Origin of the sequence: Polaribacter atrinae (assembly GCF_038023995.1) — a bacterium.
GTDB lineage: Bacteria > Bacteroidota > Bacteroidia > Flavobacteriales > Flavobacteriaceae > Polaribacter > Polaribacter atrinae.
Map to the genome: position 1 here is coordinate 2,544,707 of NZ_CP150660.1, position 115,343 is coordinate 2,660,049.

General features: G+C 30.5%; 95 protein-coding genes, 2 tRNA genes and 1 pseudogene (2 of these 98 running past the window's edge). 67 read left to right on the plus strand and 31 right to left on the minus strand.

Annotated elements, in window-relative coordinates:
* From WG945_RS11185 to WG945_RS11195, 3 genes are all read right to left on the minus strand, one after another.
* On the minus strand, nucleotides 1-194 hold the beginning of the coding sequence (locus tag WG945_RS11185; RefSeq protein WP_068447955.1) for a sodium/sugar symporter. The gene continues 1,435 nt to the left of window position 1, outside the view; 194 of the gene's 1,629 nt are visible here — the first part of the coding sequence; it begins with the start codon at nucleotides 192-194; its stop codon lies beyond the left edge, outside the window.
* Between the two features lie 55 nt (nucleotides 195-249).
* Nucleotides 250-537, minus strand: a complete 288-nt coding sequence (locus WG945_RS11190; protein WP_068447957.1) for a hypothetical protein — start codon at nucleotides 535-537, stop codon at nucleotides 250-252.
* Nucleotides 538-614: 77 nt separating this feature from the next.
* Nucleotides 615-1,559 carry a LamG-like jellyroll fold domain-containing protein gene (locus tag WG945_RS11195; RefSeq protein ID WP_068447958.1) on the minus strand — a complete coding sequence of 315 codons (945 nt, stop codon included), beginning with the start codon at nucleotides 1,557-1,559 and terminating at the stop codon, nucleotides 615-617.
* Between the two features lie 593 nt (nucleotides 1,560-2,152).
* Here WG945_RS11195 and WG945_RS11200 point away from each other — a divergent pair.
* From WG945_RS11200 to WG945_RS11220, 5 genes are all read left to right on the plus strand, one after another.
* Nucleotides 2,153-3,265: a sulfatase-like hydrolase/transferase gene (locus WG945_RS11200; RefSeq protein ID WP_068447959.1), complete on the plus strand. Its 1,113-nt coding sequence runs from the start codon at nucleotides 2,153-2,155 to the stop codon at nucleotides 3,263-3,265.
* Between the two features lie 96 nt (nucleotides 3,266-3,361).
* Complete coding sequence (locus tag WG945_RS11205; RefSeq protein ID WP_197482037.1) at nucleotides 3,362-3,505, plus strand: hypothetical protein; 144 nt, start codon at nucleotides 3,362-3,364, stop codon at nucleotides 3,503-3,505.
* 2 nt (nucleotides 3,506-3,507) lie between these two features.
* The gene (locus tag WG945_RS11210) at nucleotides 3,508-4,926 is read left to right on the plus strand and encodes a sulfatase (protein WP_068447960.1); all 1,419 of its coding nucleotides are present in this window, start codon (nucleotides 3,508-3,510) and stop codon (nucleotides 4,924-4,926) included.
* An 11-nt stretch (nucleotides 4,927-4,937) separates the two neighbouring features.
* A complete protein-coding gene (locus WG945_RS11215; RefSeq protein WP_068447961.1) occupies nucleotides 4,938-6,455 on the plus strand; it encodes a glycoside hydrolase in 1,518 nt (505 codons plus the stop codon).
* Nucleotides 6,456-6,668: 213 nt separating this feature from the next.
* A complete protein-coding gene (locus WG945_RS11220; protein WP_068447962.1) occupies nucleotides 6,669-8,204 on the plus strand; it encodes a sulfatase family protein in 1,536 nt (511 codons plus the stop codon).
* Between the two features lie 419 nt (nucleotides 8,205-8,623).
* On the opposite strand, the gene WG945_RS11225 is transcribed toward WG945_RS11220, so the two are convergent.
* The 3 genes from WG945_RS11225 to rhaD form a co-directional block, all read right to left on the minus strand.
* Nucleotides 8,624-9,934: an FGGY family carbohydrate kinase gene (locus WG945_RS11225; protein ID WP_068447963.1), complete on the minus strand. Its 1,311-nt coding sequence runs from the start codon at nucleotides 9,932-9,934 to the stop codon at nucleotides 8,624-8,626.
* Between the two features lie 146 nt (nucleotides 9,935-10,080).
* Complete coding sequence (locus tag WG945_RS11230; RefSeq protein ID WP_157603524.1) at nucleotides 10,081-11,868, minus strand: L-fucose isomerase; 1,788 nt, start codon at nucleotides 11,866-11,868, stop codon at nucleotides 10,081-10,083.
* 22 nt (nucleotides 11,869-11,890) lie between these two features.
* Nucleotides 11,891-12,685, minus strand: coding sequence for a rhamnulose-1-phosphate aldolase (gene rhaD / locus WG945_RS11235; RefSeq protein ID WP_068447965.1), 795 nt, complete (start codon nucleotides 12,683-12,685; stop codon nucleotides 11,891-11,893).
* A gap of 99 nt (nucleotides 12,686-12,784) precedes the next feature.
* On the opposite strand from rhaD, the gene WG945_RS11240 reads away from it, so the two are divergent.
* From WG945_RS11240 to WG945_RS11260, 5 genes are all read left to right on the plus strand, one after another.
* Complete coding sequence (locus tag WG945_RS11240) at nucleotides 12,785-13,684, plus strand: helix-turn-helix domain-containing protein (RefSeq protein WP_068447969.1); 900 nt, start codon at nucleotides 12,785-12,787, stop codon at nucleotides 13,682-13,684.
* A gap of 254 nt (nucleotides 13,685-13,938) precedes the next feature.
* Nucleotides 13,939-14,457 carry an aldehyde dehydrogenase family protein gene (locus WG945_RS11245; protein ID WP_262501908.1) on the plus strand — a complete coding sequence of 173 codons (519 nt, stop codon included), beginning with the start codon at nucleotides 13,939-13,941 and terminating at the stop codon, nucleotides 14,455-14,457.
* Nucleotides 14,375-15,379 (plus strand): aldehyde dehydrogenase, encoded by a 1,005-nt coding sequence (gene aldA / locus WG945_RS11250; protein ID WP_262501910.1) that lies wholly within the window; start codon nucleotides 14,375-14,377, stop codon nucleotides 15,377-15,379. Before WG945_RS11245 ends, aldA begins: the two co-directional genes overlap by 83 nt.
* Nucleotides 15,380-15,481: 102 nt before the next feature.
* Nucleotides 15,482-16,780, plus strand: a complete 1,299-nt coding sequence (gene fucP, locus WG945_RS11255; protein ID WP_068447971.1) for an L-fucose:H+ symporter permease — start codon at nucleotides 15,482-15,484, stop codon at nucleotides 16,778-16,780.
* 1 nt (nucleotide 16,781) lies between these two features.
* A complete protein-coding gene (locus tag WG945_RS11260) occupies nucleotides 16,782-17,111 on the plus strand; it encodes an L-rhamnose mutarotase (RefSeq protein ID WP_068447973.1) in 330 nt (109 codons plus the stop codon).
* 92 nt (nucleotides 17,112-17,203) lie between these two features.
* Here WG945_RS11260 and nagB read toward each other — a convergent pair whose 3' ends face one another.
* From nagB to WG945_RS11280, 4 genes are read right to left on the minus strand one after another with little or no spacing between them, the layout of a single operon-like run.
* Complete coding sequence (nagB, locus tag WG945_RS11265) at nucleotides 17,204-19,132, minus strand: glucosamine-6-phosphate deaminase (RefSeq protein ID WP_282071981.1); 1,929 nt, start codon at nucleotides 19,130-19,132, stop codon at nucleotides 17,204-17,206.
* A 30-nt stretch (nucleotides 19,133-19,162) separates the two neighbouring features.
* A complete protein-coding gene (locus tag WG945_RS11270; RefSeq protein WP_068449049.1) occupies nucleotides 19,163-20,485 on the minus strand; it encodes a sugar MFS transporter in 1,323 nt (440 codons plus the stop codon).
* A 41-nt stretch (nucleotides 20,486-20,526) separates the two neighbouring features.
* Nucleotides 20,527-21,591 (minus strand): phosphotransferase enzyme family protein, encoded by a 1,065-nt coding sequence (locus WG945_RS11275; RefSeq protein ID WP_068449051.1) that lies wholly within the window; start codon nucleotides 21,589-21,591, stop codon nucleotides 20,527-20,529.
* Nucleotide 21,592: 1 nt separating this feature from the next.
* The gene (locus WG945_RS11280) at nucleotides 21,593-22,507 is read right to left on the minus strand and encodes a nucleotidyltransferase family protein (RefSeq protein WP_068449376.1); all 915 of its coding nucleotides are present in this window, start codon (nucleotides 22,505-22,507) and stop codon (nucleotides 21,593-21,595) included.
* A 156-nt stretch (nucleotides 22,508-22,663) separates the two neighbouring features.
* Between WG945_RS11280 and WG945_RS11285 the strand changes: the two genes are divergently transcribed.
* Nucleotides 22,664-23,707, plus strand: coding sequence for a substrate-binding domain-containing protein (locus tag WG945_RS11285; protein WP_082864202.1), 1,044 nt, complete (start codon nucleotides 22,664-22,666; stop codon nucleotides 23,705-23,707).
* A 443-nt stretch (nucleotides 23,708-24,150) separates the two neighbouring features.
* Here WG945_RS11285 and WG945_RS11290 read toward each other — a convergent pair whose 3' ends face one another.
* Complete coding sequence (locus WG945_RS11290; RefSeq protein ID WP_068449053.1) at nucleotides 24,151-25,521, minus strand: Gfo/Idh/MocA family protein; 1,371 nt, start codon at nucleotides 25,519-25,521, stop codon at nucleotides 24,151-24,153.
* A 227-nt stretch (nucleotides 25,522-25,748) separates the two neighbouring features.
* Between WG945_RS11290 and WG945_RS11295 the strand changes: the two genes are divergently transcribed.
* On the plus strand, nucleotides 25,749-29,840 hold the full coding sequence (locus tag WG945_RS11295) for a hybrid sensor histidine kinase/response regulator transcription factor (protein ID WP_082864203.1): 4,092 nt from the start codon (nucleotides 25,749-25,751) through the stop codon (nucleotides 29,838-29,840).
* Between the two features lie 68 nt (nucleotides 29,841-29,908).
* Here the strand turns inward: WG945_RS11295 and WG945_RS11300 are convergent, their stop codons facing one another.
* Entirely contained in the window at nucleotides 29,909-33,292 is a 3,384-nt protein-coding gene (locus WG945_RS11300; protein ID WP_231874597.1) for a glycoside hydrolase family 2 TIM barrel-domain containing protein, read from the minus strand.
* 192 nt (nucleotides 33,293-33,484) lie between these two features.
* Between WG945_RS11300 and WG945_RS11305 the strand changes: the two genes are divergently transcribed.
* The 16 genes from WG945_RS11305 (at nucleotide 33,485) to WG945_RS11380 (ending at nucleotide 49,863) form a co-directional block, all read left to right on the plus strand.
* Nucleotides 33,485-35,182 carry a GMC oxidoreductase gene (locus tag WG945_RS11305; protein WP_068449057.1) on the plus strand — a complete coding sequence of 566 codons (1,698 nt, stop codon included), beginning with the start codon at nucleotides 33,485-33,487 and terminating at the stop codon, nucleotides 35,180-35,182.
* 2 nt (nucleotides 35,183-35,184) lie between these two features.
* Nucleotides 35,185-35,721 carry a gluconate 2-dehydrogenase subunit 3 family protein gene (locus WG945_RS11310; RefSeq protein WP_068449059.1) on the plus strand — a complete coding sequence of 179 codons (537 nt, stop codon included), beginning with the start codon at nucleotides 35,185-35,187 and terminating at the stop codon, nucleotides 35,719-35,721.
* Nucleotides 35,722-36,064: 343 nt separating this feature from the next.
* Nucleotides 36,065-37,318: a site-specific integrase gene (locus WG945_RS11315; RefSeq protein WP_068449061.1), complete on the plus strand. Its 1,254-nt coding sequence runs from the start codon at nucleotides 36,065-36,067 to the stop codon at nucleotides 37,316-37,318.
* A 3-nt stretch (nucleotides 37,319-37,321) separates the two neighbouring features.
* Nucleotides 37,322-37,948 (plus strand): hypothetical protein, encoded by a 627-nt coding sequence (locus WG945_RS11320; protein ID WP_068449063.1) that lies wholly within the window; start codon nucleotides 37,322-37,324, stop codon nucleotides 37,946-37,948.
* A 168-nt stretch (nucleotides 37,949-38,116) separates the two neighbouring features.
* Nucleotides 38,117-38,419 (plus strand): helix-turn-helix domain-containing protein, encoded by a 303-nt coding sequence (locus WG945_RS11325; protein ID WP_068449065.1) that lies wholly within the window; start codon nucleotides 38,117-38,119, stop codon nucleotides 38,417-38,419.
* Nucleotides 38,420-38,421: 2 nt separating this feature from the next.
* On the plus strand, nucleotides 38,422-38,835 hold the full coding sequence (locus tag WG945_RS11330; protein ID WP_068449068.1) for a helix-turn-helix domain-containing protein: 414 nt from the start codon (nucleotides 38,422-38,424) through the stop codon (nucleotides 38,833-38,835).
* Complete coding sequence (locus tag WG945_RS11335) at nucleotides 38,832-39,566, plus strand: hypothetical protein (protein ID WP_068449069.1); 735 nt, start codon at nucleotides 38,832-38,834, stop codon at nucleotides 39,564-39,566. Before WG945_RS11330 ends, WG945_RS11335 begins: the two co-directional genes overlap by 4 nt.
* A 1,359-nt stretch (nucleotides 39,567-40,925) precedes the next feature.
* The gene (locus WG945_RS11340) at nucleotides 40,926-41,168 is read left to right on the plus strand and encodes a helix-turn-helix transcriptional regulator (RefSeq protein WP_068449071.1); all 243 of its coding nucleotides are present in this window, start codon (nucleotides 40,926-40,928) and stop codon (nucleotides 41,166-41,168) included.
* 429 nt (nucleotides 41,169-41,597) lie between these two features.
* Nucleotides 41,598-42,659: a cysteine desulfurase family protein gene (locus WG945_RS11345; RefSeq protein ID WP_231874599.1), complete on the plus strand. Its 1,062-nt coding sequence runs from the start codon at nucleotides 41,598-41,600 to the stop codon at nucleotides 42,657-42,659.
* A gap of 25 nt (nucleotides 42,660-42,684) precedes the next feature.
* Nucleotides 42,685-44,919 (plus strand): DEAD/DEAH box helicase family protein, encoded by a 2,235-nt coding sequence (locus WG945_RS11350; protein WP_068449073.1) that lies wholly within the window; start codon nucleotides 42,685-42,687, stop codon nucleotides 44,917-44,919.
* A 15-nt stretch (nucleotides 44,920-44,934) separates the two neighbouring features.
* Nucleotides 44,935-45,162, plus strand: coding sequence for a hypothetical protein (locus WG945_RS11355; protein ID WP_068449075.1), 228 nt, complete (start codon nucleotides 44,935-44,937; stop codon nucleotides 45,160-45,162).
* A gap of 2 nt (nucleotides 45,163-45,164) precedes the next feature.
* Nucleotides 45,165-47,306 carry an AAA family ATPase gene (locus WG945_RS11360; RefSeq protein WP_068449077.1) on the plus strand — a complete coding sequence of 714 codons (2,142 nt, stop codon included), beginning with the start codon at nucleotides 45,165-45,167 and terminating at the stop codon, nucleotides 47,304-47,306.
* A gap of 3 nt (nucleotides 47,307-47,309) precedes the next feature.
* A complete protein-coding gene (locus WG945_RS11365; protein WP_068449078.1) occupies nucleotides 47,310-47,861 on the plus strand; it encodes a hypothetical protein in 552 nt (183 codons plus the stop codon).
* A 74-nt stretch (nucleotides 47,862-47,935) separates the two neighbouring features.
* Nucleotides 47,936-48,331: a hypothetical protein gene (locus WG945_RS11370; RefSeq protein WP_068449080.1), complete on the plus strand. Its 396-nt coding sequence runs from the start codon at nucleotides 47,936-47,938 to the stop codon at nucleotides 48,329-48,331.
* 90 nt (nucleotides 48,332-48,421) lie between these two features.
* Nucleotides 48,422-49,510, plus strand: coding sequence for a hypothetical protein (locus WG945_RS11375; RefSeq protein ID WP_068449082.1), 1,089 nt, complete (start codon nucleotides 48,422-48,424; stop codon nucleotides 49,508-49,510).
* Nucleotides 49,511-49,542: 32 nt separating this feature from the next.
* Nucleotides 49,543-49,863 (plus strand): hypothetical protein, encoded by a 321-nt coding sequence (locus tag WG945_RS11380; RefSeq protein ID WP_394364775.1) that lies wholly within the window; start codon nucleotides 49,543-49,545, stop codon nucleotides 49,861-49,863.
* Nucleotides 49,864-50,053: 190 nt separating this feature from the next.
* On the opposite strand, the gene WG945_RS11385 is transcribed toward WG945_RS11380, so the two are convergent.
* From WG945_RS11385 to WG945_RS11405, 5 genes are read right to left on the minus strand one after another with little or no spacing between them, the layout of a single operon-like run.
* Nucleotides 50,054-50,914, minus strand: a complete 861-nt coding sequence (locus WG945_RS11385) for an SIR2 family protein (protein ID WP_068449088.1) — start codon at nucleotides 50,912-50,914, stop codon at nucleotides 50,054-50,056.
* Nucleotides 50,915-50,919: 5 nt separating this feature from the next.
* Nucleotides 50,920-51,954: a DUF262 domain-containing protein gene (locus tag WG945_RS11390; RefSeq protein WP_068449089.1), complete on the minus strand. Its 1,035-nt coding sequence runs from the start codon at nucleotides 51,952-51,954 to the stop codon at nucleotides 50,920-50,922.
* 6 nt (nucleotides 51,955-51,960) lie between these two features.
* Nucleotides 51,961-53,088, minus strand: a complete 1,128-nt coding sequence (locus tag WG945_RS11395) for a phosphoadenosine phosphosulfate reductase family protein (RefSeq protein ID WP_068449091.1) — start codon at nucleotides 53,086-53,088, stop codon at nucleotides 51,961-51,963.
* Nucleotides 53,089-53,090: 2 nt separating this feature from the next.
* Nucleotides 53,091-56,315, minus strand: coding sequence for an ATP-binding protein (locus WG945_RS11400; protein ID WP_068449093.1), 3,225 nt, complete (start codon nucleotides 56,313-56,315; stop codon nucleotides 53,091-53,093).
* Nucleotides 56,302-57,201, minus strand: a complete 900-nt coding sequence (locus tag WG945_RS11405) for a DUF4007 family protein (protein WP_068449095.1) — start codon at nucleotides 57,199-57,201, stop codon at nucleotides 56,302-56,304. The genes WG945_RS11400 and WG945_RS11405 overlap by 14 nt, the downstream gene beginning before the upstream one ends.
* A gap of 136 nt (nucleotides 57,202-57,337) precedes the next feature.
* Between WG945_RS11405 and WG945_RS11410 the strand changes: the two genes are divergently transcribed.
* Nucleotides 57,338-57,508: a hypothetical protein gene (locus tag WG945_RS11410; RefSeq protein WP_197482068.1), complete on the plus strand. Its 171-nt coding sequence runs from the start codon at nucleotides 57,338-57,340 to the stop codon at nucleotides 57,506-57,508.
* Between the two features lie 92 nt (nucleotides 57,509-57,600).
* Here the strand turns inward: WG945_RS11410 and WG945_RS11415 are convergent.
* Nucleotides 57,601-57,685, minus strand: a tRNA-Leu gene (locus WG945_RS11415).
* 124 nt (nucleotides 57,686-57,809) lie between these two features.
* Between WG945_RS11415 and WG945_RS11420 the strand changes: the two genes are divergently transcribed.
* The 4 genes from WG945_RS11420 to WG945_RS11435 all read left to right on the plus strand — a co-directional run bounded on the left by WG945_RS11420 (nucleotide 57,810) and on the right by WG945_RS11435 (nucleotide 60,825).
* Entirely contained in the window at nucleotides 57,810-58,751 is a 942-nt protein-coding gene (locus WG945_RS11420; protein ID WP_068449097.1) for a ribose-phosphate pyrophosphokinase, read from the plus strand.
* A 19-nt stretch (nucleotides 58,752-58,770) separates the two neighbouring features.
* The gene (locus WG945_RS11425; protein ID WP_068449102.1) at nucleotides 58,771-59,373 is read left to right on the plus strand and encodes a 50S ribosomal protein L25/general stress protein Ctc; all 603 of its coding nucleotides are present in this window, start codon (nucleotides 58,771-58,773) and stop codon (nucleotides 59,371-59,373) included.
* A gap of 177 nt (nucleotides 59,374-59,550) precedes the next feature.
* Nucleotides 59,551-60,117 (plus strand): aminoacyl-tRNA hydrolase, encoded by a 567-nt coding sequence (pth, locus tag WG945_RS11430; protein ID WP_082864211.1) that lies wholly within the window; start codon nucleotides 59,551-59,553, stop codon nucleotides 60,115-60,117.
* Nucleotides 60,118-60,417: 300 nt separating this feature from the next.
* Entirely contained in the window at nucleotides 60,418-60,825 is a 408-nt protein-coding gene (locus WG945_RS11435; RefSeq protein ID WP_068449107.1) for a hypothetical protein, read from the plus strand.
* Nucleotides 60,826-60,896: 71 nt separating this feature from the next.
* Here the strand turns inward: WG945_RS11435 and WG945_RS11440 are convergent, their stop codons facing one another.
* The 8 genes from WG945_RS11440 to lysM form a co-directional block, all read right to left on the minus strand.
* Entirely contained in the window at nucleotides 60,897-61,346 is a 450-nt protein-coding gene (locus WG945_RS11440) for a 6-pyruvoyl trahydropterin synthase family protein (RefSeq protein ID WP_068449109.1), read from the minus strand.
* Between the two features lie 194 nt (nucleotides 61,347-61,540).
* Complete coding sequence (locus WG945_RS11445; protein ID WP_068449111.1) at nucleotides 61,541-63,040, minus strand: GH3 auxin-responsive promoter family protein; 1,500 nt, start codon at nucleotides 63,038-63,040, stop codon at nucleotides 61,541-61,543.
* Nucleotides 63,040-63,906, minus strand: a complete 867-nt coding sequence (locus WG945_RS11450) for a M23 family metallopeptidase (RefSeq protein ID WP_068449113.1) — start codon at nucleotides 63,904-63,906, stop codon at nucleotides 63,040-63,042. Before WG945_RS11450 ends, WG945_RS11445 begins: the two co-directional genes overlap by 1 nt.
* Nucleotides 63,907-63,991: 85 nt before the next feature.
* Complete coding sequence (gene nadD, locus WG945_RS11455; RefSeq protein WP_068449117.1) at nucleotides 63,992-64,576, minus strand: nicotinate (nicotinamide) nucleotide adenylyltransferase; 585 nt, start codon at nucleotides 64,574-64,576, stop codon at nucleotides 63,992-63,994.
* A gap of 83 nt (nucleotides 64,577-64,659) precedes the next feature.
* Complete coding sequence (gene gmk, locus WG945_RS11460) at nucleotides 64,660-65,253, minus strand: guanylate kinase (protein WP_068449119.1); 594 nt, start codon at nucleotides 65,251-65,253, stop codon at nucleotides 64,660-64,662.
* A gap of 95 nt (nucleotides 65,254-65,348) precedes the next feature.
* Complete coding sequence (locus WG945_RS11465; RefSeq protein ID WP_068449384.1) at nucleotides 65,349-66,203, minus strand: YicC family protein; 855 nt, start codon at nucleotides 66,201-66,203, stop codon at nucleotides 65,349-65,351.
* 48 nt (nucleotides 66,204-66,251) lie between these two features.
* Nucleotides 66,252-67,148 carry a DMT family transporter gene (locus WG945_RS11470; protein ID WP_068449386.1) on the minus strand — a complete coding sequence of 299 codons (897 nt, stop codon included), beginning with the start codon at nucleotides 67,146-67,148 and terminating at the stop codon, nucleotides 66,252-66,254.
* Between the two features lie 124 nt (nucleotides 67,149-67,272).
* Nucleotides 67,273-67,743, minus strand: coding sequence for a peptidoglycan-binding protein LysM (gene lysM, locus WG945_RS11475; RefSeq protein WP_068449121.1), 471 nt, complete (start codon nucleotides 67,741-67,743; stop codon nucleotides 67,273-67,275).
* A 96-nt stretch (nucleotides 67,744-67,839) separates the two neighbouring features.
* Here lysM and upp point away from each other — a divergent pair, with 96 nt between their 5' ends.
* Entirely contained in the window at nucleotides 67,840-68,493 is a 654-nt protein-coding gene (gene upp, locus WG945_RS11480) for a uracil phosphoribosyltransferase (RefSeq protein ID WP_068449123.1), read from the plus strand.
* Here upp and WG945_RS11485 read toward each other — a convergent pair.
* On the minus strand, nucleotides 68,483-69,418 hold the full coding sequence (locus WG945_RS11485) for a DUF6427 family protein (RefSeq protein ID WP_068449125.1): 936 nt from the start codon (nucleotides 69,416-69,418) through the stop codon (nucleotides 68,483-68,485). The two genes, upp and WG945_RS11485, sit on opposite strands and share 11 nt — an antisense overlap.
* 41 nt (nucleotides 69,419-69,459) lie before the next feature.
* Here WG945_RS11485 and WG945_RS11490 point away from each other — a divergent pair, with 41 nt between their 5' ends.
* The 19 genes from WG945_RS11490 (at nucleotide 69,460) to WG945_RS11580 (ending at nucleotide 89,710) form a co-directional block, all read left to right on the plus strand.
* Nucleotides 69,460-69,681, plus strand: a complete 222-nt coding sequence (locus tag WG945_RS11490) for a DUF6341 family protein (protein ID WP_068449127.1) — start codon at nucleotides 69,460-69,462, stop codon at nucleotides 69,679-69,681.
* Nucleotides 69,682-69,690: 9 nt separating this feature from the next.
* Nucleotides 69,691-70,362, plus strand: coding sequence for a tRNA (guanosine(46)-N7)-methyltransferase TrmB (gene trmB, locus WG945_RS11495; RefSeq protein ID WP_068449129.1), 672 nt, complete (start codon nucleotides 69,691-69,693; stop codon nucleotides 70,360-70,362).
* Between the two features lie 978 nt (nucleotides 70,363-71,340).
* Nucleotides 71,341-71,673 carry an MGMT family protein gene (locus tag WG945_RS11500; protein WP_068449131.1) on the plus strand — a complete coding sequence of 111 codons (333 nt, stop codon included), beginning with the start codon at nucleotides 71,341-71,343 and terminating at the stop codon, nucleotides 71,671-71,673.
* 128 nt (nucleotides 71,674-71,801) lie between these two features.
* The gene (locus WG945_RS11505; protein ID WP_068449133.1) at nucleotides 71,802-72,941 is read left to right on the plus strand and encodes an Mrp/NBP35 family ATP-binding protein; all 1,140 of its coding nucleotides are present in this window, start codon (nucleotides 71,802-71,804) and stop codon (nucleotides 72,939-72,941) included.
* Nucleotides 72,942-72,944: 3 nt separating this feature from the next.
* Nucleotides 72,945-73,181 (plus strand): NifU family protein, encoded by a 237-nt coding sequence (locus tag WG945_RS11510; protein ID WP_068449134.1) that lies wholly within the window; start codon nucleotides 72,945-72,947, stop codon nucleotides 73,179-73,181.
* A gap of 228 nt (nucleotides 73,182-73,409) precedes the next feature.
* On the plus strand, nucleotides 73,410-74,465 hold the full coding sequence (locus tag WG945_RS11515; protein ID WP_068449136.1) for an NAD(P)/FAD-dependent oxidoreductase: 1,056 nt from the start codon (nucleotides 73,410-73,412) through the stop codon (nucleotides 74,463-74,465).
* A gap of 146 nt (nucleotides 74,466-74,611) precedes the next feature.
* A complete protein-coding gene (locus tag WG945_RS11520) occupies nucleotides 74,612-74,935 on the plus strand; it encodes a hypothetical protein (protein WP_068449138.1) in 324 nt (107 codons plus the stop codon).
* A gap of 245 nt (nucleotides 74,936-75,180) precedes the next feature.
* Nucleotides 75,181-76,338: a homogentisate 1,2-dioxygenase gene (locus WG945_RS11525; protein ID WP_068449140.1), complete on the plus strand. Its 1,158-nt coding sequence runs from the start codon at nucleotides 75,181-75,183 to the stop codon at nucleotides 76,336-76,338.
* 126 nt (nucleotides 76,339-76,464) lie between these two features.
* On the plus strand, nucleotides 76,465-76,698 hold the full coding sequence (locus WG945_RS11530) for a four helix bundle protein (RefSeq protein WP_231874614.1): 234 nt from the start codon (nucleotides 76,465-76,467) through the stop codon (nucleotides 76,696-76,698).
* Nucleotides 76,695-77,858 carry a 4-hydroxyphenylpyruvate dioxygenase gene (hppD, locus tag WG945_RS11535; protein ID WP_068449141.1) on the plus strand — a complete coding sequence of 388 codons (1,164 nt, stop codon included), beginning with the start codon at nucleotides 76,695-76,697 and terminating at the stop codon, nucleotides 77,856-77,858. The genes WG945_RS11530 and hppD overlap by 4 nt, the downstream gene beginning before the upstream one ends.
* 187 nt (nucleotides 77,859-78,045) lie before the next feature.
* Nucleotides 78,046-78,963 (plus strand): tryptophan 2,3-dioxygenase family protein, encoded by a 918-nt coding sequence (locus WG945_RS11540; protein WP_068449143.1) that lies wholly within the window; start codon nucleotides 78,046-78,048, stop codon nucleotides 78,961-78,963.
* A 101-nt stretch (nucleotides 78,964-79,064) separates the two neighbouring features.
* The gene (locus WG945_RS11545) at nucleotides 79,065-79,835 is read left to right on the plus strand and encodes a DUF3108 domain-containing protein (protein ID WP_068449145.1); all 771 of its coding nucleotides are present in this window, start codon (nucleotides 79,065-79,067) and stop codon (nucleotides 79,833-79,835) included.
* A gap of 100 nt (nucleotides 79,836-79,935) precedes the next feature.
* Nucleotides 79,936-81,204, plus strand: coding sequence for a M23 family metallopeptidase (locus WG945_RS11550; protein WP_068449147.1), 1,269 nt, complete (start codon nucleotides 79,936-79,938; stop codon nucleotides 81,202-81,204).
* A gap of 6 nt (nucleotides 81,205-81,210) precedes the next feature.
* On the plus strand, nucleotides 81,211-82,779 hold the full coding sequence (pgi, locus tag WG945_RS11555) for a glucose-6-phosphate isomerase (RefSeq protein ID WP_068449149.1): 1,569 nt from the start codon (nucleotides 81,211-81,213) through the stop codon (nucleotides 82,777-82,779).
* A 288-nt stretch (nucleotides 82,780-83,067) separates the two neighbouring features.
* The gene (locus WG945_RS11560; protein ID WP_068449151.1) at nucleotides 83,068-85,608 is read left to right on the plus strand and encodes a TonB-dependent receptor; all 2,541 of its coding nucleotides are present in this window, start codon (nucleotides 83,068-83,070) and stop codon (nucleotides 85,606-85,608) included.
* Between the two features lie 13 nt (nucleotides 85,609-85,621).
* Entirely contained in the window at nucleotides 85,622-87,433 is a 1,812-nt protein-coding gene (locus tag WG945_RS11565) for a hypothetical protein (protein ID WP_068449153.1), read from the plus strand.
* A gap of 94 nt (nucleotides 87,434-87,527) precedes the next feature.
* Complete coding sequence (locus WG945_RS11570; protein ID WP_068449155.1) at nucleotides 87,528-87,950, plus strand: hypothetical protein; 423 nt, start codon at nucleotides 87,528-87,530, stop codon at nucleotides 87,948-87,950.
* A gap of 43 nt (nucleotides 87,951-87,993) precedes the next feature.
* Nucleotides 87,994-88,722, plus strand: a complete 729-nt coding sequence (locus tag WG945_RS11575) for a lysophospholipid acyltransferase family protein (RefSeq protein ID WP_068449157.1) — start codon at nucleotides 87,994-87,996, stop codon at nucleotides 88,720-88,722.
* A 4-nt stretch (nucleotides 88,723-88,726) separates the two neighbouring features.
* Nucleotides 88,727-89,710, plus strand: coding sequence for an acyl-ACP desaturase (locus WG945_RS11580; RefSeq protein ID WP_068449159.1), 984 nt, complete (start codon nucleotides 88,727-88,729; stop codon nucleotides 89,708-89,710).
* Between the two features lie 170 nt (nucleotides 89,711-89,880).
* Here WG945_RS11580 and WG945_RS11585 read toward each other — a convergent pair whose 3' ends face one another.
* Nucleotides 89,881-90,687 carry a nitrilase family protein gene (locus tag WG945_RS11585; protein WP_068449160.1) on the minus strand — a complete coding sequence of 269 codons (807 nt, stop codon included), beginning with the start codon at nucleotides 90,685-90,687 and terminating at the stop codon, nucleotides 89,881-89,883.
* Between the two features lie 70 nt (nucleotides 90,688-90,757).
* On the opposite strand from WG945_RS11585, the gene WG945_RS11590 reads away from it, so the two are divergent.
* The 4 genes from WG945_RS11590 (at nucleotide 90,758) to WG945_RS11605 (ending at nucleotide 96,518) form a co-directional block, all read left to right on the plus strand.
* Entirely contained in the window at nucleotides 90,758-93,496 is a 2,739-nt protein-coding gene (locus WG945_RS11590; RefSeq protein WP_068449163.1) for a PD-(D/E)XK nuclease family protein, read from the plus strand.
* A gap of 125 nt (nucleotides 93,497-93,621) precedes the next feature.
* Nucleotides 93,622-94,956: an MATE family efflux transporter gene (locus WG945_RS11595; protein ID WP_068449165.1), complete on the plus strand. Its 1,335-nt coding sequence runs from the start codon at nucleotides 93,622-93,624 to the stop codon at nucleotides 94,954-94,956.
* Between the two features lie 229 nt (nucleotides 94,957-95,185).
* Nucleotides 95,186-95,953, plus strand: a complete 768-nt coding sequence (locus WG945_RS11600; RefSeq protein ID WP_068449167.1) for an enoyl-CoA hydratase/isomerase family protein — start codon at nucleotides 95,186-95,188, stop codon at nucleotides 95,951-95,953.
* Between the two features lie 4 nt (nucleotides 95,954-95,957).
* On the plus strand, nucleotides 95,958-96,518 hold the full coding sequence (locus tag WG945_RS11605) for an MOSC domain-containing protein (protein WP_068449169.1): 561 nt from the start codon (nucleotides 95,958-95,960) through the stop codon (nucleotides 96,516-96,518).
* A gap of 99 nt (nucleotides 96,519-96,617) precedes the next feature.
* On the opposite strand, the gene WG945_RS11610 is transcribed toward WG945_RS11605, so the two are convergent.
* Complete coding sequence (locus WG945_RS11610; protein ID WP_068449172.1) at nucleotides 96,618-97,763, minus strand: ATP-binding protein; 1,146 nt, start codon at nucleotides 97,761-97,763, stop codon at nucleotides 96,618-96,620.
* A 178-nt stretch (nucleotides 97,764-97,941) separates the two neighbouring features.
* Here WG945_RS11610 and WG945_RS11615 point away from each other — a divergent pair, with 178 nt between their 5' ends.
* On the plus strand, nucleotides 97,942-99,129 hold the full coding sequence (locus WG945_RS11615) for a phosphoglycerate kinase (RefSeq protein ID WP_068449175.1): 1,188 nt from the start codon (nucleotides 97,942-97,944) through the stop codon (nucleotides 99,127-99,129).
* Nucleotides 99,130-99,384: 255 nt separating this feature from the next.
* Nucleotides 99,385-100,424: pseudogene (locus WG945_RS11620) on the plus strand (aldo/keto reductase).
* Nucleotides 100,425-100,542: 118 nt separating this feature from the next.
* On the opposite strand, the gene WG945_RS11625 reads toward WG945_RS11620, so the two are convergent.
* Together WG945_RS11625 and WG945_RS11630 are read right to left on the minus strand one after the other, a co-directional pair.
* Entirely contained in the window at nucleotides 100,543-100,845 is a 303-nt protein-coding gene (locus WG945_RS11625; RefSeq protein WP_068449177.1) for a DUF6370 family protein, read from the minus strand.
* Between the two features lie 135 nt (nucleotides 100,846-100,980).
* On the minus strand, nucleotides 100,981-102,666 hold the full coding sequence (locus WG945_RS11630; RefSeq protein ID WP_068449178.1) for a glutamine--tRNA ligase/YqeY domain fusion protein: 1,686 nt from the start codon (nucleotides 102,664-102,666) through the stop codon (nucleotides 100,981-100,983).
* A gap of 218 nt (nucleotides 102,667-102,884) precedes the next feature.
* On the opposite strand from WG945_RS11630, the gene folB reads away from it, so the two are divergent.
* From folB to WG945_RS11670, 8 genes are all read left to right on the plus strand, one after another.
* A complete protein-coding gene (gene folB, locus WG945_RS11635; RefSeq protein ID WP_068449179.1) occupies nucleotides 102,885-103,241 on the plus strand; it encodes a dihydroneopterin aldolase in 357 nt (118 codons plus the stop codon).
* Nucleotides 103,242-103,337: 96 nt separating this feature from the next.
* A tRNA-Cys gene (locus tag WG945_RS11640) sits at nucleotides 103,338-103,411 on the plus strand.
* A gap of 135 nt (nucleotides 103,412-103,546) precedes the next feature.
* On the plus strand, nucleotides 103,547-109,084 hold the full coding sequence (locus tag WG945_RS11645; RefSeq protein WP_068449180.1) for an alpha-2-macroglobulin family protein: 5,538 nt from the start codon (nucleotides 103,547-103,549) through the stop codon (nucleotides 109,082-109,084).
* A 419-nt stretch (nucleotides 109,085-109,503) separates the two neighbouring features.
* The gene (pbpC, locus tag WG945_RS11650; RefSeq protein WP_068449181.1) at nucleotides 109,504-111,852 is read left to right on the plus strand and encodes a penicillin-binding protein 1C; all 2,349 of its coding nucleotides are present in this window, start codon (nucleotides 109,504-109,506) and stop codon (nucleotides 111,850-111,852) included.
* 115 nt (nucleotides 111,853-111,967) lie between these two features.
* The gene (locus WG945_RS11655; RefSeq protein WP_157603585.1) at nucleotides 111,968-112,120 is read left to right on the plus strand and encodes a hypothetical protein; all 153 of its coding nucleotides are present in this window, start codon (nucleotides 111,968-111,970) and stop codon (nucleotides 112,118-112,120) included.
* A gap of 214 nt (nucleotides 112,121-112,334) precedes the next feature.
* Nucleotides 112,335-113,180 (plus strand): MBL fold metallo-hydrolase, encoded by an 846-nt coding sequence (locus WG945_RS11660; RefSeq protein ID WP_068449182.1) that lies wholly within the window; start codon nucleotides 112,335-112,337, stop codon nucleotides 113,178-113,180.
* A 4-nt stretch (nucleotides 113,181-113,184) separates the two neighbouring features.
* Nucleotides 113,185-114,816 (plus strand): S8 family peptidase, encoded by a 1,632-nt coding sequence (locus tag WG945_RS11665; RefSeq protein WP_068449183.1) that lies wholly within the window; start codon nucleotides 113,185-113,187, stop codon nucleotides 114,814-114,816.
* Between the two features lie 104 nt (nucleotides 114,817-114,920).
* Nucleotides 114,921-115,343: the beginning of a M1 family metallopeptidase gene (locus tag WG945_RS11670; protein ID WP_231874616.1), read on the plus strand. Its footprint extends 1,368 nt past the window's final position; the window shows 423 of its 1,791 coding nt (coding positions 1-423); the start codon lies at nucleotides 114,921-114,923; its stop codon lies beyond the right edge, outside the window.

A 115,343-nucleotide genomic window follows, 5' to 3' on the forward strand; every position in this document is an offset into this window, starting at 1 on the left:
TCTGCAGAAATATTTGCAGCAATTAAAGAAGTACCAATTGCCCACCAAGGCAAAGATTTACTTGCCAAGAAGTAATCTTCTGCATTTTTTTGATGTCCCTTTTTATCTCGAGAAACCCATAAACCTACACCTAAAATTAGAATGGCATATGTAATAAAAACTACATAGTCCCACATTTCAAAACCTGCTTTCATTATTTTTTATGATTTATTAATTATGATTTACAAATTTATTATAATTTAATTGTTACTATAGTGGGGTTTTGTAACAGAATAGGTGCAATAATGTATCGTTTAAGGTTTTTAGTAAAATATTTTTTTTATCACCACCTAAAAGGTCCATATCCTTAAATAATTTACTAGAAACACTATTTGTGTTGCCTTCTGCCCAAGCTTTAATGGTTAATTTATTATCACCCCCAAAAATTACATTTTGGTGTACTTCTTTTGGGTTTATGGTTATAATATCTGTTTGCGAATATGAAACGAAAGAAATTAACAGTAAAATCTTTAAAAGAACTATTTTTTTGTTTTTCATGAGGAGAAATTATGAAATGAAAAACGGAGTGAAAAATTAAAATTATCACTCCGTTTAAATATGTTTTTCTATTTATACTACTCTTTGATAGCTTTTAGAGTACCCATATTTTGGTCATCAGCATCTTTACATTTAACCATGTAAATTCCTTTAGATAAAGAACTCATGTCTATGCTTTTGTTAATTACTTTTTGAGAAGTAACTTTAGCTCCTAATATGTTATAAATTTCTACAGATGAAATTTTATCAGAAGAAAAAGATAAACGATCAAGTACAGGATTAGGGAAAGCATTAAAAGATGTTTTAGCTACATTATCATTCACACCAAGTACTGTGGTATCATAAATGTTTTTAATAAAAGCATCATCTGCTGCACCTGTATAAATACGAACATCATCCATAGCTCCGTTAAAACCTCTATCAGAAGGATTAGCGTTATAATCGTTACCAATTAATAAAGGAGCTTCTGTTGTGTTGGTAGACCAAGTAGTATTTGATCCTTTTAGTTCTCCATTTTGATAGATACGAACTGTTGAGTTATCTTTATCCCAAACAACAGCAATATGACTCCAAACATCAAGTTCTAAGGTACCTACTCCCATTCCTTTTCCGTTGATTTCTGCTCTTACTTTAGATCCTTGGTGACCAAATGTCCATTTTTTACCTGGTGAGTTTTCACCTCCTCCTACAACTGTAGTTTGTGGTGTTAATGCAATTAATTTAATCCATGCAGTCATTGTTCTGCTAGCGTCTCCGCTAATAGGAAAATTTGCTACGGTAGATAAAAAATCTGCTCTATCAAAGCCTGTTATAGCTCCGTTTGCAGTTCCATCTTGTCCCACTTCATAAGTAATTGAACCATCTTCATCAGTAGCAGTTAAATTCCAGTTACCAGTTTCATCAGTAATACTGTTATCAAATTTGTAGTGAGCTTCTAATGTTTGCGCACTTAAATTGTTTCCTGCAATAAACAAAGCAGCCATTATAAATGCTGATTTTAAAAAAGTAGTTTTTTGTTTCATGTTCCCTTAAAATTTAAATGATTAATAATTTATTTACTTTGCTAAGTTCTTTAAATTTTATGTTAATTATGGAGGATAAAGAAACAAAAAGGGGGTAAAAATGTTGCGTATGCATAAATTTCAATGATTTTTTAGAGTTATTACTTTTGATGGGTTGTTAAAGTTTAAAAATTTATTATCAGGCTAAGTATCATATATGTTATAGTAAATTAGGTGTATTTTTTTTAAAGAATCTTTTTTTTATTAGATTTATAGAAAGTTATTTCTATTGATATTACAGTGTTATTTTTGATGAATTTTGGTTGTGTTCACTTTTTAATATTAAATTATTGATAGTCATAGCTATATGCACCGCATGGAGACTCTTTAATAGAATTGTAACATTCTCACTCCCTTGTTGTAACAATATTAGACTGTTTTTTACGCTACTTTAAGTTAGATTAGCTTTAATTAAAAAAGTCAACAACTTGAATCTTAAAAAAAACTTTCATCCTGTTTTTACAGAATTATTAAAATTTATTTTTTTTAAAATGAACAACTTATTTATACTGCTATTGTGTTGTTTTTTAGTGTCTTGCAATACAAGTAACGCGGTGCAAAAAGACCAAAAACCAAATGTTATTGTCATTTTAATTGATGATGCTGGTTATGCAGATTTTGGTTTTATGGGAAGTAAAGATCTAGAAACACCTAATATTGACAAATTAGCAAAAAGTGGTGTTATTTTTACAGATGCACATGTAAGTGCAACAGTTTGTGCACCAAGTAGAGCAGGTTTAATTACCGGAAAATACCAACAGCGTTTTGGTTTTGAGGCAAATGATACAGGTGATAAAAATTCTGGTGATATTGGACTTTCTGATGATGTGGTAACTATTGCAGATGTTTTTAAGAAAAATGGTTACAAAACAATGGCATTAGGGAAATGGCATTTAGGAAAACAAGAATCAGACCTTCCTAACAATCGTGGTTTTGATGAGTTTTATGGTTTTGAAATAGGAAGTAGATCTTATTTTCAAATAGAAAACCCAAGTAAAGCAAGAATGTTGCAACATAATGGAGAACGTGTAAAATTTGATGGGTATTTAACAGATGTTTTAGGAGATCAATCTGTAAAATACGTAGAAGAAAATAAAGACAATCCTTTTTTTATGTACCTAGCTTACAATGCGGTTCATACTCCCATGGAAGCTAAAAAGGAAGATTTAGAGAGGTATAAAAACCATCCAAGACAGTATTTAGCAGCAATGACTTGGTCTTTAGATGAGAACGTAGGGAAACTTCAAAATAAATTAGAAGAGTTAGGTATTGCAGATAATACAATTATTTATTTTTTAAGTGATAATGGTGGAGCAGCAAATAACACTTCTTCTGGAGGACCATTAAAGGGGTGGAAAGGAAATAAATTTGAAGGCGGACATAGAGTTCCGTTTGTGGTAAGTTGGCCAGCTCAGATTAAAGGAGGTCAAACTTTTAATGGTTTGTCTTCTTCTTTAGATATTTTTACAACTTCTATGGCAGCAGCAAATATTAAAAAAGGATGCAGATTTAATTTTAGATGGTGCAAACCTTTTACCATTTTTAAAAGGAGAAAAAAAGGGAGACCCGCATGCTCAATTATTTTGGAGAAAACTAGAAGAAGCCGGAGCAAGAGTAGGAGATTACAAGATGGTTCGTTTGCAAGTTTATGGAGCAACTTTATATAATGTTGAAGAGGATTTAGGTGAAATGAAAGACCTTCAAAATAGTAACAAAGACGAGTTTAATGAATTAAACACAGCTTTAAAAACTGGGAATCTCAAATGATGGAACCACTTTGGGGAGAACCAAGAAATTGGATGGATGTTACGTATCATATTCATCAACGATTAATGGAAAATAAAGAGGTTTTATATACAAGCCCTGGTAAAATGAAAAAAGTTTTAAATAAAGAGTCTAAAAAGTAAATATGAAGTATTTATATATCGTTTTTTTATGTGTTTTGTGCTCTTGCAACACACAAAGTTTGGTGAAATCAGAAAGTAAACCAAACATCATTTATATTAATGTAGATGATTTAGGTTGGATGGATACGGAAATCTATGGATCTACTTTTTACGAGACTCCAAACATTACCAAACTAGCAAAAAGCGGCATGCTATTTACAAATGGATATGCTTCTGCTGCAAATTGTGCGCCTAGTAGAGCTTGTTTAATTAGCGGACAAAATACTCCAAGACATGGTATTTATACCGTTAGTAATTCTGATAGAGGAAATGAAAAAACTAGAAAAATAATTCCTATTAAAAACACAGAAGTTTTAGCAGACAATAATATTACAATTGCAGAAATGCTCAAGAAATCTGGCTACACAACAGGTACTTTTGGTAAATGGCATTTAGGAGACGATCCTAAAACACAAGGTTTTGATGTAAATGTTGGGGGTGCTAATCAGGGTAATCCGGGTAAAGATGGGTTTTTTAGTCCGTATAACATAAAAAATATTGTTGATAATAAAAAAGGAGAAAACCTAACAGATAGATTAACGCAAGAAGCCATTTCATTTATAAAAGAGAATAAAGAAAAGCCATTTTTTCTGTATTTGCCATATTATGCAGTTCATACGCCGTTATCAACAACAAATGCTTTAGAAGAAAAATACAAAGAAAAAGGAGGGAACTCTTTTCAAAATAAGGCAGTTTATGCAGGTATGATTGAAACGGTTGATAGAAACATTGGTTTGATTTTAGATGAAATTGAAGCCCTAAATTTAAAAAATACACTTATAGTTTTTACTTCGGATAATGGTGGAATTAGAGATATATCTAATCAAGACCCATTAAGAGCAGGAAAAGGCTCTTATTATGAGGGAGGAATAAGAGTGCCTTATATTATTTCTTGGAAAGAAAAAATAAAACCTAATACGATTTCTAAAACACCAATTAGCAATTTAGATTTTTATCCAACTTTTATGGATATTTTAAATGTAGAGATGCCAGAAAAAATAGTAGATGGAACTTCAATTTTTCCTGTTTTAAAAGGTAAAAAGATTAAAGACAGAAGTCTGTATTTTCATTTTCCTATTTATTTACAAGCGTATAATTTTAAAACAGATAACGGTAGAGATCCTTTTTTTAGAACCCGACCGGGTTCTGTAATTATTGATGGTGATTGGAAACTGCACCAATATTTTGAAGATAATGCACTCGAATTATATAATTTGAAGACAGATTTAGGTGAAAAAAATAACCTTTCAGTCGTTCATCCAAAGAAAACTGCAGAGTTATTAAAAAAACTAACTACTTGGAGAACTGAAATCAATGCACCAATTCCTACGGAGTTAAATCCGAAGTATGAGGCTAATTTTGTTCCGAATAAATTTAAGTAAAAACAGTAAATATGAAAAATAAGGCGGTTCTAGTATTTTTGTTTCTAAGTGGCTTTTTGTTTTCACAAAGTAAAATAGCACAGATAGAATTAGAGATTCATCCAAATGTAGAATATCAAACCATACATAATTTTGGAGCTTCAGATGCGTGGTCTGCTCAATTTGTTGGTAAATGGTCTTTGGATAAAAAAGAAGCAATAGCAGATTTATTATTTAGTACAGAAAAGAATGCAGATGGAACTTTTAAAGGAATTGGTCTTTCTACTTGGCGCTTTAATATTGGTGCAGGAAGTGCAGAACAAGGAGTAGAAAGCAGTATTAAGGATGAATGGAGAAGAGCAGAAGGTTTTTTAAATAATGATAGTTCTTATAATTGGAACAGACAATTGGGGCAGCAATGGTTTTTAAAAGCAGCAAAAGAAAGAGGTGTTTCTTCTTTTATTGGTTTTGTAAATAGTCCGCCTGTACAGTTTACAAAAAATAATAAAGCATTTTCTGCAGACGGATTGTCATCAAACCTAAAAACAAGTAATTATGTAAAATATGGGTTGTTTTTAAAAGATGTAGTAAGACATTTTAAGGATAGTTTAGATCTTAAGTTTAATTTTATCAGTCCTTTTAATGAACCTCAATGGGATTGGAAAAATGGAAAACAAGAAGGTTCTCCTAGGAATAATGATGAACTCTCAAGTGCAACCAAAAAAATAGATTCTGTTTTTAAGAACTATAATTTAGATACAAAATTAGAAGTATCAGAAGCAGGACAAATAGATTATTTGACTTCAATTAAAAAAGGAAAAGAGCATAGAAGTAACCAGGTAGAAGTCTTTTTTAACCCTACGAGTGATTTGTATCTTGGAAATTTAGAAACCGTTTCGCAAAAATTTGCAGGACATAGTTATTTTACAACTTGGGATATTTCTAAGTTAAAGACAAAAAGAGAAGAAATTAAAAAGAAATTAATAAAGTACCCAAATTTAGAGTATTGGATGACAGAATATTGTATTCTAGAGAACAATGAAGAAATTAGAGGAAAAGGGAAAGATTTAGGCATGAAAACGGCTTTGTATGTGGCCAGGTTAATGCATGCAGATCTTACTATTGCTAATGCAAGTGCATGGCATTGGTGGTTGGCAATGACACCTTATAATTATAAAGACGGACTTATTTATCATGATAAAAATACAGAAGAAGGTACTTTTGAAAGCTCAAAATTATTATGGGGCTTAGGTAATTTTTCGAGATTTATAAGACCTCAGGCAAAACAAATTAAGATAGATTATAAAGGTAAAAATTCCCTTGAAAATTTAGAAAAAGGAGTTTTAGTTTCAGCGTATAAGAATAAAGATAATTCTATCATTATTGTGGCGGTCAATCAAAAAGAAACAGCCGTACAACTAAATTTTAAAAGTACTATAAAGCAAGTTTATGTTACAGATAAAGACTCAGATTTAAAATTGATACAACATAATGCGGATAAAAAAGATGTTGTAATCACTGCTAAATCGATTACTACTTTTATTTTATGATTTAAAGTATTTAAATAGTTTCTTATCAGTTAATTACGTGTTGTTTTATTCTAGTGTATTGTTTTTAATTTGAGCTTGTTAAGCTTAAAAAATAAAAATTATAAAGAAATAAGAGTCATTTTGATGCTGTTTTCTAACGAATATTACCCCCAACCATTCAAATTATATACTTAATTTTACATTCATTATTTTTAATTAATTAATAGAAATCCCATGTATTTAAAAAATATTATTTTTAAATGTTTCTTCTTGTCTGTTTTTGTAATGACAAGTTGTAAGTCAGTAGAAAAAGAGAGTACATCTAGCAATTCAGGTAAAAAACCAAATATTGTTATTATTTATTTAGATGATTTAGGTTACGGAGATTTAAGTGCTTACGGAGCAACTGAATTACAAACGCCTAATATTGATGCTTTAGCTAATGGAGGAATTAAATTTACAAACGGGTATGCCTCTTCGGCAACATGTACACCAAGTAGATATGCATTGTTAACAGGTGTGTATCCTTGGAGAAATAAAAAAGCAAGAATTTTAGCAGGTTCTGCTCCTTTAATTATTGATGTTGCGCAACAAACATTACCAAAAATGTTAAAGAAACAAGGCTATCAAACGGCAATTGTTGGTAAATGGCATTTAGGTTTAGGGTCTGGGGATGTTAATTGGAACGGAAAAATAACTCCGGGGCCAAATGAAGTAGGTTTCGATTCTTCTTATATTATGGCGGCTACGCAAGATAGAGTACCAACAGTTTTTATAGATAACGGACATGTAGTAGGTTTGGATAAAAATGATCCGATTGAAGTAAATTATAAAAAGAATTTTGAGGGAGAGCCTACAGCAAAATCAAACCCGGAAATGACAACCATGAAATGGCATCACGGACATAATAATAGTATTGTAAACGGAATTCCTAGAATTGGGTATATGAAAGGTGGAGATGCAGCAAAATGGACAGATATTGATATGGCAGACCATTTTTTAGGAAAAGCACAAGAGTATGTAAAATCACATAAAGAACAGCCTTTCTTTTTATATTATGCAATGCAACAACCGCATGTACCAAGAACTCCACACCCTCGTTTTGTAGGTAAATCTGGAATGGGACCAAGAGGTGATGTTATTTTAGAAGCAGATTGGGTAGTTGGTGAGTTTATAAATACCTTAGAAGAAGAAGGTCTTTTAGAAAATACGTTAATTGTTTTTTCTAGTGATAATGGCCCAGTTTTAAATGATGGGTATTATGATGACGCCATAGAAAAATTAGGAAAACATGACCCAAAAGGAGGTTTAAGAGGTGGTAAATACAGTCTGTTAGAAGCAGGTACTAGAGTACCTTTTATAGGTTATTGGAAAGGAACAATTAAACCAACTGTTTCAGACGCTATTGTTTGTCAAATGGATTTATTAGCTTCTTTAGCAAACTTAACAGGAACCTCAGAAAATACAACAGATAGTAAAGATATTTTAGATGCTTTTTTAGGTAAGTCTAATAAAGGAAGAGATCATTTGTTAATTGAAGCAAATTCTAGAACAGCTTTAAGAAGTGGAGATTGGTTAATGATTCCTCCTTATAAAGGGAATAAGTTTAATAAAAAAGTAAATATTGATGTTGGTATTCGTCCAGAATTTCAATTATATAATTTAAAACAAGATGTTGGTCAACAACAAAATTTAGCAGAAACAAATCCTGAGAAATTAGCAGAACTAATTAAAGTCTATGAGTCTTTAAGAGGTGAAAAAATAAAATAGATTATACTTCATTCTTTATTTAAAACCATCCCTAAGGCTTTCCTTTCGGATGGTTTTTAGTTTACAATTAGTTTTGAAACAAAAAAAACATGAGTGTGACATTTCTAATTTATGAGAAATCCCATAACAGCTGTAAACTTAATCTAATTTCTTCCAAAAGGTCGAAAAGACAAAACGTAGCGCAGCCAAAATTATAGGATATTTGGGGGTTCTTAACCTGATAAGATGCTGAAATAAATTCAGTATGACAGATATTCGTTACATATAGCCTATGTTATAATGTGATAAAAAAAACACCTAACAATCAGTTGTTAGGTGTTTTTATCAATATTTTTTCTTGTAAGTAGATTTGTTAATCTGAAAAATGAACCAGGTTAATATCAACTTGATTGTTGTAATTTTAGTATCAAAAACTTGGGTTATAAGTAAGATTTCATCATTAATGCAGCACCTAAAGCACTTTCATTTTTACATTCTGATATTTTAATAACGATGCCTTTTTTTAATAGGGTTAAGTATTTAATAAAGATTTCGTTTTTATTAAATCCACCAGAAATATAGATGTTCTTAATCGACTTGTCTTTATCAGTTATTAAATTAATACCCGCAATTACTTTTTTAGCAATTTCATAGATTAATTGGTAGTAAGCAGTTTTATAAGAACCAAAATGTTTTAATAAATCTTCATTAGCTTCAAAATTGGTGTCAATTCCATCACTTAGAAAAATTTGTGCATTTTCTACAATTAATTCTTGACACAGTTTCTCGTCTAAACCAAGATTTAAATGCTTGTCTATGTCTACTTTATAATAATCACTTAATGGGGTTAAATACACTTCATGTATGCGTCCTAAAAACTGCATAGAAGATTTAACTTGTTGCTTTTTAGGAGTCATAAAACACAAACAATTATTAGTTAATTGATGTTGTGTTAAGGTTTCTGTACTAAAAGGATTCATAGCAATAATCCACGTTCCTGTAGAAAGTAGTACAAAATCGTTGCCTTTTTCGTTTTCTAAAATAGGGATTATAGAAGAAGAACTGTCATGCAAACCAGAACCAACGGCAACTTGCTGTCCGTTAATTTCAGATAAGATTGCTTTTTCTCCATTTACAGGTTCTGGTAAATTAATATTTGCAGCCTTTAACCAAGGGTGATATTGCATTTCATCAAAATTCCAAGTAGCTGTATGTGCGCCGACAGAAGTAAAGTCTGCGGTAATTTTTTTTGTGAATAGATAGCTTAAATACTGTGGGTAATGTAAAATTGCATCTACATTTTTCCATACTTGTGGTTTTTCTTTTTGCATCCAAAGCATTTGTAGACCTGTATTTAACATACCGTAAGCAGGAGAAGCTGTTGTTCTAGAAAACTCTTCTACACCGCCGTTTAATTGATGGAAATTAGTGTAATTATGTATGTCTAAGGGTTTTAGATAATTGTATAAAGGGGCAATTCTATTGCCTTGCTTATCTAAATATACTAGAGATGCACCGTGTGTAGAGAAATTAATCGCTTTTAAATGGAATTCAGGATTGTTTTGAACTTGTTTTATTTGCTCTAAAATCCAATTTTCTATAGATTCTAAGTCATCACAAGGAAAACCATCATCATCTAAAACTTCTTTAAATTTTGTAGAATTTTGAAAACAAACATTAAATTTTTTATCAAATAAAAATATTTTTTTATTCGTTTTTCCAATATCTATAACTGCGATTACATCTTCCATTTTATTGAAGGTTAAATTGATAAAGTATCCTTTTAACAATTTGCAGATCTGGTAAAAGGGGGATCTTTATCAGTATTAAAAAAGAATTGGCGACTCAACAAATAATTCAAAATTTGGTCGCCAATTCTTATAAAAAAAAATAGTTATTATTCTTTAAATCCGTATAACGGACCATAATTTTTACATGCTCTATAATCTGCACCTTCTAAGTTTTCACCGAAAGCAGACCATGCACTTGGTCTAAATACGTCGTCTTCAGAAACATTGTGCATATTTACAGGAATACGTAACATTGCTGCTAAAGAAATTAAATCTGCACCAATATGTCCGTGAGAAATTGCACCGTGGTTTGCTCCCCATTTCGCCATTACCGTATACACATCTTTAAAGAAACCGGTACCTGTGGTTCTTGGTACAAACCAAGTTGTAGGCCACGTAGGGTCTGTTCTTTCATTTAAAACAGTATGCACATCTTCTGGTAATTCTACACTCCAACCTTCTACAATTTGTAAAACGGGCCCAATTCCTTTAATTAGGTTGATTCTACACATCGTTAAAGGCATTTGCCCTTTTGTTAAGAAATTAGAAGAGAATCCTCCTCCTCTAAAATACTCTACAGTAGCTGGTGGCCATTTGGTATTGTCTAAACAACGTTTAACATCTTCATCTGTAATGTCCCAAAATGGTTTCATTGTAGGGTTGCCATCAGCATCTTTTTGTTGTGCGGTAGCATCTAAAGTGGTAGAACCAGAATTGATTAAGTGAATAATTCCGTTTTCTGCCAATCCTGTTAATTTTTTACCCGTCACTCTTTCTACAGACTCAGGACTCCAATAAGTTCTTACATCAGAAAATAATTGTGCTTTATTAGTCAATAAGTGACCAAATAACATAGAAATTGCATTTAAACAATCGTTTTCTGTTGCAAATGTATATGCTTGACGAATTCCGTTCCAATCGAAAGAAGAGTTTAAAATAGACTCTGTAAAATCGGCGTTTGGTTGGTAATCGGTCCATTGACGTTGTCCTTGGAAACCACCCATAATTGCGTTTCTTCCTTTAGACTCTTCACCAAATCCCATTTCTTTCAACTTCGGATTTCCGTTCATTAAATCTTTACAAATCAAAGTCATTTTTACAACTTTCTCCCACTCAGCATCTTTTTGAGAACGCGATTTTTGTGCTTCAGGATTGTTTCTATCTGCTCCTTCTTCACAGTTTTCTTTGGTCCAAGCTAATGCTTTTGCATATTCCTCTTGGTCAAAAATACCTTCATCAATACGTCTTAAAAGTTCTACTGATTCTACAAACTCAGCTCTTACGCCTAAATAGTCTTGTAAAAAGTTGACATCTACCATAGAACCTGCAATACCCATAGAGCTATATCCTATTGATAAATAAGATTTTCCTTTCATTTGAGCCACTGCCAAAGCACCTTTTACAAAACGTAATATTTTTTCTGATACATCTTGTGGAATGGTTTGGTCGCCACCATCTTGTACTTCTTTTCCATAGATACCAAATGCTGGCAATCCTTTTTGAGAATATCCTGCTAAGGCAGCAGCTAAATACACCGCTCCTGGTCTTTCAGTACCATTAAATCCCCAAACTGCTTTAGGTAAAAGAGGATCTGTATCCATTACCTCTGTACCATAACACCAACATGGCGTTACTGTTAAAGAAACCTCTACACCTTCTCTTTTAAATTTATCTGCACAAGCAGCCGCATCTGCAACACCACCAATAGTGGTATCTGCAATAACACATTCTACTTTTTCTCCACTAGGAAAACGCAATGTTTCTTCAATTAATTTGGCAGCCGCTTTGGCCATATCCATCGTTTGAACCTCTAAAGATTCTCTCACTCCTAATTCACGCCCATCAATCACAGGGCGAATTCCTATCTTTGGTAATCTACCTATAAGTCTACTCATTATATATCAGTTTTTTTATGTCCTATGTAAATTGTTCTAATTCTGTTAATTGCTCGTTAGACAATCCTGCTGGTTTAAAACCTGCTGCCCAACACATCATTAACATTTTAGCACCTTTATTTGCTACATCTAAAAAGTCCCACGCTTTCATTACATCTGGCGCTGTAGAAGTTGCTCCATGCTTTTCCCAAAGAGAAACGTTTCTTGTTTTAAAAGCTTCCATAGTTACTTCTGCCAAAGCAGCAGTACTAGATAAAGCATAAGGTGTACAGTGAATTCCTTTTGGTACAAATACTTTAACTTCCGGACACATCATCCAGATTTGTCTGTTTAATTCTTCTTCATTATCAAATAACTCATGATGACTCATGCAGATCAATTCTAATGGGTGTGTATGTACAACCGCTAAATTTTCTGGGTGATGAATTGAGTTAAATAAATGAATACTTGCATGAGAAATTAACTCACAAGTTGGTCCAAAATTAGGTCTGTTTCCACCCCAAATAATAGAATATGCTGTTGCAGTTTCATTAATATATAAAATACAAGACACCTCTTCTAACATGTCTACTAAATCTCTTAAATAACAACCTGTACCAGTGATATAAAGTACAAAACCAGCTGCTTCTTTAGGGAAATCGAAAGGAACTTCTGTACCAATTCCTTGTACTTCTTCTTTGGTAAAGAATGAAGTTAAATTCATTGATATATTTCCAGCATTTCTTTCTGCCCACTCACGTTGCCATAAATAACCTGCAACGGTTGATACTTTTTTTAATTCTATCTCTACTTCTGATGGAAGGTTTAATGTTTTCATAATATTTAGTAAATTTGATTTAACAAAGATATTTACGAATGAAATGTAATTAAATATTCAAAATCTGTATTTTTGTATCTAATTTAAACAATTCACTAATTGACGTTTTCAAAAAACATTGCATTAGGAGATCCTTCTTCAAATTATCAAAATTTTATCGATTTAAAATTAAGATTGCTGTGTTGTAGGTATTGGTTGTTAAATTTGTGGGATTGCCATGATATGATTTTTCCTTTTTGGAGAATTTATTGGAATAGAAATGAAGGAGGAGAATTAATACATTTAGATGATGTTTATAAAATGACACCAGATACTTTGTATATAATTCCGCCTTTTACTTCTTTTTCTTCACGTTTTTCTAAAAAACACATGCATAATGATGGAATTCATGTTTCCGGTAGGCATTTAACGAGTGATTATAATGAAGATGATTACCTAGATTCATCTTTAATTCATTTTTTTATACACTTTAATTTAGGAGTGCCTTTTGATAATGTGTATCCGGGAATTATAGAAATACAAGTTACCGATTACCTAAGAGATCGCTTAGAATATTTAACAGGAAGGCTAAAGGTCGAAAATCAAGATTTTAAATTGACCTTTAATTTAAAACTGCAAGCATTTATCAAAGAAGTATTGACCAATATTGGTCCTGAGCTTTGGAAAGCTATAAACATAGATGACCGAGTTTTAAAGGTTATACGTTTTATTGAAGCCAATATCAATAAAAAATTAACCAATACAGAAATTGCGGCTATTGTAAATATGGCACCTAATTCTTTTGCTCGTTTGTTTAAAGAAGAAATGCATATTACGCTGCATAACTTTATTCAGAATAGAAAAATTGCAAGATCTTGTGAGTTGTTTGAGCATACTAATAAAACGATAGAAGATGTTGCCTTTAATTTAGGTTTCTCAGACAGATATCATTTTTCTAGAGTATTTAAATTGGTTACAGGTTTAACTCCTGGTATTTATAAATCCGGAAAATATACATAAATAGTGTTTTTGAAGTAATACTTCTTTAGGTCTTATAAATAAGGGTTTAAAGTGGTTTCTGATGTTCTTACTTTACCTTTATGTTTAAATTATACATTTTATTGCTTAATATGGATAAAATTTTTACTCACTTATATTTATAAGTTTGCTTATTGGCATTAACCACCATTACCACTATAGCAAAGGAAGTACAGAAAATTATTATGATTTTTTTTCTTTCTGATTAAAAATACCACTAACTAATAAAATATTTTATGCAACAATTTGAACAGTATATCAACGGAAAATTTGTAAAATCTACATCATCAGAAGTAACAGAAGTTTTAAATCCTTGTACAGAAGAAGTTCTTTCTACCATACCACACGGTAGTGTAGAAGATGCTAATAATGCATTAGATGCCGCTCAAAATGCGCATCATGCTTGGAAATCTCTTCCTGCAATTCAAAGAGCCAATTATTTAAATAAAATGGCAGACGTTATTCGTGAAAACAGAATATTTTTGGCCAAAACTTTAGCTTCAGAGCAAGCAAAAGTAATTGGTTTGGCACAAGTAGAAATAGATGTTACCGCAGATTATTTTGATTATTATTCAGGTTTTGCAAGAAGAATAGAAGGAGAAATTATACAAAGTAACCGTAGTAAAGAACATATCTTTTTACACAAAGCCCCCAATTGGAGTAGCTGTAGGTATTTTACCTTGGAACTGGCCATTTTTTGTTATGGCAAGAAAAGTAGCAGCATCTTTAATTACAGGAAATACTTGCGTAATTAAACCAAGTTGTATTGCCCCAAATACCATAATGGAATGGGCTAAAATGATTCAAAAAATTGAATTGCCAGCAGGTGTTTTGAATATAGTTTGTGGTTCTGGTCCTATTGTTGGAAATGCTTTAAGTAAGAGTCCTACAACGGGTATTATCAGTTTAACGGGTAGTGTTTTTGCGGGTCAAAAAGTTATGGAAGCAGCCTCTGCAAACATTACAAAAGTTTCTTTAGAGTTAGGTGGTAAAGCACCGGCAATTGTTTGTGCAGATGCTAATTTAGAATTGGCTGTTAATGCGATTGTTACCTCTAGGATTACTTATAGCGGACAAATATGTAATTGTGCAGAACGTGTGTATGTAGAAGAATCTATTCACGACCAATTTTTAGAAATGGTAACTGCTAAAATGAAAGCGGTAACAGTAGCAGATGCTTTTTCTGATGACAATCCAGATATGAGTGCTTTGGTTTCTAAGGCGCAATTAGATAAGGTTTCTGAAATGGTAGAATATGCTAAAAAAGAAGGAGCAGAAGTATTAGTTGGAGGATCTAGATCTTCTCAATTTGATAAAGGATATTTTTATCAACCTACTTTATTAACCAATGTAAGACAAGACATGCAAATTATTCAGGAAGAAGTATTCGGACCTGTTTTACCAGTTATGAAATTTGGTACTTTAGATGAAGCAATTGCGTTGGCAAATGATTCAGAATTTGGATTAACCTCATCTATATTCTCAGAAAACTTTAACAAAGTTATGCACGCTGCAGAAGAGTTACAATATGGAGAAACGTATATTAACAGAGAATATTTTGAAGCCATTCAAGGTTTTCACGCAGGTTGGAAAAAATCTGGATTAGGTGGTGCAGATGGTAAACATGGTATGGAAGAGTTTTTACAAACCAAAGTTGTATACGCACAATACAGATAAAATATTTAAAATATAGATGAGAAGCACTTTTAGTTTTTAGAAATTCCCTAATTTCGATTTATTATAAGTGCTTTTTTTCATCAACATAATAAAACCTTATTTATGGCAGAGTCAAAAAAAATCCCTGTAGTTTCCAAGGATGTTCTCATTCCTTTTATCATCATTACCTCGTTATTTTCATTGTGGGGTTTTGCCAATGATATTACAAATCCCATGGTTGCTGCATTTGGTACCGTCATGGAAATTTCTACTGCCAAAGCTGCTTTGGTGCAACTTGCTTTTTATGGAGGTTATGCTACAATGGCAATTCCTGCCGCTTTATTTGTTAGAAAATACAGCTATAAAAAAGGAATTCTTTTAGGTTTATCTTTATATGCTATTGGAGCCTTATTATTTTTTCCGGCAGCACAATTTGAAGTCTTTGGCTTCTTTTTAGGTTCGTTATATATTTTAACATTCGGATTGGCTTTTTTAGAAACCACCGCAAACCCATACATCCTTTCTATGGGGGATGAACGCACCGCAACACAGCGTTTAAATCTAGCACAAGCTTTTAATCCTATTGGGTCTTTATTCGGAATGTTTGTAGCATCAAAATTTATTTTGGTTGCCTTAGATTCTGATAAAAGAAATGAAGCTGGTGAGTTAATTTTTAGCACGCTAGATGAAGCTCAAAAAGCAGTTATTAGAACGCATGATTTAGCAATTATTAGAAATCCGTATGTAATTCTTGGCTTTGTTGTGATTGCAATGCTTATTTTAATTGCCGTAACTAAAATGCCAAAAAGAAGTGCAAATACAACTTACTCTAGTGCCGCAGATTCTTTTAAAAGATTGTTTAAAAACGGAAAATACAAAGAAGGTGTTTTAGCACAATTGTTTTATGTGGCTGCTCAAATTATGTGTTGGACGTTTATCATTCAGTATGCAGGAAATTTAGGAATTTCGAAGGCAGAAGCACAAAATTATAATATTATTGCCATGTCTATTTTCTTAGGAAGTAGGTTTATCAGTACTTTTTTAATGAAATATATCAATGCAAAAAAATTACTGATGATTTTCGCACTTTGTGCGATGGTAACCATATCCGGAGTTATTTTAATTGAAGGAATTACAGGTTTATACTTACTGGTAGCAACCTCAGCATTTATGTCTTTAATGTTCCCAACTATTTACGGAATTGCCTTAGACGGATTAAGTGAAGAAGATTCTGCTTTAGGGGCTGCAGGATTAGTTATGGCTATTGTAGGTGGAGCTTTAATGCCAATTTTACAAGGATTAATGATAGATATGGGAAAAATTGGTCCGTTTAGCGGAGTCAACTTTTCATTTATATTACCTTTTATCTGTTTTTGCTTTATTGCACTTTACGGATATAGAACAATGAAAATTTATAAATAAAATGAGTAAATATTGTTTCGCTTTAGATTTAAAAGATGATGAAAAACTAATTGGAGAGTACAAAAAATATCATCAAGAAATATGGCCAGAGATTACTAAAAGTATCGTTGATGCTGGTGTTTTAAATCTAGAAATTTTTAATGTACACAATCGGTTGTTTATGATTATGGAAGTTGATGCTTCTTTTTCTTTTGAAGAGAAAGATGAGCTAGATAAAAATAATGTAAAAGTACAAGAATGGGAAGCTCTTATGTGGAAATATCAGCAAGGTCTTCCGCTGGCTAAGAAAGGAGAGAAGTGGATTTTAATGGAAAAGATATATCAGTTATAAAATAGTAATATTTTATGATTACTTAATGTATTAAAAAAACCTCAACGATATCAGTTGAGGTTTTTTACTTTGGTATTAAAATAATTTATATTCTAATAATGCCATCTTACAAACGCTTCCATAGCAGCGTAATGAGACAACCCTAATTGATCATATAATTCTGCAGTTTCTCTATTTCTGTCTTCTGCACGTTGCCAAAACTCTCTACTATCTGCTCCTTGAAAAACAACACCGTCTTTTTGAGATTGATGTTTAAAAATTCCTTTTCGTTTTTCTAAAACTTGATCAGGACCCATTGGTACTGCCATTTCTATTTCATCAACTCCCCACTCTTGCCATGCACCTCTGTATAACCAAACCCAACAATCTTTCATAAATTTCTTAGGTTTTAGTTCTCTTACGGCTGCAAAAATTGCATCTAAGCATACTTTATGAGTACCATGAGGATCTGCTAAATCTCCTGCTGCAAATATTTGATGTGGTTTAACTTTTTCAATTAATTCTTTGGTTATTTCTACATCTCCAACACCAATTGGGTTCTTTTTTATAGCTCCTGTTTCATAAAAAGGAAGGTTCATAAAATGAATTTGTAAATCTGGCAAACCTATAAAATGACAGGCTGCTCTTGCTTCTCCTTTTCTGATCAATCCTTTTATATAGCGAACCTCTGGAGTATCTATTTCACTTGCTTTTTTGTTCTTTAAAAAGGTAGCTGCATTCTTGTAAATTGTAGTTGCTTCAGAATTATCAATTCCGAATTTTTCATTGTAATCACACACAAAACTTGCAAAACGCAATGCTTCATCATCTGCAACCGCAATATTACCAGAAGTTTGATATCCTAAATGCACTTCATGACCTTGCTCATGCAATCTCTTAAAAGTACCACCCATACTAATGATATCATCATCTGGGTGAGGACTAAAAATTAAGACACGTTTCTTAGCAGGTTCTGCTCTTTCTGGTCTTTTACTATCGTCTGCATTTGGTTTTCCACCTGGCCAACCTGTAATGGTGTTTTGTAGTTTATTGAATATTTTTATGTTGATGTCATACGCAGGACCTGAGTCTGCTAACAAATCACTCATACCATTTTCTATGTAGTCGGCATCAGTTAACATTAAAATAGGTTTCTTTAAGTTTAGAGCTAAACTTAAAACAGCCTTTCTAATTAATTGATCTGTCCAAACAATTTTTTCTACCAACCAAGGAGTATTAATTCTTGTTAATTTAGAAGCTGCCGCTTGATCTAAAATAAAAGTTGCATTTCTATGTTCTTGTAAGTAAGATGCAGGCACTAAACTAGTAACTTCTGCTTCTACAGAGGCTTTTATAATGTTAGATTTACTTTCTCCCCAAGCCATTAAAATGACTCTTTTAGCTTCCATTATTTTTTTAACTCCTAGAGTAATTGCAGTTCTTGGTGTGTTTTCTAATCCAGAAAAATCGCCACTTGCCGCTACTCTTGTAATGTGGTCTAAGGCAACCAATCTTGTTTTAGAGTTTTGAAGAGATCCGGATTCGTTAAAACCAATATGACCATTTCCTCCAATTCCTAAAATTTGTAAATCAATGCCTCCTAAAGCTTCAATTTTTGCTTCATATTGATCACAATAATCTCTAATACTTTCTTTTGACAATGTTCCGTCTGGAACATGACAATTTTCTGGTAAAATATCTATGTGATTAAACAATTGTTCTTGCATAAAACGAACATAACTGTTTATAGAATCTGGTTCCATTGGGTAGTATTCATCTAAATTAAAAGACACTACGTTTTTAAAACTTAGGCCTTCTTCTTTATGTAACCTTACCAATTCTGCATACAGACCTTTTGGTGAAGAACCTGTTGCTAAACCTAAAATACACGGTTGTCTTTGCGATTGTTTTACCTTAATTAGGTTTGCAATTTCTTGTGCAATTGATTTAGCTGCTGATGTAGAGTCTTCATAAACGATAGTTCCAATATTTTCGAATCTTTTTTCGAAACCTGTTGCTTTGTCTATAGTACTTTTTAACATAATATGTGGTTTGTTAGGTTTGAATTTTTTTTATTGTTTGCTCCAGTTCTTTATTTTGTGTCCCCAAACGGCGAAGAAAAGTACAATTGCATAACAAGGAATTAAGATCCAATAACTACTAGTTGCTGCAGTTGCTAATGCGTCTGCTTCTTGTAAGCCATTGGTAATTAATTCGTGTTTATTAGCTTCTACAATTCGTCCATACAAAGGCGGAATAATTGCACCTCCAGAAATAGCCATTATTAAAAGTGCTGAAGCTGTTTTAGTATGTTTCCCTAATCCGTCTAAAGTTAACGGCCAAATTGCTGGCCAAACTAATGCATTAGAAACTCCTAAAGCTGCAACAAATAAAACAGATGTAAATCCTGAGGTAGTTATAATTAAGGTACTAAAAATAATTCCTAAAATAGCACTAATTACAAGCGCTGTTTTTTGTTGTATATATTTGGGAATTAATAAGACGCCCAAAGCATAGGTAACAACCATTGCCATTAAGGTATATGTAGTAAAGAATTTTGCATCTGCAGCTGGTATGCCTAATGAAATTCCGTAAGCAATAATAGTATCTCCAGCAATAACTTCTGCACCAACATATACAAATAAGGCTAAAACACCCATCCATAAATGTGGATATTGAAATATGGTTTTAGATGACGATGTTTCACCTTCTGCTAATGCTTCTTCTTCAGTAGCCTCTACATTAGGTAATGCTGCTTTTCTAATTAGTAAAGCAAAAATAAATAAGACAACAGCCATTACAATATAAGGTGTATGCACACTATCTGCCATGGTATCTAAAAGAACGTTTTTTTCATCCGCAGAAACATTTCCTATTTTCTCATTTACATCATCTATACCAGATAATAATAACGCACCAAAAATTATAGATCCTAAAGCTCCTGCAACTTTATTTGCAATTCCCATCATTGCCATTCGTTTTGCACCACTTTCAATTGGGCCCAAAATTGTGATATACGGATTGGCTGCAGTTTGGCAAATTGTCATTCCAATACCTTGAATAAAAATGGCTAATAAAAACATCCAATAAGTACGTGCTTCAGCTGCGGGTATAAAAACCAATGCACCAATTGCCATAATTGCTAAACCTAATGATATACCATTTCTATACCCTGTTTTAGAAATAATATAAGAGGCTGGTAATGCCATTACTACAAATGAAATATAAGAAGCTGTAGCTACTAAATAAGCCTGCGTTTCCGTAAGTTCATTAATTGTTTTCATGAATGGAATTAAGGCTCCGTTTATCCAGGTTACAAAACCGAAAATTGCGAAGAGTCCTCCAATAATCATAATTGGGACTAGGTTGTTTTGAGATTTTGTAGTCGTGCTCATAAGGTTTAAATTAGCTTGTGTTATTTAATTAGTTTGTCAATTTAGAATTTTAATTTTTCAGAAAAGCTCTCTATCAATTTAAATTGATTTTTTGCTCTGTCTAAATTATGTTCGGCATAGGTTGTTTTGTAGTAGATGTCATTGTTTAAATAGTCTGTTAAAAAACGCAAAGCCATTATAAAAATCATTGTTTTTGCTGCTAACGGCAAATATTTTAACTCTATTTCTGTTAAGGTGTCTTTTGTTTTTTCTAAAAACCCTTTTTCATATGCTTTGTAGTACTCTAAATTAAATGCTACCTTAGATAAGTCTGTTTCATCTTCTGCTGCTGTGTTGCAAATGGTTCTTATTGCATCACCAAAATCATAATGAATAATACCTGGCATTACCGTATCTGTATCTATCATACAAATACCTTTGTTGTCTTGCGTAAATAGCGAGTTAGATATTTTGGTATCGTTATGTGTAACTCTAATAGGAATTTTACCAGCATCTTTTAAATTCTGAAGAATGTGCATTTCTTCTTTTAAATCGGCAACGATTTGTATGTATTTCGCGGCTTTTGTTAAGCGACTTTTTAAAGCACTTTGTATAGAAGAGGCATATTGTTTATAGCGAAAAGACATGTTGTGAAAATTGGGAATCACATCTATTAATTGGCTACTATCAAAATCTGCTGTTAGGTTTAAAAAATCTCCTAAAAGTTTTCCGCCTTCGTAAGCAATCTCTTTGTTATTTACAATTTCATGGGTAACGCTATCATCAATAAAAATCATCACATTCCAGAAATTGATTCCTTTATTATAATAATATAAAGTACTGTTTTTGGCTTTTACAAAACTTAAAACGGTATTATTTAAAGCTTCGTTTGATGCCTTCGGATATTTGCTTCTAATATGATTGCTTGTTAATACTTTGTTGTTTACTAAACCAGGAACATCTTTAAAAACAATTTGATTTATCCTTTGAAGAATATAATTAATACCGCCATCTGTTTTTATTAAAAAAGTATCATTAATATGTCCAGAATTTAATTCTGAATGACTTTTATAATTAAATTGATGATCAAACTCATTAAAAATAGAGATGATAGTTTCTGTATTCATATTAGTTCCATAATTTAGTTGGATATACTCCGTTTTCTTTCAGTTTATTAATCTCTATTTGCGCTTTTTCCTTATCATCACTATAGGTAACTCCAAACCATTTAGAGTCTGATTCTAGTACTTTTACAGAGGCTTTTTTAGAGGCTAACATTTTATTTACAATGGTTGGTAAATAAAATTCTGCTTTTAAGTTTTCTTTAGTTTTTTCTAAAAAGTCTAAAAACAAAGCATCACCAAACTCAAAACATTTAGGTGTAAAACCCCAAAAATTCATAGAAACAATTGTGTTTTCATCAATAGGAAGCATTTTTCCGTTATCATCTTCACTTTTTAAAGCTCCGTCAATTTTTTCAATTCTAACTCTTTCGGTTACATCAGTTAAAAAGCCTTTATCATCAACAGTACATTCTCCTCTAGAAACATAACCATTATCTGAAACTGTGTTTTTTAAAGAATAAGCGACCATACTAAAGTCATAACTGTTTTTATCTGTATTTCTTAACTGTTCTGCAATGGCAACAAAAGCTTGTCTACTGTAAAAATCGTCTGCATTTATAATGGCAAAATTTTCTTTTATTACATCTTTGGTCATTAATAAAGCATGGCCTGTTCCCCAAGGTTTTACCCTTTCTGGATTTCTATATTTTTCAGGTACGTTTTCTAATTCTTGAAAGACATATTCTATGGCTATTTTACCTGCTAACTTTTTATTAAAAAGAGTCTTAAAGTCATTTTCAAAAGTTTTTCTTATGATAAAAACTACTTTGCCAAAACCAGCTTGAATTGCATCAAAAAGAGAGAAGTCTATAATGGTATCACCTTCTGGTGTAAACGTATCCATTTGCTTTAAGCCACCGTATCTGCTACCCATTCCTGCTGCTAGAATTACTAATGTAGGTTTGTCAAGTGTCTTCATAATTAGTTGATGTTTAGACGGTATTGTTGTTTTTGTTGGGTTGTATTCATTTCTGATTGAAACAAAAATATAGATTTTATCTTGTGTAGCCAAGAGATTCTTAATAAAATGTGCTCGAACACAATTATTGAAACAAAAATATATATATTTGCCTTGATGAAGAAATATACCATTAAAAATATTGCAGAATTAGCAGGCGTATCTAAAGGAACGGTAGATAGAGTTATTCATAAAAGAGGTAAAGTATCGGCAATAGCTTTAGAAAAGGTTACTGCTGTTTTAAATGAAATAGACTATAAACCTAACTTGCTTGCTAGAAGTTTAAAGAATACAAAAAATTATCATATTTGTGTTGTTTTGCCCGATTATAACAAAGATGCTTTTTGGCTTCCGTGTTATGAGGGGATTGTTGAGGCTGTAAATGAGTTTGGGTCTTTTGGTGTTTTTATAGAGCCCTTCTTTTTTCATCCTAATAATGTAGATTCTTTTGTAGAGATTAATAATAAAGTGTTAGCATTATCTCCAGATGCTGTTTTATTGGCTCCTTTATTTTATAAGGAAACAGTAGATATTATTAATAAATATGCTCTTAAAAATATTATTGTTAGCAAATTTAACAATCAATTAGAAATTGAAAATACAAAGAATTTTGTTGGTCAAGATTTATTTAAAAGTGGAAGAATAGCTGCAGGATTGTTAAAAATGATCATCAAAAAAAATGCAACAATAGATATTATTCATGTTGATGAAGATTTTAATAACTCTATTCACATGCAAGAAAAGGAAAAGGGTTTTAGAAATTATTTTAGTGAAATAAAAAATTCTGATTATAAAATTGTAACCCATAATTCTAAACAATCTGACCTTGCAAATAATCTAGATTCAATCTTTTCTGCTTCTTTTTATTCGGATGCTATATTTGTGACCACTTCTAAAGTTTACGAAGTTGCAGAATTTATTAAAAGTAAAAATTTGAGTAATGTAAAACTTATTGGATACGATTTGTTGGAAGAAAATATTCAATATTTAAAAGACGATATTATTCATTTTTTGATTCATCAAAATCCTAAAAAGCAAGTGTATTTAGGATTGACTTACCTTGTAGAATTCTTTCTGTTTAACAAAGAAATACCCTCTAAAAGTTTATTGCCAATAGATATTATTACTAGTGAAAATATAGAAACATATTTAGAGGATTGATGTTTTTTATTTTTAGTTTTTTTTATTTGAAAATTAGGTAATACTATTCAATTATCTTTATTTTTTACGGTTTTATCAATATGTTCTTTTGTTTTGTAGCAGAATCATTGATACCTTTCTGGCTATGAGCCTGCAATTTTTTACATAAAATCTCGTTTAAATGTAATATTAAAATTTTAGTCATCTTAACTTCTTGATTAAAAAAAAATGGAATAAAACCTTAAAGTTTCTTAAGGTTTTATTCCAAACATAATTCAAATAATAAATAAAGACTAATATGTATATCCTTTAATTTCTGATAATGCAGCAAATCTGTCATTATCATGTGCAGAATTGAGGGGGAATTTAATGTATTTTGTGGTTTAATGACTACTTTTATTTTTAGTATTGTAATAATTAAACTTTTTTAAAAATAAGATCCTTTTATTAGTATCTAATTTTGTTTAATAGCTGTCTTTAATCCAGTTGTATGGTTTTCTTTTTATCCAGGTTCCTCTTGTAAAGTCTGGGAAATCTTGAGGTTCACCATTATTTTCTATAGATAATTCAGATAATGGAGTAATAGCACTCCAAGCTGCAGCATCATAAGCATCCATTGGTGGTGCAATATTTTCTTTAGCAGATTCTACAAAGGCATTTAATACAAAAAAGTCAATTCCTCCATGGCCAGCTTCGGTTGCAGAATCTCCATATTTTTTCCATAATGGGTGATCGTATTTTTCTAACCATTCATCCATTCCTTCCCATACATGAGGTTTTGTAGTGCCTTCTATATGTATTCTTTGAGTATGGTAATCGAATTCAGAAACACCTTGGCTTCCTTGTACTTCAAAACCTAATGAATAAGGTCTTGGTGAGTTTACATCATGGGTTACAATAATAGTTTCTCCATTAGCAGTTTCTATGGTAGAAGTTATAATATCTCCTTGTTTCCATTTTAATTTTGCGTTTGGATGATTTTCTCCACCTGTTTCCTTTATGTATTTATTTAAACCTACTGCTTTAGTAGCATGAGACGTTAAAGAAACTAAGCGATTTCCTCTATTTATATCTGCCATTACAGCTACAGGGCCTAAACCATGGGTTGGATATACATCTGCATTTCTTAATAAAGAATGTTGTGTTCTCCAAGCAGATTCAGAATTTCCTTTTTCTCCAAATTCGGCACCTTTTCCATAAGCAGATTTTCCATCGTTAAATTTTACACCTCTTAAATCGTGTCTATAACCACATCTAAAATGTAACAAATCTCCAAAAACATTTTGTTTTACCATATTTAATACGGCTAAAACATCTCTACGATAATTTACATTTTCTAGAATCATTAAATGAGATCCTGTTTCTTCGTGTGTATTTACAAGGTCCCAACATTCTTCTAAAGTGTTTGCTGCAGATACTTCTAAACCAGTGTATTTACCAGCTTTCATAGAATCTACTGCCATTTTTGTATGCCACAACCATGGAGTTGAAATAATTACAGCATCTATTTCTTTTAAATCTAAAAGGTTTCTATAGTCGTAATCATCTTTACCAAATACTTTTGGAGCTTTCTGACCTGCTTTCTTAATTAACTCTAAAGACATGTCTATTCTCTTTTGGTCTAAATCGCAAATAGCCACAACTTCCGTATCTTTTCTTTGTAATGCATTGTTTAAATGATTTGTTCCTCTTAAACCTACACCAATAAAAGCAATTTTTAATTTATCCTTTTTCAAATTGAAATCTGAGCCAAATGATACACCAGGTAGAATGGATAATCCTGCTGTTGCAATTGCTGCTTTTTTTATAAAAGATCTTCTTGAGTTTGATTTCATGTTTACACAATGTTAAAGTTATACTCTACAAATATGGTTTTTTTAGGAGTATTAGAACTATATTTTTTCAGCCAGATAAGGCATTATTTACAGTCAAAATTTAACTATTGACTGATAAGTGTACTTTTGTGAATAATTTAAACACCTTTATTCTCTTGTACTTTCAAGTGATTTTATAAAATTAAAAATACTTTTATGGTATATTTGATGTTATAATTTTATTAAATATGGGTTTTAAAAAGAGGTGCTTTTTATTTTTTGTGATGTTTATAATTGGTGTTGTTGTTCGTGTGAATGGGCAAAGTAATTTGAATATAAAACACATAAGTCCTCTTTATAAAAATAAAAAAATTGGTATCAGTCAAATTGCACATGACTCAATAGGTAATATTTGGATGTCTAGTGGAGCTGGAATTTTAAGATACAATGGCTATTCCTATAATTTTATTGATAAAAAGGAGGTTTTTCCAGAAGTAGATTCAAACGATAGAATACATCAAATTTGTACGGATTACTATAATAATATTTGGATAAAAACGACTAAAGGTCTTTTAACTAAATACAACTCTAGAAATGGAGTTTTTACTACTCTAGATTATTTAATAAAGGAGTCTGTAGAAATTATTAAACCAATAAAAAAAGGGCTTTTATTAGCCACAACTTCAGGTAAAATTTATACTATTTATAAGAACGAGGCAGTATATATTTGTACAATTCTCAATACCAATAAAACAGAAAAACGAATTTCAAGTATCGATTTTGATGGAGAAAAAGAGTTTTTTATAAGTACTTATGATGGAAAAGTTTTTAACTATTCTTTAAAGACTAAACGTCTAGAAGAAATTATTGGAGATTATACTGGGTATCCAGGAAATATTGTTTTAGAGGCAGATGATGAAGGTAAACTTTGGATGGGTACTGAGGCTCACGGTTTATTTGTGTACAATATAAAACGAAAAACATTTATACAATACAGTTTTTTAAATGGTAAAACGAAAGGAATTGTCAAGGAATTTTTTATTAGTATTTTTTATGATTCAAATGGTTTTATTTGGTGTGGTACAGATGGTGGTGGTTTGTATAAAATTAATAGTAAAACGGGTGAGATCTTAGTTTATAAGAATAAATTTCCAAATCATTTTTCTATTAGTAGTAATACAATAATGAATATTAGTGAAGATTTGCAGAAAAATATTTGGCTAGTAACCAATCATGGTCATACAAACGTAATTCCGAAAGAAAATAACAACGTTAATTATCATAAAGGATCAATTTCTAGCACTCCCATTAGAGTTTTAAGTATCTATAAAAGTAATAAAGAAACTTTGTGGATAGGTACAGATGGCAATGGATTAACTAGGCTTGAAAAGAATAAAAAGCCAAAAGAATATTTTAATGATATTGATAATAATTTTTATATTCAATCTATTACAGAAGATGATGATGCAGATCTTTGGTTTGGAACTTATAGAAATGGACTTTGGAAATTTGATGCTAAAAAAGCACTATTTTCAAAGATACCTGTAATTAACAAGCTTAACCAAAAAGCAAAAGATGTTAGAAGCGTATTTAAAGATTCTAAGGGGCGTATTTGGGTAGGTTCTATTGTATCTTTAAATATCTATTCTAAAGACGAAAAATTATTAGCGAGCTTTAATAATAAGCAAGATGCTTTAAATGGTGTGGTTGTAGAAAGTATTATAGAAGATCACAACAATACCATTTGGCTGGGGCAACAGAATGGAGGGCTTTATAGATTTAATGAAAATAGTAAAGACTTAGTACAATCTACATTTACGCATTATGTTGATAAAAATGAGAGTCCGCTGCCTAGAATTTTAGATATGAGTTTAGGTAAAGAAGGAGAGATCTGGTTTATCAATCAGAGTTTTGAGCTTAAACTATTCAATACAAAAACAGCCACTTTTTATGAGTTTAAAAATTTATTTCCAAATAAAAAACACACTTTTGCAGCTATAGAAGCACAAGATTCAACTAATCTATGGTTGAGTTCTTTTCAGGGTATTCATCATTTTAATACAGAGAAAAAAGAGATAACTTCATATTATTCATCCGAAGGTTTTCAAGAAGAGCCTTATATATTAAGAAGTGGTTTTAAAGATAAAGAAGGTCAAGTTTATTTTGGAGGTGCTAAAGGAATTAATTATTTTAATCCTGAAAAATTAGAGAAACTTCCTATTAGAAAACCCATAGAAGCAAATCTATTTGTTACAAGTATTGATATTTTAAACAAACCCGCAAAACAGATTATTCCAGAACAAATAACTTCGGAAATTTTTAATGTTGATCATTTAAATTTAAAATACAATCAATCTTCTTTTACCATTCAATTTGCAGCTATTGGTAATATTATTAATCCGAATTATAACTATTCTTATCGTTTAAAAGGTTTTGATAAAGAATGGAAATCTACCTATTCAGAAGTTTCTGCAACGTATACAAACATACCTTCAGGTGAATATCTTTTCGAGATTAAAGCTAATGAAATTAATCAACCGTTACAGGTTTTGAATAAGCAAATTAGGATTACAATATCACCACCATTCTGGAGAAATTCTTATGCTTATGTCTTTTACTTGTTAATTCTATTTATCATCATTTTTACCCTTTCTAAATGGTTTTTAATTAGAAGAAAATTATTAATAAATAAAATTAGTAGACGACAAGAAAAAGAGTTTAATAAAGCAAAAATGAATTTCTTTACAAAAATGTCTCATGAAATTCAAACACCAATAACTCTAATTCTTGGACCTATAGACAATATGCTAGAAAAGGCAGAACTCAATGGAGATTTGCTTCTTAAAGAACGTTTACAGATTATTGCAAACAATGCACGTAGGTTATCTAGAATTGCTAGAGATTTAACTTTGGTTAGAAATAAAGATTTAAATAGGTTAAAATTATCCGTAACACAAAATAACTTAAAAGAAAACATAGACCAGGTTTCTTTGTCCTTTAAAGAATTAGCAAGAATTAAAAATATTGATTTTACAATAAATTGTCCTAATAATATTGGAGATATTTGGTATGATAAAGATAAAATGGAACATATTTTATATAATATTTTAGGAAACTCTTTTAAATACACCCCTAAAGAAGGGAATATTATATTAACGGTTAAACCCATAAATAAAAAGGAAGTTTTAAAAATTTCTATATCAGATTCTGGTAGCGGAATTCCAAAAGAGGAGTTAGAAGATATTTTTAAATTATTCTATAGATCTACAAACAAAAATGAAGCAAAAGGAACGGGGATAGGTTTAGCACTTACCAAAGAATTGGTAACTTTACACAAAGGAAGAATTAAAGTAGATAGCTCTAAGTCTGAAGGCACCACTTTTACATTTAAATTACCGGTTTCTGAAGATTCTTATTCTGATGATGAAAAAATTACATCAAGTAAAAAAGAGATTGTTAAAAGTATTTCATTAGAAACAAATTTGGTAAAAGAACCTGTAGTAAAAAGTACTATTAACAAAACTAAAAAGACAATTTTAATTGTTGAAGATAATTTTGAGTTACAAAACTTTCTACAAGATTTATTGTTAGAGGAGTACAATGTTATACTCGCAGAAAATGGTAGAGAAGGTAGTTATTTAGCCAAAAATAACCTACCAGATTTAATAATTAGTGATGTAATGATGCCAGAAATGGATGGTATAGAAATGTGTGAAGTGTTATCTAAAGATAATTTAACAAAACACATTCCTGTAATTTTATTAACAGCAAAAAACTCTACCCAAGCAAAAATTACGGGTTTAAAAACGGGGGCAATTGAGTATATAAATAAACCTTTTAATTCCAACGAATTATTGTTGAAAATTAATAATATAATTGCTGCAAACGATTCAATTATATCTAAATATAGAAAAGAATTAATAAGTAACCCTAAAATAAAAATAGAAAAATCGCAAGATGAACTCTTTTTAGAAAGTTTTAATAAAATTGTAAATGAACGCCTAAGTGATTCTAATTTTAAGGTAGAGGAATTATCCGATAAATTAAATATGAGTCATTCTAGTTTGTATAGAAAATGTTCTTCGCTAACAGGGTTGAGTCTTATTGATTATATTAGACAAACGCGTTTAAATAAAGCGGCCGTTTTATTAGCCAAATACGGATATAATATTTCTGAAGTTGCTTATATGGTTGGTTTTAACAACCCTAAATATTTTTCAAAAAGTTTTAAATCGCAATTTAATGCGACTCCTAAGTCTTTTAAAAATAAGGCAAATACAGCTAAAGATATGGAGGAGTATTTAAAAGAATACAACATAGATATCTTGGACTTCGAATAACATTTAAATCTAATTTTGTGAAACCTCAAAGGTTTTAAAAACTTTGAGGTTTCATTCTTATAATGAAATTACTCTCCAATATACATTTTGCTTTTTTCTATTAAAGCATCTTTATCACTATTTTCAAAAGGAATTAAATAGAAGCTGTAATTGTGTTTCTTATCGCCTTTAATTAAATATTTTTCTTGTGGTTTAGAATACCAACTATCATCACCAGCAACTCCTCGTTGTGCTAAATCGATATTTAATTGTACCAAATCTTGTTCTTTAATATCAATAGTGTGTTTAGAAGCGTTTATTTTTGGGATTCCGTCTATTTGATACTCTTTATTAATTTTAGTGTTTCCGCCATAAGACAATCCTGCAGTAGTATCAAAATCTTCATTTGGCATGTGCAAAGCACTAATACCTAATCCTTTTTTAATGTTATTTGTAAGAACTAATAAACCTGTATTATTTGTGTTTGCTAAGGCAACCCAACGTACATCTGTTTTGTAGCCGTTTTCTTGAGGTCTAATATAAGGTACATATTGGTTTTTTACTTTAGAGTTATAAACATCTACAAATGCGGCACTATTTCTGTCTTGGTAATTTTCCCAAGGACCTCTTCCAAGAAAAGTTATTTCTTCAAATTCTTTTAAAAGTTGCATGCGCATACCAATTCTTGGTATATCTGCTCCATATTCTGTAGTATTTAGGGTGTTATCTATTTTTACAACACCGTTTCCGTAAATTGTATACTTAGAAACAAATGTAGTTTCTACGCCTGGTAATTCATAAACTACATTTAAAAACACGCTACCGTTGTCTAATGTAGAAGCCTCTAATTTTACTACTTTAGAAAATAAAGAAGCCTTTTTCCATTCTATATTTTTAACGTGCATTTGGCTTCCAAAATCATTATCTGTAACGGCTCTCCAAAAATTAGGTTTTGGTCCTTTTCCTTCTTTTAATAATTCTTTTCCTTTGTATTTATAAGTTGTTATTCTTCCTTCGTCTTTACTAAAATAAAGATCTATATTACTATTAGAAACTTTAATTCCGTTTGGTTGTTTATGGATGTTTAGTGTTGTTGAGTTTTTAATTTCAGAAACACTTTTTTGATACTTTTTGGTTAAGTTAAATTGCTCGTGTGCAACTTCATAACCTTTTGGTAGAATGCCCCATCTATCTTTTGTTAAGGCACTTATTTCAAGAAAATATTCTGTATTTTCTTTGTATTGTACATCATTTAAATCTACTCTTACCAATTTACCAATATGTGGTACTACGTCTATTGAATTAATTTTTATTGTTTTTAAAATCTTTCCATCACCTTTAATTTTTGCAACAAAATCAAATGTGTTTAAGTTGGTGAAATCGTATAAGTTTTCTATAAAAATTCTTAATTGATCTTTTTTGGTATAGCCGCTATTTTTAAAGTTGATAAATTCATGCGCTTTTTTAACTTCATATAAGGCAGGTTGAGGTGTTCTGTCTGGAAATACAATTCCGTTGTTTAAAAAAGAGTTATCTGTTGGCATATTTTCGCCATAATCACCACCAAAAGCATAATACTTTTCACCTTTACTATTTGTTTTCCAAATAGATTGATCTACCCAATCCCAGATAAAACCTCCTTGTAAATTATCATATTGTTCAATAACATCCCAATAATCCTGAAAATTACCTGTACTATTTCCCATTGCATGTGCATATTCACTTGGTATAAATGGTCTGTCTGTTTTGTGCTTTCCAATGTATTCGAAAGTTGCAGGAGACGGATATTGGGGTACAATAATATCGGTATTCCAATCCATATCTAACAAACTACCATCTTCATCTTTATATGGTCGTTCGTATTGTACAGGTCTTTTTGTAGCGTCATTTGCTTTTATGGCTTTGTAACCTGCGTAAAAGTTAATTCCGTTACCAGCTTCATTTCCCATAGACCAAATAATAACGGATGCATGGTTTTTATCACGTTGCACCATTCTTACCATTCTGTCTACATGGGCATTTTCCCAAGTTGCTTTTTTAGCCAAAGAATGCTCTCCATAATACATACCATGAGACTCAATATTTGCTTCATCAACAACATAAATTCCGTATTCATCACACAACTCATAAAATCTTCTTTGTTGCGGATAATGGCTTAAACGAACTGCATTAATATTATTTTCTTTCCAAAGTTGAATGTCTCTTAAAATTTGAGATTCTGGTACCACATGCCCTGTTTCTGGGTTGTGTTCTTGCGTATTTACACCTTTTAAGGTAATTCGTTGTCCGTTTACTAAAAGCAATCCATTTTTAATTTCTACAGATCTAAAGCCTATTTTTTGAGGAATTACTTCCAACGTTTTGCCTTTTTTATCTTTTAATTCAACTAATAACGTATATAAATTTGGATGCTCTGCACTCCATTGTTTTACATTTTTAATTAATCCTTTAAAATTAACAACTGCTTTTTTACTATTTAAAGAATTTGCTTTTACTTCTTTAGTAAGTACAACCTCATTCTTGTCGTCTAAAATTTTATAATGAACACTAATTTTTTGTTTTTTTGAGGTGTGATTTTCAATAGAAATGTTACTTTCAAAAACACCAGTTTCGTAAGCGCTATCTAAAACCGATTTCACTTCAATATCTTGAATACGTGTTTTAGGTTGTGCGTAAAGAGATATACTACGTTCAATTCCGCTTATTCTCCAGAAATCCTGACATTCTAAATACGAACCATCTGTCCATCTAAAAATTTGTATTGCAATTGTGTTTTTTCCTGGTTTTATTGCTTTAGTAACATTAAATTCTGCTGGTAATTTACTGCCTTGAGAATACCCAATATATTTGCCATTTATCCAAACAAATCCACCAGATTTTATTGCGCCAATGTGTAAAAACATTTCTTTATCGCTCCAGTTAGCGGCAACAGTAAATGTTCTTCGGTAAGAACCAACCGGATTGTAATTGTCTGGCACATTACCAGGGTTTTTTGGATACACTCCATTTATAAGTTCCATATCTTCTGCTATGGGGGCTTTGTAATCTGCAAATTCATATTGATGATTTACATAAATAGGCACTCCAAAACCTTCTACTTCCCAATTAGAAGGTACTTTTATCGTTTCCCAATCGGCTGTATTTTCATCAGGATTCATAAAAGTTACAGGTCTATCTTTAGGGTTTTTTACCCATTTGAATTGCCAAATTCCGTCTAAATTTAGTGTAAATATTTTGGTATTAGACAGTGCATTTTTTTCTGAAGTAAAAGAGGTAAAGGAACTATGAGTATCTAATTTGTTTTCAGAAATTACCTTTTCATTTTCTATATAGCTTTTATAATCCGTAATAGGATCTAGTTGTTGTCCTAGAATAGAATTGCTCAATAATAATAACATCAAAACATAAAAAGCGCCTTTAAAATTGAAATTTTTTAGGGTAATTTGTGCTGTAATTAGTGTCGATTTTAACATAGTAATTGTTTTCTATAAATGGTTTTTGTTGTTGTTTTTTTACTTCTATGGCAATTCTAAAGAAAAAAAAATGAATATCAATTAAAAAACGAATTAGGCTACTTTTTTGACGGAATTGTACCCTCTTTGACTACTTATCTTTGGCTTTTATTTTAAATCAATTATAGAAAACATCAATTTGTGATAAATAATATGAGTAAAAACAAAAATACTTTTGATGCAATTGTAATAGGAACTGGAATTTCTGGCGGATGGGCAGCAAAAGAACTTTGTGAAGGTGGTTTAAAAACTTTGGTGTTAGAAAGAGGTAGAAATGTAACCCATATTACAGATTATAAAACAGCTAATGCAGAAATATGGGAGTTAGATTATAGTAATAAGTCATCTAACGAAGATATAGAGAAACAGGGCAAACAAGCTAGAACAGGCTTTGTTACCAACCAAGCATATAAACATTGGTTTGTAAACGATTTAAAACATCCTTATAATGAAACCAAAAGGTTCGATTGGATTAGAGGGTATCAAGTTGGCGGACGCTCTCTAACTTGGGGCAGACAATCATTAAGGTTAAGCGATTTAGATTTTACTGCAAATAAAAAGGAAAATATTGCGATAGATTGGCCTATTAGGTATAAAGACATTGCATCTTGGTACACGTATGTAGAAAAGTTTATTGGTGTAAGTGGTGAGGCTTTAAACCTACCGCAATTGCCAGATGGTCATTTTTCGCCTGCTTTTCCGTTGAATTGTGTAGAGCAAGAATTTAAAAATAAGATAGGTGAAAATTACGAGAATCGATTTTTAACTATGGGTAGGTTTGCTAATATTACAGGGAAAAGTGTTCATGAGAATAGACATGCGTGCGTCAATAGAAATAGATGCATGAGAGGTTGTCCTTTGGGGGGGTATTTTAGTAGTAATTCATCTACACTACCTGCGGCAAACAAAACAGGGAATATGATGTTAAGACCAAATTCTATTGCCTATGAAATTATTTATGATGATGAAAAAAAGAAAGCAACAGGTGTTAAAGTTATAGATACACTAACCAAAGTGGTGTACATTTATTATGCAGAAATTATTTTCTGTTGCGCTTCTACAGTTGCATCTACAAGCATATTAATGCAATCTAAATCGAAACGCTTCCCTAACGGATTAGGGAACGATTCTGGTGAGTTAGGACATAATTTAATGGACCATCATTTTAGAGTAGGAGCAACAGGAACTCATAGTGGCTTTAAAGGTGTTGGTTATGAAAATACGAGACCTACTAGTTTTCATATTGTTCGTTTTCAGAATTTGGGTGATGAAAAATCTAAAAAAGAATATCTAAGAGGTTATTCTTTTCAGGGAGCAGCAAGTAGAAGAGATTGGAAACATCTTATAAAAGAATTGAATTTTGGTTTAGAATTAAAAGAAAGTCTAAAAAAGCAAGGTCCTTGGCGAATAGGAATTATCGGTTTTGGAGAATGTCTTCCATATCATGAAAATAAAATTGTCTTGGATTACAATAAAAAAGACGAATGGGGTTTGCCTACAATTACGTTTGATTGTGAGTTTAAAGAGAATGAAAAACGAATGAGAGTAGATATGAAAAAGGAAGCCATAGAAATGCTAACAAAAGCAGGTTTTTCTGATGTAAAAGGATTCGAAGATGCTTTTGTTCCTGGTCATGCAATTCATGAAATGGGAACAGCAAGAATGGGTAATAATCCAAAAACGTCTGTTTTAAATAAAAATAACCAAATTCATAATGTGCCAAATGTGTATGTAACCGATGGTTCTTGTATGACTTCTTCTGGTAACCAAAATCCATCTTTAACATATATGGCTTTAACGGCAAGAGCAGCAAATCATGCAATACAACTGTTTAAAAAGCAAAATTCATAAAGATGGATAGAAGAAATGCATTAAAAAACATGTCTTTGGCTATTGGTGGTTTCGTAATCACGCCTTCTATACTTAGTGTTTTTGCATCTTGTACTACAAGTAGTGTTGATGTTAATTATTTATTTTTATCAAAAGAACAATCTTTTGTTATAGATCATTTAGTAGATGTTATTTTGCCGATTTTTAATGCAAATATAAACCATACAGCGTTTATTGATAAAATGTTATATCATACGGTTTCTAAAGAAAATCAGCAGATTTTTAAAGCAGGGTATTTAGAATTTGAAAAAAACTATCAGAGTTTATTAAACAAAGAAGTCTTAAAAGCGAACGAAAGTGATATTCAAACAGTAGTCGAGGAATATTTTTCGATCTCTAAACAAGAAGAGGAAGCTATTTTTAATTTGCTAGAAAAAGATTTTTCTTTGCTTGATGAAAATCAGAAATTAGAATATCTAAATTATTATTTTCTTACAAATGTGCGGTATTATTGTTTACTTGGGTATTGCACTTCAGAATATTATCAGAAACCTATTTAAGTTTTTTGGTACTTGTTATCAATAGAAAATAGAGATATTAAGTTTGTAAAGTTTACGTAAATAATCGTTCTAATTTTTTAGATAAATTTGATTATCAAAGCGTATTCAAAATTTCAATTGTTTTATCCAATAAAAAAACCTCAACTATAATAGTTGAGGTTTTTTTGGTACTCAAGGTGGGAGTACCTTATTTTTTAAACGTGTTTAATCTCTTTTAAACCCTTTAAATATTGTATAGTAGAATTTAATTAATTTAACTGAAATCAATTTTTATCAAATTTTATTTAAATAGGTAGCCCTTTTAATTGCCCTCTTTTATATATTTGTATCAAATTGTATATTTATGAAAGTTTCATTTCATTTAAGAAAGGATAAGGCTAATAAAGAAGGGTTAATGCCAGTTAGAATGTTAATTACTGCTAAAGACTGTAAAATATTTAAAGTGATTAAAGGTGTTAACTGTAAAGAATCCTTTTGGGATAAAAGAAGTGAACGTCTTAATTCTCCAAGGAAAAATAGCCCTTACAACTATCACATTGAATACAATAAGATAATTGACGAAAGAGAGGATGAAATAAAGAAATTGTTTAGATACATTTTGCTAAACAATATCAACCCTACTAAAGATTATATTTTAGAGAAGCTTGAAAATGGATTAGATAAAGTAAATCTTACCCATGAGTTTTTTCCAACTTTTGAAGAATTTAAAGATTCAAGTAAGTCTATAAAAACAGCAAGAACAATTAAATCTTATGTTACAACAATAAATTTTCTTAAAGATTTTGAATCATATTCTGGAATAAGGTTATTATTTGATTCTATTGATAGTACATTTTTTGAGAAATTACAGGATTATACATTCACGGAAAGAAAAAACAAAAATAGCTACTTCGCATTCATTATAAAGGTTTTAAAAACTTTTATGAATTGGTCTTTAGATAAAGAATATCACAATAATCTTAAGTATAAGAAATTTAAAGCTAGAGAAGATGAAACCGAAATCATCTATTTAACTATGGATGAATTAATGAAGCTTTATAATCATGATTTTGAATCACCGAGATTAAACCAAGTTCGTGACATGTACGTCTTTAATTCGGTAACAGGTTTAAGGATATCAGATTACAAGGCTCTAAAGCCATCAAATGTCAAAAAGGATTACTTGTTAATTACTGTTCAAAAGACAAAAGCAATCAACACTAAAATACCTTTAAATAAGTTTTCTAGAGAGATTTTAGAGAGATATAAAGATACAATACATGAACCCTTACCTGTTATTTCTGACCAGAAATTAAATAAGTATATTAAAGAATGTTGTAAAATAGTTGAGATTGACACTATGATTACGAAAACCAGATATGTAGGTCAAAAAAGAATAGAAAAAACTGTACCGAAATATGAATTAATTACTTCGCATACTGCACGTAAAACTTTTGTTACGAATTCCTTAATTCTTGGAATGAAAGAAATGGTTGTTAGGGATATTACAGGTCATAAGAAAGAGGAAAGCTTTAGACGTTACGTTAAAATTGCAGAGGATTTTAAAAGAAAAGAAATGGATAACACTTGGAATAATGTAGATATGTCAGAAAATTAATTAATGAGGCATACAAAGAAAATTATAGAGAGGCTAAAAAAATCTCAAGAAGTTCATAAATTAGAATCTGAAAAAATAGAATCTAGAGAAATTACAAATAAGCTGAAATTAAAAAGTGTAATTTCTCCAAAGAAAATTTATAGGTTATTTAAAAAATTCTTAATTGTACCTTATGATGGAAAAACGCCTCTTTTGAGTGGGTTTATTATAGATACTAAATTTGAGAGAAGAATTATTAATTCAATTTTATTATCTTTTGAATTTGATAAAAAAAGACACCCTAAGTTTTCTTATAAATCACGTGTTACAAAATATGATACAAAATATCCTTTTATTTATTTAAAAAAACATCCTATTCTAGAGAACCTTACTGCTATAGAAATTAATAATATCAGAGCAATCATAATAATTATGCAAAATGAAAAATGCTTTAATAATTTTAATCCATTATTAGCTTCAAAAATTATAGCAAATAATTTTTATTGCGAGGAAAAAAACTCTAATAATTCTGTTGCAAATAATAGAAAAATTTTTAATCAGCATTTTATAAAGGGAAGTAAAAATTCCTCAAAATACACTCCTATTTCTTCTGCTGTTAAACTTCATAAAATAAAACATAATTTTAAGTAGAAATAACACTTTTCACAATTTTTAAAATAAAAAAAGCTCTAAAACCCTTTCTAAGAAAGGTAATTTTAGTAACAGTTTTTTTTAGTCCATTGTCACTTTTGTGAACTTTAATGAAATTTGCTACATCTAAACATAGATTGAGATTCAGTCTAGTTAAAACAAATTAAGATGGCAAACGTATTATTCTACACACACAGTAAAGACGATTTAGTAAGAGCAGTTCGTCTAGTAATAAATGAAATAAGACAAACAGAACTAGTTGATTCTTCAATTCCAGCTGATGACGAAAAACTTTCCCAAAAAGCAGCTTCTGTACTTTTAGGGATTAGTGTTACCACAATCATTGATTGGCGAAAATCGGGTAAAATACCAAGAGATGCTTATATGCGTATCGGAAGACCTATTTTTTATTCTAAAAAGAAACTTCTTGAGTATGCTAGAAATAATAAAAGTTTAGTTAAAAGTTCTTAATAATGGAATCGAAAGAACCTTCTTATTACGCTATTTTACCTGCACCTGTTAGGTATGATAAAAGACTAACACCAAATGCAAAAATTTTATTCTCAGAAATAACTTCATTAACGAATCAACTTGGTTTTTGTTATGCAACAAATAGATACTTTGAAAACTTGTACAAAGTATCTACACAGTCAATTAATTTTTGGCTTAAACAACTAGAAGAATTTGGGTATATAAAAAGGCATTTATACAGAGATAAGGGTACTAAAGAAATCTTGAATAGGTATATAACAATATTTGATAAGCCTATACAAGTAAACTTTAATAGGCCTATACAAGATATCTTTAAGGATAATAATAAACTATTAAATAATAAACCTAATAATTATTTAAAGAAAAAAGTGAAATTAAATCCAAGAAAATCATGAGTAGTTTAAGACAGATATTTAAAATAAAAATAGGAATGGAGCCTGAAAAAGAAAGAAAAAAAAGAATTGCGCTCGAAAAAAAAGAAAGAGATTACAATAAAAAAGTTAGAAACCCAATAATTAAAACAGACAATAAAATGACTACAGAAGAATTTAAAGCTATTTTATTTAAAGAAGCTACTGAGTATTTTTTAAAAATGAATAGACAATTTATTATAGATGATGATAATAAGATATTTTTGAAATTGATATCCTTATACTTTACTGATAATATTGATTTTGAAAAAGAAACTAATGGAGAATTAAGAAAAGGTTTATTGGTTTATGGTGATTGTGGTTCGGGTAAGTCTTCAATATTTGATATTATTCAAAACATTAGCTTAAAATACAATTTAAAGCACTTGTGGTTTAAAAATGTATCAGTTCATGATGTAATTACAGATTATAATATAAATGGTGAGGAGGTGGTTAAACGACTTACTACGGGGAATATTCATTTTGATGATCTAGGTACAGAAAAATTAGCAAATTCTTGGGGGGTTCGAGAAAAATTAATGGGGAGGATTTTAGAGATAAGGTATAATAATTTCAAAAAATACGGTATTAAAACTTTTGTGACAACAAATTTATCGATAGATGAAATAAAAAGGTACTACGGAGTCCGAGTTGCTGATAGATTATATGAATTATTTAATTTTATTGAGTTAACAGGGGAGTCTAGACGGTTTTGATTGTTGTTTAGTTATTTAAGCTTGCTTTCTTATTTGTCTTATTTATATCTTAATAGATTTTTATACTTTTCTATAATTATGTTTTTGTAGTTTTATATAATTTGGTGAAATGATTTTATACATATATATTTTTATATAATTATGTTTTTGTGGTTTTATATAATTGTGTTAAAATGATTTTATACACTTATACATATATGTTTTTATACTTTTCTATAATTATGTTTTTGTAGTTTTATATAATTTGGTGAAATGATTTTATACATACATATATATTTATATAATTATGCTTTTGTGGTTTTATATAATTGTGTTAAAATGATTTTATACACTTATACATATATGTTTTTATACTTTTCTATAATTGTGTTTTTGTAGTTTTATATAATTTGGTGAAAATGATTTTATCGATTTATATTATTGGGGTAATTTACAAGAATCCCTAAATTATTTATAATATAAAAATTTCCGTTTATTTTTTTTGCTTTTAATGAATTTAAAATTTAATTTTTATAATCATTATTGCGTTGTATATTTTATCAGAGGTTTTAAAAAGAAGAGAGCAAGATGTATCTTTATGCACATGAATTTTAACAAATTCAGTTACATAAAAATGTCTTGCCTATAAAAAATAGGAGTTGATTTGCAGCGGAACTTGCAATTCTAAAAAGTAAAAAATAGCGTATTTTTTTTACTTAATGAAGTAAAATAGGGCTGGAGGGGAAAAAATAACTAAAATTTTATCAGATAGTCGGGCTAATGAGTTAACTTGGTTGTAGAAAATTTGCTGATATTGATAATCTAATAGATAAGAAATTGAACCAATTTAAAAATTAATAGAGAATAATTTAAGAGGTTTTTAAAGCAAATTGATGTTTTTTAAAATAGAATGTTCTAAATAAAATTCTTTGATTAGGAGAATAGGACATAATGTGTCGCCTGCCGCTAGGGCTCATTTTAAAAACAATCTGATTTTCTAATCATTACTATGAAGAGAAAATCAAATCATTTTTAAAACGGAAAAACTACAAGAGTAAGTTTTAAAAGTAAAAATTGCTATAACTTTATATAAAGAGACATTTATGCTTTTATATAAATATACAATGCCTGTTCTATCGGTGTTAAGTCTCATTTCTAAAACAATCTGCTTTTATAATTTTATAGAGTGTAATCTCGGGATTAAAAAAAGGTTTAAAAGTAAAATGATTTCTTATATTCTAATGATAGTAAAATGCTGTAATAAAGTTGTTAATCCTAGTGTTTAGTACTGGGTAAATAATTTTATTGAGGGGTTTAAATTACACCTATAAGGGTGTAATTTAGGTGGGTTTTATTATATTGTACCCTTAAAGGTATAATGTGGATAACTGGGATAGAAAGAATAGTATAGCTCAATTTGTAAGAGACAGACGTAAAAAGGTAAAACTAACACAGGTAGAGTTATCAGACTTTACAGGAGTTGGATTGCGTTTTGTACGTGAACTTGAACAAGGGAAACCAAACTTAATGTCAGGGAAAGTAAATCAAGTACTATTATTTTTCGGACACACTTTAACACCAACACCTATAAGTGATGAGACAAGGCGAAATATGGGTAAATAATACGCTATAAAGTGTCTAAATGAGGGTGACAATTATTATAGTTTTAAACCTAAACAACTATTGACTTTTTTCATTTGTTTAATTCCTTAAGGCTAATGTTTGGTATTGCTTATATATTTAAAAACCCAAAGTAATTTGCTTTTTTTATAGTAGTGTAATCTCTGGATTTAGAGTGTTATCTCTGATATTAAAAAGGTTCTAAAAACAAAGTGATTTTTTTAATTCAGTTCGTTTTTTCTCAAATTACTCACTACTGCGAATTAATAAAAGTTGAAATTTTTACTACTTCTAAATATCTCAAGTTAGTTTAAGGTTGTTTAAATCTTAATGTTTTTTTAAAGTTTACTGAAACCCTCTTAAATTTGATGCTCTAATTAATAGTTCATTATTCCTTTTTTTTTTACTTTTATAAAAAAAATATTTGCTAATTTGAAAAAGGAAATTACATACTTAGACTCTGCATCTACAACTAAAATAGATCCAAGAGTACTAGAAGTTATGCAGCCATATTTTTCTGACTATTTTGGTAATGCGTCAAGTAACCATCAGTTTGGAAGAAAATCTAAAGACGCTATTGAAAATGCACGAAAACAAACTGCAAATATCATTAATTGTGAGGAAAAAGAAATAATTTTCACTTCTGGTTCAACAGAATCTATAAACTTAGCTATAAAAGGCTATGTGGAATCTAATATAGTTAAGGGAAACCATATCATTACAGTAAAAACTGAACATAAAGCTGTGTTATCTACTTGCGAGTATCTAGAGACAAAGGGTTTTGAGGTTACATATTTAGATGTAGATGAGAATGGACTTATTTCCTTAGATCAATTACGGAATTCCGTAAAAGATAATACCTTACTTGTTGTAATTATGCATGTGAATAATGAAACGGGAGTTATTCAACCAATAAAAAAAATAGGGGAGTTCTGTAGGGGTATGGATATTACTTTTTTCTGTGATGCAACACAGGCTGTTGGAAAAGTAACAGTAGATATTGAAGAGGACTGTGTTGATATGCTTTGTTTTTCTGGCCATAAACTAAACGGGCCAAAAGGAATTGGTGTTTTATATAAAAGGAAAGACATTGAAATAACTCCTATAATTCATGGTGGTGGACAGGAAAATGGATTAAGAGGAGGAACATATAACACACCTTTAATTGTTGGTTTAGGTAAAGCTTGTGAAATTGTATCACAGGAGTTTGAAGAGAAAAATCAAAAGTTAACCAATAGAAGAAAGGAAGTTGAAGTGTTTTATGAAGACAATAACATAGGTAAAGTAAATTTCAAAAATGTAGAAACTGCTCCTCATGTAATAAGTATAACATTAAACAATTTTGAAGCTGAAGAATATTTAATGCTTAAATCAAAAGAATTTGTTGCCTCTACAGGAAGTGCTTGTAATTCTGAAATTATTGAAATTTCACATGTTCTAAAAGCTATAGGTATTAAAAAAGCAAAAAATATAATTAGAATTTCAATAGAATAGAGTATTAACTACAATTACTAAAAAAATGCTAAAGACTATTGATTGGTCAAAAAATAGAGATTACAGTACAGGGAGTGAAAATGAACCAGTAGAGTTTTATATAGATGCTCTTTCGAATAGTAAGAGTTTTGATCTGCTGTTAGGTTATTTTAGTTCTACTGCAATTAATATATTGTCATTGGGCTTTGCTAGTTTTATTTATTCTGGTGGAAAAATGAGAATTGCTATAAACAATATCTTGTCTGAAAAAGATAAGGAGGCAATACAAAAGGGACAATATAATGAGACTTCAGCAATCAATTTCTCAATAAAAGATATTCAATCTCTTAGGAAAACTTTAGATGAATATAGTCTGCATTTTTTTGAGTGCTTGGCTTGGTTGATTTCAACAGAAAAGATTGAAATAAAAATAATACAACCAAAGGGAAAGGGAATTTCTCACTTTAAGACAGGTATTTTTAGTGATGGAGAAAATAAAGTTGCATTTAATGCTTCTTGTAACTTCACTGCTTTTGGACTAGTTGAAAACTTAGAAAGATTAGAGTGTTCTTTGTCATGGGATAATGATTTATCAAACTCAAAGATTGATTCTCAAGTAGCATACTTTAATACAATTTTTAATGAAGAGGCTGATTTTGTTAATTATCTAGATATCTCTGATGTAATGGTTGCTGTAAAAAGTGAATTTGGAGACAAGGATATTGACCAGCTATTGATGAAGGAAAAAGAACTTATCCAGAAAAAGAAAGACCTTGCTTCTAATCTATGTTTAGAGAAATCTTTACGAAATGCTTACTCAAAAATTGAACATTTAGAGGCGTTGGCTCTTCTGCCTAAATTTCCATATAAAGAAGGACCAAGACCTTACCAGAAAGCAGCTTATGATAGTTGGGTTGAAAATAATAAGAAAGGATTGTTTGCTATGGCTACAGGGACAGGTAAAACATTAACTGCTCTGAATTGTTTGTTAAACGAGTATAAACATGAAACCTCTTATAAAGCTATTATTTTGGTCCCCACTCTAGAGTTAGTAGAGCAATGGAAAAAGGAATGTGAACAATTTAATTATTCAAATATAATTACTGTTAGTAGTAAAGATAAATGGAAAGACAAGTTATCATTTTACAATACCCTTTCAAGACTCAATAACCCTTCATTTATTGTGGTAGCAACATATGCTTCATTTGTAAAAGATAAATTTCAAAATTTCTTTAGAGACTTACCAAAGGAAACCATTTTCATTGCTGATGAAGTCCACAATATTGGCGCTCCTAATATATCTAAACTACTTCCTAAAATTCATTTAGAAAAGCGAATTGGATTATCGGCAACGCCAAATAGAATTTATGACGATACAGGTAATATTTCAATTGATTCTTTTTTTAACGACAAAGAGCCTTATACATATAACTTTAGTATGCAAAAAGCAATTGAGGAAGAATATTTATGTAAATATTATTACTATCCACATGTTGTGTCACTTACAGAATATGAATTTGAAAAGTATAGGGAAATTTCGAAAAAACTTGCTAAGTTTATAGATCCTGTAACCAAATCATTTAAAAAATGTAAAGAATTGGAAATTCTCCTTTTAAAAAGAAAGAGAATAATTCATAAAGCTGAAAATAAACTACCAAAGTTTAAAGCAATAATAAATCAAGAGTTCAGTAAAAGAGGCAATCTTAAATACACTCTAATTTACACTCCCGAGGGAGTTCTTGAAAATAATGATAATATTCTTCAAGATAATTATGTAGAAAATGAAGAAGATATTTATTTAATAGACCAGTATACTAAAGCAATTACAGATATTGACTATTCAATAATGGCACGAAAATTTACTTCTAAGACAAAAAACAGAAAAAGTGTTATTAAACAATTTTCAGAAAGTGATTTACATGTTTTAACATCAATGAAGTGTTTAGATGAGGGAGTTGATGTGCCTCGTGCTGAATTGGCAATTTTCTGTGCTAGTACAGGAAATCCTAGACAATTTATACAGAGGAGAGGAAGGGTTTTGAGGAAATCTAAAGGGAAACAGTTTGCATATATTCATGATTTAGTAGTGATTCCAAAATTAGATATGGATAAAAATGATGAAACATTTAACACTGAAAGATCTTTTATTTTAAATGAGATGAAGCGAGTTGAAAACTTTTTCTCATTAGCGATCAATAAAGCTGAAGTTTATGAAAAATTATCTGAAATCTGCATGCACTACAATATTAGCCTTTATGATATAAATAACATAGAAAACTAAAAAAAAACTTATAAAATGAATAAGAATAAAATTTTTAAAAAATTTATAAGTCACGAACTTATAAAAGAAAAATATCAATTAGAAGAAACAGCTATACCTAGTAATATTACAAGAGCTTTAGTATCAGAAATACCAATTATTAGGACTATTGCTATATTGGTTGATGAATTAGAAAGTAACCAAGGTATTAATGATATTGCTTTGTATAATAAAATTAATATTTATTTAAATAATAATATATAATTATGAGGATTAAACAAGTTGTAATAACCAATTATCAAAGTTATTATGGAAGAAATGTTTTTGATTTTGTAGAGGGAGTAAATATTATTCATGGTGCAAATGGCCATGGAAAAACTAAGTTTTTTGAAGCAATTGAATGGGTATTTAATGATTATGACTCTAATTTAGAGGGGCTTATTAGTCAGAAGGCAATACATAATGAAATTAAAGAGGGGATTGATGTTCCTGTTTCTGTAAGAATGACAGTTAGCCAGAATAATGAGATTAAAACAATTGAAAAATTATTCATTGCTAAGAAAATCGACGATAGTATTAGTATATCTAAACCTAGTTTGACAGGTATCAGAGAGGAAGAAACTGGAGAAAGATATCAGGTAGATTTCCCAAAAACATTAAGAGATGAAATGTTTGATGAGCGAATTAGACGTTATAGTATGTTTAAAGGAGAAACAGATTTAAAGGTCTTTGAAAACAAAGATGCTCTCTCAATATTAATTGAGATGTTTTCTGATACTGCTCATTTAAAAAAATATATACCAAAAGCTGAATATTTTGTAGGTCGTGCAGAAAATGCTGTAACTTCAGCAGGGAAGAAAAGTGCGAAAGGAAAACAACAATATGATCGCTTAAGTAAGGAAATAGAATATCTTAGAAAAGAGATTTCTGATAAAGAAAGTGAAAAACATCAACATGAAATTAATATTGAAAAGATAAGAACTTCTATTGATAAATATGAGAATATCATTGACAATGCTGAAGCTTACCAAACTCTTTCGGAAAGGATAAGAATAAAAGAAAAGGAGATAAGTAAATTGCAAGTTAGAGTTAGAGAATGTGAAAATTACACTCAAGATTTATTTGACAAAAATTGGATTTTAACGAATTATAAACCTGTTTTTGAAGAGTATAAAATTAAGATAGCTAAAGTTTCAAAAGCTAAGCGAAAATTAGAAAATGAGTTTCAGCAAAAATTAGGTGAAAAAAAAGCAGTTGAAAACTTAAAGAACGGAATTATACCTTTACCGATCGGAGCTCCTACTCGATTACATATGGAGGAGATGATAGAAGCAGAACTATGTAAGGTATGCAACAGAGAGGCTGTTAAGGGTTCGGAAGCCTATGAATTCATGTATAATAGACTTCAAGAATATATTGAAGCTGTCGAGAAAGATGTAGTTGAAAAAAAGCAACTTTTCAAAAATAATTACATTAATTCTTTGACAAAAATTTCAGATTCTAAAGATGAAAATATTTCTAACATAATCAAGATGGAGTCTAAGATTTCTGCCAATTTTGAATTTGTTGAAAGTAGAAAATCAGATATTAATAAAATAATAGCAGAGAGAGAAAAAGAAGAAGCAGAGAGAGCAAAAGTTATCGGTGGCTCAAATATAGATGTAGGGAGTGCTGCTACTATTTTAAAGGATTTTAAAGGATTAAATAGTAGTATTAAGGAGGAAAATAGTAATTTAAGTAGTTTAACTAATATTATAAAGTCTAAAAAAGACGAGTTAGACGATTTTCAAAAACAAAAAGACAATATTGATAGAGTTAATGTTGCTGGATATCTAATGAAGACTCAAGATCTTCTAAAAGATGTATTGACAATCACTACTGAAACTACTGAAAAAGAATTCAATACTCTAGTTATTGATCTTGAAAAACAGGCTAATGAAATTTTCCAATCTACTAATGAAGGTGCGTATACAGGGAAATTGAAATTATACAAATCAAAATCAGGAAACCAAAATCAAGTTGAATTTAAAGTTTTAGATAATTTTAATAATCCTTTTGCTTTAAATGGAGCGCAAGAGGTTCTTGCCCATACATCTTTGCTATTAGCTATTTCAAAAATGGTGAAAAATGAAGCTAACGAAAGTTATCCTCTAATTTTAGATGCGCCCCTTTCTACTTTTGACAGCAACAAGTATCCTTCTTTCTTTAATTCATTTAAAGAGAACACAGATCAATGTATAATACTTGTTAAAGATTTCATTAAGGAGGATGAAAATAAAAAGATAAGTATTGACAGTAGTTTTTATCAAGACGATATTGTAAAGGATAAGTCTTTATGGGTTAAACTTGATGAGAACTCTATTGAAAACCAAATTGAAACCACTAACTCTATTGTAATAGAACTATAAATTATGGATAAATTATTTGACGAGTGGAAAAAGTCCACACCAAAATATGATAAAAATCTAGAACACCTTTTTAAATCATTAACTAGAAAAGGTGGAGGAGCTGAAATAGATAGAGAGGATAAAGGAAAGATATTTAGTAACAATTATGAGTTATACATTTACGCCTTCTTCTTAGGGTTATACAATAACAAATATGAGGAATTGCCAGAAACTGCAGAATTAAAAGATTTTAGTCATGCAATACAGCACTGGGGAAGTACTAAAAGCTATGTTAGAGAGGATTTTACCAATCTTCAAGAATATCTGTTTATGGCTGTAATAGCAAAGACGGACGATATTGAAGATGATCTTATAGAACTTGACAAAGGAAAAAAAACAGTTGAAGCTATAAAGAAACGTTTACATATTACTATGCAAAATTATACAAACGGTGGTTTACTCCTACTAGAGAAAAAGATACAAGAAGAAAATCTAGATATCACTGTAGGAACAAGCATGCTTAATCTTATTTTACAGTCTAAACAAGTAACAGAAGATGTATTAAGTAAAGCTTAGTTTTATAAGTACTGAACTTAATAAGGTTTAGTCCTTTTTTTATATTTATATAAATTAAATAATTGAAAATAATAATGGATATTAAAGATTTTGTAGATAATCTAAAAAGAGATAAAGCACGAGGAGAGCTAGCTCCTCATCAAATTATTTTATTAATTTCTTTACATAAGTTATATTTAGAAAATAAATCTAATGTAATTGAAACAATCGATTTAATGGATGTTTTTAGTAAGACCTGGAAAGAACATCAATATGGTTTTGAAACTAAAAATTGCAACCTAGGAATGCCTTTAAAAGTGTTTGTAAATAGAGGATATTTAGAAATTGATATTAAAGAAGATATTAAAGATTTTAGAAGCAAAACTGAGCTTAAATCTAAAATAACTGAAATAAAAATTAATCAAGTCTTATTTCAATTATTTAAAAACACTGAGCTTTCTAATTATCTAATAACAAAAATCAGCTCGTAGGACTATAAATTAATATATTATCTAAACATTAAATGAATAATCATTTAATTATAAAGTAGTTAGCGATAATTTTAAAACGCTTTACTCCCAATGAAAAAAACAAATGACGAATTGCATGATAGAATAAAAGAAACTTGTCATTCTTTTTCGTTCATTATGGAACGCTATGGAGAAAATTATTTTAAAATTTTTACTGGAGAAATTGATGGCTTAACATTATTTTTAAATCTTGAAGAAGAGAAAATAAGTTTTTATTTTCTGGTTAGAACTCAAGATGTAGTCTATAACGGAGATAGAAGTGATATACATATTGTAATTAGCTTAATGTTAGCAAGTTTCTTGAAAATAAAAGCTAAAATTTCCTGTTCAATTTTTGATATTGCACACCCATGTATTGATGATGAAATTTGGGGGAGATATATTTATCCAGAACAATATAAAGAATCATCTAACGGTAATATAGAATTTATTGAGACTTTAATAAAATATTTGTTCGAATGGAGATCCTCTTTTTGGGGATTAATTGGTTGTCCATGTGAAGAGTGCATGACAGAAGAAAATTTAATAAACGAAAGAGGTTATGACGTTGAATCAAGTCTTATTGTATACACAACCAAAATCTCTCGATATAATATTGGAAGCAGAATTAAACCCTCATACTCTATCGTTTATGATATAGACAATGATTTAACGATAATAAAGTCAAATTCTTTAATAGATTACCTATCCAATATAATTAAATTTTTTAATTATAAACCTCAAAAAATTAATGGAATTAATGGTGAAATATTAATTGATTCAAACACATATAATTTTGCTAAATACGATGCTATTAGAGAAATTGAAGAAGTGTCAAAATCTTTAAACAGTAATAAATCTAATAAAATTAACAAATTCATAGTTATTGAGAATTTTATTATTAACATAAGAGCTGATTATATAATAGCAAAGAGTATAGATTCTGGATTAATTGCCTTTAAAGAAGAAAAAGAATTAATAAAAGAACGTCACAATCTTGAATCATCAATATTATTTCCAATTCCTGTTTTCGAATGGATAAAAAATCCATGTCCCACTCAATTTGAGTTATTAATAAAAAGTCTTCTTGAACGTGATGTGAAGGTTAAAAGAGTACGTGTTGCTGCACCTACTTTTCAGGGGATAAAGGACGGGATTTAATAATTGACTGGGAAATAGTAAAAGAAAGTTTTATTAAAAATATTCCACCTGTTCAAATATTAAAAATAGTTGGTCAGTGTAAAGCAAGTAATGGTTCTGTTGGTAAAGGTAAAGTCCAAGATATTAGAGATACAATAGAAAATCATGATGCAGCTGGTTTTTTTCTTGCAGTGAGCACTCAAATAACAAATCCACTTACCGAAGCATTAGAGAAATTAAATGAGAAACAACTATGGTCTGATTGGTGGAACCGAGATGATATTGAGTTCAGGCTAAATCAAAATCAAGATTTAATACCTAAATTTGATAAAGTTTTGAATATTAAGAAAACTATAAAATTTGTAGACGAATAAAAAACTACCGCAAAAACGTTAATGTTTCTTTCCTATAATACCTAATCGATACAATTAAAGTTTATTTTCAATAAGCTTTAAAGGACAAAAAATATGATAAATTAAGTGTTACTTATTTAAAAATGATTATATATTATAAATATGAAAAGCTAATAGCATTTGTATTTATTTGCAAATTCCTTGCATTAAGTTAACTACTAATTTTAACTTTCAATACATCTATATACTCTTTGATTTCCGCATGATTACCAGAATGATTTTCGTAAATTATAGTTTGTATTTTAAAATCCTCAAAAAATCGTTTTTGTATAATTGGATTAGCCTTGTCCTTGCTAATTAAAAGATAATGTATTGGACCTCCTCCTGAATAAGACTCATGCAAATAATCTAATAATAAATTGAATTCAGGGTCTGTCATAGATGTACCAACAAAAAAAACAGATTTTGTAGAAAAAATAGACTGCAAGATACTCTTATATCCTATTTCTCTATAAAGAGTTTTTCTATAATCTCGTTGAGATAATATAATCCCCTGAACATCTGAAAATGCATCACCATGAGCCTTCAAAACAAAAAACTTCTCTTTCCAATAGTTATTAGCAATTTCTCTGCTTTGACTATATGTAAATGTTGGAGGCGGATACCCATTTAATTTAGTGTATGTGTTTTCAATAAGTCTATCGTAATTAGATGTTAGAATAATATTTGATTTAACCTTCAAGATAGATTCCATTGTGGGTGTAGGTTTAATATCTGGTTGTCCAAAAATTGATTCTATATAATTATAAAAAATACTACCTAGCTCACTTTTTAACTCTTCAGCTAACAAAAGAAAATTATTTCCATCTTTTAAAAGCTTTTTATATTCTCTTATCTTATCTTCTCCACACCATGGTTGCTTTGATGCCAAATCAATTAAATCAGAAATTAATTTTCCCCAACTCGGCAAACCTGCATCCATTGAAATGCCTGCTCCAATAAAAAATATACTAGATTTTTTTTTAAAACTCTCCAACATTTCAGATGGGAAATGGTCATCGGTAAAAGCCATATTTATTAATTTAAATATTTTAAAAACATATTATCAAAAACTTTTGCTCTTTCATCAATACTATCACTTAAAGATCCGGATCTATCATAGTTTACTATATAACTATATAAGTTTATTGATTGTTGAGTTTTTTCACCTGCTAACTTCTTCAAATTATCCTTTTCTTTTAATCTATTCTCCTCAAATTTATTAAATTCTAATTTGAAATCAGCTACATTAAAACTTTTGTTCCCAATATTTCTAAATAAAAACCAAAAAATATCAATAAATGTAAACTTATTGACTATTCGTTTACCTCCTGAATGATCAATGTCGTAAATTAAATCAAGAACTTTATCAACTTTTCTTAAATCAGTAAGACTGACATTAATTGATTTATCTAAATAAAATCTTTCAATTAATCCTCCTTTGAGGTCATCAGAATTATTGTAGAACATTAAACAAAAAACATGTGCCAAGTAATCTTGATGTTTAAATCTCTTTTTAGAAATTTTACATTTATCAAAAAAATTATGGTTCAAAACAATACTTTCAATATGTTTGCCAGCAGAGCTTATGATAGCGTTCCTCTTTTCAGCCGCATTTAAAGTAATTCCTTCCTGTAATCTTCCAAATAGAACTCTAACCTCATCTTCACTACAATCCTCAATAATTGAAATTGTTATTTCTGAATCTAAAATTTTATCTTGCAATACAGATGGTAATTCATCAAATTTTTTACCTCCAACTATTTCATCACCTATTTTACCAACTTGAAGTCCCTTAATGCTTTTATTTATTAATTTAAAATCACCGTCATGAAAATTAAATATAGCTGTTAGACGCTGTTGTCCATCTGCTACTTCATAATCATGAAGTTTATTGCTGACAACCCTTAAATAAATTTTAGGAACATCTATACCTCTTAATAGAGAATCAATCAATAATGCTTCCTTTTCAGTAGTCCATACTTTTCCTCTTTGGTATTCAGGTTGTTCATTAATTTTATCCCTTCTTTTTATTAAAGTTGAGATTTTCCAATTTGTAACTTTTATCCTCATAATAATTTAAATAAAACAACTAGCGCAACCTTCTCCTTCTGCCTCAAGAATATCGTCTTGCCAAGATTGTCCAGTTCTAGATTTTTTCTTTTGTCTATTCATTCTTAAGAAGTGTTCTTTCTTTATAGAAGCAACACGTTCTGGTTTTTCTAAGTCTTCTAAACGTTCAGCCATCCAGCTATAACCTTCTTTTTCATATTCTATAGCTTTGGCGTATAATTCAGGATGCTGTTCTAGTAACCAAACCCACTCAATTTTTTGTTGGTAAAAACAGAAAAAGCAACCAGATCTACTTCTAGAGTAAGTTCCTTTTTTTATTTCACCATCAATCTCTACTTGATATTCTATTGGTTTATAATAAGCAGGAATACCCACTCCAGATTCTTCAAGAATCTGAAAAACATCATCTAAACCAATGATTTCATCATTTTCAATTAAAGGAAACTCATTTAACTTACCAATTGGATAATCTGTGGTCTTCAAAAATTCAAAAACAACTTTATTAAACAGTTTTAAATCTACATCCATTAAAGCGTTTAGCTTTTGTGTTTGTGTAAACTTTGGAGAAATAAGCTGTTCAACGTATTGCAATGCATTAGGCAACACATTTTTATTAGCATATTCTTGATAGTACGCTTTAACCATTTCCATATTAGAATTGATTAAAAGCTTTTTTATAACATCCTCACTCCATATGTTTTTTCTAAAAGGAAAAATAGTTTGAATGTTTTCTTTTTTGGAAATGTAACCCTCCCTGTTTTCGTCACCTCTAATGCCAACGTAAGATATTGTTGGCTCGTCGCTTACATAAGTTTCAAAAGGCTGTAGTTTCATCTTATTAGTACACCATCTAGCAGTTGCAGAAGGTAGATAACCACCATACATTGCTAAAAAATGATCAAAAGGATTTTTCATTGGAGAATTATCCTCATCCATGGATTTATATAATTCTATATCTCGTCCTAAAACAGAATTAAGTCTACCTATTAAATCATAAGTTTCTTTTAGCTCCTTTCCTGTATCGCAAGTGTAATATTCTATATCAAGTTCAGGATATTTTTGACTCATATAAATAGATAATGCAGCACTATCCTTACCTCCAGAAATACCCAATAAATGTTTCACCTTCGCCATAATTAAATATTCATTTCTTTAGACAGCAATTCTACCAAAAGTTCTTTTCTTTTAGTTTCATCCAACTGACTAATTGTTTCACTAATTTTATCTTTTATTGAAGTGAATTCTTTGGAGGTGTTTGTGTTTACAACCAATTTATCATCAACATACTCACCTGTTTCACCGAAAAATCGGATTGAATATAAAGTTCCTTTATCAGAATTTTTATTAAAGTTACGAATTTCGGATGCTTTTATTAAACCTAAAGACAAATCTTTTATAGTATTAACTAACAAAGGTTCTTCTTCGTCTAGCAGTTCTTCTAATCCTTTTCCTAAAGCAACATCTGCAACAGATTTAATCCAACTTACTCTATCGTCTAAAGGAGAAATTAAACGTCTGTAAAAAACATTTTGAACTTTTCCTAAAGTTGCTGGGTTAATATCACTAATCTTAGATTGGATTTCTTTTTTATAAGTTTCAAATTCTAGTGATGAGCCATAGAAAGCATCGATAATTACCTTCTCAATTCTATTTAATAATTCATCATAAGCATTACGGATTTCTCTTATTGCATCTTGAATGTGATTTGTAAACGAATTAAGAACTTCTTCGTCTTCTTTTATAGATAACGAATGAAAGCCTAATGCTGTTGGGAATAAATTAAATAAAGCGTCTTCAGGGTCTTTAGAAGTTAATATAGCTTCTCTTAGTTTAGTTGCTTTACTTGATAATTTATCTGTTTTAAGGGTGTAGTTGTTTAATCCTCTTTGAAACCTTAAGAAATTTCCAAATATAGACAAGAAAGTAGATTGAGTTCCTTTTGAATTTGAATCTCCAATTTGAACTAACTCTTTGTAGCTTTCAAGTAAATTAACTTTTAAACCAGAAACATCGTAACTTTTAATTAAGAAATCTTGAGGTTTTTTATAAATTAAATCAATAGTATCTTCGGTTATAAATGGAACAAAACCACCATTAGAGTGAAATAATGCGTAGTCTTCCTTTTTCGCAATTAAAAACATTGGAATCCAGTAGTTTATAAGTCCTTTCTTAAGCTTATAAGGACTTTGTTCTAACAGTTCATAAAATTCTAATAGGTTTCTTTTATTAGACAAAGAACTATTTAAAAACGATTCAGATTCATTCCAAAGCTGATATAGATTTGAGTTTCTGTTTGGTTTACTCAACTCGTAATATCCTAATTTATTATTTTTTTGATGTATGCCCGACTCCTTTAACAAGCTTATATAAATAGCTTTTTGAGGAGGGAATTTTTCATCAGGAAAACCTAAGTTTTCAAGATGTTCATTCTCTAATAGTGCTCTTATTAGATATTTTCTTGCCGTATTTATAGGTGTACTTAAGAATTCTTTATTAATAAGTTCATTATTAAAAACAGGTGTCTTGTGGTAAATTTTATAACAAATTTCTGTTAACCACTCATACAATTTATGCTTGCTAACGATATCTTCTGTTTTACCATCATTAATCCAAACATTCTTATCATTATTAAACAATTGATTAATTGCAAGGTTTTTTAGTTGTTGTATATGAAACTCTCTTTCTGAATTCAAAAGTTTTAATGCATTTCTGTCATCTTGATGTTTCTCTAATAGTTTGTTGAATTTAAGAATCATCAATACTTCGTTTCTAATCTGGCTAGAATTTTTGTATAATACAAAAACATTAGAAATGTAATTTTTTGATTTTTTCTTAATGTCAGAAATTTTAATATCATCAAATACTAAATTAATATACCCGTCAATTACTCCTTCAGCTTCTGAAAGCTCATTATAGTTGTCAAATACTTTATATTCAAAAAATCTTCGAGTACCAGTTTCAAAAGAATACTTTTTAACAAGTAACATAGGTAGATCTACTAGATTCTTTATTTCACTTGAAATAGAAAAATCAGGATTAATCTCTTTACTTACAGTTATCAATTCTTGTTCTAAGTCAATATCTGTGCCTTCTAAAAAATTGATTTTATTACTATGCTTGTAAAACCTAATTATCCCTGTTTTTTCAAGTCTGTCTAGAATTGAATTTATATCAACCTTTCTAGTTAGTTTAAAGTATCTAGAAATAAAAGCTTTATCAAAAAGCCCACCTACTTTAGAGAAAATATTTACTAAACCAATAGTTTTAATAACCTCAGAAACCTGTTTATAATCATCTTCAAAAGCTAATTCGGCTCTTTCAAGAGCTCTAAATGTAGTTAGCCATTGTGATCTATGTGGGTTATCTGAGCTATTAATTTCTGTAGATAGCGTATTTACTAAGTAGTCATATACGTTAGAAACAGAATAAAAATTTTCTTTTAATTTTTTAATTGAATAATCAGTATCATCATTTAAAAAGGAAAATAATGATCTCTCATTTTGTCCATATCGTTGAAGAGAATTAACTAATACATTTGATGAAAGCCAATCTAAAGGATATAATGAATTACTTAATTCATCATTAACAAGCTTATTATGACTTACTAGGTTTGATGAGTAAATTAGTTTAAGTAAGTTTTTAAAATCTGACTTTACCTTTATGGGAATGTTAAATTCTTTCAGTTTTTTACTAGCAAAATAAATAAGCTGTTCTACTGGTTCATTAAACACTAAGTTTACAAATCTTCCTTTTACTTTTTCCCATTCTAATTTATCTTGATCAGATAAATTATTTCCGTAGCTTGAAAAATTTTGATGTAATGTTATGATGAAATAAGTTTCATTTAAATCATCGTTCGCCCACTCTGATATTTGTTGAATTAAAAATAATTCATCAGCTGATTCATTTTTAGAAGCATATTCCAAAAATTTCCCGAATTCATCAATTATTAGAACAATACCTTTCTTTTTTTTCGAAGCTTTTATTCTTCTTCTTTCTAAAGCTGAAATAATTTTAGAGCTATCTAAATCTCCCTTAAGTTTAAGTTCTTTTGCTAATATATTTAAAAGAGAGTCATTTTCTCCTATTATCTTTATAAACTCGTAATCAACAACACTACCTTCTTCTGGAGTTAAGTTATTAAAAAATAGTTGTTCTTTTTTTAAATTTTTCTCAAGCGCCCAAAGAAATGTTGATTTACCTGTTCCGTAATTACCAATTAAATTAAAAGATTTGTTTGCACCATAATTATTAACGAAAATTCTATCAAAAATCTCTTTCGTATTAGGTGTAACAACGTAATCTAATTGTTTAAACTCGTCCCTAACTATGTTAGTTGAAATATTATTAATGTACTCCATAATGGTTTCTCAACATATTGTTTTTAAACTCGTTTGAGTTGTTTTTAAATTGTAATTGTCTTACCCCTGCATCATCCTTATAAACAAATTGATTTTCTTCTTCACAAAGTTTATCTATTTGAATTTCTAATCCCTCGTTTGATAAACATAAGTAAGAACCAACTGTTTTTCTAATTCTATCAAAACTCACGGAGTTTTCATTTTCAAACTCATGTAACAAGCAGTAAGCGAAAATCTCACTTGAAATACTTTCTTGAATATTTCTGTTTAATCTGTAAACTGTTTGGTACACATCATTTTTTCTACCTGTATCAGCTACTAGATTTAAACTAAGTAAAGGAGTGTTGAAGTCATCTTCAATGGTCTTTTCATTTTTGACAGGAGAAACATATGTTCTAATGAAAACTTTAAAATCTGAATTGAATGTTTTTATTGCTATTTCCTTTTGGTCATTGTCAACAAGAATTCTATTTACGTAATTTAATATTTGATATTCAGAAAATTCTAAAGTGGCTTTATCTGAAAAGTAACGGGAAAATATAAGTTGAAAAATAGATGAATGATTGGTCTTGCATAAGTAGTACTGTAATAACCATAATGATCCCTCATTCTCTAAATACGGGTCTAATTCTTCTGTAAGAAAAAGCAAATTTGCAAACTCACTTAAAGTATCTTCTTTGTTTAAAATGCCAAAAGCTCTCAGCCAATGTTGAATAGATCTTACCATATTTTTACCCACTCCTAATAAAGGAATAGCGTTGTCAGTGCTAAATATGTTTTTAGATACCTGGTTATCAATAAGTTGAATCCCTTTTAATATCCACTGCTCTTTGCAGTGAAAGGTATCATGTCCTGAAAATCTTAAAGATTCTTGATTCGAAGTCATCAATTATTTATGTAAATTTGATTAAGTGTGCAATTTAATTAAATATGGATGAACTCCGCCATGTAGAAAGGATTTTTATAAATAAATCAGGAAAATGATACTAAATCACTGTTGTTTAATATTTTAAGGTTAAGTTATGAATGAGAATGAAAAATGGCTTTCGAGTAAAGAAACTCTAAAAAAGGTAAAAATTCAAAGTTGCGATTTAATGCATTATCGAATTCAGGGTAAGCTTGAGTTTAAAAAAAAGGGAAATGCATTTTTTTATTCTAAAGAGAGTTTAGAAAAAATATTTTCTAAGGATTAAGTAAAATAAGACTTGTTGTATCTAGTTTGTAGCCCTATAGGTAGCCCTAGTAATTAAAAAACCCTTTAAAAACAATGTTTTTAAAGGATTTTTGGTACTCAAGGCGGGAATCGAACCCGCACTTCCGAAAAAACTGGATTTTGAATCCAGCGCGTCTACCAATTCCGCCACTTGAGCAAAAATTTAATAAGACTGCAAATGTATAAAATTATTTTATTTTAAAGTGAAAAAATTAATTCGAAACTCAATAAATAATTTCTACTTTTGTAAACTTACAACAACACAACAAAAAAACAACTAAATGCCTACAAATCAATTAGCACCAAAACTTTTTGCCTGCAGACAAAGCACAGTTTTGGCAGAAAAGATTGCAAAAGAGTACAATACTACTTTAGGAAAAGTTAAAACAACCTACTTTAGTGACGGAGAATTTCAACCAGCTTTTGAAGAATCTGTTCGTGGAAGACGCGTTTTTATTATTGGATCTACGTTTCCGAATGCAGACAATTTAATGGAAATGTTATTAATGTTAGATGCTGCAAAAAGAGCATCTGCAAGACATATTACAGCGGTGATGCCATATTTTGGTTGGGCAAGACAAGATAGAAAAGATCAGCCAAGAGTTGCCATAGGAGCAAAATTAGTTGCTAATCTATTACAATCTGCAGGAGCAACTAGAATTATGACGATGGATTTACATGCAGACCAAATTCAAGGTTTCTTTGAAAAGCCAGTAGACCACTTATTTGCTTCTACTATTTTTATGCCTTACATCAATAGCTTAAAATTAGATAATTTAACAATAGCATCTCCAGATATGGGAGGTTCTAAAAGAGCATATGCATACTCTAAGCACTTACACTGTGATGTTGTTATTTGTTATAAACAACGTATTAAAGCTAATCAAATTGGTCACATGGAACTAATTGGAGACGTTAAAGGTAAGAATGTTATTTTAGTAGATGACATGATTGATACTGGAGGAACGTTAGCACATGCAGCAAATTTAATGATGGAAAGAGGAGCGTTAAGTGTACGAGCAATTTGTACGCACCCAATACTTTCTGGTGGTGCTTATGAGAAAATAGAAAACTCAGGATTAACAGAATTGATTGTTTCAGACACTATTCCGTTAAAAAAGGAGACTTCTAAAATAAAAGTGGTATCTTGCGCGCCATTATTTGCGGATGTTATGCATAAAGTGCAAGACAATACTTCAATTAGTGGACAATTTTTAATGTAAATAATTAATAAAAAAAGTAATGAAATCAATTACAATTAAAGGATCAAAAAGAGAAAGCGTAGGTAAAGTAGCAACTAAAGCCTTACGTAATGCTGGTATGGTTCCTTGCGTTATATACGGAGGAGAAAACCCAATACATTTTTCAGCAGAAGAAAAAGCATTTAAAAAGTTGGTATTCACTCCAAACGTTTATACAGCAAGTATTGATGTTGATGGACAAAAAATACCAGCGGTTTTACAAGACATTCAGTTTCACCCAGTAACAGACAAGATTATTCACGTAGATTTTTATCAATTATTTGATGATAAAGAAATTACAATGAAGATTCCTGTAAAATTAACTGGTACTTCTCCAGGAGTATTAAATGGTGGTTCTTTACGTTTTACAAACCGTAAATTAAGAGTAAAAGCTTTACCTGCTAACTTACCAGATTTTGTAACTGCAGATATTTCTAAATTAAAAATTGGAAATAAATTAGTAATAACATCTTTACCAACAGAAGGGTATACATTTATGCACCCAGACAATACAGTTGTTGTTCAAGTAAGAACATCTCGTAATGCTACTGTTTCTGCAGACGATGAAGATGAAGAAGAAGCTACAGAAGCTGCTGCAGAATAAATTATTTTGCACACATAAATTACAAAAAGCGTTACAAATTTGTAGCGCTTTTTTTTGCGCTTATAATTATAGTTAGGCAATCTAAATTTATTTAATTCTTCTTATTTTTGAAGAATGAATCTTACAAACTTTTTTTCTAAAATATTTGGTATTAAAGTTGAATCTAAAGGAGAGTTGATGAAGAAATTTTTAATTATTGGTTTAGGTAACATTGGTGAACAGTATGTAAATACACGTCATAATATTGGATTTAAAATTCTTGATGAGGTTGCAGCAGAATACAACGTAACTTTTGAGACTGAAAAGCTAGGTGATGTAGCTGCCTTTCGTTTTAAAGGAAGAACATTTATTTTACTAAAACCAAGTACATATATGAATTTAAGTGGAAAAGCAGTAAAATATTGGATGGATAAAGAAAATATATCTGTAGAAAATATTTTAGTAGTTACAGATGATATAAATATAGATTTTGGTGTAATTCGTGTAAAAGGAAAAGGTTCTGCTGGCGGACACAACGGTTTAAAAGATATTCAAGAAAAATTAAATACCCAACAATACGCTCGTTTTAGATTTGGAGTTGGTGGTAACTATGGTAGAGGTAGGCAAGTAGATTATGTGCTTGGTGAGTGGAATAAAGATGAAACTAGTGAGTTTATAGAGCGTTTGCCTACATCAGCAAAAGTAATTACCTCTTTTGGTACTGCAGGATTAAATAACACCATGAATACTTTTAATGGTAAGTAAGTAAGTAAGTAAGTAAGTAAGTAAGTAAGTAAGTAAGTAAGTAAGTAAGTAAGTAAGTAAGTAAGTAATATTTTCTTTAGTGAGTTAAAACTTAATTCATTTAATTTATTACTATATAAACATACTTTCTTTATTTTTTTATGACAAATAGTTATGACACTTAAGAAGCATAATATTTTTTATGATTAAATTATTGATATGTAGTTGTTTAAAATATTGTGTTTAAAGTAATTTTTTTAAGACGCAACCTTTCAAAGATATTAACATCTTAAGGGTATAATCTTAAAAACAAATTATAGAATGAAAACTTCAATTAAATTTTTATCAGTTTTATTTATTACAGCTATTCTTGCAACTTCATGTAGTGATGATAAAGACGATAATTTAGAGCCAGTAGCACATAGTGTCGTAATTACAGCAAACCCTACTACTGTTATTACAGGTGATGCTACTGTTGAATTATCTACAGAAATCACAGATCTAGATGCTACTACACCTGCGCCAACTTATACTTATAAATGGTATAAAAGTGCTACAGAGACAGAAGATGGAGATGTTATTGAAGGTGCTACAGAGAGTATGTATACAACGCCAGATGCAACAACTTTAACAATAGGTTCGCATTACTATTATGTAGAAGTAGAAGATGGAACTTCTAATGCGTTTAACCCTGTTAAAAGCAATGTTATTACAGTGGTAGTAAATTAAATATAATTCAAAAAAAAGAGCCAATATTATTTATTAATATTGGCTCTTTTTTTTAATCAAAATTTAAGTATTTAGTTTTCGCTTGCATACCATTCTGCAAAACTAGAATCTGTTTCTTGCAGTTTTATAGCGTGAAGTTTGATATTTTCTGGCAATCTATTTTTAATTTTTTTAGCAAAATCTATTACCATCATTTCACTGGTTGGTTGGTAATCTACCAATAATACATGATGTCCTCGATCTATTAATTCTTTAGCCAAATCTACATGTGGTGTGTTTTTGTTAAAAACGGTTGCATGGTCAAAAATATCTACAATTTCTTCGTTTACAATCTTTTTTAAATCACCAAAATCAATGACCATTCCAAATTTTACATTGGTACTGTCTTTAATTGGAGTTCCAGAGACTGTTACAGAAAGTTTGTAAGAATGCCCGTGTACGTTCTTACATTTACCATCATAACCATATAAGGCGTGGCCTGTTTCAAAACTAAATTGTTTTGTAATTCTAATTGTACTCATTTGTATTTTTTATGAATCCGTCATTACGAGGAAGAATAACGAAGGAATCTGTTTTTATAATTAGATTGCTTCATTCTTCGCTATGACAAAAAAAATTAACGTCTGTTTCTAAATTTATTGTAAAAGTATACAATAACCAAAGCTATTGCTAATCCTAAAAATAAAAAATCTCCTCCCATTTTGTTTGTATTTTATTACTCCTTAATTAAAAAATTATTTAAAACATCAGCAATTTTTCTATTATCAGATAATTGCGGAATCTTATTTTGTCCTCCAAATTTACCAATAGATTTCATATATTCATGAAAACCACCTTTTTTCACTTTTCTTATCACCAAAGGACGTAAAACTTTTCCTTCAATTAAATCGATATAATAAATGTTTTGAGCCTGCATAGAAGCATCAATCTTAGCTGCAAAATCTTCTAAGTTTTCTGGTTCGTTTTCAAACTCTATAAACCACTCATGATACGGTAAACCACTTTCTGGACTTACTTGTGGCGCTACCGTAAATTCGCTAATATTTATATCTGTCCCTTTAATAGAGTCATTTAGTGCTTTTTCTACTTCTTTACCAATAACGTGTTCGCCAAAGGCGGATATAAAATGTTTGATTCTTCCGGTAACTTTAATTCGATAAGGTTTTGTTGATGTAAACTCTACAGTATCACCAATATTATAACCCCAAAGACCCGCTGTTGTATTTAAAATGATGGCATAGTTAACACCCATTTTTACATCTTTTAAAGAAATTCTTGTTGGGTTTTCATCAAAAAACTCGGTTGCAGGAATAAACTCATAAAAAATACCAGAATCTAATTGTAGCAACATTCCTTTTTCTGTCTGAGAATCTTGGTACGCTATAAACCCTTCGGATGCAGGATATAGTTCTATATAATCAATATTTTTACCAATTAAACTTTCGAACTTATTTTTATAAGGCTCAAAATTAACGCCTCCATAAATGAAGAAATTAAAATTTGGAAACAATTCTGAAACTGATTTCCCTGTTTTTTCAATTAACTTTTCGAAATACATTTGTACCCAAGAAGGAATTCCGCTAATTACAGACATATCTTCATTAATGGTTTCTTCTACAATAGCATTTACTTTGGTATCCCAATCTTCTATACAGTTGGTTTCCCAACTTGGTAACCTGTTTTTTAATAAATATTGCGGAACATAATGTGCTACAATTCCGCTTAATCTACCCAGTTTCACACCATTTTTATCACTTAAAACAGGACTTCCTTGTAAGAATATCATTTTTCCATCAACAAAACTTGCGTCATTTTTTTCTTTGATATAAAATAACAAAGCATTTCTTGCTGCTTTAATATGCGTTGGCATAGAATCTTTGGTAATCGGAATAAATTTTGCTCCAGAGGTTGTGCCTGAAGTTTTTGCAAAATAAAGTGGTTTTCCTGTCCAAAGAACATCAGATTCTCCGGCTACAATTCTATCTACATAAGGTCTTAAACCTTCATAATCTGTAACTTTAACCTCTTTTTTAAAATCTTGATAACTGGTAATGGTAGAAAAATTATGATCTTTTCCAAAAGCTGTTTTACTTCCTTTAGAAATTAAGTTTTTAAAAACTTTTTCTTGAGTTTTGTGTGGGTTATTGGCCCATTTGTAGACTTTTTTTGTTGCTATTTTAGCAAACGGAATTGCAAAAAATGACTTGATGCTCATTATTTAAAATCTATAAAATTTGTTGGGTTTACGGCATAACCACCGCTCCAAAGTTCAAAATGTAAATGAGGTCCTGTTGTTAGCTCTCCTGTAGATCCTACAGTAGCAATTGCTTCACCAGATTTTACAAAGTCTCCTTGTTCTTTTAATAAGTTTCCGTTGTGTTTGTAAACAGAAATATAATCTTTATCATGCTTTAAAATGATTACATAGCCTGTTTCTGTAGTCCAGCCAGAAAAAATAACAGTACCATCTGCAGTTGCTTTAATTGGTGTTCCGCTTTTTGCGGTAATATCTACAGCAAAGTGTTTAGAAGTAGCATCAAAAACTTGAGATATTGTACCGTTTAACGGAGCAAAAAAGACCACTTTAACATTGCTTTTTGCATTTTGTTCAATAGAAAACAACGTTTCACTTTCTACTTTTTCTCTAAATAAAGAATCTTCTTTTGTAGCAGCTAATTCACTATCGTCTATAAAACGATGTCTTGCTTCTGCTTGTATAGAGTCTATACTTTCTGGTTGTATTTCTCCTGTTAAAACAGGTCTTAATGCTTTTGTGTAGTTTTCTAAGACGGCTAATTTAATTTTTAAAGAATCTGCTTCAAAAGTTAAATTGGCTGCTTTTCTTTTTAATGCAGTAGAAGAGTAACCAGGAATATACTCTTTTAAGGGAGTAAATGCAATTAATAAAATGGTGCCAGCTATTAATAATATAGAAAAAAAACCACCCAAGACAAATACATTTAATCTTGATAGTTTTAATGAAAAACGTTCCTCAAAAGTGTCTTCATTTAAAACAACCAATCTGTATTTATCAGTTAGTTTTTGTTTAAGTTTTCCCTTTTTTTTATCTTTTTTAGCCACAAATATTTATTTGATGTTTAGCAAATATACAACGAAACCCTCACACAGCTTATTATGTCTATGAACGATATAAATATAATTTAACTTATTTATTGTAAAAGTTCATTTCATCTATGTAGTCCCAAACTTCTTTAGGTAGAAGAGGTTGTATGTTCTTTCTGTCTTTTATACCTTTTCTTATCATGGTAGATGATATTTGTACAATAGGAGCGTCTACTTTATGAATTTTAGGATGGTTTTTAAATTGATCATCCATAACACCATCAGCAATTCTTGGGTATACATAAATGTGATGATGTTCTAAAATTGTTTCATAATTTTTCCATTTATGTAAACTTTTTAGATTGTCTTCACCCATAATTAAACAGAATTCTTTGTTTGGGTGTACTTCAGAAATATGAGCTAACGTATGAATAGTGTAGTTAGGTTGTGGTAAATTAAACTCAATATCAGACGGATTAATTTTCTGGTAATTGGCAGTTGCTCTATAAATCATTTCAAAACGCTCATGATTATCTAATAAAGAGCTTTTTTTCTTAAACGGATTGTGAGGTGTAACAACCATCCAGATTTCATCTAAATCTGAATTTTCTACCATGTGATTGGCTATAATTAAATGTCCAATATGCATGGGGTTAAACGTGCCAAAATATAAACCTATTTTACTCATATTTTTTTAAAGATATTAGAAGAGAGATATAAAACTAGAGCTTTTTTACGCTTCTATAGTCTTATATTTCTTTTCTTGTTTCTTTATTTTTTATTTTGTTCTAACCCTAAAAAATCACTCATTAAATCTTCTGCTTCTTTTAAAGCATCTTCTAAAATGTAATTTTTTATAATTTTATCAAACTGAGGTGCTGTTGCCAATTCTACAGAGGCTTTTGCAATACGCATGTTTATTTTGTCTTCACTTTCTGTAGAACGTTTTTTTAAACGAATTTTTAATTCATCTACACTTGGTGGTTTTACAAAAACAGACAAGGTTTCTTTTGGGAATTTGTGTTTAATTCTTAATCCACCAACAACATCAATATCAAAAATAACATGTTTTTTTAAGGCCCAAATTCTTTCTACTTCCGTTTTTAAAGTTCCGTAAAAGTTATCTCTGTAAACTTCTTCCCATTCTAAAAATTCATCACTTTTAATTTTATCTTTAAATTCTCTTAAATTGATAAAATAATAATCTTTACCATCTATTTCTTCTCCTCTAGGTTCTCTAGAAGTAGCAGAGATAGAGAACTCTAAATTAAACCGTTCTTGTTTTAATAAGTGACGTACAATGGTTGTTTTACCTGAACCAGAAGGTGCTGAAAAAACGAATAATTTTCCTTTAAAATCTGACATATATTTTAGTATTTGTCATGCTGAACTTGTTTCAGCATCTTTAATAATTTGAGTATTGTAATAACCACAAGGATTTAGAAACCTTGCAGAAAACTTTACAATACGTTTAAAATTTGCTCTTTAATTTGTTCTAATTCGTTTTTCATTTGAATTACTGCTTTTTGCATTGGTGCAAAATTAGCTTTAGAACCTGTAGTGTTTATTTCTCGTCCCATTTCTTGAACAATAAATCCTAATTTTTTACCATTAGAATCTTCAGAATCCATTGTTTGTAGAAAATAATCTAAGTGATTTGCTAAACGAACTTTTTCTTCATTAATATCTAATTTTTCTAGATAATAAATCAATTCTTGTTCAAAACGATTTTCATCTGTATCTACTTTTAAATCGTCGATAGCCTTTTTTAAACGTGTTTTAACGTTTTCTACTCTATCTCCATCCAAAGCTTTTACTTCTTCTAAATAGGTTTTAATATTGGCAATTCTTTCTTTAAAATCTATTTCTAAAGAAGCAGCTTCATCAATTCTATATTGTACAATGTCTTTAATGGCAATATCTACACTTTGGTTGATAAGATTCCATTCGTTTTCATCTAATTCTTCTCGTTCTGTTTTTAAAGCGTCTGGCATTCTTACGGCCATTTTCAATAATTCAACATCATCTGTAGTCCCTGTTTGTACAACGTTTCTTAGTTGTTGCATGTATTCTTTTACAACCCCGTGATTTATAGTTGTAGAAGTTTCATCTGCAGTCATTTCCACAAAAATTGAAAAATCTACTTTACCACGAACTAAGGCGCTTGCTAGTTTTTTACGAACTGCTAATTCTTTCTCTTTATAATAAGAAGGAATACGAACGTTTAAATCGAGGTTTTTACTGTTTAAAGATTTAATTTCTATGGTTACTTTTTTAGTAGGTAATTGTAATACAGACTTGCCATAACCAGTCATAGATTGAATCATAAAATCAACATTTTAGATGAGGAGCAAATATAGTTTTTATTTAGGAGAATTTTCTACTTGCCTGGTTACTAAATATACACCACAAAAGATTAGTAATGTTGCTCCTATTTTAATATAATTTAAAGAATCGCTCCCAATAATTAATGCGTAAATTGTAGCGATTACAGGTTGTAAATAAGTAAAAACACTAACTGTTGTAGGTTTTAATTTTGATAAACCGTACAAATTAAAAAGATAGGTAATACAAGAAGTAAAAACAATTACATAACCAATGTTCCAATAAATATTAGTTGGTATTTCTTGCCAAATAATTTCTGTAAATTCTCCGTAACCAAAAGGGATAATAAATAGTAAACCTAATAAGTAGAGCCATTTAACAAGAGTAATAGGATGGTATTTTGCAATTAAGTTTTTAGAGATAACTAAATACAAACCATAAGAAGTTGCATTTACAAATACTAAAAAGTTTCCCCAATTGCTATTTGTAGCACTAGAGTCTGATGAATTTCCGTAAGTAATAAGTAATACGGTACCTATTAAACCAATAATAATTCCTAAAATTCTTTGCTTACCAATTGGTTTTCTAATTAAGATGCTAGAAAAAATTAACACCATAATTGGTGATGTTACCATTATAACAGAAGCACTAATTGGTGTAGTTAAACTTAAACCTTTAAAAAAGGATAGCATATTTAAACCAATACCAAAAAGGGCAGTTAATCCTATTTTTTTATAATCTTGTTTTTCTATTTTTTGTGATTTAATAAATAAACCAAGAATCCAAAAAATAGCAGTTGCACCCATAACTCTTATTAAGATAAAACCGTAAGGTTTTACATAAGTAGGCATTACTTCTTTAGCGATGGTATAGTTAAGTCCATAAATTATCGTAGCTATAGAAACGGCAATTAATGCTAATGTTCTTTGGTTTATTTTCAAGATAAAAAATTCTAGTGTTCGCCTGCAAAGTTGAGGATAAAATTTAATTTAGAGTATAAAAAAAGAGTTTCAAATATATTTTGAAACTCTTTTAAGGTTTGGTTTGTTGATTTTTAATTTAATCGACTAATGGTGGTATTCTTAAAACTTGACCAGGATAAATTTTATCTGGGTGTGATAACATTGGTTTGTTTGCTTCAAAAATAACAGGGTATTTCATTGCGTTACCATAATATGTTTTAGCAATTTTACCTAAAGTATCCCCGCTTTCTACTGTATGAAATTGAGCCATTGCAGCTTCTTCAATTACCTCTATTTCTGCAACCGTTAAATTGTCTTCTACAGTAGCAACACCATTGGTGTTACCTACTACTAAAACTACTTTTTCTTTTGTTGCTAAGTCTGCCGTTTCTCCCCAAAGTTTTACAGCATCATCTTCTACTTCTATACCTAAATCTGTAACTTCTAAATTTAAAGCGGTAATAGCATTTCTTAATTGTTCAGATTTATCTGCGTTTTCTTCTTCTGTAGTTTTTCCAATGCCAAAAACTTTTGCTCCTGCATTTTTAATGAATGAAAAAATTCCCATTTTTTAGTTTTTTTTGTTAATATTTAATCTTTTGTGTACTTGCAAGATACAAATTTATACAATTGCTTTACATTTGTTATTCTAAAATTATTTACAATGATTATTCACCACCTACAAGAAAAAAACTCTATTCTTAACAAATTTATAGCAGAAATTAGAGATGTAAAAATTCAAAAAGATTCACTTCGTTTTAGAAGAAATATAGAAAGAATTGGTGAGGTTTTGGGCTATGAATTAAGTAAAAAACTTTCTTATAAAAATGTTTCTATTGAAACTCCTTTAGGTAAAAAGACAGAACAATTATCTAATAACGATGTGGTTTTATGTTCCATCTTAAGAGCAGGTTTACCTTTGCATCAAGGAGTGTTAAATTATTTTGATGATGCAGAAAACGCTTTTATTTCAGCATATCGTCATCATCCAAATAATAGTGTAGAATCTGAAATTGTAGTAGAGTATTTTGCAGCTCCATCTATTGAAAATAAAACATTATTATTGTTAGATCCTATGTTGGCAACAGGCCAATCTTTAGTGTCTGTTTATGAGGCGATAAAGAAACAAGGAACACCTGTAGAAATTCATATTTTAGTGGTTATTGCTTCTAAAGAAGGAATTGAGTTTATTAGAGATAAATTTCCGGAAAATACACATTTATGGATTGCCGCTATAGATGATGACTTAAACAGTAAAGGATATATTGTTCCTGGTTTAGGAGATGCTGGAGATTTAGCTTTTGGAACTAAATTATAACCAAGAAAAAAGTTAGAATTGTACCTATTAAGAGTAATCCTGATAGAATATTTTTAACAATCATTTTTTCGATTACCTCAAATCCATTTGCAATAATAATAGATGCTGGTATCATTAAAAAAACAATTTCAGAACCATTCTTGTTGCTAATCATTAATGCAAAAACAACAGCAATAATTGAGTTCAGGATTAAAATAATCCAGCTTTTCTTAAAAGAATTATTCACAGATAATGCCTTAGGAGATTTTAAAAATATAGAACTGATCGTTAATAAAAGGACTGTTCCAAAAATCCAAAGAGTGGTGTCTTTTGCATAAATAAATACGCTATTTATATTATTAAAAATAAAAAGTTGCTTAAACTCTTCGCCAGAATCATACCAAAACAAGTACGCAAAATAGATAATTAAGGGAGAAATAAATCCAATAATTGGAGTTAGTAAAGTATGGAAAGAAACTTTTTTTCTCAATAGAATAGAAGTGTATATTAGAATGAGAAAAATCAAGGAAAAAGGGTTCAGAATAAAAAGTATACCTAACCAAAAACCACTATCAAATAATTTCTGAATCACCTTTTTATGAGAACGCAAGCTGTATATTTTTCTTAAAAATAGAAGATAAATTATTAGTGTTATCAAGGTGTTAACCGCAAGCAGCTTAGGAATAAAAAGAATACTTGTTAATATAAAAAGGAAGAACGCATAAGAGTGGTCAAACGTTAATTTATTTTTTGAGACGATAAAATTGTAAAAGAAGAAAACAATTAAAAAGAGTCCTAAAAAAGAGGTGTTTTCTAGGGCTTTAAGCCAAGTGAAATTACCTGTTAATAAGTTAGAAAAAATGGTAATCATAAAGAAGCAAAAAAAGAGTCCAAAATAGACTATAAAATTGATTGGTTTAGATTTCTCTAAAAAATTGGCTAGCATCGTTTCTTTTGTTATTTTTGCAGCGTAAAGATAATTAAGTTATGATAGCAAGCAATATTTTTAGATGGATTGGTAGTTTATTTACCGATTTATTATTTACGCCATTCCATTGGTTACGTTTAAGTGTAGCACATGCAGATTTTGGTTGGTGGATTTCTAATGCAGTAAACTGGGGATTTCTAGTAGTTTTATTATGTTTATTCGCATATTGGATGGGGCAAACTCTTAAGTTTAAGAGAGAAGGAACAGAAGATAAAGCTTAAAATAATAATTTGGGAAGCAAAAACAAACTAAAACGTTTCAAAGAAAATGAAACGTTTAAAAATGTCATTCAGCCAACTAGAGAAGAAGTAGTAACAGATTTTTCTCATAAAGGTAAGTGGCATTCTTTTTTTGGTAACAACAATCCTATTGTTGTAGAGTTAGGGTGTGGTAAAGGAGAATATACCATTGCTTTAGCTAGAAAAAATCCGGATAAGAATTTTATTGGTATTGATATAAAAGGCGCTCGTTTTTGGAGAGGTGCAAAGACTGCTATAGAAGAAAATCTAGATAATGTGGCTTTTGTAAGAACTCAAATTGAGTTGGTCGATTTTATTTTTGCCGAAAATGAAGTTTCAGAAATTTGGATCACCTTCCCAGATCCACAAATTAAGTATCAACGCACAAAACATCGAATGACCAATTCTAGTTTTATGAAAAAATACCATCATATTCTTAATGAAGAAGGAATTATGAATCTAAAAACAGATTCAGAATTTATGCATGGTTATACTTTAGGTTTGTTGCATGGTGAGGGACATGAAATTTTATACGCAAACCATACTGTGTATAAAAATGAAGGAGCACCAAAAGAAGTGACAGAAACACAGACTTTTTACGAAAAGCAATATTTAGAAGTAAATAAACCTATTACTTACATTAAGTTTAGATTAAAATATTAATTTTTTTCATTCCTAAAATGGATATTTTTTAGGTGATTAAAGAATTTATTAGGTATAATAAAAAACTAGTATTCATTTTAATGAGTACTAGTTTTTTATTTCCAATTACTAACATTCATTAAAACGCTCTACTGTCATTCCGAAATGAGCTTTTTTTAGGCGATTGAGGAATCTCATTACCATATAATTGTAAGTTCTTATTTTTAACTCCGTGAATCTTTGTTTTTTCTCATCTAAACTCTGTTTAATAATTTTCTTTTCTTTTTTCCATTGATGAAAAACGAAACAAAAAAATCTAGACTTATTTTAAATTTCTAAAATTCTACATTTTATTCCATTCACGTGTCCAGACCACTGCGTTTTTTGGACACTTGCCATTCTATAAAACTTAAATTATTACGAAATTTAAAAGTAGGTCGGTTTTTAGCTTCTGAAATCAATATTATTTATTTCTATTATTTCCAATTATTAACATTCATTAAAACGCTCTACTGTCATTCCGAAATGAGCCTTTTTTAGGCGATTGAGGAATCTCATTACCATATAATTGTAAGTTCTTATTTTTAACTCCGTGAATCTTTGTTTTTTCTCATCTAAACTCTGTTTAATAATTTTCTTTTCTTTTTTCCATTGATGAAAAACGAAACAAAAAAATCTAGACTTATTTTAAATTTCTAAAATTCTACATTTTATTCCATTCACGTGTCCAGACCACTGCGTTCTTTGGACACTTGCCATTCCGTAAAACTTGAATTATAACGAAATTCAAAAGTAGGTCGGTTTTTAGATGCTGAAAATCAATATTATTTATTCCTATCATTTCCAATTATTAATTTTCATTAAAACCTGCTACTGTCATTCCGAAATGAGCCTTTTTTAGGCGATTGAGGAATCTCACAACATCACTGTTGTTAATGTGCACTTTTAACTCTCTAAATTTCTCTGTGGAATTCTGTGTAATAATATTATCTTCACAACGTGAAAGAATCCGATAATTTTTTTGATAAAGTTTACCAAGTAGCTCGCTTAATTCCGCATGGTAAAGTTACCAGTTACGGAGCAATTGCAACGTATTTAGGAGCAGCAAGGTCTGCAAGAATGGTAGGTTGGGCAATGAATAAAGCGCATAATTTAGATGATGTTCCTGCACATAGAGTTGTAAATAGAAAAGGATTGCTTACGGGCAAACATCATTTTGATGGTACAAACCTTATGCAGCAATTACTAGAGAGCGAAGGAATTATTGTAATAGAAAATCAAATTCAAAATTTAGAAAAAGTTTTTTGGAATCCTACGGATGAGTTGTCTTAAGGTTTCTTGCTTGTTGTTATAAAGCCTTATCATTTTCAACTATCTAAACATAAATATTCACAATCTACAAACTTTCTTTTCTGAGCAGTAAAACGTATCTTTGCAAGTAAGATTAAATATAAGAAAACGTGAGTTTTAAGAAACAAGATATATATAAGGCATTAGAAACAATTACCGCTCCCGGAGAAGGTAAAAGTTTAATAGAAAACAATAATGTAACTAACGTTGTTACTTTTGGCAATGAAGTAGAGGTAGATGTTACCATCAGCAACCCAACTTTACAAGCAAAAAAGAAGATTGAAACGGAAATTACCAAGGCTATTCAAACCAATGTTAGCGAGCAAATTACTGTAAAAGTTAACGTAAAGGTAGAAAAGCCAGCAGAAAAAGTAAACCCGAATCAAATTAAAGGAAAAGCGATTCCTAATATTAAAAATATTATTGCAATTGCATCTGGTAAAGGTGGTGTTGGTAAATCTACAATAACAGCAAATACAGCTATTTCTTTAGCTAAAATGGGCTTTAAAGTAGGTGTTTTAGATGCTGATATTTACGGACCATCACAGCATATAATGTTTGATGTAGAAAAAGCAAAACCACTTTCTGTAAAAGTAGATGGTAGATCTAAAATGGAACCTGTAGAAAATTACGGAGTAAAATTATTGTCTTTAGGTTTTTTTACAGACCCAAATCAGGCTGTAATTTGGCGTGGACCAATGGCCTCAAAAGCATTAAATCAACTAATTTTTGATGGTAATTGGGGTGAGTTAGACTTTCTTTTAATCGATTTACCTCCAGGAACAGGAGATGTACACTTATCAATTGTACAAGCCTTACCAATAAACGGAGCAGTTGTAGTAAGTACACCACAAAATATCGCATTGGCAGATGCTAAAAAAGGAGTTGCAATGTTTCAACAAGAAAACATTAATGTACCTGTTTTAGGAATCATCGAAAACATGGCGTACTTTACACCAGAAGAATTGCCAGATAATAAATACTACATCTTTGGTAAAGACGGTGCTAAAAACTTAGCAGAAGACATTAAAACTAGATTTTTAGGAGAAATTCCTTTAGTACAAAGTATTAGAGAAGCAGGAGATGTTGGGCACCCAGTGGCTTTACAAAATGGTACTGTTTTAGAAAAAGCTTTTAATGATATTACTAAAGAAATGGTATCAGAATTATTAAAAAGAAATGCAGATTTACCACCAACAGAAGTTGTTAGAATTACAACAATGAGTGGATGTAGCTCAGTGAAAAAATAAGATATGACAGCACAAGAAACATTAAATAATGTAGAAAAAGCGTTAGAAGAAATTCGCCCTTTTTTAATGAGTGATGGGGGTAATATTAAACTTTTATCTATAGAAGATAATATTGTTAATGTTCAATTACAAGGTGCCTGTACTGGTTGTTCTGTAAATCAAATGACCTTAAAAAATGGTGTAGAAGCAACTATAAAAAAGTATGCGCCACAAATTACAGAAGTTATAAATGTTGCGTAAACTGATTTTAATCAGTTTTTAGATATTAGAAATAATATAATTTTGGGCGTTTCCTAAAGGTCGGGCTTTACATTATATCTTTTTATTTTAGAAAAGAAATAAAAAGGATGCCATTTCAATCCCTAACGCGCACATTAGTATAAAATAGCGTTATTACAAGAAACGAAGCCATCTGTTTATTTAAAGAGATGGCTTCGTTTCTCGTAATAATAAAATAAAATAAAAAAAGTGATTACTACAGATATCTTAATTATTGGAGCAGGCCCAACCGGACTTTTTACTGTTTTCGAAGCAGGTTTATTAAAGTTACGTTGTCATTTAATAGATGCTTTACCTCAAGCAGGTGGGCAATGTTCAGAAATTTATCCTAAAAAACCAATTTATGATATTCCTGCATATCCAGAAATTTTAGCGGGCGATTTAACCGGTAAATTAATGGAGCAAATTAAACAATTTGAGCCAGGTTTTACTTTAGGAGAACGAGCAGAAACAATAGATAAACAAGAAGATGGTACTTTTATAGTTACTACAAATAAAGGTACAAAGCACCATGCAAAAATAGTTGCTATTGCAGGTGGTTTAGGTTCTTTTGAGCCAAGAAAGCCGCCAATTCCTAATATTACAGATTTCGAGGACAAAGGAGTAGAGTATATTATTCGTGATCCAGAATTTTACAGAAATAAAAAAGTAGTTATTTCTGGTGGGGGAGATTCAGCTTTAGATTGGTCAATATTTTTAACAGAGGTAGCTTCATCTGTAACTTTAATACATAGAAGAAACGAATTTAGAGGAGCTTTAGATTCTGTAGATAAAGTGCAAGAATTAAAAGACGCAGGTAAAATTACAATGATTACACCTGCAGAAGTAAAAGGAATTGTTGGTACAGATAAAGTAACAGGTGTTTCTGTTGTTCAGAAAGGAGAAGAGCCATTTACAGTTGAAACAGACCATTTTATTCCTTTGTTTGGTTTATCTCCTAAATTAGGTCCCATTGCAAATTGGGGATTAGAAATAGAAAAAAATGCTATTAAAGTAAACAACGCTTTAGATTATCAAACCAATATTCCAGGTATTTATGCCATTGGAGATGTAAACACATATCCAGGAAAATTAAAGTTGATTTTATGTGGTTTTCACGAAGCAACTTTAATGTGTCAAAGTGCATACCAACGTATCTTTCCAGATAAAAAATATGTAATGAAATACACAACTGTTGGTGGTGTAGATGGTTTTGATGGTACACGTAAAGAAGCACCAAAAGCAGTCGTTAAAAAGATAGATTAACATCATTTTTAGAAAAGTTACCTAGAGAACCTTTTAAATTTTATTTCAGGGTTTCATTATATAAATTATTAAATAAGTCCCTTCAGGTTTTAAAAATCTGAAGGGATTTTTAATTATTTAGCTTATCTTAGATAAAATTACAATTCATGAATAGCCTTAATTTATTGCCTTTTTTTCCTTTTTTCGATAGGGTTATAACTGCTTATGATCTATTAATTTTTGCTTTAGGTTCATTGGTATTAATTTCATGCTTACTCTTTTATTACCAAAAGATTCCAAAGAGTAATACTAAAAAAGAGATATTAGACAATCCCATATATCCATCAAATGATATTTTACTACAATCTAATAGTACAAATGTTTATTTTAAAATAGCTGAAAGAAAAACTTCTACTTTTGTTACTATTTTAGCAGGTATTTTAATTCTTTTAGTAGTATTTACTCCTTTTCAAGATTTTTTAAGGTTATAGTTTTTTAATTCTGTAAATCAATCTTCTAACAATCTTTTGTTATATTTGTAGAACAACGAAATCGATTGAGATGTTTTCAGATTTACTTACTTTTCTAAAATTCTTAATAAAACGCAATCCAGAATGATGCGCAACTTGTTGTCATTCCATTTTTATAGTTTATAATTTAAAAACCATCAAAAGGAATTTCATCTTATAAAAAGTACAATTAAACGATTTAACAGTTCAACAATTAAACTTTTATTATGCCTTTTTATCACAAATTAGGAACAATTCCACCTAAAAGACACACCCAGTTTCGTAAAAAAGACGGAAGCTTATATTACGAGCAATTGTTTGGTACCATTGGTTTCGACGGAATGTCTACCAATTCGTATCACGAGCACAGACCAACAATGGTTAAGCATATTGGTAAACAATATTCTGTAAAACCAAAAATTGCAAAATCTAATAATATTCAATCGTATCGTTTTCGTGGATTTCAAGTGCCGCTAGAAAACGATTATCTAGAAAGTAGAAAAATTGTTTTAACTAATGCTGATTGTAATATTATTTTATCGGCACCAAAAAAATCTACCACAGCATATTTTTATAAAAACACAGATGCAGATGAGGTGATTTTTATCCATAAAGGAACCGGAAAATTAAGAACACATCTTGGTAACATCAACTTTAAATACGGAGATTATTTAGTAATTCCACGTGGAATTATTTACAAATTAGACTTCGATGATGAGAATAACAGACTTTTTATTGTAGAATCTTATTCACCTGTCTACACTCCAAAAAGATATAGAAATTACTTTGGTCAATTGTTAGAACACTCACCTTTTTGTGAGCGAGATTTAAGAAGACCCCAAGAGTTAGAAACCTATAATGAGTTAGGCGATTTTCTTATCAAAGTAAAAAAACAAGGCGAAATTATAGAAATGACCTACGCTTCACATCCTTTTGATGTGGTGGGTTACGACGGTTATAATTTTCCGTATGCATTTTCAATTCACGATTTTGAACCCATCACAGGTCGTATTCATCAGCCACCGCCAGTGCATCAAACTTTCGAGACAAATGCATTTGTAATTTGTAGTTTTGTACCCCGTTTGTACGATTATCACCCCAATTCAATTCCTGCGCCATACAATCACAGTAACATAGATTCAGACGAGGTTTTGTATTATGTAGATGGTGATTTTATGAGTAGAAACGATATCGATCAAGGACATATTTCTTTGCATCCAGCCGGAATTCCTCATGGTCCACACCCAGGAACTACAGAAAAAAGTATCGGAAAAACAAAAACGGAAGAATTGGCAGTTATGGTAGACACTTTTAAACCTTTAATGGTTACAGAAGAAGCTATGAAAATTGCCGATGAAGAGTATTATAAATCGTGGTTGGAGTAAATAGAAAGGAGAAGCAAGAAGCAAGAAAAGAGATTATGACCATTAGAAAAAGACATAATTATAAGAATTTAAAGATTTGGTTTAATTTCTCAAATTAGTAGATGTTCAGTTTCTATTCCAAGTAATATTGCAGAAGGATCATCGAGAACAGATAAATCTTTTTCTCGCTTTATTGCTATCGCTTTAGGTTCTTCTTTCGAGCTCAAAACTCAATTAATAATAGCTTGTAACAGAAATTATATAAATAAAGAACAATTAACAAAGGTTGAAGCAAAAATTCAAGAATTTCAAAAAAAGACAATGGGTTTCAAAATAAGCTCTCAAAGTCTTTTTTCTTTGTTCTATAAAACATACAGATGAGTAAAAAAGATATAAAATCAATAAACTACGGTTTAGAAAAAATATTTGAAGGAGCACAAGATTTCCTTCCACTTTTAGGAACAGATTATGTAGAGTTTTACGTTGGTAACGCAAAACAAGCAGCACATTTTTATAAAACAGCTTTTGGTTTTCAATCTCACGCATATCGCGGATTAGAAACGGGTTCTAAAGATTCGGTGAGTTATGTGTTAAAACAAGACAAAATTAAGTTGATGTTAACAACGCCCCTTAATAGCAAATCGCCAATTAATGACCATATTGTAAAACATGGCGATGGTGTAAAAATTGTAGCACTTTGGGTCGAAGATGCAAGAAAAGCATATGAAGAAACCACAAAACGTGGCGCAAAATCTTACATGGAACCAACGGTAGAAACAGATGAGTACGGAGAAGTGGTAAGAGCCGGAATATACACCTACGGAGAAACGGTACATATGTTTGTAGAACGTAAAAACTATAACGGTGCATTTTTACCAGGTTTTCAAAAATGGGAATCCGATTACAATCCGCCAACTGCGGGTTTAAAATATATAGATCACATGGTAGGTAATGTTGGTTGGAACCAAATGAATACGTGGGTGAAATTTTATGAAGATGTTATGGGGTTTGTCAATTTTTTATCTTTTGATGATAAACAGATTCATACTGAATATTCAGCATTAATGAGTAAGGTAATGTCTAATGGAAACGGGCGTATAAAATTCCCCATAAACGAACCAGCAGAAGGAAAAAAACGTTCTCAAATAGAAGAATATTTAGATTTTTATGAAGGTGCAGGTGTGCAACATATTGCCGTTGCAACAGATGATATTATTAAAACAGTTTCGCAATTAAAAGCAAACGGAGTAGAATTTTTATCAACTCCGCCAGATGAATATTATAGATCTGTTCCAGGAAGATTAGAAGAATTCAGCCATGAGTTAAAAGAAGATATCGAAAAACTAAAAGGTTTAGGTATTATGATTGATGCTGATGAAGAAGGATATTTGTTGCAAATTTTCACAAAACCAATTGAAGATAGACCAACCTTGTTTTTCGAAATTATACAAAGAATGGGTGCAAAAGGTTTTGGAGCAGGAAACTTTAAAGCTTTGTTTGAATCTATAGAAAGAGAGCAAGCTAAAAGAGGGACTTTGTAAGAAGAAACAAGCTAAAAAGGAGCCAAGAATCAAGATTTATTACCTTAGTTCTTGGTTTTTTATTTTAATAAAACTTCAATAAAAAAGTGAAATAATCTTTAATTTTTACATTAAATTGCATACATAAACTCCAAAAATCAAAAAATTCTTGTTTCTTGGGACTAATTATCTTGATTCTTAAAAAAATATGAACAGAGACGAAATTTTAAAAGCAATAGAAGAAAAGTATGATAAATTAGGAGTTCCTGTAGATTCTATGTTAGAGGGCTTGTTATGGAGTACACCAATTACCTATTGGGATTATATTCAAACAGATGCACTTTTAGGTTTGCAAACACCAAGAACCACACAGCCAGATGAGATGGTTTTTATCATGTATCATCAAGTAAATGAGTTGTTATTTAAAATGATTTTGTGGGAAATTGATCAGGTTGCAAAAACAATTGAAGTTACGGCAGATAAATTTTCTTTGCATTTAGGTAGAATTAGCCGTTATTTTGATATGTTGTGTAGTTCTTTTAATGTCATGGCAGATGGAATGGAGAAAGAACAGTATTTAAAATTCAGAAACACTTTAACGCCTGCAAGTGGATTTCAAAGTGCACAATACCGTAAAATAGAATTTGCATCCACAGAATTAATTAATTTAATAGATGTACGTTTTAGAGATGATATCGATAGAAATTCTTCATTTAAAAATGCCTACAACCATTTGTATTGGCAAGCTGCAGGTAAAAATTATACAACCGGACAAAAATCTACCTTATTAAACCTTTTTGAACAAAAATATATGGGCGATTTTATCGATTTTATGGAAGATTATAATGATATTAATTTGTCTTTAAAATTTAAACAGTTACCCAAAGAAGTCCAAGAAAATAAAGCCTTAATTAAAGCCATGCGTCATTATGATTATACGGTAAATGTAAAATGGGTAATGGCACATTATAATGCAGCAGCAAAATATATTGGTGGCAAAGAGAAAGATTTAGAGGCAACAGGTGGTAGTAGTTGGCGTAAGTATATGCACCCAAAATACCAACGAAGAATTTTTTATCCGTATTTATGGAGTGAAGAAGAATTGAAAAATTGGGGAACATTTTAAGTCCATTTATTACTTAGAGAGACATTTTTAAATAGTTAACAAGTAGCTTTTTATCGTTTTGGAACGGTAATTGTCATTACTTTTTTATAAGTTTGATTTTTATGAGAAAATTTACCCTATTATTTTTTGCCTTTCTTTTTTTGACAACGGCTAATAGTCAAGAAAATTTAGATGCTTTTAAAAGCGGAGAGCTGTTGCGTTATAAAATGAGTTACAGTGGTTTTTTAAGAGCTGGAACTGCAGTTTTAGAAGTTAATGAAAAAGAACTTCATGGTAAAACTGTTTATTATACCAAAGGAACTGGTTGGACTTCTGGCATGATCAAATGGTTTTTTGAAGTAGATGATGTCTATGAATCTTATTTTGATAAAGATTCTGTGAAACCCTATCTTTTTAAAAGAAAAATTGATGAAGGCGGTTATAAAAAGCATCGAATTACTTCTTTTAATTACAATACTAATAAAGCCTATGTTCAGGATTTTACCGTTCAAAAAGATACTTCAGTAGCATTTTCTAAAGTACAAGACATACTTTCATCTTTTTACTATTTAAGAAATAAAGATGTTACAGGTATGAAAGTGGGAGAGGAAATTGCTATCGATATGTTTTTAGATTCTCAAATTTATCCTTTTAAATTACGTTTTTTAGGAACAGAAACTTTAAAAACTAAATTCGGAAAAGTAAATACTTTAATTTTTAGACCTTTGGTGCAGTCGGGTAGAGTTTTTAAAGCACAAGAAAGTGTTACCCTTTGGATAACTGCAGATGCAAATAAAATACCAATTAAAATAAAAGCAGATTTGGCTGTTGGCTCTTTAAGGGCTGAATTAGAGTCTTATAAGGGGTTGGCAAACCCTTTCATTAAAAATTAAGTAATTTTTAACGAAACCGTTATCGGAACTTCATTAAGATAGCAGCCTCAGAAATATTTTTTATTTGTACTTTTGAAATTACATTCAATAGCACTTATTCTTGAGAAAAATAATCCTCCTTTTAGTCTTAATTACCTCTATATCATCTTGTAAGAAAGAAGTTGAGAAAACCGTTACACCTCCTAAGAAAATAAAACCTAAACCCGTTTTTAAATATGGGTATAATACGGATGATTATACATTAATTCAAGACACTATTAGAAGTGGAGAAAGTTTTGGAGAAATTTTAGATAGACACCATGTAGGGTATCCTAAAATTAACGAAATATCTACCTCAATAAGAGAAGAGTTTGATGTTAGAAGATTAAGAGCAGGGAAACCTTACTTAATTTTATCTAGTAAAGATACTTTAGAAGAAGCTAAGGTTTTTATTTATAAAAATAGTGTAATAAATGCTACAGTAATTGATTTTAAAGATTCAATAATTAAAACGCATGTTTATGAGCAGCCTATAAAAACTGTAGAGAGAATTGTAGAAGGAGTAATTTATTCTAACCTGTCTAATACAATGGATAGTCTGCATTTATCACCAAGTTTAACGTATGCTGTTGCAGATATTTATGCTTGGACTTTAGATTTTTATAAACTTCAAAAAGGAGATTCATTCAAACTTGTTTTTGAAGAGAAATTTATTAAAGATTCTCTTTTTGCTGGATATGGAAATATTAAATCGGCTGTTTTTAGCCATAATGGAACAAGTTTACTAGCTTTTAGATATGTGTCTGACTCTAAATTAGGGATTCCTGAATATTATGATGAGAATGGAAATATGTTGCGTAGTCAGTTTTTAAAATCCCCTATAAAATTTCAATATAGAATATCATCAAGATATAATTTAAGAAGACGAATTGCCTATTATGGTAATAAAATTAAACCACATAAAGGTACCGATTTTGCAGCAAAAATAGGAACACCAATTTTAGCAACAGCAAGTGGAACTGTTGTAGAATCTACAAGAAGAGGTGGTAATGGTAAGTTTGTTAAAATTCAGCACAATAGTACATATTCAACCCAATATTTACATATGAGAAATCAGAATGTAAAGAAAGGTCAGTATGTAAAACAAGGAGACGTTATTGGTTATGTGGGTATGACAGGAAATACTGGTGGACCGCATGTTTGCTATCGTTTTTGGAAACATGGTAAACAAGTGGATCCATTTAAAGAAAAATTACCTTCTGCAGAGCCTTTAAAGAAAACTTTATTACCTGAATATTTAGAGTTCATTAAACCGCTTAAATATCAATTAGAAAATAAAATTCTTCCGGTTAAAGAACCAGAAGTTATAGAAAGAATAGCACAAAATTAAAATAAAATGGCTTTAAAAAACATCAATCCAACTACAACAAATGCTTGGAAAGCATTAACAAATCATTTTAATGATATTAAAGATATCAGTATAAAAGAATTAGATAAAGAAACAAATAGAAAAGAAGATTTTTCTTTAAAATTTGATGATTTATTAGTAGATTTTTCTAAAAATAGAGTCACCCAAGAAACGATTAACCTATTAGTAGAGTTAGCAAAAGAGGTAGATCTAAAAGATGCAATTGATAAGCAATATGCAGGTGAAGTAATTAATGTTACAGAAGGAAGAGAAGTTTTACATACGGCATTAAGAAGTACTTCTGATGAACCTATTTTAGTAGAAGGAAAAAATATTAAACCACAAATACAAGCAGCTTTAAGAAAAATAAAAAGTTTTTCTAACAAAGTTATTTCTGGTAAATGGAAAGGGTATACAGGTAAATCTATTACAGATATTGTTAATATAGGTATCGGAGGGTCTGATTTAGGACCAGATATGGTTGTAGAATCTTTAAAGTTTTATAAAAACCAATTAACAACACATTTTGTTTCTAATGTAGATGGAGATCATGTTTCTGAAGTTATGAAAACTTTAAATCCAGAAACTACTTTATTTGTAATTGTTTCTAAAACATTTACAACCCAAGAAACGATTACAAATGCAGAAACACTTAAAAACTGGTTTTTAAAATCGGCAACTATTTTTGATATCCCAAAACATTTCGTAGCGGTTTCTACAAATTTAGAAGCAGTAGATAATTTTGGAATTGATAAGAGTAACGTTTTTCCGATGTGGAATTGGGTTGGTGGTCGTTTTTCACTTTGGTCTGGAGTTGGTTTGTCTATTAGTTTATCTGTAGGATATGATAATTATAAGCAACTTTTAGAAGGAGCAGAAGAAATGGATCTTCATTATAAAAATGAGGATTTCGATAAAAATATTCCAGTAATTTTAGCATTGTTAAGTGTTTGGTATAATAATTTTTATGGTGCAGAAACAGAAGCAGTTTTACCATATTCTCAGTATTTAGCAAAACTTCCTGCGTATTTGCAACAAGCTATTATGGAAAGTAATGGTAAAGGTGTAGATAGAAGTGGTGAAAAAGTAAGTTACCAAACAGGTACGATTGTTTGGGGAAGTACAGGTACAAATATGCAGCATGCTTTTATGCAATTAGTGCACCAAGGAACTAAATTAATTCCTGCAGATTTTATTGGTTGCAAAGAATCTTTATACGGTTTAACAGATCATCATAAAAAATTAATGTCTAATTACTACGGACAAATGGATGCATTAGCTTTTGGTAAAACAAAAGAAGAAGTGCATTTAGAATTAAAGTTTTCTGGTGATGAAGATAAAATTGCAAAATTATTACCTTTTAAAGTTTTTGAAGGAAACAGACCAAGTAACGCAATTCTTTTCGATAAATTAACACCTCGTTCTTTAGGGAAACTGATAGCAATGTATGAACATAAAATTTTTACTCAAGGAATTTTATGGAATATCTATAGTTATGACCAATTTGGTGTAGAATTAGGGAAAGAAATGGCTAAGAAATTATTGAATAATTCTTAAAAATATATTTTCATAAAATTTATAATACACAATAACCCGCCTCATGGCGGGTTATTGTGTATTTAGAATATAGGTTTCAATTTTTTTGTCGTTTCACTAAAATGTTAAATATTTAGTAACTTTAAATAAAGAGTCTAATTTGTTGTAATAGTATAGTTTTCAGTTAAGAAAGTTTAGTTTTATTGCCTAAGGTGTCTTAAATTTTTGTTAAAGCTTAACATTAACTTAACATTAAACGTCTGTAAAAAGAGGAATTTTGCAGAACATTTAATAATATAAAATTAAACAATGAGAAATTTTAAAAACTTATTATTTGTAGCTCTACTTTTAGTAACGGCTACTGTTTTAGGACAAACTAAAATTACTGGTAAAGTTGTAGATGATACAAACCAACCTTTACCAGGCGCAAGTGTTGTTGTAAAAGGTACAACAAACGGAACATCAACAGATTTTGATGGAAAATTTACGTTAACGGCAGATGCTAATTCTGGCACTATCGTTATTTCTTTTATTGGTTTTAATAAGAGAGAGGTTTCTTTTTCTTCTGCAAAAGCTGATTTAAAAACGATTAAGTTAACAGAAGATGCTGGCGCTTTAGATGAAATAGTTGTTACTGCAACTTCTTTTGCTATTGGTAGAAAAACTCCAGTTGCAGTGTCTACAGTAAAAGCTGCAGATATTGAAGCGAAGTTAGGAAGTCAAGAATTTCCTGAAATTTTAAAATCTACTCCAGGAGTATATGCTACTAAACAAGGTGGTGGTTACGGAGATGGAGACATTAACTTACGTGGGTTTAGAACTCAAAACATTGCTGTAATGATTAACGGTATTCCTGTTAATGATATGGAAAACGGAGCGGTATATTGGTCTAACTGGGCTGGTTTATCAGATGTTACTTCTGCAATGCAAGTGCAAAGAGGTTTAGGTGCTTCTAAAGTAGCTGTGCCTTCTATTGGTGGTACAATTAACATTATTTCTAAATCTACTGATGCAATAAAAGGTGGAGCAGTAACAATGAGTACTGGTAATAATGGATATCAAAAATATGGTATGACTTTATCTACAGGAATGATGGATAATGGTTTTGCTGTTACAGCATCTGCTTCTAAAGTTTCTGGTGAAGGATATGTAGACGGATTACAATTTGAAGGAACTAATTACTTCTTAAATGTTTCTAAACAAATTAATGATAATCATAAATTGTCTTTTAATGCTATTGGAACAATTCAAGAACACGGACAAAGATTTAACAGAAGAACTATTGCTGAGTATAGAGCAACAGAACAAGGTGGAAAAAGATTTAATCCAGATTGGGGTTATAGAGACGGTCAAGTAGAAAACTCTTCATTTAACTCTTATCACAAACCTCAGTTATCTGTAAATTATGACTGGACAATTTCTGATAAAACATTTTTAACTACATCTGTTTATGCATCTTTTGGTTCAGGTGGAGGTAGAAGAACTCAAGGAACAAAATTTACAAACAATGATTATAGATTAGGAGATATAGATCAACCAATCGATTTTGATTTAATTGTAGCAGAAAATAAAGCGAGTGGAGCTAATGGAGCAACAGATATTTTTGCTTCTTCAGAAAACTCTCATGAATGGTATGGTATTTTATCAACATTAAAAACAGACTTAACAGAAACACTTACTTTTTCTGGAGGTATAGATGCAAGAGATTATGTTGGTTCTCACTGGTATGAAGTAACAGATCTTTTAGGTGGAGAATATTTCTATAATGATGATCTTGAAGAAAAAACAGGAGGTCAAGCATTAAAAGTAGGAGATCGTTTTTCTAAAGATTATGATGGTCATGTTGGTAGATATGGTTTATTTGCACAATTAGAATATAGTAAAAATGACTTATCTGTATTTTTCTCATCTGCAGTATCTAACTCTGTATATAGTAAAGTAGATAGAATGTCTTATGGTGCTGAAAATAGAGAGTCAGAATCAGCAGATTTCTTAGGATACAGTACAAAAGCAGGTGCTAACTTTAATATTGATGACGCACAAAATGTATTTGGTAATATTGGATATTTCTCAAGAGCTCCAATTTTTGACAATATATTTGATAGTGATTATTCTGTAGATTTATATGACGGAGCATTAAACGAAAAAGTATTTAGTGTAGAATTAGGATATGGTTTTAAATCACAAATGTTTTCTGCAAACGTTAACTTATATAACACTTCTTGGTTAGATAGATTTATGACTTTTAGTCTTCCTGGAGCAAGTGGAGAAGTAATTACATCTAATGTAACTGGCTTAGACGCTTTACACCAAGGTTTAGAAATAGATTTCTTATTTAAGCCAATCGAAAAATTAGCTATTACAGGTATGGCTTCTTTAGGAAACTGGAGATGGAAAGATAATGCATCTGCAACTACGTTTGATGAAGCTACTGGAGACATTATATCTAGTGGAACAGTTTATGCAAAAGATTTAAAAGTATCTAATGCTGCACAAACAACTTTTGCTTTAGGTCTTAAATATGATTTATTAGATAAAACAAGTGTTTCTTTAGATTATAATTACGCTGGAGACAATTATGCTACTATGAATGTTACATCTAGAACAGATGAGGCTGATAGCGGAATTGACACTTGGAAAATGCCTAACTTTCATTTATTTGATTTAGGACTTAGACATGGTTTCGAAATAGCTGGTTTATCTTCTACGTTAAATGCAAATGTGAATAACCTTTTTAATGTAGAATACATTTCAAATGCAAACAACGGTTCAAACTCAAACTATGATACTGCACAAGTTTATTATGGAGCAGGAAGAACGTTTAGTTTAGGATTAAAAGTTAAATTTTAGAAAAACATAAAGAATGAAAAAAATACTTTTATTATTAACAGTTTTTTCAATGGTTTTCACTTCTTGTGATCCATTAGAAGATATATATGAAGAAGTTGATGCTAATGCATCTGGTATTGTTGGAGATGTAGTATTTACACTTACTGATGAAGATTATGAAACTTTAGACTTGTCTTATGGTAGTTTTAACTCAGAAGATGAAGCAAAAGAAGCTTTACCTGGTTTTTTATCTGGTAAATACCCAGTTTGGGGAAAAGGTTCTGCTGCATTAGTTTCATATGATTTATATGTAGGAAACGCTTTTTCTGTAGATAACTATACTTTAAGCTTAGAAGATTATGCAACTAGCGGAAGTACTTTATTAGGTTTCGAATCTACTGCAACACCAGCAGATTATTTAGTAGATATTATTACTAGTCAATATGCTACAGCTGATGAAGGAGATTATGTATCTGCTTATTATGATCAATATACTGGAGGTGCATTTACTGTAACTCCAACAGTTTCTTTAGATGAAAATTTAGATTACGGTACAACTGCTGGAGATTTAACCACTGTTTCTGGTGGTGCTTGGGCTAGTCATAATGGAACTCCTAATCAATTATTATACTCAACTGATGGTTTGACAATGGATGATTATCCTTCCTCTAGTATTGGAGGCGCCTTAGCAATATCTTCTTCTGGTTCAGAAGATATTAATACAGCTATTTCTTCAGAATTAACTTCAAATAAAATATATTCTAGTGCTTTAATAAAATTAAGTGAAGTTGGTAATGGTACTTATTTTTTCCATTTAATGGAAGATGCCGGAACTTTTGTTTTTTCTGCAAGAACTGGTGCAAAAAGCGATGGTAATGGAAAAGTATTATTTGGTATTGGGGCAAGTTCAAGTTCATTAACTTACGGAACAACAGCTTACGAATTAGATACTACTTATCTTTTAGTAACTTCTTATGAAGTAGAAACAGGTATTGCAAATTTATATGTATTAACGTCTGTTACAGATACAGAGCCAACTACTCCAGAAGCAACAAATACAGGTAATGCAGGTAATACTGCTAAAAACATAGCTATCCGTCAGGGTGGTGGTGGACCATCTGCAGTAATTGATGGGATCCGTGTTGCTAACACTTGGTCTTCTATTATGAGTAATGAAACTTTAGAAGATGAAACTGTAGGTAATAAAGAAACGTATAATGCAATTTATACTTATACTGGTGGTGCTTGGGCATTGCCATCTGATAATGGTTTTTACTCAGTAACAGATGCTGATTTTGCTTCAATGTCAATTGAGAATTTTGGAAGTTCAACTTCTGCAGATGATTATTTACCAGCATTTTTAAATATTAAATTTCCTTATGCAAAAAATGGAGATGTTTTAAATGTATTGTATAAATATGTTTCTAGTTCAAGTGGAGCTCAAACTCGTGGTGATGCTTATACAAAAACAGATGGTGTTTGGATGGCACATGAGTCTACAACAGTTGCTTCTTTACAGTTAGCACATGACGGTGCTAATTGGGTACCAGACAATACTATTAAATATGAATTAGTTGATGCAGATTATACATTAATTAAAGATACGTATGGAGCAAATCCAGATTTTGCAGCTGCTGTTGCAAACTTAGATACTTATGGTAACATCAGTACTTTTAACTGGACTGATGAGCAAATTGACACTGTAATTAATACAGTAATTAATGCGCACTTCTCAGGTATGGAAGAAGGACAAAAATTTGCAATTACAGTTTTTGTTTATAACGGTTCTGCTCAAAATGTAGTTTACAGATATGTTTTAAATGGAGGTACATACGTAAGAGATTAAATTTTTCTTACATAAATTCTAAAAACCACCTCAATTGAGGTGGTTTTTTTATTATTAAAATTAGTAACTTTACAGCTTTAAAAATCTTTATATAATGAAAGACATACATTCTTATTGGGCATACCTTGTTTTAGCAATTTTAATTTTTACAGTTGTAAATGCAATCATCGGATTAAAACAAAAAAAAGAGTTTACAGATAAAGATCTAAGATTAGGTTTGTTTACCCTTATTGTATCTCATATACAGTTACTAATTGGTTTAGGATGGTATTTTATGTCGCCTTGGTATAAAACCTTAAAAGCTAACGGAAGTGAAGTTATGGGAGACAAAGCAGTAAGGCTTTTAGCAGTAGAACACCCATTAATGATGGTTATTGCTATTGTTTTCATTACAATAGGTTGGTCTAAACATAAAAAGAAAACAGAAGACGTTGCAAAGTTTAAAACGTTTGCAATCTTTTACGGTATTGCTTTATTATTGATTCTTTCTAGAATCCCTTGGAGTAACTGGTTATAGTAACGATTATTCTTATGTAAATAAGAATCTATATTAGATTTAAATGAAAATTTTAAGCTACATAATATCACCAATTTTCATATTGGTGTTTTTTTTAAGTCTACTCATATTTCATCCATTGCAATGGTTGGGGTTAAAGTTGTTTGGATATAAAGGACATCAGTTGGTAGTAGACTATATGAACTGGTTTTTATCTAAGACACTTTTAATTTTAGGAGTCGTTGTAAGGGTAGAGAATAAGCATAAGTTACCAGAAGACTGTTCGCTAGTTTTTGTTTCTAATCATCAAAGTATGTTTGATATTTCGCCAATTAGTTGGGCGTTTAGAAAACACCATCCAAAATTTGTATCTAAAAAAGAGTTAGGTAAAGGCATACCAAGTATTTCATTTAACCTAAGACATGGCGGTGCAGCATTAATAGATAGAAAAGATCCAAAACAAGCAATTTCTGCTTTAATAGCCTTTTCTAAACGGATAAAAGAAAATAAATGGGGAGCTGTTATTTTTCCGGAAGGAACAAGAAGTAGAGACGGTAAACCAAAACAATTTGCAATAAACGGTCTAAAAGTAATCACTAAAGTCAATAAAGAGGGCTATATTGTGCCGATTACCATAAATAATTCGTGGAAAATTTTTAAATACGGAAAATTTCCATTAGGTTTAGGTAATCCAATTATATTTACTGTTCATCAACCTGTAAAAATAAATTCTTTACCTTTTGATGAATTATTAGAAAAAACAGAATCAGTTATTAAAGAACACATAAAATAAAGATATGTCTATACATAACGTAAGAAAAGAAGTGATGCTAACTTTAGAAAAAAGTATGGATCGTTTCATGGAAAAATATTTAATCCCTGCAGAAAAAATCTGGCAGCCAACAGATTTTTTACCTAATTCTCAAAAAGATTCTTTTATTACTGAAGTAGAGGAAATTAGAGAATTATCTAAAGAATTGCATGACGATTTTTGGGTTGTTCTAGTAGGAGATACTATTACAGAAGAAGCATTACCAACATACGAATCTTGGTTATTAGATTTAGACGGAGTTTCTCAAGACCCAGATAATAGTTGGGCAAAATGGGTAAGAACCTGGACAGCAGAAGAAAACAGACATGGAGATGTTTTAAACAAATACTTGTATTTATCTGGACGTGTAAATATGCGTGAAGTAGAAATTTCTACACAACATTTAATTGCAGATGGTTTTGATATTGGTACTTCTACAGATCCATATAAAAACTTTGTGTACACAAGTTTCCAAGAATTAGCAACCTACGTTTCTCATAACAATGTAGCTAAAATTGCACGTAAAAAAGGACACAAAGCTTTGGCTAAAATGTCTAAAATTATTGCAGGAGATGAAATGCGTCATCATAAAGCATATACAGAATTTGTAAAAGAAATCTTTAAAATAGACCCGAGTGAAATGATGTTGGCTTTTCATCACATGATGAAATATAAAATTGTAATGCCAGCAATGCATTTAAGACAGTCTTTTGAAACAAAAGGTAGTTTATTTGATGATTTTTCTATCGTTGCGCAAAGAGTAGGTGTTTATACAGGCTTCGATTATGTAGATATCTTAAGAAAGTTAAATGAAGCTTGGGAAATTGATAAAATTACAAATCTTACGCCAGAAGCAGAAAAAGCAAGAGATTATTTAATGAAATTACCAGACAGAATGCAGCGAATTACAGAAAGAATTGTAGTTCCACAAACAGATTTTAAATTTAAATGGATGTTGAATCCTAGTTAGTATTAGAAGCGATTTCTTGTTATCATTACGTAGTTTTTTGAAAAAAAGAGTAGCGTTAATTAGAGTTGAACTTTTTTTATGCATAATTCATAAAAAGACCTTTCTGTTTACATGCAGAAAGGTCTTTTTTTTGTTGATAAAATTCACCTGTTTTTAAGTTGTTAGTATTGTTATGAATCAATACTAAAAGTATCCATATCATTTAAAAAACCCATTTTTTTTCGAATACGATCTTGATCTGTTTTAAGTAAAGTTGCAGTTATATTTCCAATTTCATTGTTTTGTAAGAAAGAAAGTTCTTCACCTAAAAAATCAACTACTAAAGAATTTCCAGAATACACATAACTGTTAGCATCTTTACCAGTTCTGTTTACACCAATAACATAACTCATATTTTCTATTGCACGCGCTTTTAAAAGTGTATCCCAAGCTTTAATTCGAGTAACAGGCCAATTTGCCATAAAAATTAAAAGATCATAATTTTCTGCATTTCTAGCCCAAATAGGAAAACGTAAATCATAACAAATTAACGGACAAATTTTCCATCCTTTATAATTTACAATTAGTTTTTCTGTTCCAGAAGTATATATTTTATCTTCTCCTGCTAAGGTAAAAGAATGTCGTTTGTTATAGGTTTCAATTTTTGCAGAAGGATGTACAAAAACCAGACGATTGTAATATTTTTTGTCACCTTGAGCGCAGTCGAAAGGTCTTTCGTATATCACTAAGCTACCACAAATGGCTATATCGTTTTCTACCGCCATTTTTTGCATCCAAGAAACAGTGTTTCCATCCATGTTTTCTGCAACTTTTTCGGGGTGCATCGTAAAACCAGAAGTAAACATTTCTGGTAATACCACAAGATCTACATTCTTAGAAAGTGCATTTATTTTTTCTTCAAAAAAAGCAAGGTTTTTGTCTGGGGTTTCCCAAACTAAATCAGCCTGAATACCAACAATGTTTAATTCGTTTTTCATCAAAAAATAATTTAATGATTAAAGATGTATAAAAGTAAGTTTTTGTAATTTAGAAATCCAAAAAAATGCTATGCAATCTTTTATTTCTACTACAATAGAGACTATTTTAAAAACAACAGAATCTTTTGAAGATGTGATCTTTGTACTTCCGTCTCAAAGAGCAAAAGTCTTTGTGAAACAAACCTTTAAAGATAAAATTACTGTTGGTTTTCTGCCAGAAATTATAAATGTAGAGCAGTTTATCAACAAAATTTCAGGAATAGAGAAAGCAGATAGCATTCAATTATTATTTCATTTTTACACTATTTACAAAGGTATAGAGAAAGAACCCGTAACTTTTGATGTCTTTGCATCTTGGGCTTTTACGGTTATTCAAGACTTTAATGAGATAGATCAACACTTAATAGAAACAAAGGATATCTTTCATTATTTAAGAGATATTCAGCGTTTAAAAAAGTGGTCTGTAGAAGGAGAGTTTCAAGAAACAGAATTGATGAAAGATCATTATTTGTTTCTAGAAAAGTTAAACACGTATTACAACGCTTTTTATCAATTCTTAAAAGAAAACAACATAGGATATCAAGGTTTAATTTATAGAGAATCTTGTGAAAAAATAGACTCATTTTTAGAAAAAAATACTCATAAAAAATTCTTTTTTATCGGTTTTAACGCCTTAAACGCAGCTGAAGAATTATTGTTTCAAAAAGTTTTAGAAAGTGGTAATTCAGAAATTTATTGGGATATTGATGAAGTCTTTTTTAAATCGAATCATCAAGCAGGTAAATTTATTAGAAGGTATAAAAAGGAATGGAGATATTATGAGAAAAATGACATCAAAACTTTAGGAGATACGTTTTCTGCACCTAAAAATATTGAAGTTATTGGAGCTTCTAAAAACACCACTCAAATTAAATATGCAGGTGAAATTTTAGAAAAAATCACAGATTTTAAAAATACTGCATTGGTTTTAGCTGATGAAACCTTATTGCCAATTACGTTAAATTCTTTGCCTAAAAACATCAATGCAATTAATATTACCATGGGATATCCGTTAAAAGATGTGCCTACAACGAATTTGCTATTTTCTATATTTCAACTGTTTGTTTCTCAAGATAAATTGCAGAAAACAATCGTAAATGAGTTCTATTATAAAGATGTAATTCGGTTTTTAAAGCATCAATCTATTTACAGATTAATTCCAGAAATAGATGCGTTTTCAGACAATATAGCAAAGCATAACCAGACATTTATCAATCAAAATGATATTCATAAATTATTAGAAAATTCAGAAGAAGCTTTAAAACAAGTATTGGTTTCAATATTTAGTTCTTATGCTTCTGTAGATGAATTTATAGACAGAATTTTAAACCTAATAGATTATTTAAAAGAAGATATTAGCGATTTAGAAAAAGAATATTTATTTAGATTTTATACCACATTTACGCAGTTAAAAACCTTACAAAATGAGTTTAAATACTTCCCAGATTTAAAAACATTAGCACTCTTTTTTAGACAATTAATTTCTTCAGAAAGTTTATCATTTCAAGGAGAACCATTAAGAGGTTTACAGTTAATGGGAATGTTAGAAACACGTGTTTTAGATTTTGAAAACATTATTTTAGTTTCTACAGACGAAGGCGTTTTACCCGCTAGTAGTCAACAAAATTCTTTTATTCCTTTTGATGTTAAGGTAGAATTTGGTTTGCCAACTTATAGAGAAAAAGATGCTATTTTTTCGTATCACTTTTTTAGATTAATGCAAAGAGCAAAAAATGTTTTTATTATTTATAATACAGAACACGATGTTTTAGGTAGTGGAGAAAAAAGTAGGTTTGTTACGCAATTAGAAATGATGCGAACAGATGTTATTCAAAAAACCGTTGCTCCAAAAGTAGTGAACCAAAAAATTGCACTGAAAGAAATTAAAAAGGACGAAACCGTTTTAGAAAAGCTACAAGAATTGGCTGTAAAAGGAATTTCTCCTTCGGCTTTAACCAATTATTTATACAATCCAATTTCGTTTTACAAACAAAAAATCATCAAATTAAAAGAGTTTGAAGATGTAGAAGAAACTGTTGCTTATAATACCTTAGGAACAGTTGTTCACGAGACGTTAGATGAATTGTATACACCATATGTAGAGCAGTTTTTACAAGTTGAAGATATTGATCTGATGCAAAAAAAATCGAAAGATTTAGTAGTAAAACATTTTAAAGAAGCATTTAAAAACGGAGATATTTCTACAGGTAGAAATCGTTTAATTTTTGAAGTAGCCAACCGATTTGTCAATAATTTCTTAGCACAAGAAAAAGAGTTGTTAAAAGATAAAAACAATCAATTAAAGATTCTTGCAACGGAAGAAAATTTATCCGCAGAGATAGAAATTGAAGGCATTGATTTTCCTATAAAAATTCATGGTCAAGTAGATCGAGTAGACGAGTTAAACGGTGTTTTACGTATTATAGATTATAAAACGGGCATGGTTAGTAGTGGTGATTTACGAGTCGTAGAATTCGACAAATTAAGAGAAAAAGAGCAGCATAAAGCCATTCAGGTATTGTTATATGCTTATCTGTACACCAAAAGCAAAAAATACAATTTTAACAAACCTTTAGAAGGCGGTATTTATTCTTTTAAGAATTTAAATAGTGGTTTTTTATCAATTAACTTTTCATCGAACTATAGAAAACCAGATGTAGAAATCACCGAAGATAAATTAGAAGAATTTATTGTTGAGATAAAAACATATATTAAAGAGATGTATACCTTAGATATAGATTTTATTGAACCCGCAGATTTAAAATATTAAAAGAATTCTTTGGGCGTTACCACAAGGGTCAGGCTTTCCGTTACAAGTCCTCGTTCGTACCTCACTGTGGGCTTTTCACTGCAATCCTTAACGCAAATGTAATTACCTTTGCAAAAAATAATTTTTTGAGCACAAATATTACTTTAAAGAAGATTAATAAGTTAGCAATTCCTGCTTTAATTGCAGGTATTGCAGAACCACTGTTATCTATTACAGACACGGCAATTATTGGAAATATATCTGAAAATGCAACAGAAAGTTTAGCCGCTGTTGGTATTGTAGGCGCATTTATTTCTATGTTAATTTGGGTTTTCGGACAAATTAGAAGCGCCATTTCTTCTATTGTTTCGCAATATGTAGGCGCTAACAAATTAGACGAAGTAAAAGGGCTACCAGCACAAGCAATTGCTATTGTAGTTCTTGGTAGTTTAATAATATTGGCAATTTCGTATCCGTTTGCAAAACAAATTTTTCAATTTTATAATGCATCCGGAACCGTTTTAGAATATTGTGTTACTTACTTTAAAATACGAATTTTCGGATTTCCATTTTCGCTTTTTGTATTTGCCGTTTTTGGAATTTTTAGAGGTTTACAAAACACTTATTATCCTATGATCATTGCAATTATAGGTGCTTTGTTAAATGTTTTTTTAGATATTATACTCGTATATGGAATTGAGGGTTACATACCAGCCATGAATATAGAAGGAGCTGCGTATGCAAGTGTTATTGCACAAATTACCATGGCAATTATCGCATTGGTTATGTTGATAAAAAAAACACCTATTTCTTTAAAAATAGGGTTGCCCTTTCATAATGAAGTTCCTCGATTGTTAGGAATGATAGGAAACCTTTTTATAAGAACAATTGCTTTAAACACCGCTTTATATTTTGCAACTTCCTATGCAACAGATTACGGTAAAGAATATATTGCAGCCTATACAATTGGTATTAATATTTGGTTACTTGGTGCATTTATGGTAGATGGCTATTCTAGTGCAGGAAATATATTGTCAGGAAAATTTTTAGGAGCAAAAGATTATAGTTCTTTGGTAACACTAAGTAATAAGCTTTTAAAATATGGTTTGGCAACGGGAGTAGTGATTGGTTTGATTGGTTTTGTTTTTTATAATTTTATTGGTCAAATTTTCACAAAAGACCCAGCTGTTTTAGAACAGTTTTATCATGTTTTTTGGATTGTTTTAGTAACGCAACCTATTAGTGCTATTACTTTTATTTTTGATGGAATGTTTAAAGGAATGGGAGAAATGAAATATCTTAGAAATCTTTTAATTCTTTCTACAGGATTGGTTTTTATACCTACATTATTAGTTTTTGATTATTTCGATTTAAAACTAGTTGCAATTTGGATTGCATTCACTCTTTGGATGGTTGCGAGAGGATTGCCATTAATTATTAGGTTTAGAAATAAGTTTATACCGTTGGCAGAACATAATTAGTTTGTGTTGTCATTTCTAGGAACGAAGCAATCTTTTAAATTAGCATTCTAAATAAACAGATTACTTCGTTCTATCGTCCTCGTAATGACAGTATGTTTGTCATTGCTAGGAACGAAGCAATCTCTTAAAATTGTAGTTGCAAATAATAAGATTACTTCAATCGTTCCTCATTCGTAATGACTGCTTGCTTTTAAGAATTAAACCTTATTTTTACTAAAAATTCATTTACATGAGCACTACAAGACAAAACGGAAGTTTATATACCAACATTCAAAATAAGATTGCAACGATAGAGTTTGGACATCCTGCAAGTAATTCTTTTCCTAGTGAATTGTTAGACAGATTAACCAAAGAGTTGATTTCTGTAGGGAAAAATGAAGAAGTTTCTATTATTATTTTAAAGTCTGAAGGAGAAAAAGCATTTTGTGCGGGTGCTTCTTTTGATGAGTTAGTGGCTATTTCTAGCTTAGAAGATGGAAAACAGTTTTTCTCAGGTTTTGCAAACGTACTAAATGCCATGAGAACTTGTGGTAAATTAATTATTGGTCGTGTTCAAGGAAAAACAGTTGGTGGTGGAGTAGGTTTGGCCGCAGCGTGCGATTATGTTTTGGCAACCGAAAGTGCAGCTATAAAATTATCTGAATTTACCATAGGAATAGGGCCTTTTGTAATTGAGCCTGCAGTAACTCGTAAAATAGGCGTTTCTGGAACAGCGGAATTAACGTTAGATGCAACTAGTTGGAAAAACGCATATTGGGCAAAAGAAAATGGGTTGTATGCTAAGGTTTTTGAATCTCAAAGTGAATTAGATAAAGAGGTGGAATTATTGTCAGAAAAACTGGCTTCTTACAATCCTGTAGCTTTATTAGAAATGAAAAAAGCATTGTGGCAAGGAACTGAAAATTGGACTGATTTACTAGCCGAAAGAGCTGCTGTTTCTGGTGAGTTAGTTTTATCAGAATTTACAAAACAAGCATTGTCAAAATTTAAAAAATAAGAGTGTGAAAATCATTTCAACAAATATTGGGGAACGACAAGAAATAGATTACAAAGGAACTTTAGTTACTACGGGTATTTTTAAGTATAGCGTTGCGCATCCTATTTTTTTAAATGTAGAAGATGTAAAAGGAGATGCTATTTGCGATAGAGAGAATCATGGAGGTGTTTTACAAGCAGTTTATGGTTATTCTTTAAAGCATTATGAATATTGGAAAACGGTGTACCCAAAGGTAGATTTTGAAATGGGTATTTTTGGAGAAAATTTAACCATTGATGATATTGATGAAACTAAAATTCATCAAGGTGATACTTTTAAAGTAGGTGACACCATTTTAGAAGCAACAGTACAGAGAGATCCTTGTTATAAATTAGGTGTTCGTTTTAATAATATGAGCATTGTAAAAAAGTTTTGGAAAACTACTTTTTGTGGTGTTTATTTTAAAGTTTTACAAACAGGTTCTGTAAAGGCTGGTGACGAGTTTATTCAAATAAAAAGTTGCCCGGAAAACCCAACAATTGCAGACTTATTTGTTGCAAAAAGAATTCTAAACGGAATTAAATAATAGTTAGCAAACAAGTTTAGCCCAGATTGAGCGGTTTGTTTGAGCTCTTTTTTATCATTTTTTATGGTAAAAAAAGCGAGTAGCGAAAGCTGGAAATAGCTACGAAACCGTTTCTTCTTTTTTATGTAAAAAACGAGTCAGTTTCATGGATAAATCTAATAAAATAATCTTCGGATTTCCGTTTCTTTCTATATGATACATCGCATCATTTAACTCTTTTTCTATGTCTAAAATATTTCCAGAATGTACAAAAGGAGCGAATTTAGAGAGATTGAACCCGGTTTTAGATTCCATAAAAACCAAGTTTTCCGATTTATAATTCAACAACATTGCTTGTCTAAAAAACTGTAAACAATAGTCTAAAAAACGCTTTTGAGTTTCACGTCCGGTTTTAGCAATAGTGTCAGACCATTCAATCAATTGTTGCACAACGGAAGCATTTCCTTTGGCTTTAAAAGCAGTTCTAATCCAAGCAATAAACCATTCTTCAAAAACAAGATCACTAGAATCGTTTTGTAATAATTGCAATGCTTTATTGAAATTTCCCTCTGCTTGATGCGCAATTTTAGTCGCATTATTTTCAGAAACCTGATGATTTACAACAAGTGCTTTAGAAATATCTTGCTCGCTCAATGCAGGGAAATGTAAAGCCTGACAACGAGATTTTATGGTGTTTATAATCTGACCTTCATTTTCTGTAATTAAAATAAAAACCGTTTTTTCTGGTGGTTCTTCAATTAACTTTAGCAATTTATTAGCTGCAGCAATGTTCATTTTTTCTGCCATCCAAATAATCATCACCTTAAAACCACCCTCGTAACTTTTAAGGCGTAGTTTTTTTACAACTTCTTCTGCCTCATCAACACCAATAATTCCTTGTTTATTTTCTACACCAATATGTTGTAGCCAATTAAACAAACTTCCGTAAGCTTGTGTTGCTATAAAACTTCTCCAGTCTTCTAAAAACAAACTACTTACTGGGTGTTTTTTTACGTTATCATTAGAAGTTACAGGATAGGTAAAATGTAAATCTGGGTGTTGTAATTTGTCGCATTTTAAGTTACAGACGTCCGCATTGTCAGAAAAATTACACAACAAAAACTGTGCGTAGGCAATTGCCATTGGCAAAGTTCCACTTCCTTCTTTACCCACAAATAATTGCGCGTGTGGTATTCTGCCGTTTTCCGCAGATACTTTTAAGTGTTTTTTAATATGTTCTTGTCCGATAATTTGGTTGAAAAGCATGGGCAAATATAAAATTTGTTTGCCATTAATCCATCAATTTTAGAAGGCAATCTTTTTTAAGAGAGAATTTATAGAAAGAGTAGTATTTGTCTTCGCAAACGTTGTATTAAATTTTAGGATTTACATTTCAAAAAGTTTAAATAATTCGGTATTTTTGTTGAAAATACAATAATAAAAGATGAAAACATTAAAAGATTTTAATTTCAAGAATAAGAAGGCGTTAATCCGTGTAGATTTTAACGTGCCTTTAAATGATAAATTTGAAGTAACAGATGCTACCAGAATTCAAGCTGCAAAATCTACTATTATAGATATTTTAGAGCAAGAAGGAAGCTGTGTTTTAATGTCGCATTTAGGACGTCCAAAAGGTTTTCAAGATGAATTTTCTTTAGGTCATATTGTAGAAAAAGCAACTGAAATTTTAGGAGTTAAGGTAAAGTTTGTTGCAGATTGTATTGGTGCTAAAGCAGAAGAAGCTGTAGCGAATTTACAGTCTGGAGAAATTTTGTTATTAGAAAATTTACGTTTCTATGAAGAAGAGAAAAAAGGAGATGTTGCATTTGCTGAGAAATTATCAAAATTTGGTGATGTTTATGTAAACGATGCTTTTGGTACTGCACACAGAGCACATGCATCAACAACTATTATTGCTCAGTTTTTTCCAGAAAACAAATGTTTTGGAAACTTATTAGCAAGAGAAATAGAAAGTATAGATAAAGTATTAAACAATTCTGAAAGACCAGTTTTAGCAATTTTAGGAGGTGCAAAAGTATCATCTAAAATTACTGTAATTGAAAACATTTTAGACAAAGTAGACCACTTAATTATTGGTGGTGGAATGAGTTTTACTTTTGTAAAAGCACAAGGAGGAAAGATTGGAAACTCTATTTGTGAAGATGATAAAATGGAATTAGCTTTAGATATCTTAAAGCAAGCAAAAGAAAAAGGAGTTGAAGTACATATTCCTGTTGATGTGATTGCTGCAGATGATTTTTCTAATGATGCAAATACACAAGAATTAGATATTAATGAAATTCCTGATGGTTGGGAAGGAGTTGATGCTGGACCAAAATCTAGAGAGATTTTTGATACAGTTGTAAACAAGTGTAAAACAATTTTATGGAACGGACCTTTAGGGGTTTTTGAAATGGAATCTTTTGCAGGTGGAACAATTGCTCTTGGTAATTCTATTGATAAGGCAACCAAAAACGGAGCATTCTCTTTAGTTGGAGGTGGAGATTCTGTTGCAGCTGTTAAACAATTTGGTTTTGCAGATAAAGTAAGTTATGTTTCTACTGGTGGTGGTGCTATGTTAGAAATGTTAGAAGGTAAAACGTTACCAGGAATTGAAGCTATTTTAAAATAAGCGTTTAACTGTTTATTTGATTAATCGTGTAATTGTTTAATAGACATTTACATTTTTAAATCATATTTCAGATTCCAATTAACATTTAAGATGTTAAACTGAGCTTGTCTAAGTTTCATTTTAAAATATAAATTTATTAATAAGCGTGTAATTGTAAAATTACACGCTTATTGTTTTATAGAAGAATATATTATAATTTCGCGGTCAGTTTTTGTTCAATTACACAAATAAACAATTACACGTTTACACATTACTATGAAATACACAAAATTACCAAATACAGATATTAAAGTTTCTAAGATTTGTTTAGGAACCATGACTTGGGGAAAACAAAACGCGCAAGAAAAAGGTTTTGAACAAATGGATTATGCTTTAGAACAAGGCGTAAACTTCTTTGATACGGCAGAATTATATGCAGTTCCTGCAACGCCAGAAACGTATGGAACTACAGAAACAATTATAGGAAATTGGTTTAAAAAAACGGGGAATAGAGATAAAGTTGTTTTAGGAAGTAAAATAGCGGGTTCTGGACCTTATACAGCGCATATTAGAAAAAACGGATTTGCAAAGGAAGCAATATAGATGCTGTAGAAGGTCGTCTTAAAAGGTTGCAAACAGATTATATAGATTTGTATCAGTTGCACTGGACAGAAAGAGGTGTTAACTGTTTTGGTACAAGAGATTATCCTTATAAAACTTCTAATAAAGAGGCAGAAAATCATGTAGAGATTTTAGAAACGCTACAAACTTTAATCAGCGAAGGTAAAATTAGACAAATAGGTTTGTCTAATGAAACACCTTGGGGAACAATGCAGTATTTACAGGCTGCTAAAGAAGTGAATTTACCAAGAATGGCTACAATTTAGAATTCGTATTCTTTAATACATCGTAGTTATGAATATGGAATGTCTGAAGTTTCTATGAGAGAAAATATTGGTTTACTAGCATATTCTCCTTTGGCACAAGGGGTTTTAACGGGTAAGTATTTAAGAGGACAAAAACCTGCGGATGCAAGAGGAATTTTATTTCCTAATTATATTACTAGATATCAAACGGGGGCTTCGGAGCAAGCAGTTTTGGCCTATGAAGCAATTGCGTTAAAAAACGGAATCACTTTAGCCGAATTATCTTTAGCATATATTAATCAATTACCGTTTGTAACGAGTAATATTATTGGTGCTACAAAAATGAGTCAGTTAAAAGAAAATATTGGTAGTATTCATATTAATTTATCAGAAGAAATTTTGAATGAAATAGAAGTTGTTCATAAGTTAATTCCGAATCCTGCTCCATAAAAAGTAAGCAGTTTCAGTTTACAGTATAAAAAAAATCCGATGAAAATTATTTCATCAGATTTTTTTTGTTGTATTTCCTGCAAAGGCAAGAATCTATTTTTCTTATGTCTTGGTTCTTTTACTCCATCAACTTAATATCACTTGCAAAAAAGCGTCCGTTTTCTACAACACCAGTAATTTCTGCTTTTCTAATAGCGTTACAGAAGCCAATGTTTTCATCATGTGCATCACCAAAATCATTAATTCCAAAACCATCAACAAAATAAGCTTTATCATCAAAACGAACAGCCAAACTACAACCTTCTTCAGAATCTAAATGAAGCTGACATTGGCCACAAGATATTTCTGCAACTTGCTTAATTTCTTTCTTGTTAGAACAAGAAGCTAATATTAATAAACTTAAAACGATTAATTTTTTCATAATTATAAATTTTAAATGAACATATTATTGTAAAACATAACAGTGATAATCAATCGCCCATTGATACTGCTATTGAATACTAATCAACACAACAGTGATAACTCTACTGAATATTGTGTAGAGAACATTGTCAACTTATTTCCCTCCCCAAGAATCTCTCAATCCAACAATTTTGTTGAAAATTAAGTTATCTGTGGTAGCATCATCATCAACATTAAAATAGCCCATACGCTGAAACTGAAAACGTTCTCCAATTTTAGCAGTTTGTAAACTAGGTTCTACAAAAGCAGTTATTACTTCTAAAGAATTAGGGTTTACAAATTCCATAAAATCTTTGTCTTTATGAGCATCCGGAGCTTCATCTAAAAACAACCTGTCATAAGCTCTTACTTCTGCTTTTACAGCATGTTTTACAGAAACCCAATGCAAAGTACCTTTTACTTTACGCTTGCTTTCTTCTGTGTCCATTCCAGATTTTGTTAACGGATCGTATGTACAATGAATAACGGTAATTTCTCCGTTTTCATCTTTCTCACAGCTCGTTGCTGTAATAAAATAAGCATTTTTTAAACGAACCTCTTTTCCTAATTTTAAACGGAAGAATTTTTTGTTAGCTTCTTCTCTAAAATCTTCACGTTCTATGTAAATTTCTCTAGAAAAAGGAACCTCTCTTGTTCCAAAACCTTCTTCATAATCATTATAATCAGCCGTTAACATTTCTTCTTGTCCTTCAGGATAATTATCAATAATTACTTTAACTGGGTCTAAAACACCCATGACTCTTTTAGCAGTTTTGTTTAAATCCTCACGAATTTTAAACTCTAAAAGTGCTACATCAATTATATTTTCACGTTTAGAAACACCAACCGTTTCTATAAAACTTTTAATAGACTCTGGAGTATAACCACGTCTACGCAAACCAGAAATAGTAGGCATTCTAGGATCGTCCCAACCAGCCACAATTCCTTTTTCTACCAACGTTAACAATTTACGTTTACTCATAATTGTATAACTCAAATTTAAACGAGAAAACTCACGTTGTTTTGGCGGGTTCGGATATTCTGCACTGCTAAAAGGCACAACATTATCTCTAAACCAATTATACAATTCTCTGTGAGGTTTAAACTCAAGAGAACATAAAGAATGCGATATTTGCTCAATATAATCACTCTCACCATGCGTCCAATCGTACATTGGGTAAATACACCAATCATCACCCGTTCTGTGGTGAGATTTATACATAATTCTGTACATTAAAGGATCACGCATCAACATATTTGGGCTCTCCATATCAATCTTTGCACGCAAAGTATGTTCCCCTTCCTTAAATTTTCCGTCTTTCATTCCTTGAAATAATTCCAAGTTTTCTGCTACAGAACGCGTTCTAAAAGGGCTATTTGTACCAACTTTAGTTGGCGTACCTTTTTGCGCTCTCATATCTTCCGAAGATTGAGAATCTACATACGCTTTTCCATCCTTTATCAACAAAACTGCCCAATCGAACAATTGCTGAAAATAGTCTGATGAATAACATTCATTTGCCCAAGAATACCCCAACCAAGAAATATCTTTCTTAATGGCATCTACATATTCTTGCTCTTCTTTTGCTGGGTTTGTATCATCAAAACGCAAATTTACAGGCGCATTATAAGTCTCACCTAAGCCGAAACTAATTCCGATTGCTTTTGTGTGACCAATATGTAAATACCCATTTGGTTCTGGCGGAAAACGAAAACGTAAATTTTCTTTAGGCATTCCGTTTGCTAAATCCTCTTCAATAATATGCTCTAAAAAATTGAGCGATTTTTTCTCTTCAGACATCTGTTTCGGTACAAAATTAAGCCCCAAAATTACATAAAATAACTCATTTTTAAGTTCTTTTTTTTGGGTGTTTCCCTGCGGGTCGTGCTTTACACTGTAGTTTTTTATAGTTTTAGAAAAAAAACTATAAAAAAGCTGCCGTTTCTATCACTAACACGGTTGTAGAAAGTCAATAAAAATCGGTTAATAAAGCTATATTTGTACTTTTAAAATACAAAATGGGAATAATACAAGTAAACAATATTAAACTCTATGCTTTTCATGGATGTTTAGATGAAGAAGCAAAAATAGGATCTGAATATAGTGTAGATGTAGAAATTAAAGCCAATTTAAAAAAATCATCTAAAACAGATGAACTGGCAGATACGGTAGATTATGTACACTTAAATCGTATTGTAAAAGAAGAAATGGCAATTCGTTCTAAGTTGTTAGAAGAGGTGGCACAGAGAATATTAGATAGAATTTTTAAAGAAATTTTGATGGTGAAAAAAGCCAAAGTTTCTGTAGCAAAAATCAACCCACCTATCGGCGGAAATGTAGAAGAAGTGGTAATTATTCTTACAAAAAAGCGATAAAGTAAAAAAACACTTGCAATCCTTGTAAATTTGCTTAAATTTGCAATCCTTAAAAACGTATTTTCAATTTATTGTAAATTAGTTTTAAGATAAAAAGGTGTCTTGGCCGAGTGGCTAGGCAATGGTTTGCAAAACCATGTACAGCGGTTCGAATCCGCTAGACACCTCCAAAAACCCCAGTCTTTAAGATTAGGGTTTTTTTTATTTTATGCGAATACTAAGTAAACAGTAGCGAATACTAAACGGTTACCCTTAAGTTAAAAAGGAACACTTACTTTTGATAAGTGTTTACAAATACAATTACTATGAAACTGAAAAATTTACTTTTAACAACCTCAATTTTGCTATTATTTTTTTCTTGTAAGAAAGAAGAAATTAAAACGGATAACATCTTTAAGTTTAAAGAATATATTAGTTACACCACTAGTGGTGTGGTTTCTGTAGCAAATAATATAGAAATAAATCTTGCCAAAGAGGTAGAAGGTTGGGAGGCAAATAAAGAAATTTCATCAGAAATTATTTCTGTAAAACCGTATGTGAATGGTACAATTAAAACGGTAAATAAACATGCTTTTATATTTATGCCCGATGAAAATTTAGACCCAGATACAGAGTACAGTGTTTCTGTAAATCTTAAAGAAATTTATAAAAACACACCTCAAGGTTTTAATGATTATACGTTTCAGTTTAAAACAATTGCACCAAATTTTAATATTCAAACAAATAATTTACAATCGTATTCTAAAGAGTATCAGTATTTAGAAGGTGTTTTAAAATCTGCAGATGTTATTTTATTAGAAAAGGCTAAAAAACTAATAAGTGCTTCTCAAAATGGAACCTCAAAAAATGTAGTTTGGAATGAATCTTATAAAAACGGGAAGGTTTTCGAATTTAAAATAGACAGTATTCAACGTTTTGTAGAAGATTCTCAATTAGTAATTTCTTGGGACGGCGAAGCTATAAATGCAGCATCGAAAGGAGAAAATGAAATTTTAATTCCAGGTAAAAATAATTTTAAAGTACTAAGCTTAAAAGTTAATAACACTACAGAACAATATATTTCTATCAACTTTTCTGATCAACTTAAAAAACAACAGAACTTTGATGGCTTGGTAACTATTGAAAATGAAGAAAAACCGCGTTTTATTGTTAATGGAAACGAACTAAAAGTGTTTTCAGAAAATAAGTTTCAAGGAGATGTTTTGGTAACCGTTTATCAAGGAGTGAGTAATTCTAATAATTATAAATTGAAGGAACCATTTAAGGAAAACGTTACTTTCGAGCAAAAGAAACCAGAGTTAAGAACGATTAGCAGCGGTACTATTTTACCAAATTCTAAAGATTTAAAATTCAATTTTGAAGCTATCAATGTAAAAGAAGTAGATGTTAGAGTTATAAAAATTTATGAAGATAATGTGCTGCAATTTTTGCAAGAAAACAGCCTGAATAGTGACAACGAATATCAAATTAAGCGAGTTGGTAGGCGTGTTGCTAAGCAAACAATTACGTTAATTGATAACAAAGCAGTCAATACTCAAAAATGGAAAGCCTATAGTATAGACTTGGCTAAAATGATAGACGCAGAGCCAGGAGCAATTTATAGAGTAGAATTGAGTTTTAATCAAAGTCAGGCATTTTATGATTGTTCAGAAAATCAGGTTGTAAACTCAGAATTTGAAGAAGTTTATGATGACTTAAGTGAAATAGAAGACGAAGAAGCAAGAGAAGAACAGTATTGGGATAATAAATTATACGATTATAAAGACTATAATTATAACTGGCAAGAAAGAGAAAATCCTTGTCATGAATCCTACTATAGTAACAAAGAAATTACTCAGAATTTATTAGCATCAAACTTAGGAATTATCGCTAAAAAAGGTGAAAATAATTCTTATTTCTTTGCAGTAACAAATATTTTAAATACAAAACCGCAAGCAGGAGCAACAATTAAATTATTTAATTTTCAGCAACAAGAAATTGTAGTAACCAAAACAGATTCAGAGGGATTTGCAAATATTGAAACCTCAAAAGCAGCAGCTTTTGCAGTGGTTTCTAAAGGGAATAATAAAGGATATATTCGTTTATTCGACGGTAATTCTTTGTCTTTGAGTAAGTTTGATGTAGCCGGAACTAAAACAGAAAAAGGCTTAAAAGGGTATGTTTATGGAGAACGCGGAGTTTGGCGCCCAGGAGATAATGTACACTTAACGTTCTTATTAAATGATGCCGATAATAAGTTGCCAAAAAACCATCCTGTAAAATTAGAAGTTACAGACCCTAGTGGAAAATTAGTGTATAAAAAAGTAACTTCAGAGAATCTAAATAACTTTTACAAGTTTACATTTTCAACTGTACAAGAAGCAAAAACAGGAAACTACAATGCTAAAATTTCTGTAGGTGGTGCAAAGTTTTATAAGTCACTAAAAATAGAAACTGTAAAACCAAATCGTTTAAAAATCAAAGTCGATTTTGATGATGAGGTTTTAACCACCAATAAACCTATTAATGGAACTTTAGATGTAAAATGGTTGCACGGAACACCTGCAAAAAACTTAAAAGCAGAAATTAAAGCAAAAGTTACTACGGCAAATTATGGATTCGAAAATTACAAAGAGTATCTTTTTACAGATCCATCAAGAGAGTTTTCTTCAGAAGAAATAAATATTTTTGAAGGGAGTTTAGATGAAAATGGGTTTGCAAAAATTGATAGTAAATTAGCTATTGGTAAAAATGCGCCTGGTATGTTAAATGTGCAGTTTTTGGTAAGAGCTTTTGAAAACGGAGGTGATTTTTCTATTGATACTTTCACTAAAAAATATGCACCTTTTACTTCTTTCGTCGGTTTAAAATCACCAGAAGGAAATAGATATGGATCTTTCTTTACAGATGAAAATCAGACTTTTTCTGTGGTTTCTGTAGATGAAACCGGAAAACCAGTTCAAAGAGATGAAATTGAGGTTGATATTTATAAAATTGAATGGCGTTGGTGGTGGAGTTCTTCTGATGATAACTTATCTAGATATACTTCTAGCACGTATAATAAACCTTATAAAACTTTAAAAATTAGCACAAATACGAAAGGAAATGGAAGTTTCAATTTGAGTATTTCAGAAAAAGATAGAGGTCGTTTTTTAATTCGAGTAATTGATAAAAAAAGTGGCCACGCAACGGGTAGAACGGCTTATTTTTATAAAAATTGGTGGGAAAATAGCGGTTCTGATAATAAAGAGGCTGCAAAAATGTTAGTTTTTTCTGCGGATAAAGAAAAGTACACTGTTGGTGAAACGGCTAAAATTACATTTCCTTCAGGTACTAACGGACGTGCATTAATCAGTATAGAAAATGGTACAAAAGTTTTAGAAACAAAGTGGGTAGAAACACAGAAAGGAAGTACTTCTGTAGAAATTCCTATTAACAAAAATATGGCGCCAAATGTGTTTGTAAATATTTCTTTATTACAGCCACATCAAGTATCAGAAAATGATTTACCAATTAGATTGTTTGGTGTAATTCCGCTTTTAGTAGAAGATGAAAATACCCAACTAGAACCTCAAATTTCGATGCCAGACGAGTTACAGCCAGAAAAAGAATTTGTTGTAAAAGTATCAGAAAAAAACAACAAAACCATGACGTATACTTTGGCGGTTGTAGAAGAAGGTTTGTTAGACTTAACTCGTTTTAGAACTCCAAATGCATTTGATGTTTTCTATGCTAGAGAAGCTTTAGGTGTAAAAACTTGGGATGTTTTTGATGATGTAATTGGTGCATATTCTGGCAGTGTAGATCAAGTTTTTGCCATTGGTGGAGATGGAAGTGCAGCTGCTGCAAAAAATAGAAAAGCAAATAGGTTTAAACCGGTTGTAAAGTTTTTAGGTCCTTTCTATCTAGAAAAAGGAAAAACAGCTTCTCATAAAATTACTTTACCAAATTATATTGGCTCTGTAAGAACAATGGTGGTTGCAGGAAATGTAGCAAATGAAGCTTTTGGAAATGCAGAAAAAGCAGTACCTGTTAAAAAGCCTTTAATGGTATTGGCTACATTGCCAAGAAAATTATCGCCAAAAGAAAAAGTTACATTACCGATTACCATTTTTGCAATGGATAAAAAAGTAAAAAATGTAGCTATACAAGTAAAAACTTCTAACGGAATTACAGTTATTGGCAATAAGACTCAAACACTTAATTTTAAGAAACCAGATGAAAAAATGGTATATTTTGAAATGGATGTTTTAAAAGCAAACGGAATAAATACGGTTGAAATTATTGCATCAGGGAACGGAGAAAAAGCAACTTATAAAGTAGAATTAGATGTAATAAATCCAAACCCAATTACTTCTAAATTGGTAGACGCAACGATTGAAGGGAAACAAACACAAACCATCAATTTTAATACATTTGGAGTTGAGGGATCAAATACCGCAATGTTAGAATTATCTACCATTCCTCAAATTAACTTTTCTGGAAGATTAGAGTATTTAATTCAGTATCCTCATGGTTGTGTCGAGCAAACCACTTCAGGTGTTTTTCCACAATTATTTTTAAATGATATTTTTGATTTAACTGCGGATAAAAAACGTCAGGTTCAGGAAAATATAGAAAACGGAATTAAACGATTAGGAAACTTTCAGCAAGCAAATGGAGGATTGAGTTATTGGTTAGGAGAAAGTGAAACTGATGATTGGGGAACAACGTATGCAGGTCATTTTATGTTGGAAGCGGCAAAAAAAGGATTTGTTTTACCGTTAACTTTTAAGAGTAATTTTATTAGATATCAGAAAAATGCCGCAAGAAATTGGAGACCCGATTACCGAAATAATTATACCGATTTAGCACAATCATATCGATTATATACATTGGCTTTAGCTGGTAGTCCAGATTTGTCTGCGATGAACAGAATGCGAGAGTTTAAACAAATTTCTAACGATGCAAAATGGCGTTTGGCTGCAGCGTATGCTTTGGCAGGACAAAAAGAAGCGAGTTTAGAAATTATGAGTACTGCAAATATTAATTTTACTACTTCTAAATACAATTATTATTCTTACGGTTCTGTAGATAGAAACCGAGCAATGGCCTTAGAAACCATGTTAATTACCAATCATAAAGATGTAAAAGAGGTAGCGAAATCTATTGCAAAAGAATTGTCTAGCAGTAAATGGATGAGCACACAATCTACCGCATATAGTTTGTTAGCAATTGGTAAAATGGTGGTTAAAAATGGAGGGAAATCCATCAATTTAAAATATACAAATAACGGGGAAACGGTTGCTGTAGATACACAAAGTTCTATGGTACAAAGAACTTTAAAAGTGAAAAATGGTGCGAATGCTATCAATATAAATAATGCTGATAATAATATTGTTTTTGCAAGAATTATCAATTCGGGTCAATTGCCTTTGGGAGATGAAATTACAGAAAATAGAGGTTTAAGTGCAGCGGTGCAGTATTTAGATTTACAAGGAAAACCGATAAACATTAACAGTTTAAAACAAGGTCAGGATTTTGTAGCAAAAATAGTAGTGAGCAGCCCCAAAAATGAAACCGTAAAAGACATTGCCTTGACACAAGTTTTTCCGTCTGGATGGGAAATTGTAAACACCCGTTTTACAGATTTTGGAACCACTACCAAAAGCGAAGCGCGTTATACAGATATAAGAGATGATAGAGTCAATTTCTATTTCGATTTGAATCAGCAACCTAAAAAAGTAGCGATAAAAACGTTTACGGTGTTGTTGAATGCAGCCTATTTAGGGAATTATTATTTACCAGGAGTTCAGGTTGAAGCGATGTATGATAATGATTATATGGTGAGAACAAAAGGACGTTGGATTGAGGTTGTAAAATAATAAGATTGTCATTGCGATGAACGAAGCAATCTTTCGATTAAAAAAACAGATTGCTTGGTAGACTTCGCAATGATAGGTAAAAATAGAATTGTCACTCCGAATGAGTTAGGAAGAGGAGTCTCATCATGAATATTTGGTTTGTGAGATTTCTCAATCGCCGAAAAAGCTCATTTCGAAATGACACTCGTGCTTAAAATTAAAGAGTATGATTGTCATTGCGAGGAACGAAGCAATCTTTCGAATAAAATTACAGATTGCTTTGTAAACTGGCAATGACAGGTGAAAATAAGATTGTCATTCCGAATGACGTAGGAAGAGGAATCTCATCATGGATATTTTGTTTGTGAGATTTCTCAATCATCGAAAAGGCTCATTTCTAAATGATAATAGTATTTAATAAAAGATAAACAAACAAAAAATTGAAAATAACAAACTACATAAAACGTCATAAAAAGAAAACAATTCTAGTGGTTGTTTTACTGATTTTCTATGCATTTTGTTTGCCAAGTCAGTTGTTTACCAAGCCAACATCAACTGTAATTACAAGTAATAATAATGAGTTGTTGGGTGCATTAATAGCACAAGATGGTCAGTGGCGTTTTCCGCATAAAGATTCCGTTCCAGAGAAATTTAAAACCTGTTTAATTCAGTTTGAAGACGAACATTTTTACATGCATCCTGGGTTTAATCCGGTTTCTATTTTAAAAGCATTAAAGCAAAATTTACAAGCAGGAAGTGTAAAAAGAGGCGGAAGTACCATTACGCAACAAGTTATTCGATTGAGTAGAGATAATAGATCTCGAACTTATTTTGAGAAAGTTAAAGAATTAATTTTAGCAACACGTTTAGAGTTTAGAGCATCTAAAGAAAAAATTATTTCTTTTTGGAGTTCAAATGCACCTTTTGGCGGAAATGTTGTGGGTTTAGATGCAGCTTCTTGGCGTTATTTTAATAGGCAAGCATCTGATTTGTCTTGGGCAGAATCTGCAACTTTAGCGGTTTTACCCAATGCACCAAACTTGATTTATCCAGGGAAAAATCAACAAAAATTATTGGTAAAAAGAAATCGATTGTTAAGAAAGTTACTCGCTAAAAATATCATTGATTCGTTAACGTATGAATTATCAGTGTTAGAAGAATTGCCTCAAAAACCGTATGCACTCCCTCAAATTACACCACATTTATTACAGAAAATTCATAAAAAAAATAAAGGAGAATTTGTAAAAACAAGCATAAATAAAAAGTTGCAAAATCAAACGAATTTGATTGTAAATAATTATTATAATCAATTGAAAAATAATGAAATATTTAATATTTCTGTGCTGGTTTTAGATGTAAAAACTAGGCAGGTTTTAACTTATGTGGGCAATTCTAAAACATCTAAAATGAATCAAAAAGATGTAGATGTTATAGACAAACCTAGAAGTACAGGAAGTATTTTAAAGCCATTTTTATATACGGCAATGTTAGATAGTGGAGATTTGTTACCCAATATGTTAGTTGCAGACGTACCTACAAATTTTGGAAGCTATCATCCAGAAAATTTTGATAAAAAATATGCCGGAGCAATTTCTGCAAAGTTAGCGCTGTCTAGATCTTTAAATGTGCCAACAGTAAGAATGTTGCAAAGTTTTGGCTTGGAGAAATTTCATGATTATTTGCAAAAGTTAAAGTTGAAAGATTTAAAGAAAGATCCTAATTATTATGGGTTAACATTGGCTTTAGGCGGCGCAGAAAGTAGTTTATGGGATTTATGTAAAAGCTATGCGTCTATGGCATCAACGGTAAATCATTATTTAGAAAATTCTAGTAGGTATTTTAAAAATGAATTTTGCGAACCTACTTTTTATGCTGATAAAAAAATAGACTTCGGAGAAAAATCATCAGAAAAAATCATTTTTGATGCCGCTTCTATTTACCTCACTTTTGAAAGTTTAAAAGATGTAAACAGACCAAATGCAAATCAAAATTGGGAGTTCTTTGATTCTTCTAAACAAATTGCATGGAAAACAGGTACCAGTTTTGGTTTTAGAGATGCTTGGGCAATAGGAATAACCAAAGATTATGTGGTTGGAGTTTGGGTAGGAAATGCAGATGGAGAAGGAAGACCTGGTTTGGTTGGTGTGCAAGCTGCAGCGCCTATTTTATTTGATGTTTTTGATAAATTACCAAATTCAGCATGGTTTGAGAAGCCTTTCGATGAAATGACTGAAGTAGAAATTTGTACCAAAAGCGGTTATAGAGCAACCCAAAATTGCGAAGAAAAAATAACAGAATTTATACAGAATGCAGGCTTAAAAACAGTGCCTTGTCCGTACCATGTTTTGGTAAATGTAGATGTATCAGAAAATTACCAAGTAAATACTTCTTGTGAGCGTTTAGAAAATATCCAACAAAAATCTTGGTTTGTGTTGCCTCCTTTAATGGAGTATTATTACAAGGATAAAAATCCGTTTTATAAACCGTTGCCAAAATTTAGAAATGATTGTTTGGGTGAAGAAAAAAATGCAATGAAGTTTATTTATCCAACAGAAAAAAGCACCATTTTTTTACCAAAGAATTTCGATGGAAAGAAAAACGAACTTGTTTTAAAAGTAGCACACGCTAATAGTGACGCAATTTTATATTGGTATATTGATAGTACCTATTTAGGTAACACAAAAGAGGTACACGAATTTGGCGTGAATTTAAATACAGGAAGCTACCTTATTTCGGCTACAGACAATTTTGGAAACGAGATTCATCAACAAATAATAGTAAAAGAATAATTAACTTAAAGCAGGTAAACTGCAAGTCATAGATAGTAAACTGCAGCTTATCGAACAAAAAAGGTGAAAAGCTAATTTCTATAGTATTTTTGTGTAACCAAATTTCACTACGTTTATGATGATTTCACATGTGCTAGCGGCAACCAACCAATTTCTTTTTGACAATCAATTGTTATTTGTTGTTTTAGGCTTAACAGCTTTTGTTTTTATTGTTATAAGAGTTGCTAAATTTTTAAGTCAATTGAATTTTAATAAGACTTCTAAATAAGTAAACTTCTAATTCAGACTATTTTATTTTAAGGAAAGTTAACTCAAATTTATAATTAATTATTTTGGGTTAATCTTTAGACTTTTCTTAACAAAAAATTATGTTATTTTCTCCATCTTTGCCTTCTGTGTACTTTTAAGAAGTATTATGAATATATTGAATTCTAATTGATTATTTTTATAGTCAATTTTTTTATGATTTTAATCTATACAGAATGAAAATATACCCTATAGAAACTGGAAATTTTAAATTAGATGGTGGTGCAATGTTTGGTGTTGTACCTAAAACTATTTGGCAAAAAACAAACCCTGCAGACGCTAATAATTTAATAGATATGAGCATGAGAAGCATGCTTATAGAAGATGGAGATCGTTTAATTTTGGTTGATACAGGCTTAGGGGCAAAACAGTCAAATAAATTTTATAGTTATTATTATCTTTTTGGAGATTTTTCTTTAGATACTTCTTTAGCAAAACATGGTTTTCATAGAGATGATATTACAGATGTTTTTTTAACACATTTACATTTTGATCATTGTGGAGGGGCAATAGAATGGAATGCGGAAAGAACTTTTTTACAACCTGCTTTTAAAAATGCTAAATTTTGGTCTAATGATAAACATTGGAAATGGGCTACAGAGCCAAACCCAAGAGAGAAAGCGTCTTTTTTTAAAGAAAATATCAACCCAATTAAAGAAAGCGGACAATTAAATTTTATTCATAGTAATTATAAAGATCAAATAGGTTTTGATGTCCTTTTTATGGATGGACATACAGAAAAACAAATGTTACCGATGTTAACTTATCAAGGAAAAACAATTGTTTTTGTGGCAGATTTATTACCAACTATTGGGCATATTCCATTGGCTTACGTTATGGGCTATGACACTAGACCTTTGTTAACATTAAAAGAAAAAGCTGCATTTTTAAACCAAGCAGCAGATAAAGAATATTACCTTTTTTTAGAGCATGATGCTTATAATGAGCTTTGTACCGTACAACATACAGAAAAAGGAGTTAGATTAAAGAACACACACAAATTTATAGATATATTTAATTAATATTATGAGAGTTTTAAAACCAATTTTATATACAGCTTTTGCTGGACTTGTTTTTACAGGTTGTAAATCAATTTCTAACCTTCCAGTTCCTCAAGGTTCTGATGTAGCAATAACAGCAGTAGCTAAAAAAACACCATTAACACAAGAACAAAAAAACACCTGGGGACATTTAGATTTGGTAAAAGATTCTATTCCTGGAATGTCTGTAGACAAAGCGTATGATTTTTTACAAGGTAAAAAAAGTGTTACAGTTGTTGTAGGTGTTGTAGATTCTGGAACAGATTTAGGGCATGAAGATTTAAAAGATGTAGCTTGGGTTAATACCAAAGAAGTTGCAGGTAATGGAATTGACGATGATAAAAATGGTTATGTTGATGATATTCATGGATGGAACTTTTTAGGAGATGCTTACAAAGAAAACATGGAAGCAGATAGAATTTTGCAAAATCCTTCTTTAGAAAGTCCAGAAATTGTTGCAGAGATTCAAGCAGCACACGACATTAAAGTTGGCAATGCAGAAAAGACAAAAACTAGATTTGAGCAAATGTTAAGCGGTGTTAAAGGTGCAGATGAAAATTTAGCTAGACACTTTGGTAAAGACGATTATAGTGCTATAGAAGTTGCGGCAATAACAACCGAAGATCCTTCTTTATTACAGAGTATTGCAATTGCAAAACAAATGTTTGGTTTTGGTTTACCTTCTTTAGCGCAAGCGCAAGAAGAAATTAAAAAGGAGTTAGACAAATCGATTGCTTTATTAAATAACGAATATACTAATTATAGAATAGGAGATAACCCAGAAGATATTAATGATTCTCCTGGTTACGGAAATGGAAATTCTGGAGTTTCAATTAAAAGTGAAGCGCACGGTACACATGTTTCTGGTATTATTGGAGCATCAAGAAATAATGGAAAAGGAGTGAATGGTGTTGCTGATAATGTAAAAATTATGGCAGTACGTTCTGTACCAGATGGAGATGAGTATGATAAAGATGTTGCTTTAGGTTTACGTTATGCAGTAGATAATGGTGCAAAAGTAATTAACACTAGTTTTGGTAAAGGATATTCACCTCATAAAGAGTGGGTGTATGAAGCAATTCAATATGCAGCAAAGCACGATGTATTAATTATAAATGCAGCAGGAAACGATGGTAAGGATATTGATGTAGAAAGAACGTACCCTAACGATTCTAAAGATTTAATAACAGAAGTTTCTGATAACGTATTAACTATTGGAGCAATGAGCTCTAGTTATAATGAAAACTTACCAGCTAATTTTTCTAATTACGGTAAAAAGAATGTAGATATTTTTGCTCCTGGAGTTCAAATTTATTCTACAACTCCAGAAAATGAATATAAACACTTTAGTGGAACTTCTATGGCTGCACCTTCTGCAGTAGGAGTAGCTGCTTTAGTACGTTCTTATTATCCTAAATTAACAGCAAGTCAGGTAAAGCATATTTTAATGAATTCTGGTGTAAAAATTAATTTAGAGGTAATTAAACCAGGATCTCAATCAAGAGAAAACCCTGAAGGAGAATTAGTTCCTTTTGCAGATTTATCAGTTACTGGTAGAGTTGTAAATGCTTATAATGCCTTACAGATGGCAGACAGAATGGTAAACGGAAAAAAGTAATTTATTAATCATAAAAAAGCAGCATTGTTAAAATGCTGCTTTTTTTTTGAAAATTAATCAACATAAATATGAGAAAAATTTATTTTTTAGGATTGTCACTAATAATGTTAACCTCTTGTAAGGTTATAAAAGATACAACGTATGTGGCTAAAGAAACTTATTGGCAACAACATGTAGACTATACAATGGATGTTGATGTAGATGTAAACAACTATCAATACAAAGGAAAGCAGACGTTAGTTTATACAAACAATTCTCCTGACGATTTAAATAAAGTATTTTATCACTTATACTTTAATGCGTTTCAACCTGGTTCTCAAATGGATGTGAGATCGTTAAATATTAAAGATCCAGATAGAAGAGTTAGAGACAGAATTAGCAAATTACAGCCTAATGAAATTGGGTATATTAAAGTTGGTTCTTTAAAGCAAAACGGCGTAGAAGTTTCTCATGAAACTGTAGGAACTGTTTTAGAAGTTCAGTTAAATAAGCCAATTAAATCTGGTGAAACAGTTACTTTAGAAATG

What these genes read in the sequence shown, in the direction of transcription:
- nadD (WP_068449117.1), bottom strand. Translation starts at nt 64,576, where the DNA reads ATGAGTAAAATAGGTTTATATTTTGGCACGTTTAACCCCATGCATATT.
- pgi (WP_068449149.1), top strand. Translation starts at nt 81,211, where the DNA reads ATGGCTTTAAAAAACATCAATCCAACTACAACAAATGCTTGGAAAGCA.
- hppD (WP_068449141.1), top strand. Translation starts at nt 76,695, where the DNA reads ATGAGTAAAAAAGATATAAAATCAATAAACTACGGTTTAGAAAAAATA.
- WG945_RS11465 (WP_068449384.1), bottom strand. Translation starts at nt 66,203, where the DNA reads ATGACTGGTTATGGCAAGTCTGTATTACAATTACCTACTAAAAAAGTA.
- WG945_RS11425 (WP_068449102.1), top strand. Translation starts at nt 58,771, where the DNA reads ATGAAATCAATTACAATTAAAGGATCAAAAAGAGAAAGCGTAGGTAAA.
- WG945_RS11660 (WP_068449182.1), top strand. Translation starts at nt 112,335, where the DNA reads ATGAAAATATACCCTATAGAAACTGGAAATTTTAAATTAGATGGTGGT.
- WG945_RS11375 (WP_068449082.1), top strand. Translation starts at nt 48,422, where the DNA reads ATGAAAAAAACAAATGACGAATTGCATGATAGAATAAAAGAAACTTGT.
- WG945_RS11260 (WP_068447973.1), top strand. Translation starts at nt 16,782, where the DNA reads ATGAGTAAATATTGTTTCGCTTTAGATTTAAAAGATGATGAAAAACTA.
- WG945_RS11335 (WP_068449069.1), top strand. Translation starts at nt 38,832, where the DNA reads ATGAGTAGTTTAAGACAGATATTTAAAATAAAAATAGGAATGGAGCCT.
- WG945_RS11390 (WP_068449089.1), bottom strand. Translation starts at nt 51,954, where the DNA reads ATGAGGATAAAAGTTACAAATTGGAAAATCTCAACTTTAATAAAAAGA.
- WG945_RS11600 (WP_068449167.1), top strand. Translation starts at nt 95,186, where the DNA reads ATGAGCACTACAAGACAAAACGGAAGTTTATATACCAACATTCAAAAT.
- WG945_RS11525 (WP_068449140.1), top strand. Translation starts at nt 75,181, where the DNA reads ATGCCTTTTTATCACAAATTAGGAACAATTCCACCTAAAAGACACACC.
- WG945_RS11395 (WP_068449091.1), bottom strand. Translation starts at nt 53,088, where the DNA reads ATGGCGAAGGTGAAACATTTATTGGGTATTTCTGGAGGTAAGGATAGT.
- WG945_RS11385 (WP_068449088.1), bottom strand. Translation starts at nt 50,914, where the DNA reads ATGGCTTTTACCGATGACCATTTCCCATCTGAAATGTTGGAGAGTTTT.
- WG945_RS11615 (WP_068449175.1), top strand. Translation starts at nt 97,942, where the DNA reads ATGAAAACATTAAAAGATTTTAATTTCAAGAATAAGAAGGCGTTAATC.
- WG945_RS11510 (WP_068449134.1), top strand. Translation starts at nt 72,945, where the DNA reads ATGACAGCACAAGAAACATTAAATAATGTAGAAAAAGCGTTAGAAGAA.
- WG945_RS11655 (WP_157603585.1), top strand. Translation starts at nt 111,968, where the DNA reads ATGATGATTTCACATGTGCTAGCGGCAACCAACCAATTTCTTTTTGAC.
- WG945_RS11205 (WP_197482037.1), top strand. Translation starts at nt 3,362, where the DNA reads ATGATGGAACCACTTTGGGGAGAACCAAGAAATTGGATGGATGTTACG.
- WG945_RS11625 (WP_068449177.1), bottom strand. Translation starts at nt 100,845, where the DNA reads ATGAAAAAATTAATCGTTTTAAGTTTATTAATATTAGCTTCTTGTTCT.
- WG945_RS11440 (WP_068449109.1), bottom strand. Translation starts at nt 61,346, where the DNA reads ATGAGTACAATTAGAATTACAAAACAATTTAGTTTTGAAACAGGCCAC.
- WG945_RS11575 (WP_068449157.1), top strand. Translation starts at nt 87,994, where the DNA reads ATGAAAATTTTAAGCTACATAATATCACCAATTTTCATATTGGTGTTT.
- WG945_RS11195 (WP_068447958.1), bottom strand. Translation starts at nt 1,559, where the DNA reads ATGAAACAAAAAACTACTTTTTTAAAATCAGCATTTATAATGGCTGCT.
- WG945_RS11310 (WP_068449059.1), top strand. Translation starts at nt 35,185, where the DNA reads ATGGATAGAAGAAATGCATTAAAAAACATGTCTTTGGCTATTGGTGGT.
- rhaD (WP_068447965.1), bottom strand. Translation starts at nt 12,685, where the DNA reads ATGAAAACATTAAACCTTCCATCAGAAGTAGAGATAGAATTAAAAAAA.
- WG945_RS11410 (WP_197482068.1), top strand. Translation starts at nt 57,338, where the DNA reads ATGAATGAGAATGAAAAATGGCTTTCGAGTAAAGAAACTCTAAAAAAG.
- WG945_RS11275 (WP_068449051.1), bottom strand. Translation starts at nt 21,591, where the DNA reads ATGAATACAGAAACTATCATCTCTATTTTTAATGAGTTTGATCATCAA.
- WG945_RS11190 (WP_068447957.1), bottom strand. Translation starts at nt 537, where the DNA reads ATGAAAAACAAAAAAATAGTTCTTTTAAAGATTTTACTGTTAATTTCT.
- WG945_RS11540 (WP_068449143.1), top strand. Translation starts at nt 78,046, where the DNA reads ATGAACAGAGACGAAATTTTAAAAGCAATAGAAGAAAAGTATGATAAA.
- WG945_RS11285 (WP_082864202.1), top strand. Translation starts at nt 22,664, where the DNA reads ATGAAGAAATATACCATTAAAAATATTGCAGAATTAGCAGGCGTATCT.
- WG945_RS11350 (WP_068449073.1), top strand. Translation starts at nt 42,685, where the DNA reads ATGCTAAAGACTATTGATTGGTCAAAAAATAGAGATTACAGTACAGGG.
- WG945_RS11215 (WP_068447961.1), top strand. Translation starts at nt 4,938, where the DNA reads ATGAAAAATAAGGCGGTTCTAGTATTTTTGTTTCTAAGTGGCTTTTTG.
- WG945_RS11325 (WP_068449065.1), top strand. Translation starts at nt 38,117, where the DNA reads ATGGCAAACGTATTATTCTACACACACAGTAAAGACGATTTAGTAAGA.
- lysM (WP_068449121.1), bottom strand. Translation starts at nt 67,743, where the DNA reads ATGGGAATTTTTTCATTCATTAAAAATGCAGGAGCAAAAGTTTTTGGC.
- WG945_RS11580 (WP_068449159.1), top strand. Translation starts at nt 88,727, where the DNA reads ATGTCTATACATAACGTAAGAAAAGAAGTGATGCTAACTTTAGAAAAA.
- WG945_RS11365 (WP_068449078.1), top strand. Translation starts at nt 47,310, where the DNA reads ATGGATAAATTATTTGACGAGTGGAAAAAGTCCACACCAAAATATGAT.
- pth (WP_082864211.1), top strand. Translation starts at nt 59,551, where the DNA reads ATGAAGAAATTTTTAATTATTGGTTTAGGTAACATTGGTGAACAGTAT.
- WG945_RS11565 (WP_068449153.1), top strand. Translation starts at nt 85,622, where the DNA reads ATGAAAAAAATACTTTTATTATTAACAGTTTTTTCAATGGTTTTCACT.
- WG945_RS11370 (WP_068449080.1), top strand. Translation starts at nt 47,936, where the DNA reads ATGGATATTAAAGATTTTGTAGATAATCTAAAAAGAGATAAAGCACGA.
- WG945_RS11305 (WP_068449057.1), top strand. Translation starts at nt 33,485, where the DNA reads ATGAGTAAAAACAAAAATACTTTTGATGCAATTGTAATAGGAACTGGA.
- WG945_RS11295 (WP_082864203.1), top strand. Translation starts at nt 25,749, where the DNA reads ATGGGTTTTAAAAAGAGGTGCTTTTTATTTTTTGTGATGTTTATAATT.
- nagB (WP_282071981.1), bottom strand. Translation starts at nt 19,132, where the DNA reads ATGTTAAAAAGTACTATAGACAAAGCAACAGGTTTCGAAAAAAGATTC.
- WG945_RS11245 (WP_262501908.1), top strand. Translation starts at nt 13,939, where the DNA reads ATGCAACAATTTGAACAGTATATCAACGGAAAATTTGTAAAATCTACA.
- WG945_RS11570 (WP_068449155.1), top strand. Translation starts at nt 87,528, where the DNA reads ATGAAAGACATACATTCTTATTGGGCATACCTTGTTTTAGCAATTTTA.
- WG945_RS11270 (WP_068449049.1), bottom strand. Translation starts at nt 20,485, where the DNA reads ATGAGCACGACTACAAAATCTCAAAACAACCTAGTCCCAATTATGATT.
- WG945_RS11590 (WP_068449163.1), top strand. Translation starts at nt 90,758, where the DNA reads ATGCAATCTTTTATTTCTACTACAATAGAGACTATTTTAAAAACAACA.
- WG945_RS11610 (WP_068449172.1), bottom strand. Translation starts at nt 97,763, where the DNA reads ATGCTTTTCAACCAAATTATCGGACAAGAACATATTAAAAAACACTTA.
- WG945_RS11330 (WP_068449068.1), top strand. Translation starts at nt 38,422, where the DNA reads ATGGAATCGAAAGAACCTTCTTATTACGCTATTTTACCTGCACCTGTT.
- WG945_RS11360 (WP_068449077.1), top strand. Translation starts at nt 45,165, where the DNA reads ATGAGGATTAAACAAGTTGTAATAACCAATTATCAAAGTTATTATGGA.
- gmk (WP_068449119.1), bottom strand. Translation starts at nt 65,253, where the DNA reads ATGTCAGATTTTAAAGGAAAATTATTCGTTTTTTCAGCACCTTCTGGT.
- WG945_RS11665 (WP_068449183.1), top strand. Translation starts at nt 113,185, where the DNA reads ATGAGAGTTTTAAAACCAATTTTATATACAGCTTTTGCTGGACTTGTT.
- folB (WP_068449179.1), top strand. Translation starts at nt 102,885, where the DNA reads ATGGGAATAATACAAGTAAACAATATTAAACTCTATGCTTTTCATGGA.
- WG945_RS11230 (WP_157603524.1), bottom strand. Translation starts at nt 11,868, where the DNA reads ATGAGTAGACTTATAGGTAGATTACCAAAGATAGGAATTCGCCCTGTG.
- WG945_RS11585 (WP_068449160.1), bottom strand. Translation starts at nt 90,687, where the DNA reads ATGAAAAACGAATTAAACATTGTTGGTATTCAGGCTGATTTAGTTTGG.
- upp (WP_068449123.1), top strand. Translation starts at nt 67,840, where the DNA reads ATGATTATTCACCACCTACAAGAAAAAAACTCTATTCTTAACAAATTT.
- WG945_RS11630 (WP_068449178.1), bottom strand. Translation starts at nt 102,666, where the DNA reads ATGTCTGAAGAGAAAAAATCGCTCAATTTTTTAGAGCATATTATTGAA.
- WG945_RS11490 (WP_068449127.1), top strand. Translation starts at nt 69,460, where the DNA reads ATGATAGCAAGCAATATTTTTAGATGGATTGGTAGTTTATTTACCGAT.
- WG945_RS11645 (WP_068449180.1), top strand. Translation starts at nt 103,547, where the DNA reads ATGAAACTGAAAAATTTACTTTTAACAACCTCAATTTTGCTATTATTT.
- WG945_RS11220 (WP_068447962.1), top strand. Translation starts at nt 6,669, where the DNA reads ATGTATTTAAAAAATATTATTTTTAAATGTTTCTTCTTGTCTGTTTTT.
- WG945_RS11435 (WP_068449107.1), top strand. Translation starts at nt 60,418, where the DNA reads ATGAAAACTTCAATTAAATTTTTATCAGTTTTATTTATTACAGCTATT.
- WG945_RS11300 (WP_231874597.1), bottom strand. Translation starts at nt 33,292, where the DNA reads ATGTTAAAATCGACACTAATTACAGCACAAATTACCCTAAAAAATTTC.
- WG945_RS11355 (WP_068449075.1), top strand. Translation starts at nt 44,935, where the DNA reads ATGAATAAGAATAAAATTTTTAAAAAATTTATAAGTCACGAACTTATA.
- WG945_RS11560 (WP_068449151.1), top strand. Translation starts at nt 83,068, where the DNA reads ATGAGAAATTTTAAAAACTTATTATTTGTAGCTCTACTTTTAGTAACG.
- WG945_RS11520 (WP_068449138.1), top strand. Translation starts at nt 74,612, where the DNA reads ATGAATAGCCTTAATTTATTGCCTTTTTTTCCTTTTTTCGATAGGGTT.
- fucP (WP_068447971.1), top strand. Translation starts at nt 15,482, where the DNA reads ATGGCAGAGTCAAAAAAAATCCCTGTAGTTTCCAAGGATGTTCTCATT.
- WG945_RS11445 (WP_068449111.1), bottom strand. Translation starts at nt 63,040, where the DNA reads ATGAGCATCAAGTCATTTTTTGCAATTCCGTTTGCTAAAATAGCAACA.
- WG945_RS11290 (WP_068449053.1), bottom strand. Translation starts at nt 25,521, where the DNA reads ATGAAATCAAACTCAAGAAGATCTTTTATAAAAAAAGCAGCAATTGCA.
- WG945_RS11225 (WP_068447963.1), bottom strand. Translation starts at nt 9,934, where the DNA reads ATGGAAGATGTAATCGCAGTTATAGATATTGGAAAAACGAATAAAAAA.
- WG945_RS11280 (WP_068449376.1), bottom strand. Translation starts at nt 22,507, where the DNA reads ATGAAGACACTTGACAAACCTACATTAGTAATTCTAGCAGCAGGAATG.
- WG945_RS11315 (WP_068449061.1), top strand. Translation starts at nt 36,065, where the DNA reads ATGAAAGTTTCATTTCATTTAAGAAAGGATAAGGCTAATAAAGAAGGG.
- WG945_RS11320 (WP_068449063.1), top strand. Translation starts at nt 37,322, where the DNA reads ATGAGGCATACAAAGAAAATTATAGAGAGGCTAAAAAAATCTCAAGAA.
- WG945_RS11405 (WP_068449095.1), bottom strand. Translation starts at nt 57,201, where the DNA reads ATGACTTCGAATCAAGAATCTTTAAGATTTTCAGGACATGATACCTTT.
- WG945_RS11400 (WP_068449093.1), bottom strand. Translation starts at nt 56,315, where the DNA reads ATGGAGTACATTAATAATATTTCAACTAACATAGTTAGGGACGAGTTT.
- WG945_RS11545 (WP_068449145.1), top strand. Translation starts at nt 79,065, where the DNA reads ATGAGAAAATTTACCCTATTATTTTTTGCCTTTCTTTTTTTGACAACG.
- WG945_RS11485 (WP_068449125.1), bottom strand. Translation starts at nt 69,418, where the DNA reads ATGCTAGCCAATTTTTTAGAGAAATCTAAACCAATCAATTTTATAGTC.
- WG945_RS11210 (WP_068447960.1), top strand. Translation starts at nt 3,508, where the DNA reads ATGAAGTATTTATATATCGTTTTTTTATGTGTTTTGTGCTCTTGCAAC.
- WG945_RS11420 (WP_068449097.1), top strand. Translation starts at nt 57,810, where the DNA reads ATGCCTACAAATCAATTAGCACCAAAACTTTTTGCCTGCAGACAAAGC.